At 50.5% G+C, this 115,343-nt stretch carries 110 protein-coding genes, 1 tRNA gene, 1 pseudogene and 1 CRISPR repeat array (1 of these 113 running past the window's edge); of the genes and pseudogenes, 69 read left to right on the top strand and 43 right to left on the bottom strand.

Annotated features, from left to right (window positions below):
• From hypB to V3O24_RS10750, 7 genes are all read left to right on the top strand, one after another.
• On the top strand, positions 1-464 hold the 3' portion of the coding sequence (gene hypB / locus V3O24_RS10780) for a hydrogenase nickel incorporation protein HypB (protein WP_331307236.1). 343 nt of this gene lie to the left of the window's left edge; 464 of the gene's 807 nt are visible here — the last part of the coding sequence; the start codon falls outside the window, past its left edge; its stop codon occupies positions 462-464.
• A gap of 164 nt (positions 465-628) precedes the next feature.
• Complete coding sequence (locus V3O24_RS10775; RefSeq protein WP_331307235.1) at positions 629-859, top strand: HypC/HybG/HupF family hydrogenase formation chaperone; 231 nt, start codon at positions 629-631, stop codon at positions 857-859.
• Positions 856-1,962, top strand: a complete 1,107-nt coding sequence (gene hypD, locus V3O24_RS10770; RefSeq protein ID WP_331307234.1) for a hydrogenase formation protein HypD — start codon at positions 856-858, stop codon at positions 1,960-1,962. The genes V3O24_RS10775 and hypD overlap by 4 nt, the downstream gene beginning before the upstream one ends.
• A gap of 375 nt (positions 1,963-2,337) precedes the next feature.
• A complete protein-coding gene (locus tag V3O24_RS10765) occupies positions 2,338-3,099 on the top strand; it encodes a hypothetical protein (RefSeq protein ID WP_331307233.1) in 762 nt (253 codons plus the stop codon).
• 575 nt (positions 3,100-3,674) lie between these two features.
• Positions 3,675-4,286, top strand: a complete 612-nt coding sequence (locus V3O24_RS10760) for a Uma2 family endonuclease (protein WP_331307232.1) — start codon at positions 3,675-3,677, stop codon at positions 4,284-4,286.
• A 57-nt stretch (positions 4,287-4,343) separates the two neighbouring features.
• Positions 4,344-5,387 carry a hydrogenase expression/formation protein HypE gene (gene hypE, locus V3O24_RS10755; protein WP_331307251.1) on the top strand — a complete coding sequence of 348 codons (1,044 nt, stop codon included), beginning with the start codon at positions 4,344-4,346 and terminating at the stop codon, positions 5,385-5,387.
• Positions 5,387-7,852 carry a carbamoyltransferase HypF gene (locus V3O24_RS10750; RefSeq protein ID WP_331307250.1) on the top strand — a complete coding sequence of 822 codons (2,466 nt, stop codon included), beginning with the start codon at positions 5,387-5,389 and terminating at the stop codon, positions 7,850-7,852. Before hypE ends, V3O24_RS10750 begins: the two co-directional genes overlap by 1 nt.
• Here the strand turns inward: V3O24_RS10750 and galE are convergent.
• The 3 genes from galE to V3O24_RS10735 form a co-directional block, all read right to left on the bottom strand.
• Entirely contained in the window at positions 7,819-8,871 is a 1,053-nt protein-coding gene (gene galE, locus V3O24_RS10745; RefSeq protein ID WP_331307231.1) for a UDP-glucose 4-epimerase GalE, read from the bottom strand. The two genes, V3O24_RS10750 and galE, sit on opposite strands and share 34 nt — an antisense overlap.
• A gap of 6 nt (positions 8,872-8,877) precedes the next feature.
• Positions 8,878-10,407 (bottom strand): bifunctional GNAT family N-acetyltransferase/carbon-nitrogen hydrolase family protein, encoded by a 1,530-nt coding sequence (locus tag V3O24_RS10740; RefSeq protein ID WP_104425365.1) that lies wholly within the window; start codon positions 10,405-10,407, stop codon positions 8,878-8,880.
• 267 nt (positions 10,408-10,674) lie between these two features.
• The gene (locus V3O24_RS10735) at positions 10,675-11,004 is read right to left on the bottom strand and encodes a cupin domain-containing protein (RefSeq protein ID WP_331307230.1); all 330 of its coding nucleotides are present in this window, start codon (positions 11,002-11,004) and stop codon (positions 10,675-10,677) included.
• 155 nt (positions 11,005-11,159) lie between these two features.
• On the opposite strand from V3O24_RS10735, the gene V3O24_RS10730 reads away from it, so the two are divergent.
• From V3O24_RS10730 to V3O24_RS10710, 5 genes are all read left to right on the top strand, one after another.
• Positions 11,160-12,449, top strand: coding sequence for a TIGR03862 family flavoprotein (locus V3O24_RS10730; RefSeq protein WP_331307229.1), 1,290 nt, complete (start codon positions 11,160-11,162; stop codon positions 12,447-12,449).
• A 105-nt stretch (positions 12,450-12,554) separates the two neighbouring features.
• Positions 12,555-13,397, top strand: a complete 843-nt coding sequence (locus V3O24_RS10725) for a PA4780 family RIO1-like protein kinase (protein ID WP_104425368.1) — start codon at positions 12,555-12,557, stop codon at positions 13,395-13,397.
• 2 nt (positions 13,398-13,399) lie between these two features.
• Positions 13,400-13,621: a VF530 family protein gene (locus tag V3O24_RS10720; RefSeq protein ID WP_331307228.1), complete on the top strand. Its 222-nt coding sequence runs from the start codon at positions 13,400-13,402 to the stop codon at positions 13,619-13,621.
• A gap of 435 nt (positions 13,622-14,056) precedes the next feature.
• On the top strand, positions 14,057-14,338 hold the full coding sequence (locus tag V3O24_RS10715; RefSeq protein WP_104425370.1) for a CopG family ribbon-helix-helix protein: 282 nt from the start codon (positions 14,057-14,059) through the stop codon (positions 14,336-14,338).
• Between the two features lie 2 nt (positions 14,339-14,340).
• The gene (locus V3O24_RS10710) at positions 14,341-14,634 is read left to right on the top strand and encodes a type II toxin-antitoxin system RelE/ParE family toxin (protein ID WP_104425371.1); all 294 of its coding nucleotides are present in this window, start codon (positions 14,341-14,343) and stop codon (positions 14,632-14,634) included.
• A gap of 168 nt (positions 14,635-14,802) precedes the next feature.
• Here the strand turns inward: V3O24_RS10710 and V3O24_RS10705 are convergent, their stop codons facing one another.
• Positions 14,803-15,261, bottom strand: a complete 459-nt coding sequence (locus tag V3O24_RS10705; RefSeq protein ID WP_331307227.1) for a hypothetical protein — start codon at positions 15,259-15,261, stop codon at positions 14,803-14,805.
• A gap of 152 nt (positions 15,262-15,413) precedes the next feature.
• Complete coding sequence (locus tag V3O24_RS10700; protein WP_181049955.1) at positions 15,414-16,178, bottom strand: peptidoglycan-binding protein; 765 nt, start codon at positions 16,176-16,178, stop codon at positions 15,414-15,416.
• A gap of 357 nt (positions 16,179-16,535) precedes the next feature.
• Between V3O24_RS10700 and msrP the strand changes: the two genes are divergently transcribed.
• Together msrP and V3O24_RS10690 are read left to right on the top strand one after the other, a co-directional pair.
• The gene (gene msrP, locus V3O24_RS10695; RefSeq protein ID WP_331307226.1) at positions 16,536-17,480 is read left to right on the top strand and encodes a protein-methionine-sulfoxide reductase catalytic subunit MsrP; all 945 of its coding nucleotides are present in this window, start codon (positions 16,536-16,538) and stop codon (positions 17,478-17,480) included.
• On the top strand, positions 17,480-18,091 hold the full coding sequence (locus V3O24_RS10690) for a protein-methionine-sulfoxide reductase heme-binding subunit MsrQ (protein ID WP_331307225.1): 612 nt from the start codon (positions 17,480-17,482) through the stop codon (positions 18,089-18,091). Before msrP ends, V3O24_RS10690 begins: the two co-directional genes overlap by 1 nt.
• A 32-nt stretch (positions 18,092-18,123) precedes the next feature.
• Here the strand turns inward: V3O24_RS10690 and V3O24_RS10685 are convergent, their stop codons facing one another.
• From V3O24_RS10685 to V3O24_RS10670, 4 genes are all read right to left on the bottom strand, one after another.
• Complete coding sequence (locus V3O24_RS10685; RefSeq protein WP_331307249.1) at positions 18,124-18,393, bottom strand: acylphosphatase; 270 nt, start codon at positions 18,391-18,393, stop codon at positions 18,124-18,126.
• The gene (rlmKL, locus tag V3O24_RS10680; RefSeq protein WP_331307224.1) at positions 18,393-20,783 is read right to left on the bottom strand and encodes a bifunctional 23S rRNA (guanine(2069)-N(7))-methyltransferase RlmK/23S rRNA (guanine(2445)-N(2))-methyltransferase RlmL; all 2,391 of its coding nucleotides are present in this window, start codon (positions 20,781-20,783) and stop codon (positions 18,393-18,395) included. The genes V3O24_RS10685 and rlmKL overlap by 1 nt, the downstream gene beginning before the upstream one ends.
• A 174-nt stretch (positions 20,784-20,957) precedes the next feature.
• Positions 20,958-21,380 carry an FKBP-type peptidyl-prolyl cis-trans isomerase gene (locus tag V3O24_RS10675; protein ID WP_308556154.1) on the bottom strand — a complete coding sequence of 141 codons (423 nt, stop codon included), beginning with the start codon at positions 21,378-21,380 and terminating at the stop codon, positions 20,958-20,960.
• A gap of 108 nt (positions 21,381-21,488) precedes the next feature.
• The gene (locus tag V3O24_RS10670; protein WP_331307223.1) at positions 21,489-22,085 is read right to left on the bottom strand and encodes a hypothetical protein; all 597 of its coding nucleotides are present in this window, start codon (positions 22,083-22,085) and stop codon (positions 21,489-21,491) included.
• A gap of 129 nt (positions 22,086-22,214) precedes the next feature.
• Here V3O24_RS10670 and V3O24_RS10665 point away from each other — a divergent pair, with 129 nt between their 5' ends.
• On the top strand, positions 22,215-22,832 hold the full coding sequence (locus V3O24_RS10665; protein ID WP_104425379.1) for a PilZ domain-containing protein: 618 nt from the start codon (positions 22,215-22,217) through the stop codon (positions 22,830-22,832).
• On the opposite strand, the gene V3O24_RS10660 is transcribed toward V3O24_RS10665, so the two are convergent.
• The 7 genes and pseudogenes from V3O24_RS10660 to V3O24_RS10630 all read right to left on the bottom strand — a co-directional run bounded on the left by V3O24_RS10660 (position 22,804) and on the right by V3O24_RS10630 (position 29,965).
• Positions 22,804-23,625, bottom strand: coding sequence for an alpha/beta fold hydrolase (locus tag V3O24_RS10660; RefSeq protein ID WP_331307222.1), 822 nt, complete (start codon positions 23,623-23,625; stop codon positions 22,804-22,806). The genes V3O24_RS10665 and V3O24_RS10660 overlap by 29 nt on opposite strands.
• 127 nt (positions 23,626-23,752) lie before the next feature.
• Positions 23,753-23,905, bottom strand: coding sequence for a type II toxin-antitoxin system RelE/ParE family toxin (locus V3O24_RS10655; RefSeq protein ID WP_331307221.1), 153 nt, complete (start codon positions 23,903-23,905; stop codon positions 23,753-23,755).
• The gene (locus V3O24_RS10650) at positions 23,893-24,150 is read right to left on the bottom strand and encodes a type II toxin-antitoxin system Phd/YefM family antitoxin (protein WP_331307220.1); all 258 of its coding nucleotides are present in this window, start codon (positions 24,148-24,150) and stop codon (positions 23,893-23,895) included. The genes V3O24_RS10655 and V3O24_RS10650 overlap by 13 nt, the downstream gene beginning before the upstream one ends.
• Before the next feature lie 81 nt (positions 24,151-24,231).
• Positions 24,232-25,434: a phospholipase D family protein gene (locus V3O24_RS10645; RefSeq protein WP_331307219.1), complete on the bottom strand. Its 1,203-nt coding sequence runs from the start codon at positions 25,432-25,434 to the stop codon at positions 24,232-24,234.
• A gap of 135 nt (positions 25,435-25,569) precedes the next feature.
• Positions 25,570-26,595, bottom strand: coding sequence for a glycosyl transferase family protein (locus V3O24_RS10640; RefSeq protein ID WP_331307218.1), 1,026 nt, complete (start codon positions 26,593-26,595; stop codon positions 25,570-25,572).
• Between the two features lie 107 nt (positions 26,596-26,702).
• A pseudogene (cyoE, locus tag V3O24_RS10635) lies at positions 26,703-27,581 on the bottom strand (heme o synthase); the annotation flags it as partial.
• A gap of 356 nt (positions 27,582-27,937) precedes the next feature.
• Positions 27,938-29,965 (bottom strand): type IV secretory system conjugative DNA transfer family protein, encoded by a 2,028-nt coding sequence (locus V3O24_RS10630; protein ID WP_331307217.1) that lies wholly within the window; start codon positions 29,963-29,965, stop codon positions 27,938-27,940.
• 498 nt (positions 29,966-30,463) lie between these two features.
• Here V3O24_RS10630 and recA point away from each other — a divergent pair, with 498 nt between their 5' ends.
• The 18 genes from recA to V3O24_RS10540 all read left to right on the top strand — a co-directional run bounded on the left by recA (position 30,464) and on the right by V3O24_RS10540 (position 47,661).
• Positions 30,464-31,504, top strand: a complete 1,041-nt coding sequence (gene recA, locus V3O24_RS10625; protein WP_104425403.1) for a recombinase RecA — start codon at positions 30,464-30,466, stop codon at positions 31,502-31,504.
• Between the two features lie 135 nt (positions 31,505-31,639).
• Positions 31,640-32,101, top strand: coding sequence for a regulatory protein RecX (locus V3O24_RS10620; RefSeq protein WP_104425402.1), 462 nt, complete (start codon positions 31,640-31,642; stop codon positions 32,099-32,101).
• A gap of 235 nt (positions 32,102-32,336) precedes the next feature.
• Positions 32,337-34,949, top strand: coding sequence for an alanine--tRNA ligase (alaS, locus tag V3O24_RS10615; RefSeq protein WP_331307216.1), 2,613 nt, complete (start codon positions 32,337-32,339; stop codon positions 34,947-34,949).
• A 14-nt stretch (positions 34,950-34,963) separates the two neighbouring features.
• Positions 34,964-36,190 (top strand): aspartate kinase, encoded by a 1,227-nt coding sequence (locus V3O24_RS10610; RefSeq protein ID WP_331307215.1) that lies wholly within the window; start codon positions 34,964-34,966, stop codon positions 36,188-36,190.
• A gap of 92 nt (positions 36,191-36,282) precedes the next feature.
• Complete coding sequence (gene csrA, locus V3O24_RS10605) at positions 36,283-36,483, top strand: carbon storage regulator CsrA (RefSeq protein WP_104425400.1); 201 nt, start codon at positions 36,283-36,285, stop codon at positions 36,481-36,483.
• Positions 36,484-36,659: 176 nt separating this feature from the next.
• Positions 36,660-36,750: transfer RNA gene (locus V3O24_RS10600), tRNA-Ser, on the top strand.
• 341 nt (positions 36,751-37,091) lie between these two features.
• Positions 37,092-37,700 carry a PilZ domain-containing protein gene (locus V3O24_RS10595; RefSeq protein ID WP_104425399.1) on the top strand — a complete coding sequence of 203 codons (609 nt, stop codon included), beginning with the start codon at positions 37,092-37,094 and terminating at the stop codon, positions 37,698-37,700.
• A 7-nt stretch (positions 37,701-37,707) separates the two neighbouring features.
• Positions 37,708-38,706, top strand: a complete 999-nt coding sequence (birA, locus tag V3O24_RS10590; protein ID WP_104425398.1) for a bifunctional biotin--[acetyl-CoA-carboxylase] ligase/biotin operon repressor BirA — start codon at positions 37,708-37,710, stop codon at positions 38,704-38,706.
• On the top strand, positions 38,703-39,437 hold the full coding sequence (locus V3O24_RS10585) for a type III pantothenate kinase (protein WP_331307214.1): 735 nt from the start codon (positions 38,703-38,705) through the stop codon (positions 39,435-39,437). The genes birA and V3O24_RS10585 overlap by 4 nt, the downstream gene beginning before the upstream one ends.
• Before the next feature lie 144 nt (positions 39,438-39,581).
• Positions 39,582-40,811: a nucleoside recognition domain-containing protein gene (locus V3O24_RS10580; RefSeq protein WP_331307213.1), complete on the top strand. Its 1,230-nt coding sequence runs from the start codon at positions 39,582-39,584 to the stop codon at positions 40,809-40,811.
• Between the two features lie 122 nt (positions 40,812-40,933).
• A complete protein-coding gene (gene mtaB / locus V3O24_RS10575) occupies positions 40,934-42,223 on the top strand; it encodes a tRNA (N(6)-L-threonylcarbamoyladenosine(37)-C(2))-methylthiotransferase MtaB (protein ID WP_331307212.1) in 1,290 nt (429 codons plus the stop codon).
• A 198-nt stretch (positions 42,224-42,421) separates the two neighbouring features.
• The gene (locus V3O24_RS10570) at positions 42,422-42,658 is read left to right on the top strand and encodes a DUF4160 domain-containing protein (protein ID WP_104425394.1); all 237 of its coding nucleotides are present in this window, start codon (positions 42,422-42,424) and stop codon (positions 42,656-42,658) included.
• Positions 42,639-42,911, top strand: a complete 273-nt coding sequence (locus V3O24_RS10565) for a DUF2442 domain-containing protein (RefSeq protein ID WP_104425393.1) — start codon at positions 42,639-42,641, stop codon at positions 42,909-42,911. The genes V3O24_RS10570 and V3O24_RS10565 overlap by 20 nt, the downstream gene beginning before the upstream one ends.
• 179 nt (positions 42,912-43,090) lie before the next feature.
• Entirely contained in the window at positions 43,091-44,638 is a 1,548-nt protein-coding gene (locus tag V3O24_RS10560; RefSeq protein ID WP_331307211.1) for an AarF/UbiB family protein, read from the top strand.
• Positions 44,639-44,723: 85 nt separating this feature from the next.
• Positions 44,724-45,254: a flavin reductase family protein gene (locus V3O24_RS10555; RefSeq protein ID WP_331307210.1), complete on the top strand. Its 531-nt coding sequence runs from the start codon at positions 44,724-44,726 to the stop codon at positions 45,252-45,254.
• Between the two features lie 39 nt (positions 45,255-45,293).
• Positions 45,294-46,778: a glycerol kinase GlpK gene (glpK, locus tag V3O24_RS10550; RefSeq protein WP_331307209.1), complete on the top strand. Its 1,485-nt coding sequence runs from the start codon at positions 45,294-45,296 to the stop codon at positions 46,776-46,778.
• A gap of 9 nt (positions 46,779-46,787) precedes the next feature.
• A complete protein-coding gene (locus V3O24_RS10545) occupies positions 46,788-47,135 on the top strand; it encodes a hypothetical protein (RefSeq protein ID WP_331307208.1) in 348 nt (115 codons plus the stop codon).
• A 181-nt stretch (positions 47,136-47,316) separates the two neighbouring features.
• A complete protein-coding gene (locus V3O24_RS10540; protein WP_104425389.1) occupies positions 47,317-47,661 on the top strand; it encodes a hypothetical protein in 345 nt (114 codons plus the stop codon).
• A 100-nt stretch (positions 47,662-47,761) separates the two neighbouring features.
• On the opposite strand, the gene V3O24_RS10535 is transcribed toward V3O24_RS10540, so the two are convergent.
• The 3 genes from V3O24_RS10535 to ispG all read right to left on the bottom strand — a co-directional run bounded on the left by V3O24_RS10535 (position 47,762) and on the right by ispG (position 51,875).
• On the bottom strand, positions 47,762-49,729 hold the full coding sequence (locus V3O24_RS10535) for a multicopper oxidase domain-containing protein (RefSeq protein ID WP_104425388.1): 1,968 nt from the start codon (positions 49,727-49,729) through the stop codon (positions 47,762-47,764).
• A 316-nt stretch (positions 49,730-50,045) separates the two neighbouring features.
• A complete protein-coding gene (locus V3O24_RS10530; RefSeq protein ID WP_104425387.1) occupies positions 50,046-50,606 on the bottom strand; it encodes a Uma2 family endonuclease in 561 nt (186 codons plus the stop codon).
• A 51-nt stretch (positions 50,607-50,657) separates the two neighbouring features.
• Complete coding sequence (gene ispG / locus V3O24_RS10525; RefSeq protein ID WP_104425386.1) at positions 50,658-51,875, bottom strand: flavodoxin-dependent (E)-4-hydroxy-3-methylbut-2-enyl-diphosphate synthase; 1,218 nt, start codon at positions 51,873-51,875, stop codon at positions 50,658-50,660.
• 428 nt (positions 51,876-52,303) lie between these two features.
• On the opposite strand from ispG, the gene V3O24_RS10520 reads away from it, so the two are divergent.
• Entirely contained in the window at positions 52,304-53,791 is a 1,488-nt protein-coding gene (locus tag V3O24_RS10520) for a phosphomannomutase (protein ID WP_331307207.1), read from the top strand.
• Positions 53,792-53,826: 35 nt separating this feature from the next.
• Complete coding sequence (locus tag V3O24_RS10515) at positions 53,827-54,168, top strand: hypothetical protein (protein ID WP_331307206.1); 342 nt, start codon at positions 53,827-53,829, stop codon at positions 54,166-54,168.
• Positions 54,169-54,736: 568 nt separating this feature from the next.
• Here V3O24_RS10515 and V3O24_RS10510 read toward each other — a convergent pair.
• Positions 54,737-55,093 carry a DUF4186 domain-containing protein gene (locus V3O24_RS10510; protein ID WP_331307205.1) on the bottom strand — a complete coding sequence of 119 codons (357 nt, stop codon included), beginning with the start codon at positions 55,091-55,093 and terminating at the stop codon, positions 54,737-54,739.
• A gap of 75 nt (positions 55,094-55,168) precedes the next feature.
• Here V3O24_RS10510 and V3O24_RS10505 point away from each other — a divergent pair, with 75 nt between their 5' ends.
• A complete protein-coding gene (locus V3O24_RS10505) occupies positions 55,169-55,909 on the top strand; it encodes a DUF434 domain-containing protein (protein WP_331307204.1) in 741 nt (246 codons plus the stop codon).
• A gap of 259 nt (positions 55,910-56,168) precedes the next feature.
• A CRISPR array of direct repeats spans positions 56,169-58,001; the repeat unit is 28 nt; unit sequence TTTCTAAGCTGCCTGTGCGGCAGTGAAC.
• Between the two features lie 131 nt (positions 58,002-58,132).
• Here V3O24_RS10505 and cas6f read toward each other — a convergent pair.
• From cas6f to csy1, 4 genes are read right to left on the bottom strand one after another with little or no spacing between them, the layout of a single operon-like run.
• The gene (gene cas6f / locus V3O24_RS10500) at positions 58,133-58,711 is read right to left on the bottom strand and encodes a type I-F CRISPR-associated endoribonuclease Cas6/Csy4 (RefSeq protein ID WP_331307203.1); all 579 of its coding nucleotides are present in this window, start codon (positions 58,709-58,711) and stop codon (positions 58,133-58,135) included.
• Between the two features lie 2 nt (positions 58,712-58,713).
• Positions 58,714-59,742 (bottom strand): type I-F CRISPR-associated protein Csy3, encoded by a 1,029-nt coding sequence (gene csy3 / locus V3O24_RS10495; protein WP_104423522.1) that lies wholly within the window; start codon positions 59,740-59,742, stop codon positions 58,714-58,716.
• Complete coding sequence (gene csy2 / locus V3O24_RS10490; RefSeq protein WP_104423521.1) at positions 59,732-60,646, bottom strand: type I-F CRISPR-associated protein Csy2; 915 nt, start codon at positions 60,644-60,646, stop codon at positions 59,732-59,734. Before csy2 ends, csy3 begins: the two co-directional genes overlap by 11 nt.
• A complete protein-coding gene (gene csy1 / locus V3O24_RS10485) occupies positions 60,643-61,878 on the bottom strand; it encodes a type I-F CRISPR-associated protein Csy1 (protein WP_104423520.1) in 1,236 nt (411 codons plus the stop codon). Before csy1 ends, csy2 begins: the two co-directional genes overlap by 4 nt.
• Before the next feature lie 365 nt (positions 61,879-62,243).
• Here csy1 and V3O24_RS10480 point away from each other — a divergent pair, with 365 nt between their 5' ends.
• Complete coding sequence (locus tag V3O24_RS10480; protein ID WP_104423519.1) at positions 62,244-62,591, top strand: type II toxin-antitoxin system RelE/ParE family toxin; 348 nt, start codon at positions 62,244-62,246, stop codon at positions 62,589-62,591.
• Here the strand turns inward: V3O24_RS10480 and V3O24_RS10475 are convergent.
• From V3O24_RS10475 to V3O24_RS10460, 4 genes are all read right to left on the bottom strand, one after another.
• A complete protein-coding gene (locus tag V3O24_RS10475; RefSeq protein ID WP_104423544.1) occupies positions 62,585-62,899 on the bottom strand; it encodes a helix-turn-helix transcriptional regulator in 315 nt (104 codons plus the stop codon). The two genes, V3O24_RS10480 and V3O24_RS10475, sit on opposite strands and share 7 nt — an antisense overlap.
• Before the next feature lie 108 nt (positions 62,900-63,007).
• Positions 63,008-66,295 (bottom strand): type I-F CRISPR-associated helicase Cas3f, encoded by a 3,288-nt coding sequence (cas3f, locus tag V3O24_RS10470; RefSeq protein WP_331307202.1) that lies wholly within the window; start codon positions 66,293-66,295, stop codon positions 63,008-63,010.
• On the bottom strand, positions 66,292-67,239 hold the full coding sequence (gene cas1f / locus V3O24_RS10465; protein WP_331307201.1) for a type I-F CRISPR-associated endonuclease Cas1f: 948 nt from the start codon (positions 67,237-67,239) through the stop codon (positions 66,292-66,294). Before cas1f ends, cas3f begins: the two co-directional genes overlap by 4 nt.
• Before the next feature lie 141 nt (positions 67,240-67,380).
• Entirely contained in the window at positions 67,381-67,944 is a 564-nt protein-coding gene (locus V3O24_RS10460; protein WP_331307200.1) for a putative metalloprotease CJM1_0395 family protein, read from the bottom strand.
• Positions 67,945-68,139: 195 nt separating this feature from the next.
• On the opposite strand from V3O24_RS10460, the gene hrpA reads away from it, so the two are divergent.
• From hrpA to V3O24_RS10445, 3 genes are all read left to right on the top strand, one after another.
• Positions 68,140-72,054, top strand: coding sequence for an ATP-dependent RNA helicase HrpA (gene hrpA / locus V3O24_RS10455; RefSeq protein ID WP_331307199.1), 3,915 nt, complete (start codon positions 68,140-68,142; stop codon positions 72,052-72,054).
• A 199-nt stretch (positions 72,055-72,253) separates the two neighbouring features.
• Positions 72,254-73,465 carry a hypothetical protein gene (locus V3O24_RS10450; RefSeq protein WP_331307198.1) on the top strand — a complete coding sequence of 404 codons (1,212 nt, stop codon included), beginning with the start codon at positions 72,254-72,256 and terminating at the stop codon, positions 73,463-73,465.
• 489 nt (positions 73,466-73,954) lie between these two features.
• Positions 73,955-74,266 carry a hypothetical protein gene (locus V3O24_RS10445; protein WP_331307197.1) on the top strand — a complete coding sequence of 104 codons (312 nt, stop codon included), beginning with the start codon at positions 73,955-73,957 and terminating at the stop codon, positions 74,264-74,266.
• Between the two features lie 277 nt (positions 74,267-74,543).
• On the opposite strand, the gene V3O24_RS10440 is transcribed toward V3O24_RS10445, so the two are convergent.
• The 4 genes from V3O24_RS10440 to V3O24_RS10425 all read right to left on the bottom strand — a co-directional run bounded on the left by V3O24_RS10440 (position 74,544) and on the right by V3O24_RS10425 (position 77,705).
• Positions 74,544-76,133 (bottom strand): ABC-F family ATPase, encoded by a 1,590-nt coding sequence (locus V3O24_RS10440; protein ID WP_331307196.1) that lies wholly within the window; start codon positions 76,131-76,133, stop codon positions 74,544-74,546.
• 180 nt (positions 76,134-76,313) lie between these two features.
• Complete coding sequence (locus V3O24_RS10435) at positions 76,314-76,850, bottom strand: YaeQ family protein (protein ID WP_331307195.1); 537 nt, start codon at positions 76,848-76,850, stop codon at positions 76,314-76,316.
• A 65-nt stretch (positions 76,851-76,915) separates the two neighbouring features.
• Complete coding sequence (locus tag V3O24_RS10430; RefSeq protein WP_331307194.1) at positions 76,916-77,389, bottom strand: NYN domain-containing protein; 474 nt, start codon at positions 77,387-77,389, stop codon at positions 76,916-76,918.
• A gap of 4 nt (positions 77,390-77,393) precedes the next feature.
• Complete coding sequence (locus tag V3O24_RS10425; protein ID WP_104423510.1) at positions 77,394-77,705, bottom strand: pyrimidine/purine nucleoside phosphorylase; 312 nt, start codon at positions 77,703-77,705, stop codon at positions 77,394-77,396.
• 474 nt (positions 77,706-78,179) lie between these two features.
• On the opposite strand from V3O24_RS10425, the gene V3O24_RS10420 reads away from it, so the two are divergent.
• Positions 78,180-79,106 carry a cytochrome c oxidase assembly factor Coa1 family protein gene (locus V3O24_RS10420; RefSeq protein ID WP_331307193.1) on the top strand — a complete coding sequence of 309 codons (927 nt, stop codon included), beginning with the start codon at positions 78,180-78,182 and terminating at the stop codon, positions 79,104-79,106.
• A gap of 79 nt (positions 79,107-79,185) precedes the next feature.
• Here the strand turns inward: V3O24_RS10420 and V3O24_RS10415 are convergent, their stop codons facing one another.
• From V3O24_RS10415 to smpB, 8 genes are all read right to left on the bottom strand, one after another.
• A complete protein-coding gene (locus V3O24_RS10415; RefSeq protein WP_258076604.1) occupies positions 79,186-79,578 on the bottom strand; it encodes a hypothetical protein in 393 nt (130 codons plus the stop codon).
• Between the two features lie 3 nt (positions 79,579-79,581).
• The gene (locus tag V3O24_RS10410) at positions 79,582-79,800 is read right to left on the bottom strand and encodes a hypothetical protein (RefSeq protein ID WP_331307192.1); all 219 of its coding nucleotides are present in this window, start codon (positions 79,798-79,800) and stop codon (positions 79,582-79,584) included.
• On the bottom strand, positions 79,797-83,411 hold the full coding sequence (locus V3O24_RS10405) for an EAL domain-containing protein (protein ID WP_331307191.1): 3,615 nt from the start codon (positions 83,409-83,411) through the stop codon (positions 79,797-79,799). The genes V3O24_RS10410 and V3O24_RS10405 overlap by 4 nt, the downstream gene beginning before the upstream one ends.
• Before the next feature lie 939 nt (positions 83,412-84,350).
• Positions 84,351-84,926 (bottom strand): class I SAM-dependent methyltransferase, encoded by a 576-nt coding sequence (locus V3O24_RS10400; RefSeq protein ID WP_331307190.1) that lies wholly within the window; start codon positions 84,924-84,926, stop codon positions 84,351-84,353.
• Positions 84,904-85,965 carry an FAD-binding oxidoreductase gene (locus tag V3O24_RS10395; protein WP_331307189.1) on the bottom strand — a complete coding sequence of 354 codons (1,062 nt, stop codon included), beginning with the start codon at positions 85,963-85,965 and terminating at the stop codon, positions 84,904-84,906. The genes V3O24_RS10400 and V3O24_RS10395 overlap by 23 nt, the downstream gene beginning before the upstream one ends.
• Positions 85,966-86,245: 280 nt before the next feature.
• On the bottom strand, positions 86,246-86,599 hold the full coding sequence (locus V3O24_RS10390; RefSeq protein WP_331307188.1) for a HopJ type III effector protein: 354 nt from the start codon (positions 86,597-86,599) through the stop codon (positions 86,246-86,248).
• Positions 86,600-86,620: 21 nt separating this feature from the next.
• Positions 86,621-87,187 carry a hydrolase gene (locus tag V3O24_RS10385; protein ID WP_104423542.1) on the bottom strand — a complete coding sequence of 189 codons (567 nt, stop codon included), beginning with the start codon at positions 87,185-87,187 and terminating at the stop codon, positions 86,621-86,623.
• A gap of 90 nt (positions 87,188-87,277) precedes the next feature.
• Positions 87,278-87,763, bottom strand: coding sequence for an SsrA-binding protein SmpB (gene smpB, locus V3O24_RS10380; RefSeq protein ID WP_331307187.1), 486 nt, complete (start codon positions 87,761-87,763; stop codon positions 87,278-87,280).
• Between the two features lie 143 nt (positions 87,764-87,906).
• Here smpB and V3O24_RS10375 point away from each other — a divergent pair, with 143 nt between their 5' ends.
• The 4 genes from V3O24_RS10375 to V3O24_RS10360 are packed head-to-tail and all read left to right on the top strand — an operon-like array spanning position 87,907 to position 90,251.
• A complete protein-coding gene (locus tag V3O24_RS10375) occupies positions 87,907-89,271 on the top strand; it encodes a sodium-dependent transporter (RefSeq protein ID WP_331307186.1) in 1,365 nt (454 codons plus the stop codon).
• A gap of 2 nt (positions 89,272-89,273) precedes the next feature.
• Positions 89,274-89,705: a type II toxin-antitoxin system RatA family toxin gene (locus V3O24_RS10370; RefSeq protein ID WP_104423502.1), complete on the top strand. Its 432-nt coding sequence runs from the start codon at positions 89,274-89,276 to the stop codon at positions 89,703-89,705.
• Positions 89,698-89,973: an RnfH family protein gene (locus tag V3O24_RS10365; RefSeq protein ID WP_331307185.1), complete on the top strand. Its 276-nt coding sequence runs from the start codon at positions 89,698-89,700 to the stop codon at positions 89,971-89,973. Before V3O24_RS10370 ends, V3O24_RS10365 begins: the two co-directional genes overlap by 8 nt.
• Before the next feature lie 44 nt (positions 89,974-90,017).
• A complete protein-coding gene (locus V3O24_RS10360; RefSeq protein ID WP_331307184.1) occupies positions 90,018-90,251 on the top strand; it encodes a CopG family transcriptional regulator in 234 nt (77 codons plus the stop codon).
• A gap of 112 nt (positions 90,252-90,363) precedes the next feature.
• Here the strand turns inward: V3O24_RS10360 and bamE are convergent, their stop codons facing one another.
• Entirely contained in the window at positions 90,364-90,915 is a 552-nt protein-coding gene (gene bamE, locus V3O24_RS10355) for an outer membrane protein assembly factor BamE (RefSeq protein WP_331307183.1), read from the bottom strand.
• A 149-nt stretch (positions 90,916-91,064) separates the two neighbouring features.
• Here bamE and fur point away from each other — a divergent pair, with 149 nt between their 5' ends.
• The 3 genes from fur to lolD are packed head-to-tail and all read left to right on the top strand — an operon-like array spanning position 91,065 to position 93,429.
• On the top strand, positions 91,065-91,481 hold the full coding sequence (fur, locus tag V3O24_RS10350; protein ID WP_104423497.1) for a ferric iron uptake transcriptional regulator: 417 nt from the start codon (positions 91,065-91,067) through the stop codon (positions 91,479-91,481).
• A gap of 27 nt (positions 91,482-91,508) precedes the next feature.
• On the top strand, positions 91,509-92,756 hold the full coding sequence (locus tag V3O24_RS10345; protein ID WP_331307182.1) for a lipoprotein-releasing ABC transporter permease subunit: 1,248 nt from the start codon (positions 91,509-91,511) through the stop codon (positions 92,754-92,756).
• Positions 92,749-93,429 (top strand): lipoprotein-releasing ABC transporter ATP-binding protein LolD, encoded by a 681-nt coding sequence (lolD, locus tag V3O24_RS10340; RefSeq protein WP_104423495.1) that lies wholly within the window; start codon positions 92,749-92,751, stop codon positions 93,427-93,429. The genes V3O24_RS10345 and lolD overlap by 8 nt, the downstream gene beginning before the upstream one ends.
• Before the next feature lie 59 nt (positions 93,430-93,488).
• Here lolD and V3O24_RS10335 read toward each other — a convergent pair whose 3' ends face one another.
• Positions 93,489-94,028 carry a DUF2062 domain-containing protein gene (locus V3O24_RS10335; protein ID WP_104423494.1) on the bottom strand — a complete coding sequence of 180 codons (540 nt, stop codon included), beginning with the start codon at positions 94,026-94,028 and terminating at the stop codon, positions 93,489-93,491.
• 74 nt (positions 94,029-94,102) lie between these two features.
• Between V3O24_RS10335 and V3O24_RS10330 the strand changes: the two genes are divergently transcribed.
• The 13 genes from V3O24_RS10330 (at position 94,103) to sufD (ending at position 103,714) form a co-directional block, all read left to right on the top strand.
• Positions 94,103-96,400, top strand: coding sequence for a DNA internalization-related competence protein ComEC/Rec2 (locus V3O24_RS10330; protein WP_331307181.1), 2,298 nt, complete (start codon positions 94,103-94,105; stop codon positions 96,398-96,400).
• A 65-nt stretch (positions 96,401-96,465) separates the two neighbouring features.
• Entirely contained in the window at positions 96,466-96,915 is a 450-nt protein-coding gene (locus V3O24_RS10325) for an SUF system Fe-S cluster assembly regulator (protein WP_331307180.1), read from the top strand.
• A gap of 128 nt (positions 96,916-97,043) precedes the next feature.
• Positions 97,044-98,492, top strand: coding sequence for a Fe-S cluster assembly protein SufB (gene sufB, locus V3O24_RS10320; protein WP_331307179.1), 1,449 nt, complete (start codon positions 97,044-97,046; stop codon positions 98,490-98,492).
• Positions 98,493-98,500: 8 nt separating this feature from the next.
• Positions 98,501-98,713, top strand: a complete 213-nt coding sequence (locus V3O24_RS10315; protein ID WP_331307178.1) for a type II toxin-antitoxin system HicB family antitoxin — start codon at positions 98,501-98,503, stop codon at positions 98,711-98,713.
• Positions 98,706-98,897: a type II toxin-antitoxin system HicB family antitoxin gene (locus V3O24_RS10310; RefSeq protein ID WP_331307177.1), complete on the top strand. Its 192-nt coding sequence runs from the start codon at positions 98,706-98,708 to the stop codon at positions 98,895-98,897. The genes V3O24_RS10315 and V3O24_RS10310 overlap by 8 nt, the downstream gene beginning before the upstream one ends.
• Entirely contained in the window at positions 98,898-100,277 is a 1,380-nt protein-coding gene (locus V3O24_RS10305) for a hypothetical protein (RefSeq protein ID WP_331307176.1), read from the top strand.
• Positions 100,278-100,345: 68 nt separating this feature from the next.
• On the top strand, positions 100,346-100,558 hold the full coding sequence (locus V3O24_RS10300; RefSeq protein ID WP_331307175.1) for a hypothetical protein: 213 nt from the start codon (positions 100,346-100,348) through the stop codon (positions 100,556-100,558).
• Positions 100,555-100,743, top strand: a complete 189-nt coding sequence (locus V3O24_RS10295; protein WP_331307174.1) for a type II toxin-antitoxin system HicA family toxin — start codon at positions 100,555-100,557, stop codon at positions 100,741-100,743. Before V3O24_RS10300 ends, V3O24_RS10295 begins: the two co-directional genes overlap by 4 nt.
• A gap of 38 nt (positions 100,744-100,781) precedes the next feature.
• Positions 100,782-101,018 (top strand): hypothetical protein, encoded by a 237-nt coding sequence (locus V3O24_RS10290; RefSeq protein WP_331307173.1) that lies wholly within the window; start codon positions 100,782-100,784, stop codon positions 101,016-101,018.
• A complete protein-coding gene (locus tag V3O24_RS10285) occupies positions 101,015-101,434 on the top strand; it encodes a type II toxin-antitoxin system VapC family toxin (protein WP_104423487.1) in 420 nt (139 codons plus the stop codon). The genes V3O24_RS10290 and V3O24_RS10285 overlap by 4 nt, the downstream gene beginning before the upstream one ends.
• A 16-nt stretch (positions 101,435-101,450) precedes the next feature.
• Entirely contained in the window at positions 101,451-101,615 is a 165-nt protein-coding gene (locus tag V3O24_RS10280; protein WP_181049860.1) for a hypothetical protein, read from the top strand.
• 27 nt (positions 101,616-101,642) lie between these two features.
• Positions 101,643-102,392 (top strand): Fe-S cluster assembly ATPase SufC, encoded by a 750-nt coding sequence (gene sufC / locus V3O24_RS10275; RefSeq protein ID WP_331307172.1) that lies wholly within the window; start codon positions 101,643-101,645, stop codon positions 102,390-102,392.
• A complete protein-coding gene (gene sufD, locus V3O24_RS10270; protein ID WP_331307171.1) occupies positions 102,392-103,714 on the top strand; it encodes a Fe-S cluster assembly protein SufD in 1,323 nt (440 codons plus the stop codon). Before sufC ends, sufD begins: the two co-directional genes overlap by 1 nt.
• Here sufD and V3O24_RS10265 read toward each other — a convergent pair.
• On the bottom strand, positions 103,709-104,275 hold the full coding sequence (locus V3O24_RS10265) for a Uma2 family endonuclease (protein ID WP_331307170.1): 567 nt from the start codon (positions 104,273-104,275) through the stop codon (positions 103,709-103,711). The genes sufD and V3O24_RS10265 overlap by 6 nt on opposite strands.
• A gap of 82 nt (positions 104,276-104,357) precedes the next feature.
• On the opposite strand from V3O24_RS10265, the gene V3O24_RS10260 reads away from it, so the two are divergent.
• The 8 genes from V3O24_RS10260 to V3O24_RS10225 all read left to right on the top strand — a co-directional run bounded on the left by V3O24_RS10260 (position 104,358) and on the right by V3O24_RS10225 (position 115,241).
• A complete protein-coding gene (locus tag V3O24_RS10260; RefSeq protein ID WP_331307169.1) occupies positions 104,358-105,581 on the top strand; it encodes a cysteine desulfurase in 1,224 nt (407 codons plus the stop codon).
• A complete protein-coding gene (gene sufU / locus V3O24_RS10255; RefSeq protein WP_331307168.1) occupies positions 105,581-106,033 on the top strand; it encodes a Fe-S cluster assembly sulfur transfer protein SufU in 453 nt (150 codons plus the stop codon). Before V3O24_RS10260 ends, sufU begins: the two co-directional genes overlap by 1 nt.
• 64 nt (positions 106,034-106,097) lie before the next feature.
• Complete coding sequence (locus tag V3O24_RS10250; protein WP_331307167.1) at positions 106,098-106,982, top strand: class I SAM-dependent methyltransferase; 885 nt, start codon at positions 106,098-106,100, stop codon at positions 106,980-106,982.
• Between the two features lie 75 nt (positions 106,983-107,057).
• Positions 107,058-107,378: a non-heme iron oxygenase ferredoxin subunit gene (locus V3O24_RS10245; protein ID WP_331307166.1), complete on the top strand. Its 321-nt coding sequence runs from the start codon at positions 107,058-107,060 to the stop codon at positions 107,376-107,378.
• Between the two features lie 593 nt (positions 107,379-107,971).
• Positions 107,972-110,176 (top strand): carbonic anhydrase family protein, encoded by a 2,205-nt coding sequence (locus tag V3O24_RS10240; protein ID WP_331307165.1) that lies wholly within the window; start codon positions 107,972-107,974, stop codon positions 110,174-110,176.
• 422 nt (positions 110,177-110,598) lie between these two features.
• Positions 110,599-111,957 carry a sodium:proton antiporter NhaD gene (gene nhaD, locus V3O24_RS10235; protein ID WP_331307164.1) on the top strand — a complete coding sequence of 453 codons (1,359 nt, stop codon included), beginning with the start codon at positions 110,599-110,601 and terminating at the stop codon, positions 111,955-111,957.
• A 187-nt stretch (positions 111,958-112,144) separates the two neighbouring features.
• Complete coding sequence (locus V3O24_RS10230) at positions 112,145-114,880, top strand: cation-transporting P-type ATPase (RefSeq protein ID WP_331307163.1); 2,736 nt, start codon at positions 112,145-112,147, stop codon at positions 114,878-114,880.
• A gap of 88 nt (positions 114,881-114,968) precedes the next feature.
• Positions 114,969-115,241 (top strand): hypothetical protein, encoded by a 273-nt coding sequence (locus tag V3O24_RS10225; protein ID WP_331307162.1) that lies wholly within the window; start codon positions 114,969-114,971, stop codon positions 115,239-115,241.
• Positions 115,242-115,343: the final 102 nt, after the last annotated feature.

The following is a 115,343-nucleotide window of genomic DNA, read 5'->3' as shown; positions in this document are numbered from 1 at the left end:
CCGCCCGCGACGCCGAGCGCATCCGCGCCACCGGCGTACCGGCGCTGCAAATCAACACCGGCAAAGGCTGCCATCTCGATGCGCACCGGGTCGGCCATGCGCTGGAAACGCTCCAGCCGAAAGACCATAGCCTGCTGTTCATCGAAAACGTCGGCAACCTGGTTTGCCCGTCGGCATTCGACCTGGGCGAAGCGCATAAAGTGGTGATTTTGTCGGCCACCGAAGGCGAGGACAAGCCGATCAAATACCCCGACATGTTCCATGCCGCCGACTTGATGATTTTGAACAAGACCGACCTGTTGCCGTACCTGGATTTCGACACCGAGCAATGCATACAGTACGCAAAACAGGTCAATCCGCGCATCAAGATACTGTCGCTGTCGGCCAAAACAGGCGAGGGCATGGACAGCTGGCTGCGCTGGCTGAAGGCCGAGTTGGAGTTGCAGCGTATTGATTATGCATAGAGCGGCTTAGTACGATAAAGCCAATTTATAAAGATAACACCACGAAGACACGAAGAGCACGAAGAAAAGCAAAGGATAAAACTTCGTGTTCTTCGTGTCTTCGTGGTGAATTAATCAATATTAAATGCGCAAACGCAGTCTACAAACTACAGAGATCCTTTTATATGTGCCTAGCCCTACCCGCCCAAATCGTCGCTCTTGATGCCGCCAACAACATGGCGACCGCATCGGTCGGCAACGTCAAAGTCGAAGTGTCGTTGGCCCTGGTCGATGATGTCGCGCTCGGCGATTACGTTCTGGTGCATGTCGGTTATGCGCTGAATAAAATCGACGAGGACGAAGCCTTAAAAACCCTGGCCTTGTTTGCCGAAGCCGGATTAATGTCAGAAGTATGAAATACATCAGCGAATTCAGGCAGCAAGACCTCGCCCAGCAGCTGTCCAAGGCAATTGCGCAAACCGTCGATCGGGGCCGCCATTACCGGCTGATGGAATTTTGCGGCGGCCATACCCACGCCATTTTCCGCTACGGCGTACAGGATTTAATGCCGGGCAACGTCGAATTCATCCACGGCCCCGGCTGCCCGGTCTGCGTATTGCCGACAGGCCGCATCGATAACGCGATACAACTGGCCGAACGCCCGGACGTGATTCTCTGCACCTATGCCGACTTGATGCGGGTCCCGGCTACCGGCGGCAACAGCTTACTGAAAGCCAAGGCGGACGGCTCCGATATTCGGATGGTTTATTCGACGCAGGACGTGTTGAAAATCGCCAGGGAAAATCCCGAAAAACAGGTCGTGTTTTTCGCGATAGGCTTTGAAACCACCACGCCGCCGACCGCCGTCGCGGTCAAGCAGGCTCAGGCCGAAGGGTTGACTAATTTTTCGGTGTTCTGTAACCATGTACTGACCCCTGCCGCGATGCAGGCGATACTGGATGCGCCGCAACCGGTCGCGATTGATGCTTTTCTCGGCCCTTCCCACGTCAGTACCGTAATCGGCAGCCAGCCCTATGAAACATTCGCCGAGCGCTATGCCAAGCCGATAGTCATTGCCGGTTTCGAACCGCTGGACGTGATGCAGTCGGCGCTAATGCTGATACGCCAACTCAACGAAGGCCGTCACGAGGTCGAAAACGAATACAGCCGCGCCGTCACCCGCGAAGGCAATCTGAAAGCGCAAGCGCTGGTGCGGGAAGTGTTCGAGTTGCGGCCGCAATTCGAATGGCGCGGTTTGGGTTTGATTCCCAACAGCGCGTTAAAGCTCAAAGCCGGTTATGCCGATTTCGATGCCGAGCAACGTTTTAACATGCCTGCGATTCAGGCGAGCGATGTCAAAGGCTGCGAATGTCCGGCCATTCTGCGCGGCGCGAAAAAACCGCAAGATTGCAAGTTGTTGGGCACGGTTTGCACGCCGGAAAATCCGATGGGGTCTTGTATGGTGTCGTCGGAGGGGGCTTGTGCGGCGTATTGGTCGTATGGGCGGGTCCGGGGGTAAATGTGTCGCTGCCGCGACAGGTTTATTTTAATCGGGTTCTCGCACCCGAGGGCGAGTTACTTTCTTTTGCTTCGCCAAAAGAAAGTAACCAAAGAAAAGGCGACCCGGTTGCCGCTTTGATCCTGCGCTCCTCGCTTTTATCGAGGGTCAGCAGAAGGGGCTCCTGCCCCTCTGCCGACGTGCGGCATCCCTGCCGCACCCCTACGGGCTGTTCTCGACAAAAGCTCCGGTGCTCGGCGCGGCATACGGGGAAACCGTCCCAGAATTTACGCTCGAACCTGATAAATTTGGTTTCAAATGTAGGATGCAATAATAAAGTAGCCTGTATGAAATATACGAAATCCCGCTACTCGTTGGCAAATCAAAGAATCATAAATGAAAGAAATTGAAGAGCTTAAAAAAAATTTAGTAATGTGGCTAGAAGGACATCCTGATGTAATCAAACAAATTACAGAAGGAATGCAATCGATCACAAGTGGCGTTATTAAACATATGCAGGCAAATTATCAAGCCCGTATAAACATGTATCCAATTCTCAAAAAAGAACTCATCCCATTGGCTCAGCGCGGCTGGCTGATAAGTGGCTACTTTGGGATGAGTGATTTATATGAATTATCTGAATTTATCAGCACCTGTGACGCAAATCATTTGGATCAGCACGTCAAGGAGCTATACCGGGACGACTTTGAAAACCACGTTCAGGAAATCCTGAAAGATTACCCTGAACGCGAGTTTGCAATAAAACCAGCAATAAATGCTCATAAGCGCGGTGAATATGCACTATCAGTTCCGATCTTCTTTGCCCAGACGGATGGCATTTGTTTTGAAAAAATGAAGAAAAATCTTTTCCAAAATAGAGACCACATATCCACTTTAGCCAAGGTAAATATTACAACGTCAGATGCGGCTTATGTAGACAATAGCATTGTCTACACATTTATCTCTGAGATTCTTTGGACTCAACTAATTGATGAGCTTCCAATTGGATACAATGAAAAAAAGCGCAAGGATAATTCGTATTTTGGATTGAACCGCAATACAGTGTTGCATGGTATTGCCATGGATGAATATGCAACAGAGGAGAACAGCTTAAAGGCGTTCTCACTTTTGAGTTGCATAGCCTGTTTAGGTGTGTAGCGCGCACCTTTTTAGGGTTCGAACGGTTGGGCAATTTGAAAATGGTACTCAATGTGTCCCTTATACCTGAAACCAGACATATTTGGCTTACCTTTAAATTCCAGGATGTTTCTTTCCCGTATGCCGCGCCGAGCACCGGAGCTTTTGTCGAGAACAGCCCGTTAGGGATGCCGCACGTCGGCAGAGGGGCAGGAGCCCCTTCTGCTGACCCTAGACAAAAGCGAGGAGCGCAGGAAATAAGCGGCAATCGGGTCGCCTTTTCTTTAGTTACTTTCTTTTGGCGAAGCAAAAAGAAAGTAACTCGCCCTCGGGTGCGAGAACCCGATTAAAATAAACCTGTCGCGGCAGCGACACTTAACCGTATCTTTTCAGACTTGATTGAATAGAGTTTAACCCCTACAAGCTATCAAATTAAAAATGACTGTAACAGAATATTGTCGAAGTGGGACGGTTAAGCCGATCATGGTTCGACAAGGCTCTCCTGAGCGTAACCGAAGGGCTCACCACGAACGGCTTAACCTTAAACTGTGCCTCACCTTAAATTGGTAGCTTTGAATAGAACAGGATTAAACAAAATGCCTAAAATCACCCAGTTATCGCAATTAGATTTAAACCAAACCTACAGTTATGCCGATTACTTGACCTGGCAATTAAATGAAGCCGTTGAGTTGATTAAAGGCAAAATCATGTTGATGTCGCCTGCGCCGAATGTAAAGCATCAAGATATTTCTGCAAATTTAACGACACTGCTGCACAATTTTTTTAAACATAAAAAATGCCGCGTTTATGCCGCGCCCTTTGATGTGCGCCTATACGACCGCAAAAAATCCATTCTAGCCAATCAAGACATTCATACGGTTGTCCAGCCTGATTTGAGTGTTATTTGTAACCCTGAAGTGTTGGACGAACAAGGCTGCAATGGTGCGCCCGACTGGATTATTGAGATTTTATCCAAGGGAAACTCCAAGCGGGAGATGCAAATCAAATTCGAACTCTATCGGGAAAGCGGAGTGCAGGAATACTGGATTGTTTATCCCAATGACCAAGCGATTCATCAATTTGTCCTGGATGATAACGGGCATTACCAACTTAAACACATGTATACAGATGATGACATCGCCACGCCGCATTTATTTCCTGAATTGGCTGTTGATCTGACTGAAGTGTTTGAAACTTGGCAAACGTAGTAAAACATCGTGTATCAAAAGTCAGCATCCGTCGAATACTTACCCAAAATCATCCTTATGCCCAATCCTTACACAACAAAATTAAATACAGCAACCGGCAAAGTCGACTTAAGCCACGGTGGCGGCGGCCGCGCGATGGCCCAGCTGATCGACGAATTATTCATCAAGCATTTCGACAACGATATGCTGCGCCAGCATAACGACCAAGCCCTATTCACCGTACCGGCAGGACGATTGGTGATTAGCACCGACGGCCATGTGATTTCGCCGCTGTTTTTTCCGGGCGGCGACATCGGCTCGCTGGCCGTGCACGGCACCGTCAATGATGTCGCGATGTCCGGTGCAAAGCCGCTTTATCTGGCGGCGGGTTTTATTCTGGAAGAAGGCTTTCCGCTGGCCGATCTGGAAAAGATCGTCATCAGCATGGCCGCAGCCGCCAAACGCGCCGGTACGCCTGTCGTTACCGGCGATACCAAAGTAGTGGAACGAGGCAAAGGCGACGGCGTGTTTATTACCACCACCGGCATCGGCATCGTGCCGGAGGGCGTCAATATTTCCGGCGACCGCGCGCAACCGGGCTGTGCGATTTTGCTTAGCGGCTCGATCGGCGATCACGGCGTTGCGATTATGGCCGGACGGGAAAACCTGCAATTCGACACGACGATTGTGTCCGATTCCGCCGCGCTGAATTCGCTGGTCGCCGACATGGTCGCCGCAGCTCCCGCCGATATCCGTTGTTTGCGCGATCCGACCCGAGGCGGCTTGGCGACCGCGTTGAACGAGCTGGCGCAGCAATCCGGCGTCGGCATGGTCATCGACGAGACGCAGATTCCAATGAAATCGGAAGTCAAAGCCGCCTGCGAAATTCTGGGATTAGATCCTCTGTATGTAGCGAACGAAGGCAAGCTGGTGTGCATTTGCAATGCCGCTGCCGCTGAATCCCTGCTGGCGGTAATGCGTCAACATCCGCTGGGCCGCGATGCCGCGATCATCGGCGAGGTGATTGCCGACGAACACGGTTTCGTACAAATGACCACTGCTTTCGGCGGCCGCCGCATCGTCGATTGGCCGGTCGGCGAGCAGTTGCCGCGCATCTGCTGATGTCCGGCAGGGCGATTCGGGTTCGCGGCGTGGTGCAGGGCGTCGGCTTCAGGCCGACGGTCTGGCATCTCGCCCGGAAACACAGGTTGACCGGCGAGGTCTGGAACGACGGGTTGGGCGTGATGATTCACGCCTACGGCAGCGATGAAGACCTTGAGGCTTTCATCCTGCAAATTCCGCTGCACAAACCGCCGCTGGCCCGGATCGATAGCCTGGAAGTGTTGGCGTTGGAAGGACTGCCGCAGAGCGAAGAATTTTGCATCGTCGCCAGCCGGCAAAATGGCGTAGAGACGCCTGTCGCCGCCGATGCGGCCACCTGCGCCGATTGCCTCTCTGAAATCGCCGATCCCGGCAACCGCCGTTACCGTTATCCGTTCACCAATTGCACGCACTGCGGGCCGCGGCTGTCGATCATCCGGCGCGTGCCTTACGACCGTTGCCATACCAGCATGGCGGAATTTGCGATGTGTCCGCAATGCCAACAGGAATACGACAATCCTGCCGACCGCCGCTTCCATGCCCAGGCTAATTGTTGCCCGGACTGCGGGCCCAAGGTTTGGTTGGAAGATAGCCACGGCCAGCAACTTGATTGCACCGATCCGCTAACACAAGCCGCCGAGTTGATCCGGCAAGGCTATATCGTCGCTATTAAAGGCCTGGGCGGTTTTCATCTGGCCTGCAATGCGGCCGATACGGATGCGGTAAACCGGCTGCGTGAACGCAAGCGCCGTTACGCCAAACCGTTTGCGTTGATGGCTGGGGACATGGAAACCATCGCCCGCTATGCGATCCTGGATGAGCAGGAAAAGCAAGCCCTACACGACAAAGCCGCACCGATTGTATTGCTGTCGGCATCAGGCGAAACGCTTGCGCCCGGCATTGCGCCGGACTACGACAAGCTTAATACCGCTGACTCAAACAATATAAAGCCCTCTCCAGAGGGAGAGGGTTGGGTGAGGGGAAATCAAAATAAGGAAGAATGCTTATTTTCATCCCCTCATCCCAACCTTCTCCCTGAGGGAGAAGGAGCGCACGTACTAGGCTTCATGCTGCCCTACACACCGCTGCACACGTTGTTATTGCAAGATCTGGACGCGCCTATCGTGCTGACTTCCGGCAATATTAGCGATGAACCGCAATGCACGGACAACGGCGAGGCGCGGGAAAAGCTTAGCGATATTGCCGATTATCTGCTGCTGCACGACCGGGACATCGTCAACCGGCTGGACGATTCGGTGGCTCGGTTAATGGACGGTCAAATACGCTTGCTGCGCCGAGCCCGCGGATACAGCCCGGAAGCGCTGATATTGCCGCCCGGTTTCGAGCAAGCCGGGAATATCCTGGCGATGGGCGCGGAGCTTAAGAACAGTTTTTGTTTGCTGAAAAACGGCCAAGCGGTCGTAGGCCAGCATATCGGCGACCTGGAAAACGCCGCCGTCCAAGGCGATTACCGCAAGGCTATCGCGCTGTACAGGCAGATGTACGGCTTCAGGCCGGAGCGTATCGCCGTCGATCACCATCCGGGGTATCTGTCTACCCAATACGGCCAAATACTGGCCGAAACCGAAGCGGCGCTTGTAGTGCCGGTGCAGCATCATCACGCCCATCTGGCCGCCTGTCTGGCCGAACACGGTGTTGCTCTGGATGCACCGCCGGTATTGGCCGCCATCTTCGACGGCTTGGGGCTGGGCGACGACGGCGAGTTATGGGGCGGCGAATTCCTGTTGGGCGATTACAAGGGCTACACCCGGCTCGGCTGTTTCCAGCCTGTCGCCTTGCCCGGCGGCACCCAGGCCATGCGCGAACCGTGGCGCAACACTTATGCGCAACTGCTGCATTATTTCGACTGGCAAACGCTGCAACAGGATTATGCGGATCTGGACATCATGAAATTGCTGGCCAGCAAGCCGTTGGCGACGCTGGCGACGATGATCGGCAAACAGATCAACTCGCCGCCGAGCACTTCCTGCGGCCGCTGGTTCGACGCTTTCGCCGCCGCACTCGGCCTGCACGGCGAACAGGTTTATTACGAAGGGCAGGCCGCGATTGCGCTGGAGATATTGGCTACGCCGCTGTTTGCAGACGAGCGGCCTTATCCCCTCACCCCAACCCTCTCCCTGGGGGAGAGGGGGCCGGATTCAGTCTCGATCCTAAGTTGGCAAGGATTGTGGCAAGCGGTGCTGACCGATCTTAAGTGCGGTGTCGATAAAGCGCGGATTGCCGCCCGCATCCACCATAGTCTGGCTGCCGCTACGGTCGAGCTGCTGAATATGCTGAGCCGCCAAACCGGCATCGACAGTATCGTGCTCAGCGGCGGCGTGTTCCAAAACCGGCTGCTGCTGGAAGCGGTGTCCGGGCAATTGCGGCAATGCGGTAAAACCGTGCTGTCGCCGCAACATTATCCGATGAACGACGGCGGCTTGGCATTAGGTCAAGCGGTGATTGCCGCGGCAAGGGCTATTTGAGGCATGCGGCGGGTTTCTTTCGCTTCCGCGAATCCGGGCATGCGGCTGCATTCCCACCGCCAGGCGTGTTCGACCAGCGTATCCAAATCCGCATAGGCAGGCTGCCAGCCCAATTCCCGCTTTATTCCGGTCGCATTAGCGACCAAGCGGGCAGGGTCGCCCGCCCGGCGTTGGCCTTCCTGCACAGGGATGATCTTGCCGGTGATTCGTCTGGCCGCTTGGATGACGCTTTCGACCGAATAGCCGTTGCCGTTGCCCAGGTTAAATGCGGTGGATTGTCCGTCCGATTGCAGGTATTGCAGGGCCAGCCAGTGCGCTTCGGCCAAATCGAGGATATGGATGTAATCGCGGATGCAGGTGCCGTCGGGGGTATCGTAATCGCGCCCGAATACGGTAATGTGCGGACGGCGGCCGGAGGCGGCTTGCAGCACGAGCGGGATCAGGTGCGTTTCGGGGTCGTGCCGTTCGCCAAGCAAGCTGTCGGGATGCGCGCCGGCGGCGTTGAAATAGCGTAAGCACACGGATTTGAGGCCGTAAGCACGATCGTAATCGGCCAAGGCCTGCTCAATCATCAGTTTGCTGGAGCCGTAGGGATTGATAGGCCGCTTGGGGTGCGCTTCATCGATCGGGACGTATTCCGGTTCGCCAAAGATGGCGGCGGTGGATGAAAAAATGAATTTATCGACACTATGGGCGCGCATCGCGTTGAGCAGGTTGAGGGTGTTGACGGCGTTGTTATGGTAATACTTGGCGGGGTCTTGCGCGGACTCGCCCACCTGTATGAACGACGCAAAGTGCATGACCGCATCGAATTTGTGCTCGCTAAACACTTTGTCTAGGACCAACCGGTCGGCAATATCGCCATGCACAAACCGTCCATGCAGGACGGCGTCGCGGAATCCGGTGGAAAGGTTGTCGAGGGTGACGACATCGACGCCTTTTTGGCCGAGCAGCCAGACCATATGCGAGCCGATGTAGCCGGCGCCGCCGACGACGAGAACAGTTTTAGGCGATGTCATTGGTTTTTAAATCCACTCTAAGCGATACAAATCAGCGCGCCGGTTCGCGAGATTGCGAGCGGCGCCACGAGTACGAACTTGTTTTAACAAATCCAGATTGACGTCGGCGATCAGCGTCATTTCGGTGTTGGGGGTGGCTTCCGCCAAGATGGCGTCATGCGGAAACGAAAAATCGCTGGGACTGAAAATGGCGGCTTGCGCATATTGGATGTCCATATTCTCCGCATACGGCAGATTCCCAACGCTGCCGGTAATCGCGACAAAACATTCATTTTCAATCGCGCGGGCCTGGGAACAATAACGCACCCGCTGGTAGGCATTTTTGGTGTCGGTCCAGAACGGCACAAAAATGATTTGCGCGCCCTGGACGGTCGCCAAGCGGGCAAGTTCCGGGAACTCGGAATCGTAACAGATCAATACCGCAATCTTGCCGCAATCGGTATCGAATACTTTTAATGCATTCCCGCCTTGAACGCCCCAGCAACTGACTTCATCAATCGTGACATGGATTTTGTATTGGGCTTCGAAAGTGCCGTCGCGCCTGAGCAGCCACGACACGTTATAGAGTTCATGCGCGCTGTACTCGGGCATGGAACCGGCAATAATGTTGATGTTGTAAGACATGGCCATTTCCAGCAGGCCATTTCTTATTTCGCTGGTAAAACCGGCCAAGGCGCGAATCGCATCGGGAGGGCTTTTGTCATTAAACAATCCCATCAGCGGCGCGCTCATGTATTCGGGAAAGAGCACAAAATCGGCATGGTAGCCGGCTACCGCGTCAATAAAGAATTCGGCATGCTTGAGCAATTCCTCGACGCTGGTCAGGGTCCGCATCTGCCATTGCACGACGCCCAAGCGGATAATGTTTTTGGAGCCGCCGATCGAGGGCGTTTTGTCGACATAATCAAGATTGACCCATTCAAGCAGGGTAGCAAATCCCTTCGACTCGGCATCGACAGGCAGATAGCCGGTCAGCAGCTTGCGCACATGGAAGCCGTTAAACAGTTGAAATGAGAGTACCGGATCGAATATTTCCCGGTTTTTGACTTCCTCGATATAACGCACCGGAGTTAAAGTGTCGGCGTATTTGGCGTAGCCGGGAATCCGTCCTCCGGCGATAAACCGGCGCAGATTCAGGTTCCGGCATATTTCTTTGCGCGCATCGTACAATCTTCGGCCCAGGCGCAGCCCCCGATACTTTGGATGGACAAAAATATCGACGCCGTACAAGGTGTCGCCCATCGGGTCGTGATGAGTCAGGTAACCGTTACTGGTAATTTGGGCGTAGGTATGGGTATCGCCAAAGCGGGCATAATCAACGATCATGCTTAATGCGGCGGCGACCAGCTGGCCGTTGTCTTCAATAACGATTTGTCCTTGGGGGAAGCGGGTGATTTGGGAGGCATACTGGTCTTTCTTCCAGGCCCCGCCCAAATTACCGTAGACATGCTCCATCAGAACCGCGATGTTGTCGTAGTCATCAAGCGTTAGATGACGCAGCAGAAGCTTATGCTTTTTAATCTTGTCCTTTTTCATAGTCAAAAAGTATAAGCCTGCTTTTTGACGGATTTATGACAATGCGTATTTAAACGGATTGGAGAAAGGGCTAAATGGCGGAAATAATCTTCAGCGGGTAGGGCGGGCCGCTTGCGCTTCGGTTTCTAAGGAAGCGCTGAACAAAATGCTTCCGTTCATGGTTCGACAGGCTAACCACTAATGAAATCAATATGTTACCGTTCGTGGTGAGCCTGTCGAAGGGCTAAATCAGCGTTTCCTTAAGGAGCGCGTGGCTTTTTATTTGTTTCAATGCAGATGAACTGCCAGCCAGATGGTATGAATGTCCGGCGGAGTCCATTCGACCCGGTGCCGGGTATGGGCGGGAATCAGCAGGTAATCGCCGGGCATCAGATGGAAGGTTTGATGGTCTTTTTCGTACAGAACAATCGCCTCTCCCTGAAGCAGCATGACCCATTCGTCCCCATCCTGATCGTACCATTGCCCGGACGGCGTAATATGGCCTTGGGATATAATGCGCTCAATCCGAACATTATCCCGATTCAAGAGGCATTCAATCAGTTCTTCCGGCAGTGGGTCCGGTATGTTTTTAAAAAAGTTGTCGTTAGCAGGATTCATGCGATTGTGGTTTTGATTTTATGAATTCAGTGGCTGGATGGTATTGTATAATGATTTGCCTCGCATGCAGATACTCTGCAAGTCATGGAAAAATAATCAATTTAATTGTAGAGAGCAAGAAAATCAGCAACGCATCGATAAATTTACAAGGCGTAATGCCGCAACCGGAAGATAACCGATGCGAGCGCCGGACTGTCGCGGTTATCGGCGGCGGCCCTGCCGGATTGATGGCCGCAGAAGTTTTAAGCCGGGCGGGCGTGAAGGTCGATCTTTACGATGCGATGCCGTCCGTCGGGCGTAAATTTTTGATGGCCGGAAAAGGAGGGATGAATATTACGCACTCCGAGCCGTTCGATAAGTTTCTGTCGCGATACGGCTCTCGCCAGGCTCATATCAAACCGCTGCTCGACATTTTCGGCTCCGAGGCTTTGCGGGCCTGGGTGCAGGGTTTGGGTATCGGGACTTTCATCGGTTCGTCAGGCAAGGTGTTTCCAGCCGATATGAAGGCCGCGCCTTTGTTGCGCGCCTGGTTGCATCGCTTGCGTATCGGCGGCGTCAGCTTTCATATGCGGCATCGATGGCTGGGCTGGAGCGGGCGGATGCTGCGCTTTCAAACGCCGGAGGGAGAGAAGCTTGTCAGCGCCGATGCGGTGGTGCTGGCCTTGGGCGGCGGCAGTTGGGCGCGGCTCGGCTCTACCGGCGCGTGGGTGCCGCTGCTGGCTCAACGCGGGGTATCGGTTGAACCGCTACAGCCTTCAAACTGCGGTTTCGACGTAGGCTGGAGCGAGTTTTTTCAGAGCCGTTTTGCCGGGCAGCCGTTGAAGTCGGTGCAGGCGTCTTTTACCAATTCGGCCGGGTTTAAATTTTGCGAGCAGGGCGAATTGGTCGTGACGGCAGATGGCGTTGAGGGCAGCCTGATTTACAAGATGTCGGTATTGTTGCGCGAACAGATTGCGGTGACAGGAACGGCGACGGTTTATCTCGATCTTGCTCCCGGCAAGGACAAACAGTTCCTGATCGACAGGATTTCAGCGCCGCGCGGCAAACACAGCATGGCGAATCATCTGCGCAAGCGCATCGGCATCGACGGCGTAAAGGCCGCATTGCTGAGGGAAGTTTTGCCGAAAGCGGATTTTGACGATCCGGTACGTCTTTGCGAGGCGATCAAGGCGCTGCCGGTTAAGCTGGTTGCGGCAAGGCCGATTGACGAGGCCATCAGCAGCGCGGGCGGCGTCAGCTTTGATGCGCTGGACGAGCGTTTAATGATACGTTCGTTGCCGGGCGTGTTCTGTGCCGGCGAGATGCTGGACTGGGAAGCGCCGACCGGCGGCTATTTGTTAACCGCCTGTTTTGCCGGCGGGCGAGTTGCAGGAGAGGGCGTATTGGCCTGGTTGCAATGTGACTGTAAAGGCAAATCGCTAAACCTGTCGACGCCAGCGGCATAAAATACACTAGAATATGCACGAAAAAATTACCGGATCAAAGTCTATGTTGAAGAAAAAGGTCGCTAATATTTTTAACTTTTACCAGGGCAGCGTATAAGGGCGGCTATGAAAACTCCAAAAAGTATTGAACCGTTGGTGCGGGATGGTCTTGTCGACGAAGTTATTCGTCCGTTAAAGAGCGGTAAAGAGGCGGCTGTCTACGTTGTTCTTTCCGAAGGCGAGATACGCTGCGCCAAAGTCTATAAAGACGTCAACAAACGCGGTTTCCACAAGCAGGCCCTGTATCAGGAAGGGCGCAAGGTGCGGAACAGCCGTCAGGCTCGCGCGATGGAAAAAAACACCCGTTTTGGCCGGAAGCAGCAGGAAGAGGTCTGGCAAAACGCCGAAGTCGATGCGTTATATCGTCTTGCCTCCGCCGGTGTGCGCGTCCCGAAGCCTTATAACTTCGTCGAGGGCGTGTTGTTGATGGAGTTGGTGACCGACGAACACGGCAGCGCCGCGCCCCGGCTTAACGACCTTGAGTTGACCAGGGAACAGGCGCTTGAATACCACGGCTTGCTGATTAAGGAAGTGGTCAGGATGCTTTGCGCCGGGCTGGTGCATGGCGACCTTTCCGAATACAACATACTGGTTGACGCCAACGGCCCGGTCATCATCGACCTGCCGCAGGCTGTCGATGCGGCGGCGAACAACAATGCGGCCAGAATGCTGGAGCGTGATGTCGACAATCTGGCCGACTATTTCGGCCGCTTTGCGCCCGAGCTGCTCACTACCCAATACGGTAAAGAAATATGGAAGCTCTACGAGAGCGGCGATTTGACGCCGCAAGTCGAATTGACCGGCCGGTTCAAGGGCAGCACCAAAGTGGCGGATGTTCGCAGCATTATGCGGGAAATCAAGGATGCACGAGACGAAGCGCTGCAACGGCGTTATGAACGGGAAGATTAGCCATGAGTGACCAACAACCGGGAAATCCGCTGCACGGCATTACCCTGGAAAGGATACTCGAAGAGCTGGTAGCCGATTACGGCTGGGACGAACTGGGCAGGCTGATCGACATCCGGTGTTTTAATCACGATCCCAGTATCAAATCGAGTCTGAAATTTTTAAGAAAGACGCCTTGGGCCAGAAAGCAGGTTGAAGAGCTGTATTTGGCAAAAAAAACTGGGTGATTTTTGGTGTTGCAAAGCAAGCTTTGAACTCCGATATTGGAATTCAAAGCTTGCTTTGGTCGTTCAAAGTCGGCTTGTGGTCTCGATCAGACGTTACCAATGTCGGTAAGCGTTTATCCTAAAAAAATCAGTTGGAACGCGTAAAATCCATTCGTGCTGAGCTTGTCGAAGCATGAGCGGATTTTACGCTTCACCCATTTGGTGAGCATTCCAAACCCCGCTCACCCCATTCGACAAACTCATGATAGGCTTCGACTGGGCTCAGGGCGAACGGGGTTTGGAATGCTCAACTGATTTTTCTAGGCTTATATGAATATTCGATTTCCCGAGCTTTGCCTGAAAACACTCATTTAGAAAAATACAGTTGACTACGATAAAAAAAACGGACAGTGTAGGCGAGTGTCTTACAATTTAACCACATTCGGTATAAACGCTATGACTACTACGCAACTTTCAATCAGGCTTTCGGATGATCTAAAGAAAAGCCTTGAGACAATCAGTAAAATTTCTCATCGTTCGCAAGCGCAAATTGCAACTAAAGCAATAGCCGAATATGTGAAAAAAACCGAATGGAAGCTTAAGTCCATACAAGAAGCCAAGAAAGAAGCGGACAAAGGTATTTTTGTCTCTCAAGAAGCTACCCTGGATTGGTTGGATTCATGGGGGAATGAAAACGAACTGCCGGCGCCGGAACCCGATATATTCCCTAACAAGTAAACATGAGGTTTGTTTTACTGCCATCCGCAAAAGAAGATTTAAAGGAAATCAGACAATACATTGCCAAGGAAAATCCTAGCGCTTCTAAAATGGTTTCCGAAAGAATAAAAAAATCTTTATTGATGCTGACCGAACAGCCGCTTATCGGGCATGTTACCGATGATGAAGACGTTTTAGAGTGGCATATACCGGGACTTCCCTATACCTTGCCCTATCGAATCGTTAACAACGAAATTCAAATACTTCGCGTTTTTCATGAGGCACAGAATAGGCCGGGTAAATGGGAATGCAGTTAACGCAATGAGTATGAGCTACTGATTGCACCTTGCCGTGTCCATTTAATGAATTTTTATATCTGGCCTCAGCACAGTAGGCTGGGTTGAATGCAATGAAACCCAGCATTGTTCGCATTAAATCAGGGGTTTGTGTTGCTTCACCCAGCCTACGGTTTGTCAGGACAAGCCTCAGTATAAAGAGTGTGACTTTAATAGCCGCAGACAGGATGTGCTCGATTCCATCAATCTGCGCGCTTCGGTATTGTCCTGAGTGATGCCGAGAAAACACACGCCCGATTTCCGAAAGCCGAGAGTAAACAGTCGCGAGGCGTTTGCTTTGCCGGGATTCAATGATTGACGATCAGGATTCTGGGCGGTAACGCGGAAAATTAAGCCCATTGCGGTGCCGGCACTATCGGCCAATATTTCCGCTGGAGCCGCTCCGACATTGGGAAAGTAGCCGAACTGGTTTTGTTTCTCATAGACAACTTCATCCTCGCTCGACCAAGCCGTGTCCCCCATAATAAGCTCGATCCATGAACGCTCATCGGATGACACCACCAGCAAGTCTATCGGCACAGGCTTTGTAGCTATCACAACAGGGCAGTCGACAACCGAAAGGCCTTGGGAAGCGTAACGGGTAAGCATAGATCCGACAAGCGGTCGGCAGGCTTTCTGTTCCAAAGAAATATAATGGCTTTGAAGTACTGTGCCGGGTTTTACGCTCGTTGGCGCTGATAACAAACTGAGCAAGACGGCAATTTGAGAGAGCGCCAAGAACTTTGTTCTGTAAAGCCGTCTCACAAACCCAATGCGGCGGCGGTTTTGGGGCCGAGGATACCGTCCGGCTTGAGACCTTTCTCTGCTTGAAACGCGATAACCGCTGCATGGGTAGCAGGTCCATAGATGCCGTCCACCTTCATCTCTGCGCCAAAAGCATTGAGTCGTTCCTGCAGACGGCGCACTTCCGGGCCGCGATCGCCGATAGTGAAGGCTGCGTCCGGCACAGAAACCGTGCGTCCGCCTAGACGGCCCGTGGTGTAAAATTCTCTAATTCGGGCATCGCCAACTTCAAAATGCATGGCGTCCTCAGTGCCAAAGCCGGCTCCCCAAAACCAGCCGTGAGTATTAAAAAATGCCGCCAGTCTGATCAATCCTGTGAACACCTTGTTATCACCGCGTCGGTCAAGCTGGTCGTTGATCTTGATGTCGATAGCGGTTCCCCAGGAATGATTGCTGATGGCTCCCGTTTTGGTGCCGCGAACCAGCCTACAACATAACATGCCGGCAGTTCCGAGTGATTGGTACAGCTCGCTATCGTTGGCTTTGACATCGGCAAAAATCTTTCGTAGATCATCGACCGCAGGCTTTAGTCCGGTTACCCGGAAAGGGCCGACATCTTCAAGTACCATTAGCTTTTTTAGTGTTGCATTGGTAACAGGTTGACAGTCGACATCGAAGGAAGAACGCGGACTGCCGAGTAGAGTCAACATGGTTTGCAGTTTGGCGGATTGTACGCCTGGGTTAATGTTTGAGGGGGCTTGGGTAAGGCTGGTTAGACTCATTGCGTTCTCCTAAATATATGGTAAGTATCTAATTGTGGTTACCCGTGTTTGGGATTGTTTACGTTTGTTTATAATCGGCTAGCAAACGGCACGCTCTCATTGGTTTTGAATGTCAGACAGCAGAGTCGAAAGATGTTTAAAGGGAATTGAACGGGTATGTTGATTAGCAGTCAGTCTACGCCGCCAAGGTCGATTTGCCAATGGCGATTGGATTTAACATAAGAAATTGCCGAAAATATATAAATACGTTCAATTAAACGGATGGTTTTCTTTGGCTGTCAATAGTAGTGATGTTAAAGCGGCTTGATGTATGATTTAAACTCCTTAGTGTAAACGTCCGCAACAAAAGGATTGAGCATGTTAATCAAAACCAAATCAAACATCTTAAGCAGCGAAATTACTGACCGGGCGGTTTTTGAATCCCGGAGAGAGTTTATCAAGACGGCGACTGCGCTTTCGGCGGGGTTTATGCTGCCAAGTCCGGGGCAGGCGGCAACGGGAAAATACGCCGATGCGCCGGTCGGGCCTTATTCGGCGAAGTTACAGGTCACCGATCGCGAGGATGTCGCGAACTACACCAATTACTATGAGTTTTCCACCAATAAAACAGATTCGACTGTTTTAGCCAAAGCCTTAAAAACCGCGCCGTGGACTGTTGAAGTTACAGGCGAGGTGGAAAAGCCGGGCGTTTATAATCTGGAGGATATTCTAAAAGACAATCCTGTGCAGGAACGCATTTACCGGTTCCGCTGCGTGGAAGCCTGGTCGATGGTGGTGCCGTGGATAGGCTTTCCGTTGGGCGACATGTTGAAACGATTTAAGCCCACCTCGAAAGCAAAGTTTGTCGAATTCACCACGCTGAATAACCCGGAAATCATGGTCGGTCAACGCTCCGGCGTTTTAGACTGGCCTTATGTCGAAGGCTTGCGCATCGATGAAGCGATGCATCCGTTGACGATGATGGTTACCGGAATGTACGGCGATGAGCTGCCTAACCAGAACGGCGCGCCGTTGCGTTTGATCGTGCCGTGGAAGTACGGATTTAAGAGCATCAAGGCGATAGTCAAAATACGTTTTATGGAAACCATGCCGGAAACCGCGTGGCATAAAAGCGCTCCCGGCGAATACGGCTTTTATGCCAACGTCAATCCAGAAGTGCCTCATCCCCGGTGGAGTCAAAGCCGCGAGCGGGTGTTGGGCGGCAGTATTTTTACCCCGAAGCGCGAAACGGAAAAGTTTAACGGTTATGGCGAGGAAGTCGCGGCGCTTTATTCCGGCATGGACCTGAAGCAGTATTTCTGATGTCACTTGGCAAAAAAAGCTGGGCGGCCATAAAAATTATCGTTTTTTTATTGAGCCTGACGCCATTTGCGCTGCTGGTCAATGATGGATTCAACGATCAACTGGGCGCGAATCCGATAGAAACCCTGCATTTCGGCTTTGGCGACTGGGCTTTGCGCTTTTTGTGCATAGGTCTGGCGCTGACGCCGATTAAAACGATAACGGGGCAGGGCTGGCCGATACGCTTCAGGCGCATGATGGGCCTGTTCGCTTTCTTTTACGCCAGCCTGCATTTGCTGGTTTTTATCGTGCTTGATTTATCGCTGTCCTGGGAGGCATTTAAAGACGAGGTGCCGAAAAGTCCTTATATATTAATGGGCTTGCTGACTTATTTGCTGCTGGTTCCCCTGGCCGCAACGTCGACCCAAAAAATGCAGAAAAGGTTGGGACGAAGCTGGATAAAGCTGCACCGGCTGGTGTATGCGGCGGGGTTGACGGCTCTGGTGCATTATTTCTGGTTGGTAAAAAAGGATTATACCGAGCCGTTGATTTATGCGGTGGCGATAAGTATTTTATTGGGTATGCGGATTATTGTTTATTGCAAGAGAACCGCTAAACTTTTTAGCCTTTAGCCTTTAGCCTTTAGCCTTTAGCCTTTAGCCTTTCACTTTATTTCAAAAGACGTTAACAATTCACCGGGTTCAAGTTCAGTGATTTCAACATGATCGACTCGGGCGGTTATCGGCCCTTTGTGGCACCATTTGATAAATTTCTCAATAGCAAGGCTTCCGGCCTCGGCGATGATTTCAACCCGGCCGTCAGCAAGGTTCTTGGCGCTGCCTTTGATGCCGAAATGCTTGGCCTTATTCTGGGTAAAAAGGCGAAAATACACGCCCTGAACTCGACCTGAAACCAGGATTTTCACTTTACGCATCACTCTTTAATTCTCCAGCAATAATGGATTTTCGGGTTGCGGGCAAAATCTTCCGGGATCGTTGCCGCGCTGATGTCTTCTACAATCAAATCGGACAAGGCCTGCTCGTCGATCTTAAAGCGTCTGAAGTTAGTGGAGAAGTATAGGACACCTCCCGGCGACAGCAAGGAAACGGCGTTATTAATCAGTTGCACATGGTCGGTTTGTATGTCGAACACCGCGTTCATCCGCTTCGAATTGGAAAATGTCGGCGGATCGAGGAAAACCAAATCGTAGTGTTTACTGGGCTGCCCGGCTTCAGCGGACAGCCATTCCAGGCAGTCGGCCTGAATAAATTCATGTTCTCCTTGGCTGATATTCAGCGCCAAGTTCTTTTTTGCCCAGTTGATATAGGTGTTGGACATGTCGACGGTGGTTGTCGATTTGGCCCCACCCATTGCCGCATGCACCGTTGCACTGCCGGTGTAGGCGAACAGGTTTAAAAAGCGCTTTCCTTTGGCCTGTTGTTGAATCAACAGGCGTATAGGCCGGTGATCGAGGAATAATCCGGTGTCCAGGTAATCTTCAAAATTCACCAGCAACTTGCAGCCGCCTTCTTCGATAATGTGGAAGCGGCCCTGGTCGCCGTGCTTTTCGTATTGATCGGTGCTTTTTTGCTTGCGGCGTATTTTCAGGAAAACCTGGTCGCGGCTGATGCCGAGTACGCGGGGGATTTCGGCCAACAATCCGGCCAGCCGTTGATCGGCCTTGTGTTGGTCGATGCTTTTGGGCGGCTCGTATTCCTGCACGTTGACCCAGGTTTGCTCTCCCTGATAAATATCGACTGCGACCGCGTATTCCGGCAAATCGGCGTCGTAAGCCCGATAGCAGGTGACGCGGTTTTGCTTGGCCCAGTTGGACAGTTTTTTCAGGTTTTTTTTGAGCCGGTTGGCGAACATTTCCGCACCCAGCTCGCTTTTATACACGGTTGACGTAAGAGGGGGGGCTCCTTCTCCCTCAGGGAGAAGGTTGGGATGAGGGGATACAAATAAGCTTTTTTCCTTATTTTGATTTCCCCTCACCCAACCCTCTCCCTCTGGAGAGGGCTTTACACTATTTAGGGCAATAGCATTGTTTTTGTCGACGGGTATTATGCCGGAGTTAGCAATCCGCTGTTCCTGCGCTTTGCTGATCTCTGTCACCTGAGCAATGCGCTCTTCCTGCGTCTTGGCTTTTGGGATGAAGAAATTGCGTTCCTCAATATCCAGCCGTAACAGTTTGCATTCAAGCGCGCCGTTAAACAGGGTAATCGGCTTTTGTGAACGTATGCCCAAGCGAAAGCCCAGTTCCGGGTTGCTGATGATCATCGCGGCTTTCCAGCCGGTAAAATGCGCTTTAAGCGTGTCGCCGAATTTTTTGTATAACTCGGCCGTTTCCTGCTCGTCGCCCAGGCGTTCGCCGTAAGGCGGGTTGCAGATCAGCAGGCCGGGTTTCCAGCTTTCGGCGGGCACCGCGTCTTCAATATCGCGGCGTTCGACATGGATTTTATTTTGCAGGCCGGCATTGGCGATATGCGCCAAGGCTGTGTTGACGGTGTGGCGATTTTGATCGAAGCCGACGATAACCGTCAGTTTTTCCAGGCCTGTTTTTTTACGTTGTTCGGCTTCCGCGCGTAATTTTTTCCAGCACTGTGCATCGTGTTTTTTCCAGCCGGTAAAGCCGAAATAGTCGCGCAACAAGCCGGGCGCGTAATCGGCGGCGATCATTGCGCCTTCCAACAACAGTGTGCCCGAACCGCACATCGGGTCGATTAACGAACCCTGTTGCTTGGCGATTTGGGGCCAGCCGCTACGCAGCAGCATCGCGGCGGCCAGGTTTTCTTTCATCGGGGCTTTGATGCTGACATCCCGGTAACCGCGGCGATGCAGGCTTTCACCGGAAAGATCCAGACTCAGTTGGGCGGTTTCGCCGTTCAAATAAACGTTGATGCGGATATTGGGCTGTTCGGTATCGATGCTGGGCCGGGTTTGAAACTTCGCCCGCATCTGATCGACGATGGCGTCCTTGACTTTTAATGCGCCAAAGTGGGTGTTGTTAATTGCCGCCGAGTTTTTCGCGCTGAACGACACCGCAAAACTGTCCTCGGGATTGATATGCTCAAACCAGTCGATTTTTTGTACGCCTTTATAAAGATCCTCCTGGCTTTTAACCTCGAAAGAGCTCAGTACCAGTAAAATCCGGTTTGCGGTTCTCGACCACAGGCAGGCTCGATACGCCGTTTCCAAATCCCCCTGAAAAGCGACTCCGGCCATCGTGGCCTTGATGTTTTTTACGCCGAGCGTTTGGAGTTCATCGGTCAGGATGGTTTCCATCGCTTTGGGAGTTGTCGCAAAGAGTTGATAGGTGGGCATAAGAGCTTTAGGCAAAAGGCTAAGGGCAAAATGTCCAAAGCCAGCTTTGGACTCCTTAATAACGCTGGAGTTCAAAGCTGGCTTTGAATAGGCGGCACTAACGGTTAAGGCTGAGCAGTAGACACAAAGTAACGGCTTTTTTGCCCTTCGCCTTGCGCCTTTAGCCTGCTTTTTTTACTGAATCTTGATCAACTCGACATCAAAAATCAATGCGGCATTCGGGCCGATTGCGCGGCCTGCGCCTTGTTCCCCGTAAGCGAGTTCCGACGGGATGAAGAACCGGTATTTGGCGCCTTCTTTCATCAGTTGTACGCCTTCAGTCCATCCTGAGATGACTCTGTTGAGTGGGAATGTGGCAGGTTCGCCGCGGCTGTAGGAACTGTCAAACTCTTCGCCGTCAATCGTTGTACCTTTGTAATGCACGGTAACGCTATCGGTGGCGGAAGGCGAAGCGGTGCCGGTTCCAGGCGCTAATACTTCGTATTGCAGGCCGCTTGCAGTCGTCACGATATTGGGTTTTTTAGCGTTTTCCGCCAGAAAGGCTATGCCTGCGGCTTTATTTTCTTCAGGGGTGGTGGCATTGGCCAATGAAAACATGGTGAATCCTATAAGAATGACGGTGATAATTGAAATAGCTTGGGTTTGAATTTTTCTCACGACCTATCCTTTTTTTGTAATTATTAACGTAAAAAAAAGAGCAGTTTATCAAAAAAACCAGCCTTTGGTTTCTAAATCACGTTGGCACCCGCTTAATTGGCTTTGAAATAGCTTGGCCCGCTTGGCTACTTTGTTGGCAATCTGTACCAAACCCGCTTTTTGCAAATAGCTTTTGCGTTGATAGCCGCCGTGCCCTTCGTGGTAGGCCAGGTATAGATTTTTGGCGTCCAGCTTCGAAATGCCTAACCGGGTGTGGCTGATGTTGCAGTACCAGCCGATGAAATCGGCGGCGTCGGCAAAGTCTTCGCGATCCGCTCCCCAGCCAGCCGACTTGTCCTGATAGCTGCCCCAGGTTTCATCCTTGGCCTGGGCATAGCCGTAGGCGCTGCTTTCTCGGGGCAGGGGGATAAATCCCAGCAGCCAGGGCCGCGGCGGCTGGGCGTCGGCGACAAAGTGCGATTCCTGGTGCATGATCGCCATTTGAACCGGGATAGGTACGCCCCATTTTTCGAATGCGCTTTTAGCGTCATCATACCAGCCTTCTTTTTCCCTGAAAGTGGAGCATATATTGTCGCTGTTTTTAGGCGGTAGCGCCACGCAGGCCGCCAGGGGGAGTAACAAGAACAGGATTAATGGCTTTTTCATGACGCGGCGAGTTGTGTAGGAATCACGATAATGTGGGCGATAACAAATAATTACAATAGAAAAGACACTATAATTCCAGTCGATAGCCTTGTACAGCAAGATAATACGGATAATCAAGAGGAAAGTCAGATGAATTCAGAGTTAAACCGGCCTTATCGAAAAAACCTGATGTCGCGTGGTTTGATTTATATGGGGGGAGAAGAGCGTGAGATCACCGTTAAAGACCTTTCGTTGACCGGTGTGCTTGCAGAATTGAAAGGCGACCAGATAAGCAGCAACGCCAAGGACATTTTTAATATGCTGTCGGCATCGACCATCATCGATTTGTATCTTCCTGAAATGCGCTTGGCCGGTGAAGCCGAGGTAGTCAGGGTTGATATGCTGACGGATCATATATCGCTGGCGCTGGAGTTTAAAAATGTCAGTTATGACGTCGATAATCAGCTGTACAAGAGAAAAGTGTATAGAAAAAACATGGTTGCTCCAGGCAGAATCCTGCTCAATGGCGAATATCGCGATTTTACGACCGTCAACGTTTCGGTGGACGGCTTAATGATTAATCTTGCCGAAGCCGTCGTTGTCGAGCCGGGCGAAATAACCGTGTTTGAGTTTGAGCGGCTGGGGCTTGAAGGCGAGATAAAACTGATATGGGTTGAGCAGACCGCCGATGCCGGGACATTGATCGGCTTGCAATATGTGAATATGGAAAAAACCGAGATTAAGGGGATACCCCGTTTTGCCCGCTGACAAACTGCATGACCTCCCGCCACCAGGGAAGTTCCTGACTTAGCGGCAGGGTGTTATGGCCCGCCGCTTTAAACGCCCAGAGTTTCTTGCGATGGCGTAGCGACTCGAACAGCTTCAGGCTGTATTTATTGGGGATGATTTCATCTTGTTCGGCCAGCACTATTGCGGTGTTCCCCGCATAATCTTGCAGGTTTTTAATGTTGTCGAATCTGTCGCGGATCAGCCATTTTGCCAGGAAAAACCAGTAATGGTGCTGGGCGACATCGGCCATGCGGCTAAACGGCGTGACCAGAACAATACCTTTAACCGGAACCTGCCCGCTCTGCACAATGCCAGAGGCCACGCCCCCTCCGAGCGATTCGCCCCACAGAAAAATAGGGCCGCCAAAATCATCTAACGCCTGTTTTGCGGTTTGGATGCCGTCCGAAATCAACGCTTGTTCCGATGGTGCGCCGCTTCTGGCCGCATAGCCCGGATATTCGGCCAGGATGACCCGGTAACCCAGTCTTTCCAATGCGTCCGGGTAATAAGTCCGGTCGGTTGCCGAACCCGCATTGCCGTGAAAAACGATAACTGTGCCCTTGTTGGTCGTGTTGGCTGTTTTGGCGATTAGTCCCCGGTAATCATCCGTTGTCGACCAGAGTTTCAGGTTGGATTGATCGGCTAATTGCTGTTGGTCTTCAATCGAATAGGTATCGGAGAAATAGATCATTTTTCGTTGGAATAGAAAAACGATCAGCAGGAGCAGTAAGTAGGTTAGCAGTATTGATAGCATGGGTTTAAATGTCGGCATGTTTTGTTTGCCCTACTTCCGTAGGCCGGAATAAGACCACCCAAGCATAGCGCGAGGTGGCGTTTCCGGCTTGGCGAGGAGGGGTGTATTGCCGGAAACGCTATTCCTCTATGTCGCTCGAACCAGCTTATTCCTGCCTACAGGACTGCTCAAGACGGCCAACACTGGAAAATACCTGTTTAACCAAGCGGCGTGCCGCATCAGGTTTATCAAGTGCAATGTATTCGGCAATTCCATTCAAGTCTAATAAAGCCAGCTCGGTCCAGATTATTTGAGCCATTTGCCCATTTTTTCTGTTGCTTCCGATTGGCTATAGGTGCGATTTTCCAAAATGGCCGTTTCTCCCCTCGCTATACCTTCAAGAAGACGCATACGAATTTGCATAAGCTCATAATCATTGACATCTACCAAGTAGGCCGACGGTTGACCATGCTCGGTTATTAAAACAGGTTCTTTGGATTCATGAAGTTCGGCAAGAATTTTAGTGGCCTGACGTTTTAGGGTGGTGACGAGTTCTATTTTCATAAAAAGCCTAGTAGGAGGGGCGCATCGCGCGCCATTTACGCTTATTTCTTTCTGCAGGATCGCCCTTGGCTTCTTTGGAAGTTAAATAGAAACATCATAACCGAAGTATCGTAAACCAGCATTGGAATTCCCGTTCCTTAGCGGATACTTTTCAGGGGAATAAAACCCCACCAATTCCTGAACACTTGAATCACCAAAATACTTTAATGCCTTTTTGCATTTCACCATTCTGATTTTTATATCGTCCTCTCCATGCAACAGCATGTATAGGTTGCGTCTAATATTATCGAGATTATTGTTTTCTGGATTGAGAAACCCTTCTTTGTTGCCTGGGCGGGAGTTCATGCAATTAAGGCAATCTGCAATTTTCCGAAGACCATTCCAATCTATCTGAAGAACTGCTTTCGGACTAAGGCTATTCTGGATTATCTGCGACCTATCCCATCTCCATGAAATATCCTTTCCGGCATCTACCCATTTTTTGTACTTTTTCGCACAACGAAAAATTTCAGCTTCAATATTTTTGATAGTTCGAGGAGGCAAGATAGTATTACCTTCTGTTCGAGCATACTTATTTGAGGGCTGACTATCCTCATGAAAAAGATAGTCAAGCAATCCATCTATCTCAAGAAAGATTGGGATACTTGGTAATATTCTCTGGTAACTGCTATAAATATCAGATAGGTCTTTATAACATGCGACAAAATAGTCGAAATCTTGGAGCTTTCCTTGGCCAGATGAGGTTAGCTTATCTTTCTTTTGTGGGGGCAAATCCCATAAGGTGTCAAGACCACTTCCATCTCGTGGCTCGGTCGATTCAGGTGCGCACTTTGATTCAATCTTTTTTATCATCTTGAGCGAAACAGAGGTCGACTTTTTCTTCCACCATAAGTCAAACTGTGCAATTGCTTCTTTTGCTTCTTGACCTTGAAGAAGGACGCCCATTTCGTATCTTCTACTAAACGCAGCTTCAGTTAGATTAGCGGAGGTAATAATCGCAGAATCATCAATGATGTATATCTTGGCATGAAGTCCACGAAGTGTTTGAATTGATCCTGATTTATAGAAGGCTTCAAGTGTTTCAAATGAAATTTGCGAACATTCATATACATCAGTCAAAAGTCTGATACTTATTTCCGGGGCTGTTTGCCACCTATTCCCTAATATACGAGAAATTGCACAAATACCGCCAATATAAGGTGATGCAATCCATATACGTTCTTTTGAGGCATCCATTAGCTTGCGTAGCTCATTAACCAGTAATTGCTCGTATAAAATTTTCAATGTCACTCCTTATTAATTAAGTGGGTAGGCGGATCTGGTTGACCGAGAGGCTAACTATATAGCTAGTAGTACAGACATGAGAATGTTCAGAATTAGCCGTTTTCTGCCTATCGCGGATAAATCATATGCTGGGTATTAAACGCCTGCATATTTTTGCTTATTCCGTCCCAACCAGTAATCAATCGCCAGTTGCTGCGCCTGTTCCTGCGTCTCAGCCTTACCCAACAACTTAAGCGCAACGGCCGCCGTGCCGATGATAGAAGCAGTCGCAAACTCATCTTCCACTTTCCCCTGCCAGATTAACGTCAGTTGCTCCGGCTCAAGCAGCTCGGGTTTGACGTGGCGGCGAGGAAATAATGCAGGCCAGTTTTCGTCGGATAGTTCACCGTTGTGTACGCTTTGCACCAGGCATTCCATATCGGGATTACGCTCGGTTTCGCCGCCTTCGCCTTTTAGTACCGACATGTGCGGTTGCTTTAACAGGGCGGCCGCTTGTTGATGCACGGGACGATAGCCGGGGTGGAAAATTCCCTGAATGCTGTATTGCGCATCAAACGGATTCAGCAAGCGCACCAGCGTGTGGACCGGCGAGCGCAAGCCCAGTATCGGCCGCAGTTCGATAATCTCATGCAGCTTGGGGCAAAAATGCTCCAGCGATAAATAACTGAAATGCTGCTGTTCGAGTTGCTGTTTGGCTTCTTCAATAGAGCTTGCGCATTTAAGGCCTAAATAGCCCAGCATGTTTTCGGTGTACAGCCTGCCTGCGGTATGGCCGCTGGCGCCGTGCATGAAAACGGTGATGCCGTTTTTGGTCAGCAGCAAAGCCGACAGCAAAAACCAGGGCAAATGCCGGCGTTTTCCGGCATAAGATGACCAGTCCAGATCGACTTTTACGCTATTGTCGGCAATATCAAACGATTCCCGTGCCGCCTGCGCGAAGCCGGCCAATTCCTCCGGGGTTTCTTCCTTGACCCGCATCAGCATCAGGAACGCGCCCAGCTGGATCGGCTGCACCTGATCGGTCAGGATCATGTGCATCGCGCGGTAGGCTTCATCCTGAGTTAGCGGCCGTGAGCCTTTTTTGCCCTTGCCCAGGATGCGGATGGTTTCCGCGAACGGATGTTCGGGGTGCGGTGTTTGTTCGTGATGAGTGAATGTCATATCGCCAGGGATGGTGTGTATGCCGCAAGACTGTCTGGAACAGTCGCGGCGATTGCCAGGGATGGTGTGTATGCCGCAAGACTGCCGGGAGCAGTCGCGGCGAAGGTAAGTTTAAAATAATGGTCGATTAGCAATGCGATGAACAGCAGGGTCAGATACATCAGGGAGTAAAAGAAAGTCCGCATCGCTGTTTTGTCGTCTTTCCTGCGCATCATCAAGATGGCGAAATAAATAAAACCGAGGCCCAACGGCACCACGGCGGACAAATAAATCAGGCCGCTCATGCCGGTCAGGTAGGGCAGCAGGGTAACAATGAACAGCAGCAGCGAATACAGCAGAATGTGCAGACGGGTGTGTTCCACGCCGTGCGTGACAGGTAACATCGGTATGCCGACTTTGGCGAATTCTTTACGCTTGGCGATAGACAGCGGCCAGAAATGCGGCGGCGTCCAGGCGAAAATAATTAGGAACAACAACAGCGAGTGAGGATGCAGTTCGCCGGTCATTGCGCACCAGCCGAGCATCGGCGGCGTGGCCCCGAAAGCGCCCGCAATGACAATATTTTGCGGGGTCATTCGTTTCAGGTAGACGGTATAGATAATCGCGTAACCCAGCGCCGACAAGAAAGTCAGCAATGCGGTCAAGGCGTTGACCATGAATATCAGCAACGCCATCGAGGTAACGCCCAGTATCGACGCAAAAATAATCACGTTGGCGGAGCTTAATTCGCCTTTAGGCAGGGGGCGGTGTTTGTTGCGATCCATCAACGCATCGGCTTCGCGGTCGATATAATGGTTGATCGCGGCGGCGGAAGCTGCGGCCAGCGCGATCCCCACGCTGCTGTAGATAAACAGGCCGATCGGCGGCATTCCGGGAACGGCCAATAACATCCCTGCAATAGCCGTAAAAACGATCAGGGCAACCACTTTGGGTTTGCATAACTCAAGATAACTTTTCCAGGAAGCTCGGGGTGATTCGCTTGTCATTATTTAATAGATTCCAACTTTTAGTTTAGGGTGCGGCTCTTTATCGAAACCGCCGGAATGGTATTGCGATGCCCATCCTGCGGTGCGTGGGAACGGTGATCGGTTAAGGTATAGAATACAGTGAACGATTGATTATTGAAATAGGTTGCCATGCCAACGTTTACATGGAAACGTTGTGAACAAGAGGGATTTTACGATGGGGAAGGGTTGGGCAAACCCGATTCGCCGCTCGATTAAAACACCAATGAGTAACGACTGTACCGCGCTTCGTGATGCTTAATCGGGAGGCTCAAAGCTGTTTTTTTGAGCGCGTAAGGACTATCGGCGTGTCTTCCGGCCTAATATGACTGTCAATTTCAGTCGTGTGTTTCCGTCTTTAATTTTTCAAAAAAGTGTTTTTTGACTTTGGCGGGCGGTGCGCCTGTGATAATGACAACATGAAACGCTTCAAACTCCGCGCTCGCCAGCTCTGGCGCGGTAATAAGCGGCCTTTTTGCGGTCATAAGAGGGTGTTTTACATAGCCTAGTTGGTTGGATAAGTCTTTCGCCGCTTGTCCCTTGGCGTTGGAAAATGTCTTGATTTTGCACGTTTCCATGATGGTGTTAATCGCCTTCCCATAGTGATTATGCAGTGCGGCCGTTGATGAAACGACCAGCCAAAAGCGTAGCCCATAGTCATGGTCGGCCAACATCGCCTGTTCTAGCGTCTTAAGCGGCGGAAGCTGTAGAAGTTCATCAAAGACGCATAATAGCGGACTTTCCGGTTTTGTTGCCGGGCGCTCCGCCAAAAGGGCGAGGATGTGAGCCTCGAAGAATGCTCGCATAATCGCTCCCTCCGTCGTCATTTTGTCGGGCGTTGTCGCAAAAAAAACAGAAGCCGATCCGTTCAGCAATTCGTCAGGCGTCCAGTCTGTACGGCTTGTATTGGCTAGTAAACGAGGGTTGTTCCAGTCCTTGAGGGCGTTTTTCAGCGATTGAGGAACTGAAGTAAAATAGCCTTTTCCATTGATAATGCCCAACACGTTTCGGGCGTGTGTATCTAACGACCAGATTTCCTCTGATTTGGTGCAAGACTTTAAAATCCGTTCCAATTTTTTGAAGTCGGAGTTTACGGTGTCAATCAAGTCTTTTAGCGTAGCCGCCCGTTCATGGCTCTCGGCATCCAAAATACAATGACAGATAAGGACTGCGAGCAGTTCTTGAACCGCGTCGTTCCAAAAAACGTGGCTACCCTTGCCGGTAGGCGCGAATACAGCCGCTAATTTTTCAGCATCCCCCCACATATCTACAGGAGTGCGGCGCACAACGGAAAGTAGATTAAAGGCGGCAGCATTATCATCTCCGAAAGGATCGAAACGCCAGACTTTTTGCCCCATGGCTTCGCGATAGCTTACTGTTTGGTCGTAGCGCTCACCGGTCGCATCTAAACACATCACTCCGCCAGTGTAGGTGGCAAGGTTCGGTAAAATAAGGCTTTTGGTTTTTCCTGAGCCGGTATGGGCGACTGTCAAAATAGACATGTCTCCTGAGTATTCCAATTCTTCCCCGTTTTCCAGCGTGCCGAAGCGAATACTCGCTCCCCAGGGCTGCTCGAATACAGCCAGTCCTTGCAGACTGCTCATCCAGGCCCTTTGATAGATTGATCCCTCGAAAATAGGCAAAAGATGCAGCCAACCGCGCGAAATGACGCGGGTCCTGATTTGCTGCATTAATTCCGCGCATTTTTCTTGTTTTTGTTTGGCGGTTGATGGTTTTTTGTCCGGCGGATGATCGGAATCGTTACGGTTATCTTCGTTAAGTTCCCAGTCTGTTTGTATTTTTAACAGCGTTTTTTCACACTCAACCAACCAATCCTCTGGAAAGGGCTTTGTCAGATAGAGTTGATAATACATCGAAAAACTAAATCTGACCGACGGGTCAAGGGCGATTTTATTCGTCTCTTTTTCAAAGTAAAAAGTGTGGTCGACTTCTTCCCATTCGCCTAAATGCGAGAATTTATAGCCTGTTCTCTTTTCAACGGTAACGCTTGCGGCAACGTCAAACAAGGCTCCGCCGAACGACTTCTCGGCAAAGAAACGTTGCCAAAACATAGGGTCCTTATCGTATAACACACAAGGATTGCTTATTCTTTGCGGTTCTTGAGGGGGCGGTGTTGCCGCTTCCGGCTCAGGCGCGGCAGGTTCTGGTGCAACAGTCCCAGGCTGGGGAGCTTCTGGAGGTAGATTTTTCACATAGGCCGGCGCGTGCGAAGGTGGGGGGGTTAACCAAGTCCACGGACGTAAAAGCAACAGTAAAAGACCGCCAAAAAGCTGGTAGGGATAATTTAGCATCCATACGAAAATACCGACAAGCGACTCTAGTGCATCTATAAACCAAACGAACAACGCCTACTCCAGAAAAACAGAAAAGCCCAATTGGGCTTTATTTTATAACTATTTAATTATCTGTTTTATACCTAATTAGCGCTCATAAAATCAACCAAAATAGAGTGTTGGTGCTTTAACCACGCTGGAAGATTAGCAAAGTAATAGCCGGGCAGGTTGGCTTTATTTCAGGCGATTCATGGTCTTACGCAATATCCGAATTTTCCGCGCATGGCTGTGGATGATGCAAAAAAAACAGCATAGCAGCGTGCCTAGGTGACAGCCCTTGCTTTCCGCATGGCGTGATGGAGTAACAGTTGGTAAAGTAGAGATTCACCGCCATTTGAAATACGGGAATGCCGGACCTAAACAGCATACGCAACCTTCAGAGCAGGGCTTAATCCTTTCAGCTAAATCAACACTATCCGAAGCCCTGTCTGTATGTGATAATAAATAATTTGATTTTGGCGATATTTCTTTCTAACCGACATAGCCGCAGGGCGTAAAGGGCACTACATAATGGATGAGAACAAAAAGAAAGCGCTAGGCGCGGCGCTGATGCAGATTGAAAAGCAATTCGGCAAGGGCTCGGTCATGCGCATGGGCGATGTGGCGGCTTCGCGCGACATCGACGTGGTTTCTACGGGTTCTCTAGGCTTGGATATTGCTTTGGGTTGCGGCGGTTTGCCACGCGGCCGCGTCATTGAAATTTATGGTCCTGAATCATCCGGTAAAACCACGTTGACACTGCAAGTGATCGCCGAAATGCAAAAACTCGGCGGCACGGCGGCGTTTGTCGATGCCGAGCACGCTTTAGATCCCAGTTATGCGGAAAAAATCGGCGTTAATGTCGATGACTTGCTGGTGTCCCAGCCGGATACCGGCGAACAGGCGCTGGAAATTACCGACATGCTGGTGCGTTCCGGTGCGGTCGATGTGGTCGTGGTCGATTCGGTTGCGGCGTTGACGCCCAAGGCCGAGATTGAAGGCGACATGGGCGACTCCCATATGGGCTTGCAGGCGCGATTGATGTCCCAGGCTTTGCGGAAGTTGACCGGTAACATCAAGCGTTCCAATACGCTGGTTATTTTTATCAACCAGATTCGGATGAAAATCGGCGTCATGTTCGGCAGTCCTGAAACCACCACCGGCGGTAATGCGCTTAAGTTTTACGCTTCAGTCCGTCTGGATATTCGCCGTATCGGCTCGATTAAAAAGGGCGAAGAAGTTATCGGTAATGAAACCCGGGTGAAAGTCGTCAAGAATAAAGTCGCTCCGCCGTTTAAACAGGCCGAGTTCGAGATTTTATACGGGGAGGGTATTTCCTTTCTGGGCGAGCTGGTTGATTTGGGAGTAAGTTACGGTTTTATCCAGAAATCGGGCTCCTGGTACAGTTACGGCGACGAGAAAATCGGCCAGGGTAAGGATAACGTGAAGGCCTTCTTAAAAGAGCATCCTGAAAAAGCCAAAGAGATCGAAACGAAAATAAGAGCCGAGGCTTTCGGCAAGAAAGTCGCTCCTCTGATTGATGTGCCTTCGGTTGTTGACGAGGACGAATAGCCGGTTTATTTAGCACGTGAAGTGATTATAAGTTTTTTATTCACCACGAAGGACACGAAGAAATGAAAACTTCGTGCTCTTCGTGGTGAATGCTTTTCCTGGTGTAAGTAAAAAATGTATGATTTGTAGTCTGTCGTGAACGAAGCTACCAAGGAAATTCAGGAAGTTTGTCTGCGCCTTTTGGCTCGAAGGGAACACAGTCAGCAGGAGTTGCTGAACAAATTGGCGCTAAGAGGTTTTGACAGGGATGACGCGCAGCCTGTCATTGACGAACTGGCCGGGCAAGGCTGGCAGGACGATCTAAGATACGCCGAAAGCTATGCCCGGTTTCGTATCCAGAAAGGCTACGGGCCTATACGCGTAAGGCATGAACTTAAACAACACGGTATAGCGGCGTTCGATCTTGAAAGCATCGTGCAGGAAGAAGCTGGCAGTTGGATGGCGCTGCTGGAACAGGTTTACAGCAAAAAATATACCCATGACACTGCGCTGGATCGCAATGAGTGGGCGAAACGCAGCCGGTTTCTATTGCAGCGCGGGTTTTCCGGCGCAATGATCAATGCGTTGTTTGATCAGTTGAATATTAGATTTTTCTAGGTTTTGAACAGGCTTAACGTCGCGCAATACTGCTGACTTAAGAGTGTAAGCCCCTTCTCCCTCAGGGATGCCTACATGGATGTAGGTAGTAGAGCAACGCAGGAGCAGTTGCCGAGAAGGCTGGGATGAGGAGGATGGAAATAAGTTTTTTCCTGTGTTGATTTCCCCTCACCCAACCCTCTCCCGCTGGAGAGGGCTTAGTGCAACCCGATTTTTTTAAAAGCATTTATTTATTATGAAAAAGATGACAAGCGCCCAGTTGCGCACCGCTTTTCTGGAATTCTTTCGCGAACGGGGGCATTCCGTGCAGCCTTCAAGCTCGCTGATTCCGGGCAACGATCCGACCTTATTGTTCACCAATGCTGGCATGGTGCAGTTCAAGGATGTGTTTTTAGGCCGGGATCACCGCGACTATAACAGGGCTGCGACCAGCCAGCGTTGCGTCCGGGCGGGCGGCAAGCATAACGACCTGGAAAACGTCGGCTATACCGCAAGGCATCATACTTTTTTTGAAATGCTGGGTAATTTCAGTTTCGGCGATTATTTTAAAAAAGAGGCGATCCATTTCGCCTGGGATTTTTTAACCAAGGAACTGGAAATCCCGGCGGAAAAATTATGGATCACCGTTTTTGATGAAGATTCGGAAGCGGAAAAAATCTGGCTGGACGATGTCGGCATCGATAGGAACCGGTTCTCCAGAATCGGCGCCAAGGATAATTTCTGGTCGATGGGGGATGTAGGTCCTTGCGGGCCTTGTACCGAAATATTCTACGATCACGGCGCGGGCATTGCAGGTGGCCCTCCTGGATCGCCGGATGAAGACGGCGACCGCTATATCGAAATCTGGAACTTGGTGTTCATGCAATATGACCGTTCTGCTGACGGCTCGTTAACGCCGCTGCCGAAACCCTCGGTCGATACCGGCATGGGCCTGGAACGTATTGCGGCGGTGATGCAGGGCGTGCATAGCAATTACGAAATCGATTTATTCCAAAAACTGTTGAAAGCGGCGGCCGAATTGGCCGGTACTAACGATTTGACGCAAAGCTCATTGCGGGTGATCGCCGATCATATCCGCTCTTGCGCATTCCTGGTCGCCGATGGCGTGATGCCGTCTAACGAAGGGCGCGGTTATGTGGTGCGCCGCATCATTCGTCGCGCGATTCGGCACGGCTATCGTTTGGGTATCCGCGATGTGTTCTTTTATAAGTTGGTAGCGCCGTTGGCCGAGGAAATGGGCGAGGCTTACCCTGAACTTAAGGCCGCGCAGGCCCAGGTTGAGCGCGTCTTGAAAAAGGAAGAAGAACGTTTTGCCGAGACTCTGGAACAAGGCATGAAGATTCTGGAAGCTTGCGTCGCCAAGATGGAAGGCTCGGTTATTCCTGGCGATACCGTATTCCAGCTTTATGATACCTATGGTTTTCCCGTTGACTTGACCGCCGATTTTGCCCGTGAACATCAGTTGACTGTCGATCATGCCGGATTTGAAATGGCGATGACAGCCCAGCGTGAAAGGGCGCGGTCTGCGAGCAGTTTTGGTGCTGATTACGATCAGGACATCAAGCTCGATGTCGAAACCGAATTTACCGGTTACGAGCATCTTCAAGACCAAGTGCATATCATCGGGCTGTTCAAAAAAGGTCAACCGGTAGACAGTTTGCAGGATGGCGAAGAAGGCGTTGTTATTTTGGACAAAACGCCGTTCTATGCCGAGTCCGGCGGCCAGATCGGCGATTGCGGCAAAATCGAAGCCGATGGCGCGGTATTTGAAGTTACCGACACCCAGAAACAGGGCGGCAATCTGTTCCTGCATAAAGGTAAGTTGCTTAGCGGAACCCTGACCAACGGCCAGTTGTGCGATGCCCGAGTCAGCGAGGCGGACAGAAAGGCGACCGAGCTAAACCATTCGGCGACGCATTTGCTGCATGCCGCATTAAGGCAGGTTTTGGGCGATCATGTCGCGCAGAAAGGTTCGCTGGTTAATCCTGAGCGGCTGCGCTTTGACTTTTCTCATTTTGAGCCGGTTACGGCTTTTGAAATCAGCACCGTTGAACGGATCGTTAATGAGCAGATTCGGGCAAATAATCCCGTTAGCGCAGAGGTCATGGCAAAAGATGACGCGGTTAAAGCCGGGGCGATGGCCTTGTTTGGCGAAAAATACGGCGACGAAGTACGGGTTTTGAAAATCGGCGAATTTTCAACCGAGCTTTGCGGCGGTACCCATGTCGAGCGGGCAGGTGATATAGGCTGCTTTAAGATCATTAACGAAACCGGCGTGGCCGCTGGCGTCAGGCGTATCGAGGCGGTAACCGGCGGCGGTTGCTTTGATTTTATAGTCGGTCGCGACCATGCGCTAGCAAGCATTGCCGGGTTGGTCAAAAGCGCGCCGGAAAAAGCGCCGGAAAAAGTCGAACAGCTGATAGAGAAAAACCGGCTGTTGGAAAAGCAGCTGGAACGCTTGAATGCGAAGCTTGCCAGTTCTGCGGGTAACGAATTGGGGGCTCAGGCTGTCGATGTAGCCGGCATTAAAGTATTGGCGGTCAAGCTCGAAGGCGTCGATCCCAAATCCCTGAAAGACATGGTCGATCAGTTAAAAAATAAATTAGGCTGCGCCGCTATTGTGTTGGCGGTCGTCGACGGTGACAAGGTCAGCTTGATTGCCGGGGTGACTAAAGACCGGATGGCTCAAATAAAAGCCGGTGATTTGGTGAATTTTGTTGCCACGAAAGTCGGCGGAAAAGGCGGCGGCAGGCCCGATATGGCTCAGGCCGGCGGCAATGATCCGTCCGGGTTGGCTGACGCATTAGCGCAGGTTCCGGACTGGATAAAGGCGCAACTAGGCGCATAAGAAGGTTTTATTAAATGGCATTATATGTATACAAATTCGGCGGCACCTCAGTAGGAAATGTCGAGCGCATTAAAGCAGTTGCCGAAAAGGTTAAGCAAGCCCACGATTCGGGCGATCAAATTGTCGTCGTGGTTTCCGCGATGAGCGGTGAAACTAACCGTCTGGTTGCATTGGCAAAAGACATGCAGCAACACCCTAACGAGCGGGAAATGGACGTGCTGCTGTCAACCGGCGAGCAAGTCACTGTTGCGCTGTTAAGTATGGCGTTGCATGAGTTGGGCTGCGATGCCTGCTCTTATACCGGCAGCCAGGTGAAAATCCTGACCGACAGCAGTCATACCAAAGCGCGGATACGCAAGATAGATGACGCACGCATTCGAAATCATCTTAGCGAAGGCAAGGTCGTGGTTGTGGCCGGTTTTCAGGGCGTGGACGAACACGGCAATATCACCACGCTGGGGCGCGGCGGCTCGGATACCACCGCTGTGGCGTTGGCGGCAGCCTTAAAAGCTGACGAATGTCATATTTATACCGATGTCGACGGTGTTTACACTACCGATCCCAGAGTGGAGCCGAAAGCCCGCAGGCTGGATAAAATCACTTTTGAGGAAATGCTGGAAATGGCAAGCCTGGGCTCGAAAGTATTGCAGATCAGGTCGGTGGAATTTGCCGGTAAATATAACGTTGCGTTACGCGTATTATCATCATTTAAGGAAGGTAAGGGTACGCTCATTACCTACGAGGAATCTCAAGTGGAAAGTGCTTTAATTTCAGGAATCGCGTTTAATCGGGATGAAGCTAAATTAACCATAACCGGCGTGCCTGATTTGCCGGGTGTTGCGTTTAAAATTTTGGGGCCGATTGCCGATGCCAATATCGAAATCGACATGATTATCCAGAACATAGCCGACGATGCGACTACTGATTTCACCTTTACGGTGCATCGCAATGATTATCAGCGGGCGAAAACCTTGCTGGATAAAACCTGTGCCGAGCTCGGAGCCAGGAATGTCACCGGCGACGACAGCATCGTCAAAGTATCGATAGTCGGCGTGGGCATGCGTTCCCACGCAGGCATTGCCAGTACGATGTTTAAGGCATTGGCTGATGAAGGTATTAATATTCGAATGATTTCAACATCCGAGATTAAAATATCGGTCGTTGTTGATGAAAAATATCTGGAGCTTGCAGTCAGGGCGCTGCATGCCGCATTTAAATTAGATCAGGAAGTTGAATCTTAGACTTTATTTATAAGAAAAAGCTGCTATAATTGCCCGTCTTGGTTGGATGCTGTTTAAGAACAGTTCGTTTTTAACATATATAGGGAGTGGCCATGCTTATCTTGACTCGTCGGGTAGGGGAGACTTTGATGATTGGTGATGAAGTGACTGTCACCGTTCTTGGAGTCAAAGGAAATCAGGTTCGCATAGGTGTTAACGCACCAAAAGAAGTTTCTGTTCACAGGGAAGAGATCTATGAAAGGATCAAGAAAGAACAGAACGGGTCGACAGGATTGACCGGATCTGAAGAGTAAAATCGTAGCAGCGATTTCGATGAGCACTCTAGGTGCTCAACAGTACTAGGTACAGTAATAATTCAGTTTTTGTACCGTAGTTTTAGAGAAAAGGATTTATGTTTGTTTTTTGAGAGTCAAGCTCTTAAAATGTCTTTTGGCACAGGGTTGTAGCTTAAAGAGATAATCATGTATTTGGAGAGTTGGCCGAGAGGCCGAAGGCGCTCCCCTGCTAAGGGAGTATGTGCCAAAAGCGCATCGAGGGTTCGAATCCCTCACTCTCCGCCATCTTACGCATAGGGCCTTTTTAAATAAGGCTTAAAGTTTCAAACATATCCTCCTGTGTATTTTGAGCAATCCATAGCTGCGGATGGCTTCAAAAATACATCGCTAGATACCCGTTGCGGTAACCGTATCCACATCCTAGTACTCACTCCGTCCGATTGGAATGCTTCGCCACTTTTATGAAGTTTATTGTTGTTTGAATTATAATCAGACAAACTGCGGGAAAGGAGGCGGCGATATATCAAAGTTATTAAAAAACAAGCCTTTTCCAGACTTGGACCGGAGAAAAGCCGTATTGAGATGGATCCTAAATCATGGCAATAGAAATTTTAGAGGTTTAGATTATGGATAAGATCAATATGACCCAAACTGAAGATCGAAGACGTTTTTTCCGAATTGATGATGAAGTTAATCTGTTTTACAAAAAAATAGATGAAAAATTGGTGATCGAACCGCATCATCTTTCGGAAAATGTTTTGAACAGTTGTTCATTGTCTACAGCGCTTGCCGCGGTATCGCAGGAATCGGCAGTGCTACTGCACAGGCTGGAAAAAAACGAACCGGATGTGGCGGATTACTTAAGGATAATTGACACAAAAATCGAGCTTCTTGCCCAGGCTGTCATGATGCAGGGCTTTCAATTCAAGGAGAATGAGACCTGCAACGTTAACATCAGTGCGACGGGCATGGCTTTTAATTGCGAAGAACGGCTCGAAGAAGGCGATTACCTGGAAATCAAGATGCTGCTGGTATCCAGCATGGCGGTCATCGTGACCTACGGCAGGGTTGTTTATTGCAGAAAAAGCGAATCAGACGATAGTCAGCATCCTCATTTTATTGGCGTTAATTTCATCAATATGAAAGATGAGGACAGGGAAATGCTGATTAAATACGTGGTCAAAAAGCAATTGCACCAGATCAGGGATAAAAAACAGGCCGGCAATAAATCTTAAGTGATTTGTGAATATTTCAGATAAACAAAAAAAAATCCTTAGTTTGCTGGCTGACGGCGAGTTTCATTCCGGCACTGAATTGGCGGCCGAACTTGGAATCAGCCGTTCGGCAGTCTGGAAACAGCTGAGCGGCTTAAGCGATTTTGGCTTGCAACACTCGGCGGTCAGCGGTAAAGGTTACCGTTTGGACAACGCGCTGGAGTTGTTGGCGGCGTCGGAAATCAATGAAGCTGTTGACGACCGGGCCGGCGCATTAATTTCATCGCTCGAAATTCACGATCAAATCGATTCCACCAACCGTTATTTAGTGGAGCGCTCGCAACATAATGCCCTTTCAGGGGCCGTGTGCTTTGCCGAGCACCAAACGGCAGGCAAAGGCAGGCGTGGGAGGCAATGGGTTTCGCCTTACGGCAGCAATATCTACCTGTCGATACTCTGGCGCTTTCAACAAGGGCCTGCCGCTATTTCAGGTTTAAGCCTGGCTATCGGCGTGGCGGTGATCAGGGCGTTAAAACAGCATCAAATAGATGACATTGGCCTTAAATGGCCTAATGACATTTACAGCCAGGGCAAAAAACTGGGCGGTATTCTGGTTGAGGTCTCGGGTGAGACTGGCGGCCCGTGCAGCGCGGTTATCGGTCTGGGCTTAAATTTGTTTGTACCTGAAATGGAGGCCCAAAGTATTACTCAAGCCTGGACCGATCTTAGCAAGATCACCGGACAAACCCGGCTGTTCAGGAATAAATTGGCAGGCACCTTGTTGAACCATCTGCTGCCGGTTATTGCAGAATATGAAGGTGTCGGCATTCAAGCCCATCTCGATGAATGGCGCAGCTATGATTGCCTAACCGGCAAACCCGCTACCTTGTTTATCGGACAGCAACAATTTGAAGGCATCGTGCAGGGTATCGACGATAACGGCATGTTATTGATCGAGCGCCCCGATGGCAGCGTACAGACGTTTGCTTCCGGCGAAGTCAGTTTTAGCGGTTCGGCGTTGCAATGAATTTGTTGATCGACATGGGCAATTCTCGGCTAAAGTGGGCGATGACAATGGCCGGTCAAATCATGGCGGGCCCGCCTTTGGCTAATGACCGGGTCGATCGGCAGGCGCTTATTAAACTCTGGAAAGGCATTTACCGTCCCCGGCGGATTGCAGTTTCCTGCGTCGGTGCAGGCCATTTGCTCGAACTGGTTCAATCGGTAGCGCGTGATCTTTGGCTGGATATAGATGTTATCCTGGTGAAATCTCAAGCGCAGGCGTTCGGCGTGATTAACGCTTACCAACAACCCGAAAAGCTTGGCGTCGACCGCTGGTTGTCTTTGGTTGCGGTTTGGCAGAAATATCACTGTCCGGCCTGTATAGTCGACTGTGGAACCGCTATTACCGTGGATTTAATCAATGCGGAAGGCAGGCATCAAGGCGGCATGATCAGCCCCGGCCTGACGTTGATGAAAAACGCCCTGGTTCAGGGAACCGCGGCGCTGAAATTTGACGATACGAATTATCTATTCGAACCGGCCAATTCCACCGAGGCCGCAATCTACAGCGGTACCTTGGCCGCTGCCGTTGGATTGATCGAGCATGTCATGTCAAAACAGCCCGCAAATTTGCAACTGATTCTGACTGGCGGCGATGCCGAACTTATCGCCGGACAGCTTAACGTTGCTCCCTCTATCGTTGATAAGGATTTGGTGCTGCGCGGCTTGTTGTGTGTTCTGGAAGGACGCACATGAAGTGGCTAACGTGGTGATGTTTCCCGTTTTTTGAGATTCCGAACCGGGAGTTTGGTGAGTCAGCGCAACTATAAAACTTCGCATCCTTCGTGCTTGTGGTAAACATTCCTTAATTATTCCGCATACTTAACTTATTCGACCATCGTGTTAAACATCATCTGGATAAGCTTTTTCCTCATCGCTTTTTGCACCGCGCTGTTCAAACTGGTTCTCCTGGGCGACCAGCAGGTTTTTGCGCAAATCATGGAAGCCATGTTTGCGTTATCGAAATCCGCTTTTGAAATAGCCTTGGGCCTGACCGGCGTGCTGACTTTATGGCTGGGGATCATGCGCATCGGCGAAAAGAGCGGTTTTATCCAGTTATTAACCGAAGGCCTGACGCCGTTATTCAGCCGGCTAATGCCCGATGTGCCCAAAGGCCATCCCGCTTTGGGCGCTATCGTGATGAATATTTCCGCCAATGCGCTGGGACTGGATAATGCCGCAACGCCGTTGGGCATCAAGGCGATGCAGGAACTTCAAACCCTCAACCCTAATCCCGAAACCGCCAGCAATGCGCAAATCCTGTTTCTGGTCATCAACACCTCAAGCGTTACGCTTTTTCCGGTCACGATTTTCACCTACCGCGCCCAGTTGGGGGCGGCCAATCCGACCGACGTATTCATCCCGATCCTGATAGCCACGTATATGTCCACCTTGGCGGGATTACTTGCGGTCGCCTTCGTGCAAAAAATCAACCTGCTGGATAAAGTGATCATGGCTTACCTGGGCGGCTTTACGGTGGTGGTCGGCGGCCTGCTGGCGTATTTTTCACGCCTGCCGCAACAGCAAATGCTGGAACAATCCGCGCTTATCAGCAACTTCATCCTGTTCTCGCTGGTCATTACTTTTATTCTCGGCGCTATCAACAAGGAGATTAACGCCTACGACGCATTCATAGAGGGTGCCAAAGAAGGTTTTCAGACCGCTGTCGGCATCATCCCTTATTTGGTCGCGATGCTGGTTGCGATCGGTGTGTTCAGGGCCAGCGGCGCGTTGGATTTGCTGGCCGATCTGGCGCGAGCCGCAGTGCATTACTTCATGCTCGACGACCGTTTTGTCGATGCGCTGCCCACCGCATTAATCAAGCCGTTCAGCGGCAGCGGAGCCAGGGCGATGATGATCGATACCATGAAGACTCTGGGTGCGGATTCGTTTGCCGGACGTCTGTCGGCCATCGTGCAGGGCAGTACCGAAACCACTTTTTATGTGCTGGCGATTTACTTCGGTTCGGTCGGCATCAAACATATTCGCCATGCCGCCGCCTGTGGGATAATAGCCGACTTTGCGGGCATTGTTGCGTCCATATTTGTCGCCTACTGGTTTTTTGGCTAAAGGCTAAAGGCTAATGAACCATCCTTCGCCCTTTGTCTTTCGCCTTGCGCCTATAAAATTTTTATGAAAAAGCTCGGTTTGATCCTCGCCATCTGTATTCTAATTTTTATCATTATTGCTCAATGAAAGTTCACCTTAAAACACTCGGCTGCCGCCTTAACGAAGCCGAACTGGAAACCTGGGCGCAGGCTTTTCAAAAATCCGGCCATCAAATTACCAGACAGGCCGAAGCCGCCAATCTGATTGTGATTAATTCCTGCGCGGTGACCCAGGATGCGGCCAGAAAATCGCGCCAACTGATACGCCGCATACACCGGGATAACCCGCAAGCCAAGCTGGTCGTCAGCGGCTGTTACGCGACCTTGAATGAAGATGAGGCCGCGTCTTTACTGGGCGTCGACTTGATCGTCAGCAACAAGGATAAGGATCAACTGGTAGAAAAAACCCTGGCCGAACTGAACATGGACAGCATGCCCGTCCTGTCCACCGAACCGGGGGAAATATCGCTGTTCACCCGCGGCAGGCAGCGCGCTTTCGTCAAAGTGCAGGACGGCTGCCGCTACCGCTGCACATTCTGCATCGTGACCGTCGCGCGCGGCATCGAGCGCAGCCGTCCCGTACAGTCGGTCATCGACGAAATCAATGCGCTGCACCAACAAGGCATCACCGAAGTCATTTTGACCGGCGTGCATTTGGGCGGCTACGGCAGCGATCTGGGCAACAACCTGTCCGATCTAATCAAAGCCATCCTGGCCGAAACCGACATTCCGAGGCTCAGATTAGGCTCACTGGAACCGTGGGAATTGCCGGACGATTTTTTCGAGCTGTTCGATAATCCGCGCCTGATGCCGCATTTGCATCTGCCCCTGCAAAGCGGCTCGGACACCGTATTGCGCCGTATGGCGAGACGCTGCAAAACCGAGGAATTCGCCGCCATCGTCAAGCAATTGCGCGCGCAAATCCCGCACTTTAATATCACTACCGATATTATCGTTGGCTTTCCCGGCGAGACCGAGCAGGAATGGCAGGACAGCTTCAACTTCATCAAGCAGATCGGCTTCGGCCATATTCATATCTTCACCTATTCCAGCCGCGCAGGAACCAAAGCCGCAAGCCTGCCGGATCAGTTGAACAATGAAATCAAAAAACAGCGCAGCAGGCAGCTGCATGAGTTGGCTGATGAAATGAAACTGAAGTTTTTCACGGATAATGTAGGCAATGAATTCCCGGTATTATGGGAAGGCTACAGCGAAGCGTTGGCCGATAACAAACAACGGGTGTTCGGTTATACGCCGAATTACCTTAAGGTCGGCTGCGTGATCGGCAACGATGTGTCGGTAGAGAACCGGACGCTTAACTGCGTGATAACCGCAGTTGATGAGAGTTGTGTTTTGGGGGAGTTAGTGGAGTAATTGATGTTACGCAATAACTAAAAAAATTTCACCGGGAAAGACACGAAGAAAACAGTATTCCCAAGCTCCAGAGACTATGAAAGCAGCCAACCCCGGATTGGCTGTAGGCCATTTTCTGTAGAGTTTATTTTAAAAGCATGAATTTAGCCTTATACTTTTCCAGAATCAAATACTTAAATCAGCGCTGTTGTCAAGCTTATGCCAACAATTTTAAGAATTGGCAGTTTACGCTTTCATTTTTACTCTGATGAAGGCTCTGAGCCGCCCCATATTCATGTGCGTAATGCGGGTAATGAATGCAAGTTTTGGCTAGATCCTGTGGCTTTGGCTCGTAATCGAGGCGTATCTCCTCCTGATTTACGAGAAATCGAACGACTTGTTTTTGAACATCAACAAACCTTAATTGAAAAATATTATGAATACCACGGACATTGAAATAGAGCCTGTTGCTATTAAGGCTTGGGCTGAAAAAAGAATGATTTATCTGGAATTAACCGATGGACGTATTATCGGTTTTCCCGCCGATCGTTATCGGATTCTCAGCCAAGCCTCTGAAAACCAGCTTCAGCAAGTTCAGATTGAAGTCGACGGCTATGCCTTAAGATGGGAGGAGCTGGATGAAGACTTAACAGTCGCCGGTGTCATGGCCGGAAGATTTCAATTGCCTTTGCCTAGCCGGGCTGCTTAATTGCGTATGTCGGGCTGCTCTTTTTATGCCCGACATTTTAGTGGTTAAGCACCGTTGCCGATTTCGACTTTGCTCCCGTCCATTCAACCACCGACTATGAAATGTCGGGCAACGAAAAGCTGTTTCCCGATCTACATATTTACAAGCCTACATTATAAAAACCGCAAAAACCAACTAATGTGACTATCCTCAACACAGCAAAACGCGCCCTGCATTTTTTCCGCATCGGGCTGGCGGCCAAAAAACTGCAACGCACCCAGAACGAGACTGAACGCCTGCTCGCCAAACGCGCGCTGGCCGGGTTGTTTGCCGATGCGCGCGGGATCACCATGAAAGTCGGCCAGTTGTTTGCCGGTACCGATGGCGCGACGCCCTTTCAGGAGCTCGTCGAAGGCATAGAGCCTTTACCGCTAAAAGCCATGATCCCGCTGCTTGAAAAAGAGCTAGGGCAAAAAGTCAAAAGCGTTTTCCGCTCGATCGCCCCGGCTATCGCTGCGGCTTCATTAGGGCAAGTGCATCTTGCCGAACTTAAAAACGGAGACAAGGTGGCGGTCAAAATCCGCTATCCCGATATTAGCGATGCGGTCGATGCCGAACTGCGCCTGGTCGGCTTGATGCCCGGCGTGGGGCCGGTCAACCGCTGGGGTTTCGATCTTGACGCTTATAAAAGAAGCCTGCGCGACAACATGCAGCGCGAGCTTGATTACCGCTCGGAAGCCCAAAGGCAGGATTATTTCGGCCGGGCTGTACAAGTGCCGGGATTGCAGGTTCCCACGGTGTATATGGATTTATGCCGTGAACGCGTTCTGGTGCAAAGCAGGGCGGAAGGCGTTTTGATCGACAAGGCGGCTAAATGGCCGGAACGGGACCGTCTTGCTATCGGCCAAACGCTGGTGACCACGCTGTTTAAAAGCCTGTTTGTTGCAGGCGAAGTGCATGGCGATCCGCATCCGGGCAATGTTTTTTACAGTCATGACCCAAACGGTCAAGCGTTAGTCACATTGCTGGATTACGGCTGCACGATTACCATCGTCGAACAACGCAGGCTGGCGCTGCTTAAGTTGATCGTCGGTTGCCGCGAACGCAACCCGACCAAACCGCTGGACTGCTTTGCGGCGCTGGGTTTCGACAGTAAAAAACTCAGCTATATCGGCGGTTCTCTGCCTGCCTTATGTCAGATTTTATTCCGGCCTTTTTTATTAAACCATCCGTTTAATCCCGAGCAATGGCAGCTAGGGCAGGGAGTTAACGATCTGCTCGGCGATTACCGCTGGTGGTTCAGGTCGGCCGGGCCTTCGGACTTGTTCCTGCTGATGCGCGCCTTTCAGGGCCTAATCCAGCAATTACAACAGCTGGATGTCAACCTGGTCTGGTGGCCGCTGCTGCAACAAGCGGTAGGCAGGGACTTGATTGCGCAGGCAATGGCTTATCAACTGCCTGCTGTTGAGCTGCCGACAACTACGGCGCTGGGCTTTGACCAACAGGCAACCAAACTTTGCGTGCGCGTTACCGAAGACGGTGAGCAGCGCGTTTCGGTGGCTATGCCCGCCGAAGCGGTGCTGGATTTGGAGCATCTGATCCCCGAGGACGTATTGGAGCGCATCAACGCTTCGGGAAAAATCGACCTCAAACAGTTGGCCGATTCTATCCGCGCCAACGGCATTATTCCACGGCAGCTGTTTGTTTTCGACGATGGCGGAAAAACGTACAAGGTTTGGTTGGAGTAAGAACGCCGACAAATATCTTTAGGGTAAACTTTTCCGGCTCAGTTATTATGAAAGAAAGACATTTAACCTAAAAGCAGGAGTGATTATGCAAGAGCTTCCGTTGTCGAAAGTCTATCAATTGCTGGAGCCGGGGCCGGTCGTTTTGCTGACCACTGCCGACAAGGGGCGGGCCAACGTGATGACCATGTCCTGGCATATGATGGTGGAGTTTGAGCCGCCGCTGGTTGCCTGCGTGGTCAGCGGCAACGATTACAGTTTTGCGGCGTTGCGGGCAACCGGGGAATGCGTGATTGCGGTGCCGGCGGTAGAGTTGGCGACCCTTGTCGTTCAGGTCGGCAATTCCTCGGGCAGTAAAATTGACAAGTTTGATGCATTTGCGTTGACGCCGCTGCCGGCTCAGCGGGTGGCGGCGCCGTTGATCGCTGAATGTTTCGCCAATCTCGAATGCAAAGTGACCGATACCGATCTGGTGAACAAATACAATCTGTTCGTGCTTGAGGTGGTTAAAGCCTGGATCGATCCGGCGCAAATTAATCCGAAAACCATTCATCATCACGGCTATGGCCGCTTTGTTGTGGATGGCGAAATGATCACGCTGGACTCGAAGATGCGGTAAGTGCGGCTGCGGAATTCCGTCTCCATCAAGGTGAAAACGATGAGCTATATTTTAGCGATAGACCAGGGCACCAGCAGTTCGCGTTGCGTTCTTTATGACCGGCAGGCTAATCCCGTTGCGATGGCGCAGCAGACGTTCACGCAACATTTTCCGCAGCCCGGTTGGGTCGAGCACGACGCCGAAGAAATATGGGCGTCGCAATCCGAGGTTTTTCGGCAAGTGCTGCGGGACGCGCAACTGGCCCCGGCCGATATTGCCGGAATCGGCATCACCAATCAGCGCGAGACTACGGTCATCTGGGAGCGCCGAACCGGCAAGCCGATTTACAACGCGATCGTATGGCAGGACAGGCGCACGGCTGATGACTGTATCGGGCTAAAACAGGTCGGAGCGGAAGCGATGGTTAAGGCTAAAACCGGCCTGCTGCTTGATGCTTATTTTTCGGCGACCAAAATCCGCTGGTTGCTGGATCATGTCGAGGGCGCGCGAGCGCAAGCCGAACGCGGGGAATTGGCGTTCGGGACGATAGATTCATGGCTGGTCTGGAAGCTGACCGACGGCGAGCTGCATATCACCGATGTGTCCAATGCCGCCCGAACCTTATTGTTCAACATCGATACGATGCAGTGGGACGATGAATTGCTGGCGCTGTTCGGCATACCCGCATCGTTGCTGCCGACCGCCAAATCGTCCAGCGAGGTTTATGGGCAAACGCGCAACCAGGAAATAGGGGCGGGGATTCCTATCGCCGCGATTGCCGGGGACCAGCAGGCGGGGTTGTTCGGCCAGCTGTGCATCAACGCGGGTATGGCTAAATGCACTTACGGCACCGGCTCGTTTTTGATGATGAATACCGGGTTGCAAAGAGTCGCATCGAGTCATGGCCTGTTAACCACGATTGCATGGCAAATCGGCGATCAAATCCATTATGCGCTTGAAGGCGGCGTGTTTGTCGGCGGCGCGGTCATTCAATGGCTGCGCGACGGCTTGCAGTTGTTCCCGAATGCCGCGGATAGCGAACGGCTTGCCGGTAGCGTAGACGACAATGGCGGGGTGTATTTCGTGCCTGCACTCACCGGCCTTGGCGCGCCGCACTGGGACCCGCATGCGCGCGGTGCGATCTTCGGCATTACGCGCGGCACAAGCTCGGCGCACCTTGCCCGTGCGGCGCTGGAGAGTATTTGTTTTCAGGTCGATGAGGTATTGCAGCTGCTTTCTGCCGAAAGCGGCAGTCCGATTACCCAGTTGAGAATCGATGGCGGCGCGGCGGTCAACAATAGGCTGACGCAATTCCAGGCCGACATATCGTCTGTTGAAGTCGTCCGGCCTGCGAATCTTGAAACCACGGCCTTGGGCGCGGCGTATCTGGCCGGCATCGCCATCGGATTATGGACTGTCGACGAGCTTAACCGGAAATGGCGGACAGACCGGGCGTTTCACCCGCAAATGCCGCCGCAGGACGTTAAATCGTTAAAACACTATTGGCTTAAAGCCGTGCAAAGAGCGAAAAATTGGACTGAATAAGGCTATCGGATGAGTGAGACAAAACTTCGCGAATATGAAAATTTTCACATTATGCTGTGGCTTTTGAAAGATACCTGTTGGTTGATGGAATGGCGGCTTGAAGGCGTTTTCATGATCATGCCGACAGTTGCGGCGGCTTTTCACATCACCTGGCTGGGGCGAAAAAACGCCGCAAACCTGTTTCATAATTTGGCCGTCAGCAGCTGGATATGCGGCAATGCGGTTTGGATGATAGGAGAGTTCTTTTTCAACGACAGTTTCAGGCCGTTTGCCAAGGTGTTTTTCAGTATCGGCGTGATGTTTTTGGCGGTGTATTATTTTGGCGTGCGGCCGAAAGAAAGGCGCTTGCGGCGATGAAAGCTGCAAAGTTGGGTTGATTTTTATCGATTGTTCCTGCCCCTTCGTCAACGCGCGGCCTCCTAACCTCCATTGGGTGTTAAACTGTTAAAAGTTCGGAGTGCAAACCTAGGGTTGTACTTCGCCGCTTAAAGGCAATAAATGACGCCAGTCAATCCACAACAGTCCACCATAAATAGAAATGATCAGTAACAGTCAAAAAATACAGATAGCAAAAAAATTCGCAGAGTTGCATCCAACGCCATTTGCCGCATGGACGCCCGATAAGGATTATCCGTCAGATGATGAACGTTATTTGGCTGTTTATGACAACCTTATTTTTGGCGTTTACGGTGATTGTTATGGGATTAACGCCGAGTATGATGAGGATGACAATTTAATACAGGAAGCTACAGAATTTGAAGTTGAGGTTGAAGGGTTTGAATCAAAATCCGGGCAGCCTGAAATATTTTCTTTTGAAATACACGGCGAATCGACAGGGATAAGCAAATTCATTGAAGAGCACGGCAGGCATGGCGATTGGTAAGGCTAGGCATGTTGAGTTTTGAAAGGGGCGCAATACGGCTAACGCCTATTGCGCCCTACAGGATTAAAATTTAATGCCTTGGCATCTACGGGCTATAAGGCTAGTGGCTGTGGCCTTTATGCGGCTTACCGGACTTAGCTTTCTTGCCGTGGGCAGGAGGTAATATCTCCACCAATTCCATCATGCCGTTATCCTCGTGGTTGACATTATGGCAATGCTCAACCAGCGCACCGGTGTAGTCCAGGGGTTGTTGTACAAACTGCACGACTTCGCCGTAATTGCCTGACGGATTGCCTCCTGTCAACCCGCCGGGGAATGAACAGCCGCCGCTTTCGGCGACGCCGGCGCAATTGACCAGTAGGGTATCGCGCCAGACCGGGAACGGATATTTCAACTGGCCTCGCGATACCAACTGGAACGAGTTGATGTGAATATGAAACATATGGGTATCGACAGCGCTTTGCACGGCCCATTTGTCCACTTGATTCAAGACGAGATCGCGCTGGCTGCGGACGGGATTGAACACCCTGCCGTTGACCACTGACGCGCCGCCGTCCTTGTCCGCATAAGTATTGGTGGTAAAGCCGTATACCACGCCCTGGGTCGGCAGCTGCGGGCTTTGCTCGGCGGTGATGGTCTTCGGTGCATTGAGTTTGTTAAGTTCCGCCTGGGTCGGAATGGCCGTGTTATAGGCTATATCGCTTTTGGAATCGGTGACCGATACGGTGAGAATCGGCGTTGCATTGGCGTATGCCGAGGCTTGGCATAATTGCCCGATTGGAAGTTTCGTGCCTGCAACGGTGGAATCGTACAAACCATAAGTGCCCGCGTTGGCGGGTGCCTGGACCATCATGTCCAGCCGTTGTCCGGCGGCCAAAAACAGCAATTCGTTGTTCAGTACATCATCGCCATTAATCGGAGTAGTCGCCGGCGTGAGGCCCATGATGACCGGCAAGTCGGTAGTGCTTGCGGTAGGACGTTGCAAAGGTACGCCATCGGTCGCCAGCACATAGGACGTGGGCGACGGCGCGGTCGTGCCGTTCAAAGGCAGCAAACACATCGGTACGACATTGCCGATGGTGCCGTTGATGACTCGCCAAAGCTGGACTTCATCGGTCCGCATGGAAATGGACGGCTGGAATTGCCCGTTGACCGATATGGCGTTGTTGATGACTTTTGGGGTTGGCAAACTCTGGCCGCCGAAAGCGCAGCCTGTATTATTGCCGTAAACGCTCATGCAGGTAATTTGATAAGGATCGGTGGAATCGCCTTTGTGGTCTCCATTGTATTGGACTTCCTGGAGCATCAGGATCTGCTCTTGGGCCTTCTTTACCGCCGGTAAACTTTCCAATCCGTGTTCAGGGTCTTCCATGATCAACGCCCCGGCAAAGCCGTCGGCCAAGTGCATCGATACCGCGCCGTGCTTGTGGGCGTGGTACCAATAAGTACCGGAGGGGTGATTGGACGGAATGTTATATGAATAGGGGTACTGGCCGATGACGCAATTTGCTTGGCCGCTTTCATTGCTGCAATCCTGAAGGACGTAGTCCGGGGTTCCCTGCGGGTAAATGCTGAGCAACACATTGTCGCTCGGACTGTTGGGGGATACATGCAAACCGTGCGTATGCAAATTGATCACATCGAAGCCGTGCGGATTGGTCATGCTATGGCTGCCGTCGCCTTCCGATTCGCTGTAGCCGAGGCTGTTTATCAGCTTAACATTCACTTTATCGCCGGGGCGGATGCGCAACGTGGGGCCGACCAGTAATCCGTTGGCTTGAGATGCTTGGGGTTTGCTGTCGGTCAGTTTAATGCCGCGCGCCTTGACTACCGGGTTGCTTTGGGTCGAGCCATTCGGTGTCGGCGAGGGGCCGGGCAGGGTATAGGCTTCGGATTTAACGTCCAGCTCAACCTTCAAGGATTTAGTTTGTTGGTCGGAGCTAACCGACTGCGGCAACTGTAATGGGGCTCCTCCGGCTAAAACAGCGGCCGGTGCGGCCATTGCTCCGATAATCGCCACGCCCGCCAGTTTTTTGGGGAGTAGTTTTCTTGTTGTTTTCTTTGGCATTTTTTCTTCCTCATAGTTTTATAATTAAGCCGGCTATTTATTATTCAGGTTGTTATAGCCGAATGCCGCATCAGCTAAGACTCCCAACGGGGCATAGCCAACGGCGCAGGTAAGTTACCATACTTCATTAGGAATCAAAAATGCATCAAACCGAAGCTATTGCGCTATGTTATGTGGATTTTTTGTCGGCGATTGCAAGAAAAAACAGGTGAAAATGTTAGGGCAATAACTTTGCTGCGGGAATGCGTTGGGTTACGGCGTAAAAAGACACGCCTCGGTAACTGTATCCATACAGTTGTAACCCAAACTACGAGTTTTATAGATAAAGCTCTTCCACTACCAACGTCAAATCAATTGACTCCAAGGTAACGGTCTGTTTTTCGGAGAAACTTTCACGCTGCCAATCGCTTCGGCGGCGGTAGATTTCCAGATAGGGCGAGTCTTGAGACAGTAGGACATACTCTTGTAAACGATCAATCGTTTGATAAGCCATGAGCTTTTCGGTGCGATCGGTTCGCTGAGTGGAATCGGACAGCACTTCCACAATCAAACAAGGTTGTTCGTTGTAATAACGGTCGGTTTCTTCCTCGCAGGCGACTTGCACATCCGGGTAGTAAAAACGCACGTCGCTGCCGCGCTGAATCCTCACTTTCATGTCGGATTGAAACGGCTCGCAACGGGTGCCTTGCAAATGCTGTGACAGGCGCACATACAGTCGCCCGCTAATACGGTTATGGTCGCGACTGGTCCCGGTCATGGCATAAACAAGCCCATTAACATACTCATGCCGGGTCTCGGTATTATTATCGTTTTCCAGCAATAGATACGCTTCGGGCGTGACTATTGGATCGGGCAATACAAATGCTGGATTAGTCATATTGACTCCTTATCGGGGGACGATAATTTAACGCAGCCTCATTGACGGCAACTACGGCGCGTAGTGCGTTTCAATATAGCGTTGCACGATTTCCTGAAACTCTTCAGCAATCCGGTCGCCTTTCAGCGTAACCGTTTTTTCGCCGTCTTCATAAACCGGCGCTACCGGGGATTCGCCGGTGCCGGGCAGGCTGATGCCGATATTGGCGTTTTTGCTTTCGCCCGGACCGTTGACCACGCAACCCATGACCGCCACTTCCATGGTCTCAACGCCCGGATATTGAGTGCGCCATACCGGCATTTGATCGCGCAGATAGCTTTGGATGTCCATTGCCAGTTTCTGGAAATAATCGCTGGTGGTGCGGCCGCAACCGGGGCAGGAGATAACCATCGGGGTGAACGACCGAAAGCCCATGGTTTGCAGGATTTCCTGGCCGACGATGACTTCCTGGGTTCTGGATGCGCCGGGTTCCGGCGTCAGCGAAATGCGGATGGTGTCGCCGATGCCTTGCTGCATCAATACCGATAAAGCGGCGGCCGAAGAGACGATGCCTTTGGAGCCCATGCCCGCTTCGGTCAATCCCAAATGCAGCGCATAATCGCAGCGGCTGGAAAGATCCTGGTAGATATTGATCAGTTCCTGCACATTGCTGATCTTGCAGGACAGGATGATTTTGTTTTTGCCAAGGCCCAGTTCTTCGGCCTTGGCGGCGCTTTCAAGCGCGGATAAGACGATCGCTTTACGGGTGACCGCGGCCAAAGGTTCGGGTGTTTGCAGGCTTCTGTTTTCATCCAGCAAACGGGTCAGCACGGCTTGATCCAAGCTGCCGCCGTTGACGCCGATACGCACCGGTTTGTCGTATTGGCAGGCAAACTCGATCATTTGCTGAAATTGCGGGTCACGGCTCTTGCCGCGGCCTACGTTGCCCGGATTGATCCGGTATTTGTCCAAAGCGCGGGCGCAGTCGGGATATTTTTCCAGCAGTTTATGGCCGTTAAAATGGAAGTCGCCGACGATCGGGGTTGAGTTGCCTTTTTTGTCCAGCTGGTTGCGGATTTCGGCAACGGCCGCAGCCGCTTCCTCGGAATTGACCGTGATGCGGACCAGCTCGGAACCGGCGGCGGCCAGTTCGATGATTTGGTTAACGGTCGCCGTAACGTTGGCGGTATCGGTATTGGTCATCGACTGAACAACGATAGGTGCGCCGCCGCCGACTTTAACATCGCCGACTAAAACTTGATGAGTGATTTTTCTAAGGCTAATGGACATACGCGGAATCTTTTGAAAAAGGTTACAGTTATCTGGAGAATGTAGTTAAATTATACGCCTATACAGGCTGTTGAGTAGAATTTAGTGTGAGGATAAATTATTTCTCCGGCATACAGGTTAGAAGGAACCTCGAAAAACCTCGCATTTCGACAAGCTCAATACGAACGGTTCTAAGAAAACCAACCTGTTCCGTTCGTGTTGAGCTTGTCGAAGCATGAACGGAACAGGTTTTTCGAGGTTCCCAAGCGTCTGGACTGCCGGAAGCTCCTGGTAACGATACCGAGATCATCATTGCAGCAGGCGGTATTGGCGTCAGTACGCAAGGCACAAGGCGAAAAAATCTATGCTTTTCGCCGTGCTGAGTAGTGACGAAAATCATTAAAAGTGAACAGCCTTTTTATTCATATAACTTTGCAAACCAATTCTCCATGACAAAAATCAATATCCAACACATGATGGCCGAGAGCGGCGTGGCATTCGGCACCAGCGGCGCGCGCGGGCTGGTCAGCCAAATGACCGATCAAGTCTGCGCCGCTTACAGCCTGGCGTTTTTGCACGGTCTGGGCCTTGCTAAACCGGGGCAAAGAGTCGCCTTGGGCATGGACTTGCGCCCGTCCAGCCCGGCCATCGTCCGCGCTTGCGCGGCCGGTATCCGCCAAGCCGGTTGCGAGGTGGATTTTTGCGGGATGCTGCCCACTCCGGCGCTGGCCTTGTATGCCTTGGCGCAAGGCATACCGGCCATCATGGTGACCGGCAGCCATATCCCGTTCGATCGCAACGGCATCAAGTTTTACCGGGCAGAAGGCGAGATCAGCAAAGCCGACGAAGCGGCCATCACGGGCGCCGAGGTCGAGTTGGAGGAAAAAAGCTTATTTTCACCCCCTCATCCCAGCCTTCTCCCTGAGGGAGAAGGAGCCGATGCAAATGTATTGACCGTCAATCCCGCCGCCTTGCACCAGTACCGGCAGCGTTATACCGACCTGTTTGCAGCCGATTTGTTGAGCGGCTGGCGGGTCGGGATTTATGAGCATTCCAGCGCCGCGCGCGATTGCCTGAGCGATGTGCTGGGCGCACTGGGCGCGGATGTGGTCAGCTTGGGCCGCACCGATACCTTTGTGCCTATCGACACCGAAGCGGTCAGCGAGGAAGACCGTCAGCGCGGACTGGCTTGGGCGGCCGAGCATCGTCTGGATGCGATCATCTCTACCGACGGAGACGGCGACCGGCCGCTGATTGGCGACGAGACCGGCAACTGGCTGCGTGGCGACATTGTCGGCTTGCTGTGCGCGCACTTTTTGGGTGCGGATACCGTGGTCACGCCGGTGAGCTGCAATACCGCGATCGAAGCATCGGGACTATTTCGGCAGGTGATCCGCACCCGTATCGGTTCGCCGTATGTGATTGCCGGTATGGAGCAGGCGCTCGCTACGGGCGGCTCCAGCGTGGCGGGTTTTGAAGCCAACGGCGGCTTTCTGGCGGGTAATGGCTTGACTGTCGGACGGCAGGCTCTGGCCGCGCTGCCGACCCGTGACGCCATATTGCCCGCTTTGGCGGTGCTGGCGATGGCCCGGCAACAAGGTTGCAAAGTATCGGACCTGCTAGCCGGTTTGCCGCAACGTTATACCGCCAGCGACCGCTTGCAGGATTTCCCGGTTGCGAACAGCCGCGCGTTGCTGGACAGCTTGCAACGCGACGACACCGCTTATCGAAGCCTGTGGGATGATGAGCTGGGCGCGCCTGCCCAGCGGGATTTGACCGACGGCTTGCGCCTGACTTTCGAAAACGGCGAGATCGTGCATTTGCGTCCGTCCGGCAATGCGCCGGAACTGCGTTGCTATGCGGAAGCGGGCAGCATGGAACGGGCTCAGGCGCTGGTCACATTGACGCTGCAACGCATTGCCGACGGTTATAAATAACGTAGCATGATTAGAAAATATTGATGGAGAGCGTTATGAGTGCTTATATAAAGTCATCCTTGCTTGTTGCTATACTGCTATTGTCGGATGCGGCTATTGCAGCCCCTGCTTTCCTGCCGGAAGATCCGAAACGGCCTGCCGACAAGATCAGTCACGACCTCAACATCACGCAGGAACAGTTCACTGCCTGTTTCAGGAATGTTTCTCCGGCCCCGCAAGGAACGCGGCCTACTGCTGAGCGTGTCCATTCCAACAAGGCGATTCTTCTAAGTTGTCTGCAAAAGGCGAACCCCGGCATCACCAACGATAAGCTGGACGAAGTGATGGATCGATACCGTCCCGGCGGGCGCGAAGCACAATTGCCGGCGAATGAATAACGGTCCAGGGAAGCGCCTAATAAATCGCTTCCGTTCATGGTTCGACAGGCTCACCACGAACGGAATCGATACGTTACCGTTCGTCCTGATCCTGTCGAAGGACTAAATCAGCAAGACGGTCTTCCCATACTAAGGAACGTGCATAAAATAACTTGAGCAAGTTTTATTTTTCATTTTTTAACCATGAAGGACATGAAAAGTTTAAGTCTTCATGTCCTTCATGCTCTTCATGGTAATTGCCTAAATTAATTTATGCACGATCCTAAGCATTTTGTATCTGATGTTACGCATAGATAGTTTTTGTCCGTTTGTCGCGCTGCATGGATCGAGTGCGTAGAATGCGTTCAATTCGCGGCGCAGCTCGGGACAGGCCTTTAACTGCATTCCCACGCAGCGCGTTACGGCCATTAAGTTAAGTTCAAATGGGAGTACAAGGCTTGCCTTGTACTAACCGCGCCATACTGGAAGGCCAGCCTTGCCTCCAGCCGCTGGAAATAAGCCGTCATTAACTTAATGGCAGTGACGTAGCGTAGCGCGTGGGAACGGGAAAAAATAAACCCGCGTAACATCAGTGTTGTATTTGATTATGCAGCCATCGTTCCAGGACCTTGAGCACATAGCCTTCTTCATCTCGAGTAAGCGCGCGGCCCTTCGGTATCCTGTGCCATTTTTCCAGACAACCGCGGCAGCAACAGGCTGTTGCATGTTGCGCTACAAAAACCGGATGACCCCGGAAAGGGGTTTGTTTGCCGTCATTTTTAATCACTGCCGGGGCCAGGCGCTTTGCGATAAAATCCCCGGCATGAACGATAATCGTCGGCAGTCCTTTGGTTTGCAAATAGACAAGGTCTTTGCCCTGGAGATGAAATTTTTTGCGGAAAGCCGACTTTGAGAGCGCCGCAAAGAGTTCGTCTAAATCTCTCATCAGGATGTGTTATTAATCTGTTGAACATTATTTCATTATGGGCGGATGACTTGTGATGAATCAAGGGCTGAATAGATGAATACCCACGAACAAAGACATCGTAGCGTGCATCTGAACGACAAAGTGTTGTTCGGCGGCGAACAATTACACCGCTTGCATGATGCGGTTTATGAATTCTGCTGGCTGCTTAATCGCGGCTATGCACGGCACTCGGTTATTCAACTGGTTGGCGACCACCACCAACTCGCAAAACGCCAGCGCCTGGCAATCTCCAGGGCGGCTTGTTCCACTAACAACCGGGAGTTAAGACAGGCAAAGTGTCTTCCTATTGAACAAATCGAAGACCGGCAATTGGTTATTGACGGATTTAATCTGATTATTTCCGTTGAAACGGCTATGGCCGGAGGATTATTACTGCGTTGCTGCGACGGCTGCATACGGGATATTGCCAGTATTCATGGGACGTACCGGCAGGTGCATGAAACCCGGCAGGCGATTGAGCTGATCGGCAACGTGCTGCAATCCTTTTCCCCCGCAAGCGTGTTGTGGTTGTTTGACAAACCCGTATCCAATAGCGGAAGGCTTACGGAGATGGTTCGGGACATTGCCAAGATTCATAGCTGGAACTGGCGGGCGGAGTCAATTGAAAACCCGGACCAGGCCATTCGGAGCAGCCGTAACATTGCGATTACCTCCGATTCGGCGATACTGGACGGGGGCGTACAGTGGGTAAACCTGGTCGCTTATCTTATAACCCACTATTTTCAGGACGCTTGGTTGATCGATTTTTCAGATGCTTTAAATAAGGCTGAATAAAACCAGCGGCTTATTTGCCCCCAATGCATTGGCTTGCCATTTTTCTTGTTCCCGCGCGCTACGCTCGTCGTTATACACAAGTCTTTAAAAACACGTCATCCCGGCATGGATTGTCGGGATCCACGATTGCACGGATGCAGGAGGTAGAGCAATGCATGGAGCAATTGCCGCGAATTGAGTGCTTTCATGCACTCCATCCATGCAGCGCGACAAACAAGACAAAAACTATCTGTGCGTAACATCAGTTTTTAATATTTATTTTCTAAGCTGCCTGTGCGGCAGTGAACGCTCTGGCGTTGGCGCTGGACGCGATCGACAATTTCTAAGCTGCCTGTGCGGCAGTGAACGGCTCGTTGTTGGATGTGGGTTACTCGTTAGATTTCTAAGCTGCCTGTGCGGCAGTGAACTATCAATAATGGCTCTTGAGCATTGGAAGTATTTTCTAAGCTGCCTGTGCGGCAGTGAACGAAAAAACGGCAGATTTATCGAATACAAACATTTTCTAAGCTGCCTGTGCGGCAGTGAACGCCGAGAGGCTGATGCTGAAATATGGATAGATTTTCTAAGCTGCCTGTGCGGCAGTGAACACGATAGATCGACCAGGCCGGCACATTGTCCATTTCTAAGCTGCCTGTGCGGCAGTGAACATGCGGGTAGCGAGCGAAAGCCGAATAGTCCCTTTTCTAAGCTGCCTGTGCGGCAGTGAACATGGAGGATGTGCAACCACTGGGTTGCCACCATTTCTAAGCTGCCTGTGCGGCAGTGAACACTTTCTTGTTCCAAAATGCCATGCTTATATATTTCTAAGCTGCCTGTGCGGCAGTGAACGTAGTTTCAATCATCAATAGCCCAGTCTAATTTTTCTAAGCTGCCTGTGCGGCAGTGAACTACCGCTATTCCAAAAATCTATAGACAGTTATTTTCTAAGCTGCCTGTGCGGCAGTGAACGCGCTTCAGAAACCTCAACGCATAGCGGCACCTTTCTAAGCTGCCTGTGCGGCAGTGAACTCAGAAAAAACACGAAGAAAAGATATTAAAGATTTCTAAGCTGCCTGTGCGGCAGTGAACCGTTTTACCCAAGACTGTTTCGCGTCCTTTTATTTCTAAGCTGCCTGTGCGGCAGTGAACGTTGCTCCTGTATTGACAATTTCATATCGCACATTTCTAAGCTGCCTGTGCGGCAGTGAACTCTATCATCATTGTTTACTCTGTTTATTTTCTTTTCTAAGCTGCCTGTGCGGCAGTGAACGAGAAGTTATCCCAGCCATGTTTAATTATTGCTTTCTAAGCTGCCTGTGCGGCAGTGAACAAAATGGGAATCAAACCACCGAGAGACACAAAATTTCTAAGCTGCCTGTGCGGCAGTGAACGGTCTGATACAACGGCAAGCATTACCATATCTTTTCTAAGCTGCCTGTGCGGCAGTGAACAAGTTATCTATGATGCTGCTGCGGTCGGCTCAGTTTCTAAGCTGCCTGTGCGGCAGTGAACTTGCATTTATCAGCGTCCATTGATTCCTCAGCTTTCTAAGCTGCCTGTGCGGCAGTGAACTTTGATAGGCATCAAAGATTTGGTTTTCGGATTTTCTAAGCTGCCTGTGCGGCAGTGAACAGTTGAGAATGACGATGTGAGGTTTTTTGTTGTTTCTAAGCTGCCTGTGCGGCAGTGAACATTGAGGCCGCGTTCCCGTTGATTTACGGGTTATTTCTAAGCTGCCTGTGCGGCAGTGAACCGCCCAACAGCGAGGCATAAACGTAGCAATATTTTCTAAGCTGCCTGTGCGGCAGTGAACGCATCACGCGCAAGGCCCCATTTATTATTCCTTTTCTAAGCTGCCTGTGCGGCAGTGAACACACGAACCACGACTCGTAGCCGTTTTTTTCATTTCTAAGCTGCCTGTGCGGCAGTGAACCCCTAAAGTCTGAGACCGTGCCTTGTTTGCAATTTCTAAGCTGCCTGTGCGGCAGTGAACTCCTCTCCCACTTTACGGGCTGAGGCTTTATATTTCTAAGCTGCCTGTGCGGCAGTGAACGTGATGCTGGCTAAGGCTAAAGGCCCGCAATTTTTCTAAGCTGCCTGTGCGGCAGTGAACAGCAGATTTATCCGTGATAAAACAAATGCATCAACAGCTTAGGCGTATTTTTCCGTTTTTACCATCGAAAAACACGCCCAAGCTAATCTACTGATTTAAATGTTTTTTTAAAGAGCCCGACCAACCGATGGTCAAAAAACAGGAACGCTGCTTTGCCGGCTTAAGCCGTAAGCGTTAAAACCTGCGCTGATAGGTTCCGGCTCTTCGACATAGCCTATAAACAAACGAAACCTTTCCCCGCTGCTTAGGCTTTTAATCCATACAAAAGGCGCATCGCTACGTTGCTCCGGGCAGCTTTCGAGTGCGGCCAGCGCTTGTTCAATGCCGATGTTTTCCCGCTTGGCCTTGCGCCTTGCCATTCTGGCGTTGCTGCTTTTAGGCTGAATCCGGTAATAACAGGCATGGGTTTGGATGCGGCCGGGGACGTTGCGTATGCCGGTCAGGTGCACAGAGTCGCTCAGGCGGTTCAGCCAGCGGCTTGCGTTAAAGCGTTCAAGCTCGGCTTCGGTTTCGGCCAGCAGCCGCAGTTTGTCGCCGAGTTGGTGCTTTGCTGCGTTGTAGCCCGGCAACGCTATGCCGATGGGGAATTTGCCGTTGCGGTCCTGCATCTCAACCAACCCTAAATGAATCTGTTGATAGACTTTCTCCCATAAGAAATGCAAGCCGATGTCGGCATCGGGCTGTAAGGTGATTTCCAGGTAGTGGTTCATGGTCAGTCCTTGCCGCTTTCGCCGAATACGCCGCCGCGCACCAGCACGGCCATCACGTAGTGTTCGTCGTTTTTGCCGGACAGCTTTTCGCCCCGCGCAAAACGGTCGAACAGGCTGTAAAAGTCGGCTTTTTCTTTCGGCGTGCGATAGGCCTTGCCCAGGTTGGTTACCGCTCCGTAAACTTCAATTGCTATCGGGCCGATGGCTCCGCCTTCAGGTTCCGGGTACCAGGTGTCGATGGTGCGCAAGGCGTTGCCGATTTTTTGCGAGTGCATGCCGGCAACGCCGTCGATGTGGTAGAGGATTTTGCTTTTTTTCGACTTGCTGTTGCCTTTGTCTAAAACCAGCTCTTCACTCGGATAAACATCCTGCGCCAAGCCGATTTGGGCATAGGCGTTGATTTCCAGCAGCAGGAACTCGGTTTTCCCGGCCAGCGCGTCGGCGATTTTTGCCGCCAGTTGGGCAATGTCGGCGTGGTCATGGTTAAAATCGCGGGTGCCGACGGACTTGGCATCGAATATCCAGGTTTGCTGTTCGCCTTCGTTGCGCACGGTTACAGCCACTTCAATCCGTTCCGCGCCGACCCGGTTGCGCCACAAGAAGCGGCCATTGGCGATGTTGGTTGCATAGCGCTTTGCCAGTTCGCTAAAGCCTTCCGAGTCGATATAGTTTTGGGCGGCATCTTTATAGCTGGCGTAGAATTCGGCATTGTTGCAAGCGGACGGTATTTCTATGCCGCTCAGCACTTTTAAGGTGAACGCCAGTTTTAAGGTGTCCTGGTCGCTGCCCAGGGCGCAGCTGTCGACGGTTTGCAGGTTCGGTTTTTCAACTTCCGCGTCCAGTTTCATCGGGTCGTTCTGCAAGTCTTTTTTCAGGCGGTTGGAAATGGTGCCGCGCACCGATTTTTCTTGGAGTTTCAGCGGTGCGGCCGCCTCGTTCCTGCGTTCCCAGCTCGTGCCGTACAAACGGCCGTCGGAAGGAACGAGTTTTTTCTCGAAGGCCAGTACGGTGACTTTCAGGTTATTTGCCATGATATTTTTCCTTGCTGTGTTGTTGAATCAGATAAAAGTGATTTTCGGCATCGTAATGGCTGTGCCAAAGCAGCTCGTCCAGGCGCTTGATGCGGTAGGGCATCACAAACTCGCCGAGTGTGACCAGGGATTCGGCAAAGCGGTGCGGGGTGTCCGGGTCGCGCTGGTTTTCGGCACTGCCCAATGCGCTGATGCCGTGAAAGCCGGTCGCAATCGGCACTATCCAGCCGGTTTTTTTGCGTTCGTTTTTTTTGCGTTTGGCGGTCCATTCGGTTTGTCCGTCTTCGCCGCTTTCGCTGCGGTGGCGGACGGTCAGGTAATCGAGCAGCGCAGTGACGGCATCGATGTCGCCGCCCTGGTTTTGCATGGCTTCGATCATTAAATCGCGGCGCTCTTTCAGCACATGGCTGGGCATCAGTTTGCGGGTGAGTTTGGCTAAGTCGTCTGCGCCATTCACTTTGAGTAGTTCCGGCTTTTTAAATTCCAGGATGTCGCCGCCCGCCAGTTTCAGCGTGCTTAACTGCGTTTCGACGGCCGCTAAAAAGGCGTCGGCATCGTCCTGATCAACGCCTTCGTATTCAAGCACCAACGATACGCTGAGATGGCAGCGGGCTTCCTCGATAAATGACGGGCGTTCGCCGTTTTTATCCAGCGGATTGCCGGTGCCGACGATCGAATGCACGTAATCGCCCCGGCCTTTGTAGGTTTGCAGGTCGATGCTGTGGCAGGCGACGGCGGCGCGGGTAAATGCCAACCCGTTAAATTGCCCGGCGCACAGTTTACGCTGCAAGGCGTGAGCGCCGCCCAGCCAGGCGGTCATCGCCGGGAAGCCGATGGTGTAAGGGCTGGACAGCGCGTTGGCGTTGTGGATTTTTACGTGCGGGATGATTAAAAAGCGGTTCATCGTAAATCCTCCTGCATAGCGCCAAGCACGGTGCGTATATGCGCCAGTTCGACATCGCCCAAAAAGACGGCTTTGTCTTTGCCGACAGTTTTTTCGTAGGCGATATAAAACCAGTCGGCGATGGCGCGGATGATTTCGTCCAGCCAAGCGTCTTGGTTTTCGCGCTGCTCGTTGTAGGCGGCATCCAGCCAGATTTTTTGCGCCAAGGGCAGGTTGGTTGCGTCAGACCAGCCGGGCGGTAGTTGCCGGAATTGCCAGACTTTTTCGATGATTTGTTCGGCGATTGAGCTTATCCAATAATCGCGGCCGTCACGGATGTCGATGGTGTTGTGGTTGACCATAAGCAGTCGGTGCAAGGCCTTAAAGCTGTCCTGATAATGTTTGTAATACAGGCTGTCGCTGAAAAAGCCGGTTTTAGGCGGCTGGATGGCGCGTGTTTCCAGTTGCGGCGGCAATGACGGCAATAAGTACGCGGTGCCGCCGTTTTGGTTGTTGAGTACGCTGATGTTTTGCGGCTTGGTGCCGCCAAAGCCGATCACCGACAGGTTATACAGTTCGGCGAAACCTTGTTCGTTATGAACTTGATGGCGGCGGTCTTCGCGGGCTTGTTTGGCCTCGTCGGAAAAACGCAGGACGTTAATGGCTTCCTTAAGCTTGAACATCAAACCCGACGGGGTGAGTATCGACAACAGGTGATAGCCGTCACCGACCGGAAAATAAACCTGCTTGATTTTTTCCGAGGTTTTGGCGGTATCCGAGCTTTGCTTGATGGCTAACAAGCCTTGCTGTAGTTCGGAAAAGGGCAGGGTGGATAGTTCGAATTGCGTTTGAATGGCGGCGCTGGTTTGTTCCAAATGCGCCAGCACGGTTTGCCCGTCGGTTAAGGTCAACGACAGGAATTTGTGGACATCCAGGGCGGCCGCATTGCCCAGCACGTCGAGGTCGGTATCGGCATTGCCGGTGCGCAAAAAGCCGTCGGGTTTGGGCCGGGCCTCGGCAATTATTGCGCTGGTCTTTGCGCTGGGGTGGGTGAATTTGCCGGGATGGCTCAGCATCGACAGCCAGCCTGCCCGCTTGGCCGCATCGGGCAACCAGTTGTCCAAGCGGAAAAACTCAGTCGCTTCAAGTTCAATAGCTCGCCTTTCTTGATCGCTGATGCCGGGTTTTAGATTCTTCTTGATCCGGGCAGCCTTGCGCTCGGACAAGAAGTTTTCGATTGCGGGGTCTAACATATCACTGTCCTTCTAAATTGATGGCGAAGGAGAGTGTAAGGTAGGGTTGATTGTAAGTCGACCCGTGCATTCATATTTTATGCTCGTTCCCAAGCTCCTGTTTGGGAATGCAGTATTGGAAGCTCCAGCTTCCTGTCACGCGAAGCTGGAGCTTCGTATACCGAGTTCCCAAGCAGGAGCTTGGGAACGAGCGGAGCATTGTATTTTTTCATCCACTGCCGAACAGGCAGTTTGGAGTCTAATATTTAAAATTGTTTGTCCGTAACTTTTATGTGATCCATATGGGAGGGGATTTTTAACCCATACGCATCGCTTATTTTTGAGGTATGGGTTATCAAACGGTTTACCGCCAATGGAATTGTTGAATGAAAAAAGCGAAAAAATTTGCCTTTGTAAACGATGCCGCTGAAAAGGAATATAAAGATTTACCCGATAAAATACAGGATGAATTTGGTAAAGATTTAAGACGCATTCAGTTTGATGAAGAGCCGAAATTACCGGTCACCCATTTGGATAGTATTGGCGCAGGTGTTATTGAATTGAGAAAAAACGGCAGCCCGGCTTTTCGCTGCATTTATGTAGCAAAATATCTGGATACGATTGTTGTGCTACATGCCTTTGTCAAAACTACCAACGGTATTGATCGGCAAGCCATGAAAGCGGCCGATCAACGCTTAAAAGAGTTGCTGGCAGGGATAAAGAAAACTCACTGAATCGCTTTCGCTTTTATGACCATCGTGGCCTTTTGTAATGATGGCATAGTCCAGTTTATTTGAAAGCCGAGCTTATCCAGCATATCAAACAGCGCATCAATGGTGAATTTTTCAATTTTAGCGTTCATTAAATCGGATATGCGGGATTGTTTGACCCCAAGCTGTTTCGCCGCCTGCACTTGTGTCCATTGTTTACTTTCGATTATACGGCTAAGCATGATGGATAAGTCCATTTTCATGACCATTTTACTGGCGGTTTCCGCGTCGTGATTAACATGAAATGGGCTGTCGTAAAATTTTAATGGCATGATGAAAATGTCCGATAGTGACTGAGAATCTATGCCTGCATTATATATAATTTTAGATAATAACATCTAAATTATTGAGCCCGGCTCTTCATCCGTGCTCCATTGGCCCTATCGCGGTTTTTTCCAAAACCCCAATTGATCGCAATAGGCAAAGCGCCGACCTTTCAAAATATCATTCTCATCAATTTGCACGTTGATTTCGCCATAACGCAATGCGGTATTACGCAACGACCAGTTATTTCGTTCGGCCACGTCTTCAAGCAAAGACTGATAATCGCGATAAAGCCACCATCTGGCTTGTGCTTGTTCGCTCAATTTGATCGAGGGATCTATTTTGTATCGGTCTTCAACCGGGTTGTACTGGCCTTGAAGCGATTTCTCGACAAATACCCAATCGTCTTTTGCATCCGGTATCCGGTATAAGGTCTGTTGCGGCTGCTGTTTTCTAAACGGGCTGAGCTGTTGCGGCAGCGCCGTCAGCCACCAATACCCGCTTAGCCAGCCTTGCAGTTGCTCCGGGCCTTGTTTGTGATAAGCGGTAAGCAACTGTTGTATGCAGTAATGCTCCAAATCCGCCAGGCGTTCGGTCTCTTGCAGTTGGGTGTTGCGCTGGATGCGCGGCAAGGCGTTGAGTGAGGTCAACTGATCGGCGGGAATCAGCGTGCTTAAGTCGTGGCTGTCCAGCAGATGGTCTTTGCTTTCATAACCGGGGCGGCAATAGGCAGGGCTGTCATCGGCTTGGATTAACGCTTTCAGGTTGTATTGCAGCAAGGCGATGTTGGCGGTATCGGGCGTTTCGTCCCGGTGCCTGAGCACCCGGCCTGCCAGTTGGATGATCGAGCGGTACGACGAGGGTTCGACCACCGCCCAATCGAAATCGTGATCGCGCCCGACTTCTTCAACCGGCGTCGCCACCAGGATGAACAGCATGTTGGCGGCGTGGCTGTTATCGAGATGTTGCCGGATCAGCGGATGCTCGAAAACTTGCTCTGGGTCGTGGCGTTTTAACACGGCGTCCAGATGCTGTTCCTGATGATGGCGCAGCAACAGCAGTTGTTGGCTGTGGTAAGCCATCACCCGTATATCCATATCGTCGGGCCATTGCGCCTCAGCTAAATATTGAGCCAGCTTGATGCACGGCGGAATGTTCGCGACGCGCACTACGCCGAATGAAACCCGCTTGTTGCTGTGCGGGTCGGGTCTGGCATGGCGGTGGTGAAGCGTGGCGGCGGTTTGTTGTATGACGGTAAAAAATAGCTGTTCGAGGATTTGATCATCGCCGATGCAAGGTTCGGTTTTATCCAGCGCGATAATCTCGGCTTTCCGGCGAACGGCTAATTTGTTTATCTTAAGCCGCTTTTTGCCGGTATAGGCCTGGTGAACCGAGCGGTAGGCTTCTATGTCGCTGTGGGATAGTGGCTCGATGCAGGTTGCAAACTCGTCAATCCAGGCGCAACCGATACGGCCGGCGACGTCGCGGGTCTTGGCAAACAGCTGCCAGCCTTCCCGGTAGGCGTTGAAATAGCCTTCGGCCAAATCGGGCGGAATGGTTGCTGAGGAAATCATCACTTTACGCCCCAACATACCGGCCAGATGAATCAGGCGGCCTATTGCAATCAGGTCGGTTCCGTCGAAATCGTCGATTTCATCAATGACCAAATCGGAAGACATCAGCCGCAAGCAGGGCAATATATAGCGCCCGCCGCGCGTGGTTTCGGTCGCGGGCATCAGGTGGTCGATGGTGCAAGCCAGCACCGGCGCGTAGAGGAATTTCTGCTTGCGCGGGTCGATGTTGCCGCTTCGATCCGTCCACACGGTGCTTAACGCGCTTAAGGTATCATCGGGTATATCGAAATCGATTTCGTTGTCTTCCCATAACTCTTCCGCCGATTCCGAGCCGCCGGGTGGGTCTGCTTGCGTATCTTGCGGTTTATGGTTTTGCGTGTGCAATTCCAGGATTGCCCGCGAGCCGATCAGCACCGCCAGCTCGGAATCGTCCAGGCCGATACGGTCGCGGTATTCGTCTCCGGTTTGCAAGGTCAGGGTGCGCAGGCCCAGCGCCAGCGCGTAACGCAGGCTAGCGCCATCCTTGGACAGCGCCTGCATGATTTTGGCGTTAGCCAGGGTTTTGCCGCAGCCGGTACCGGCCATGTTGACGGTGAAGAAACCGTAACGCTGCCCGCTTAAACCTTGCTCGGTTTTCCAGGCTTTGATTTTGGCTACCGCGTCGTCTTGCCATTGGAAGCGTTTATCGGCGCTTTTTTGCTTTAAGTTTTTCACGTCGTAAACGGCGGGCGGCTCGTCTTCAAACTTGGGCAGCAGATGGGTTGCGGTCAGCGCGTTTTTGGCAACGCCGAGCAAATGCTCGTCCAGTTTTTGCTTGAGCTGTTTGGTTTTACTGTCGGTGTTGGCATACAGCGCCAGAGTGCCGTTCCAGGCCGTGTCGGCCGGCTGCGAGGAATAATGATGATCGCCCAGCATCAGCGAGAGCCGGGCATGATGCAAGACTACGCGCCAGCTGCCGTCGGCCATCGCTTGCTCAAGGCGCGGCAGGCAGGCGATCAGTTTGGCCGACCATTTTTGCAGTTGCTTAAGCCAGGGTTTCGATTGGCTGGGCAGGCCGTTGGGGAAATGGAAACAGGCGTCGGTATTTATATCGTTTTGGTAGCTCCACTTGGCGGTAATCCGCTTAAGCGTCTTTTGCAAGTCTTTAGCCGGTTCGCCCCGCCAGTCGTCTGAGTCATCCCAATTGATCGGCAGTTTATGGTGGGTTACGACCAGCCAGGCGACTAAACCGGCTGCGTTGGGCAAGTCCGTCATGGGATTTTTACTTGGGCTTAACGATTTTAATGCCGACTCGTCTATATCGCCGTCAGCCAAGCGTTTAAGCCATCCGGCGTCTTCCTGTTCGCCGTTGATCAGCGCGGTCAGCAGCATTAGCGATACCCATTCATGGCGCAACGGGTCGGACTGCGGTTTCTTGGATGTCAATTTCTGCTGAAAACAGGCGGACGCTTTGCCCCAGTCGTGAAACAGCGCCGCCAATGCGGTCAAGGCTTTAATCAGCGGCAGGTAATGCCAATCGTTTTCCCACTGGGTGTTGATAACGGTTTTTTTCGTGGTGTTGACCGGCACGATGCCGAGCGCGTTGAATTTACGGCGATTGCCGACTATCCAGACCAGTTCGCTATGGCTGCGGCTGCGGTGCCAATGGCAGGAAACGGCGGTGTTTTTGGAAGCGGTTTTGCGCAGCAGTTTTTTGACGGCGTTTAACCCTTCGTTGGTGATGACCGTTTGCCAAGTGCAATCGCCGATCCGGTTGGCAAACGCATCCAATACGCGGCGGGTTTTGGCTAAGGCGTTTTTCTCGCATTGCGAGACGAAGGTCACCATCATAGTTGGCTGCCTTCTAAACTGAGGGTTTTGACGGCTTCGAACATGAAATCCAGCGCTTTGTGTTGGGTAAAGTTTTGCAGGCATTGCTGGCGAAATTCCTGTTCGCTCATTTGTTCCTTGGCGCAGATAAACGCCCAAGGCAGGATCAGCGCATCTTTTACTAGATCGGCGACATCGAACACTAACGCGCCGCGCCGGGTTTTGCCGTGCATCACCGCAAAGCCGTGGGGTATGCCCAGTACCCATAGCGTGGTTGCGGCCAAGCCATAGGCCAGGTAATTGCCGTGATTCAAAAAGGCGTTGGCGTCGTCTTCGCCTGCATGGTCGCGGGCAAATCCGCCGTGTTGGGTACGGGCGGCGGCTATTTTGTAAAGGCTTTTGGTCAGTTGCGCTTCTACGGTCAGCAGGTCGGTAACGCTGGGGCTGTGGCTTATTTTATCGTTGCAGTTGCTCAGGGCCTTTTCCACGTCGGCATCATCGATATAAAAGCCGTAAGATTGCAGGTCTTTGTCTTTGCGCCAGACCTGCTGCAAATAGTCAATGCGCAACTGTTGGAAGCGTTTGGCGATGGTCAGGCGTTTGTTTTCGTCGAACCAGAACGCCAGCCAGTTTTGGATGTATTCGGTCGGCCGGTATTCGCTCTGCGGCGAAAGCCATTCCACTTCGCCTGCGGCAATCAGCGGTGTGCCGCCGCTGCCGCTGAATCCGATCAATACTCCGGCGGAAGCCAGCATCCTGACGGCGGACTGGGTGATCGATGTACCCATGCCCAGCAAGATGACCGTGGTGTTGGCGATTGGAATGTTCCAGTATTGCTTTTGGTCGTTGTCTTCGGTGAGATACACCACCCGGCCGTCTTTTTGCATGACCCGGCATTTTTCCAGGTAATAAATATTGGCGCGCTTGGAGTGTAATATGGCTTTTAGATCGGTTAATTGTTCCATAATCCTTGGGGCGAGAGTATTGCACAAATCAGGCGTTATAGAACACGGAGGACACTGATCAGGCGGATTTAAACGGATTTGATTTTTTGAAAGCGTTTGTGCAGAACGTGACGAATGATTAAGCTAGCACTTTCTTATGCTTTATGCCGATAAATTTATTTGGTTTCCCTGCCGGTCTTTATCGCCGTTCTGAGTAGCCTGTATTTTCTGCATCAATTCGACTTGCGCCTGGGCGGCCATCGCCGTTGCCGCCGCCGCAACCTGCATATCCGCGCCGGAGGGTTGGGCCGGAGCCAGCGCGGCTCTCCTGATGGTGTCTGCTTTTCGTAGCGTTGCGGCCGGGTCGCCGGAAACCGGTGAGGTGTCTATGCTGACCTCGCCGCCGATGGCATACTGGCTGCCGTCAGGGCCTTGCTGGAATTCAAAACTGGCGCCGCTTACCGCAATGCTGCCTGCCGCAGCCAGATGCGCGGCTTCATGCGCCCTGACTTCGACATCTCTTTGTTTGAGTTCGTTAACGACTTTTATATCGGATTCGGAGAGCTCTCTGGTTTTTTTTGTGTCCGTTGTTTGGGAATCGGCAGGTTTTAACGCGGGGTCTTTTTGAGCGTCCTGATCCTGGCTGTTCGTCGGGGCGACCGGCTGCCGCTGAGAATAATCAGTTGGTTGTGCGGCGAATTTGGTATGGGATACGGAAGAAATCATGATGCACCTTCACATCAGATAAACAATTTTAAGTCTAATAAACAATCATTCAACAGTCTATGGATAAAATTAAAAACAGATAAATTAACGTATAATGCCGCATTTTATCCAATGCGGTTAAGCCGTTCGCGGTGAGCTTGTCGAACCACGAGCGGCTTCACTTAACGGCATTGCTAATTTATCCGGCTGTTTTAGATGTCCACCCCCGATCTTTTTAAGCAACTCACCCATCAGTTAGCGCATTGTCTAAACCAGGACAGGCATGGTTTAAAGCGGCAGTTAGACCGCTGCCGCAGCAAAAAATCCCCGGAAGAATTAACCGCGCTGGCGAGCCGTATCGAACGATCGGTCGCGGCCAGGAACAAGCGCCTTGCCGGCATTCCCGTACTGACATTCCCCGATTTGCCGGTCACCGGCAAAAAAGACGACATCGCCAAACTGATACAGGAAAACCAGGTGGTGATTGTCTGCGGCGAAACCGGCTCCGGCAAGACCACGCAATTGCCGAAGATTTGCCTGTCGATAGGCCGGGGCGCGGCCGGATTTATCGGCCATACCCAGCCCCGGCGGATTGCCGCGCGCACGGTTGCCGACCGTATCGCCGAAGAACTCGGCGAAACTATCGGCAAGTCGGTCGGTTACAAAATCCGCTTTAACGATAAAACCCACGCCGAATCGTTGGTTAAGCTGATGACCGACGGTATTTTGCTGGCCGAATCGCAAAACGATCCTTACCTAAACCAGTACGACACCATCATCATCGATGAGGCGCATGAGCGCAGCTTGAACATCGATTTTTTGATCGGTTACATGAAATGGCTGCTGCCTAAGCGGCCCGATTTAAAGCTGATCATCACCTCGGCGACGATCGATACGCAGCGCTTTTCCGATCATTTCAACAAGGCGCCGATTATCGAAGTTTCAGGGCGCACTTATCCGGTGGACGTGCGTTATCGGCCTATCGTTCCGAAAGAGGAAGCGGACGACGAAAAAGCAACGGATGAAACGGGGGATGAATTGCAAAACGCGATACTCGATGCGGTCGACGAGCTGTACCGGGATTTGCGCGGCGACATATTGATTTTTCTCAGCGGCGAGCGGGAAATCAGGGAGACCGCCGATTCGCTAAAAAAACACCACCCGACCCAATATGAAATCCTGCCGTTGTATTCGAAACTCAGCATCAGCGAGCAGGAGCGTGTGTTCAAGCCCAAGGGCGGCAAGCTGCGCATCGTGCTGGCGACCAACGTTGCGGAAACCTCGTTGACGGTGCCGGGCATCCGTTGCGTGATCGACACCGGCCACGCGCGGATCAGCCGCTACAGTCATCGCAGCAAAATCCAGCGCTTGCCGATCGAACGCATCTCGCAATCTTCCGCCAACCAAAGGGCAGGGCGTTGCGGCCGTGTCGCCGAGGGCATCTGCATCCGGCTATATTCGCACGACGATTATTTGGCGAGGCCTGAGTTTACCGAACCGGAAATCATGCGCACCAATCTGTCTGCGGTTATTTTGCAGATGATTTCGTTAAAGCTCGGCGACATTGAAGACTTCCCATTCATTGAGCCGCCCGAAGACAAGATGATCCGGGACGGAAAAACCGTGCTGCATGAAGTCAACGCGCTGGATAAATCGGGCAAGCTGACCGAAGTGGGCAAGCAGCTGGCCAAATTTCCGACCGACCCGAAGCTTGCCCGGATGCTGATCGCCGCCGCGCATGAGCATTGCCTGACCGAGGTCGCGATTATCGTTTCCGCGTTAAGCGTGCAAGACCCGCGCGAAAAACCCGCCGACAAGATGGCCCAGGCCGACCAAAAACACGCGGCGTTTCGTCATCCCGAATCCGATTTTTTAACGCTGTTAAATATCTGGAATACTTACGAGGACAAGAAAAAACACCTGTCCAACAGCAAGCTGCGCAAATATTGCACCGACAATTTCCTGTCTTACATGAGGATGCGCGAGTGGTTCGACATTCACGCGCAGATCATGCAGGTCGTCAAAGGCGACTTGAAAATGACGCCGAACACCGATGAGGCTAGCTATGAAAAGGTTCACCGCGCGCTGTTACCGGGCCTGCTGTCCAATATCGGTTTTCGCCATGAGCAATACGAATACCTCGGCGCACGGGGACTTAAGTTCTTCATCTTCCCCGGCTCCGGCCTGCATAAGCTCAAACCCAAATGGATCATGGCCGCCGAGCAGGTCGAAACCAGCAAGGTGTATGCGCGCAATGTCGCCAGGATCGAGCCGGAGTGGATAGAGCAATGCGCCGAGCATCTGGTCAAACACAACTATTACGATCCGCATTGGGAGAAGAAAGGTGCGCGTTGCATGGTGTCCTCGCGCACCTTGTTGTACGGCCTGACGCTGCAAGCCGGGCGCAAGATTCCTTACGACCATGTCGATGCCAAAGCCGCGAGGGAGATTTTTATCCGCTCCGCGCTGGTCGATCACGATTACTACAGTAACGCGCCGTTTTATGTCGCCAACCAGAAACTGCTCGAAGAAGTGGGCATGATCCAGCATAAGGGCCGCCGCGTCGATCTGGTCGAGGATGAGCAATGGCTTTATGAATTTTACGACAGCAAACTGCCGCCCGAGGTGGTCAGCGGCGTTACGCTGGATACCTGGCGCAAAACAGCGGAACGCGCCAACCCCCTTATCCTATTTTTAACCAGAGAGGATCTAACGCGTGAGCACGAGGAAGACTATGTCAACGAATGGGATTTCCCGAACACGTTCCCAAGCCAGAGCTTGGGAACGAGGGGCAACCTGACCATCCCGCTGCAATACAGGTTCGAGCCGGGGCATGACGAAGACGGCGTGACCGCGATTATCCCGGTGCATCAACTAAACCAAGTCTCGCAAACGGCTTTCGATTGGCTGGTGCCGGGCTTGCTGGAAGAAAAATGCATCGCGCTTATTAAAGCCTTGCCCAAGAACATCAGGAAGCATTTTGTGCCGGTGCCCGAGACCGTCAAGCAATGTCTTGAAATCGAACCGGACTTTAAAGGTTCGTTGCAGGAATGGCTGGGCAACCGTTTAAAAAAACTGACCGGCGAGGCGATTCCGTTAAATGCCTGGAATACCGAGACCTTGACCGACCACTTGAAAATGAATTTCCGGGTTGTGGACGATCAGGGCCAATTGCTGGATTACGGCCGCGACCTGAAAAAATTGCAGCTCAAGCATACCGCCAAAGCCGGAGACAGCTTCGACCAGATTGCCGCCGACGAACTGAACTACACCGGATGCATCGGCTGGGCATTCGACGACCTGACGGAGACTTACCAGTTTATTCAGAAGGGACAGGCCTTTGTCGGCTTCCCCGCGATCATCGATGAAGGCGATGCGGTCGGCGTGCGTATTTTCGATACCGAGCAAAAAGCAGCAATTCAGCATCAGGCCGGGTTAATGCGCCTGTTTCAGCTGCAACTGCGCAAGGAATGCACTTATGTAACCAAAAATATGCCGAAGTCGGCGGCTGCGGAACTGGCCTATAACCGCTTGCCGAAGCATCCGCTGATCGGCAACGACGAGGAGGTATCGTTTAAAGACGACATGCTGTATTTGATTTTGCACAGCGTATTTGTCGAAAGCCGGACCATCCGCACCCAGCAGGCATTCGAGCAAAGCCTGCAAGCCAATAAATCGGGACTGATCAGCGCCGCCAATGAAGCCGGGAAAATCGCGCTGGAAATTATGGAGCTTTACGGCGCTATCAAAACTCAGCTGAACCGTTTCAATGCGAATGACCCGCTTGCTAAGGACATTAACGAGCAGCTGGACTTGATGATTTATGCCGGGTTCATCCGCAATACGCCTTATCACCAACTCAAAGCTATTCCTCGTTATCTGAAAGCCATCCAATACCGGCTGGATAAACGCGATAATAATCTGCAAAAAGTCCAGGAAGCCAACCGTTATACGACAAGGTATTGGAAGGACCTGGAGAAGAAAGCCAAAAAAGACAAGGTTATCCCGGAACAAGACCCGTTTCGCTGGATGCTGGAGGAATTCAGGGTTTCGTTGTTTGCACAGCAGCTTAAAACCGCCTATCCGGTTTCTGTAAAGCGGATGGATAAGGCTTGGGATGAGAGAGGGTGATTTGTCTAATGTGGGCTACGCTGTGCGTACCTCAGAGCGGATGAGATTGATTTTGGCACAGCAAACCGGATTTTCGAGATCATGATATGATACGTTAGACTTTAAGGTATGTGCAACGTACCCCCTATCGAGCTCATAATTTTGAAATACAAGCCATGCACTAAACGCGATGGCTTAAAATGATTAGGAATAACATATCATGGCCATAATAGTTACGGGTAATACCTCGAATCCAAAAGAAGAAACCAGCTCGGTTCGAGAAAAACGGTTGTTATTTATAGAACGTGTGTTTTGGTTTCTCGGGCCAGCGGCGATCCTTTCTCTTTTCATAATAATAAAAGCAGAACAGTTATTACAAGAAACTTGGAGGAGCGACAACTTCGGATTTATGGACGCTATAGATAATTCAATAAGATGGCTTTTTGCAGATGCAACAGGATCCATTTTTATTGCATTGTTAATAACGATATTCCCATTGTTATACGCACTTATATTTGGAAAATATCCATTAGAAAGTATGCGGAATGCTCGGCTACATAGAACCGAATCAAAACCGTTCACTATTAAGGATGGCGCACCAAATCAAGAAACAACTACGATTAACCAAGCTCAGTCACAAACATCTAAATCACCACAACCGAAGAAAGAAATAGCCCTCCCTTCTTTAGCCCAAGCAGCTGTAACACCTCTAATTTCTGACACGAAAAGCATTATTAACAGTGATTTAGCCTCAAATGATCTTCTAGCTAGATTTGCATCAACCTCTAGGGAGCTTGCTGATGGGATTTACAATCGAGCAGGTGTATATTTGTTGGTTGGTGTAATGGTTGCATTTTCTGGGCTGATTTTCTTTTATATATCCACATCAAATCTTTCTGGCTCTAATAGCGTCACTGCTGATATAAAAACAGTACATTCAAATATTGAAAAAGATGGTATTACTTTGGTAGACACAAACACTGCTTTATCAGGTAGGGCTGTTGATTTGCCGAACAAAGAACCTCAAACAAATCCAGTAGACAATGAATCAACAAACAAGCAAAAAAACACATCGTTGGATCATACTGATATGTATTTGTCGCTTGCATCAAGAATTGGCGTACTTCTATTTATTGAGACCATAGCCTTCTTTTTTCTGCGCCAATATCGAACTGCAATGGAAGAGTTCCGCTACTACGAGGCAGTTAAACGGAGGCGAGAAGAGATGTTGTTTTTATTTAAAACAATGGAAAACTCACCGACTAAGATTGATCCTATGGAGCTGATAAAAATTGGACAGTTTTTTTCAAGCGCAGGAAAGCTATCAAAAGATGAAACCACCGAAATTATTGAGTCGAAGAAGCTTGAAAAGGACGAGTTAGCGATATTGGAGAAGGTTATTGATGCCGTCAAGGAATCAAAAAAAGCATAATTCCAAGTCGGACGGGGTTTTTGCTGGTTCCTCCCCCAAGCGGGACGGGGTTTGCAACCCCGTCCCTAACGTTTCTGCAATGGCTGCGTTAAGCGATCACATTTAATTGCCGCAAAACGTTTCGAACGGGGCAACATGCCCCGTCCGGCTTTAGGAACAAATTTTTCGCTGGTTTTCGCTGGTTCCCAAGCTCCAGCTTGGGAACCCAGTCGTGGAAGCTCTAGCTTCCCGTCCACCATCACCACACAAAGGGGCAGCCATGCCTAGAAGCCGCTATCGCGTCCAATGCAACCCTTGTCCTCACTTCCTAACCGCGACGGTAAATCCTGGCTGCCGTTGCTTACCCGCCCGGAAACCGTAAATATTGTGCTGGACTCTTGGCGTTTTTTTACAGCAGGACTCGGGCTTCCAGCTATACGGTTATGTCATCCTTGCTTACCACCTGCATCTTATCGCCTTATCGCCGCTTTGGAAGATTTAAGCCATGATATGCAACGATTTAAATCTTATACGGCGAAGCAAATCACCGCGCATCTGGAACAATACCGCTCGGTTAAGTTGTTGGAATTGCCGGCGTTCTTCAAGCGTGCTCATAAACAAGAAACTACGCATCAGGTATGGGAAGAAGGCAATCATCCGCAAATCATCGAATCCGAGGCGGTTATGCATCAGAAGTTGGATTACATTCATCAAAATCCCGTGAAACGCGGCTATGTCGATCAACCTGAGCATTGGCGCTATTCCAGCGCACGTAATTATGCCGGACAGGCGGGGTTGATTGAGGCGATAAGGGCGTGGTGAGCTACTCGGGAAGCCGGAGCTTCCACGACTGGGTTCCCAAGCTGGAGCTTGGGAACCAGCTAAAAAATTGAAATACCGCACTTTATATAGTTCCCACGCTCCGAGTGGGAATTCGGTCCGTAACGCTCCAGCGTTGCGAAACAAAACACCTCGGAAGCCGCACAGGTTCCTCCGGGACGCTGGAGCGTCTTTAGCGGGGCAATTCCTGGGTGTAAAAATATCCGTTCAAACCGGTCCAGCTCAGTGTCATCCGTGTTCTATTAATCTTTCTGAAGAGTTACGAAGCCTGACTGCTCAAGTAATCCTCATAATTGCCGTTGAAGTCGACGATGCCGGTTGGCGTTAACTCGATAATCCGCGTCGCCAGCGACGACACGAATTCCCGGTCGTGACTGACGAATATCAAGGTGCCGGGATAATTTTCCAATGCGGTGTTCAGCGATTCAATCGATTCCATATCCAAATGGTTGGTTGGCTCATCCAGCACCATGATGTTGTTTTTTTGCAGGATCAGCTTGCCGAACAGCATCCGGCCTTGCTCTCCACCGGAGATGACTTTAACGGATTTGTTGATGTCGTCCGCGCTGAACAATAAACGCCCCAAGGTGCCGCGTATGGCTTGGTCATCGTCCGATTCCTTGCGCCATTGCCCCATCCATTCGATCAGAGTCATGTCTTCGGCAAAGTCTTCGGCATGGTCCTGGGCGAAGTAACCTACTTCCGAGTTTTCAGACCATTTAACGATGCCGGTATCCGGCGTTAAATCGCCGACCAGCGTGCGCAGCAGGGTTGATTTACCGATGCCGTTGGGGCCGATGACCGCAACGCGCTCGCCGACGGCTACCATCAGGTTCAGGTCCTTGAATAAAGGCTGTTCGCCGTAACCTTTGCTCAATCCTTCGACTTCCAACGCCAAGCGGTGCAGTTTCTTGGTCTGATCGAAGCGGATAAACGGATTAACCCGGCTGGAAGGTTTGACTTCATCCAGCTTGATTTTATCCAGCTGTTTGGCGCGCGAGGTGGCTTGCTTGGCCTTCGATGCATTCGCCGAGAAGCGGCTGACGAAGGTTTGCAGTTCGGCAATCTGGGCTTTTTTCTTCGCGTTTCCGGCCAGCAGCCGTTCGCGAACTTCGGTTACCGCGATCATGTAGTCGTCATAGTTGCCCGGATAAACGCGCAGCTCGCCGTAATCCATGTCGGCCATGTGGGTGCAGACACTGTTCAAGAAGTGGCGGTCATGCGAGATGATGATCATCGTGCAATTGCGCTGGTTCAGGATGTCTTCAAGCCAGCGGATGGTGTTGATGTCCAGGTTGTTGGTCGGCTCATCGAGCAGCATGATGTCGGGATTGGAAAACAAGGCCTGCGCGAGCAAAACCCGTAGTTTCCAGCCCGGCGCCACGGCGCTCATCGGGCCGTTATGCTGTTCCAAGGGAATGTCCAAGCCCAGCAACAATTCTCCGGCCCTGGCTTCGGCGGTATAGCCGTTGTATTCGGCGAACACCGATTCAAGCTCGGCGGCGCGCATGTAGTCGTCTTCGGTCGCTTCCATATTGGCGTAAATCGCATCACGCTCGGACATGGCCGCCCACATCTCGGCGTGTCCCATCAGCACCACGTCCAGCACGCGTTGGTTTTCATAGGCGAATTGATCCTGGCGCAGGTTACCTAGGCGCTCGTTGGGACTGATGCTGACGTTGCCCGCCGACGGCTCCAAATCGCCGCTCAATATTTTCATGAAGGTCGATTTGCCGCAGCCGTTTGCGCCGATCAGGCCGTAACGGTTGCCGTCGCCGAATTTAACCGAGACGTTTTCAAACAGGGGTTTAGCCCCGAACTGCATGGTGATGTTAGCTGTAGAAATCAAGTTTTTGTTCCGAAGATTAAGGGTAAAAGATTGTTGGATTGCAAAAGGATTAATTCACCACGAAGGCACGAAGAGCACGAAGAAAATAATAGAGGAAACTTCGTGTCCTTCGTGTCTCGGCAATTGCTCCTGCTCTACCTCCTGCATCCATGCAGTCGTTCGTGGTGAAAAGTTTTTAAATTAATTAAGCCATGTTTCAGACACTATAGTGGCCGTATTTTGATCATCGCTGACCCAAATCTGCCCGTCCTGGATGCTGATTTGCAGTTGCATGGTGCGCTTTACCATCGGTGCGAGTTGATCGGTGGCTTCCTTAGGCAGGTTAACGACCGTCAGGTTTTTAAAGCGTTCCAGCTTGGGTTTAATCTGATTCCACCAGACCGTATTGCGTCCGCCGTAAGTGTAAATGATGACTTTGTCGGCGCGACTGGAGGCCTTGCGGATGCGTTTTTCATCGGGCATGCCCATATCGATCCACAACTCGATGTCGTCGGTCAGGCTTTTTTGCCAGAGCTCAGGTTCATCATCGGTGCTCAGGCCCTTAGTGAATTGCAGCCTTTCCTCGGCGTTGACCACAAAAGCGAGCAGGCGCGCCATCATCCGCTCCTCGGTTTCCGAAGGATGCAGGGCAATGGTCAGGTTATGTGTTTGATAATAGCCCCTGTCCATGTCTGAAATCTGGCAGTCGGCTTTATAGATGGTTGACTTAAGCGCCATTGAACGGTTTTTTACGGCTTTGAAAAATAAAGCTCTATTCTAACAGGTTTTAGCCCTCGGGTGTTTTACAGTAGCAGCTTATCGTCTATGGCTATAAAACGGCCGGCCGAATTAATCAGCGAGGGTGCGGTCAGCGCCGGGACGCCGTAGACTTCCGTCGTTACGCCGTAAACGCTTCGGGCCTTGTTTAATAACAGATCGAAATCGCCGTCGCCGGATAATAAAACGATCACATCGACCTTGGCGGCATACTCGATTACATCCAGCGTAATGCCGACATCCCAATCGCCTTTCGCGGAACCGTCGCTACGCTGGATGTAAGGCTTCAGTTTGATTTCAAAGCCGATGTTTCTGAGGATCTGCTGGAATCCCTGCTGCTTGCTGTCGCCCTTGTCGATTGCATAAGCAAACGCCGCGACCACTTCCCGATTGGCGGTGGCCTGCATCCAGAATGCCGCGTAATTGAAATGCCGCCGGTAACTTTGCTTGGTGGTGTAATAGATATTCTGTACATCGGCAAAGATCGCGACTTTTTCCATATCCTTATTTAAGGAACGAACAGCAGTAATCGCTAGGAGTTTTAACTTTCATCGTGAACGCCGCATTGGCCGGCACATTGAAAGATTCGCCGCCTTTAACGCTTTGCCATTCCGCACCGGGCAATAACACATCCAGGTCGCCGTCGATGATTTCCATCAGTTCAGGGTCGGCGGTGTTGAAGGTGTATTCGCCGGGCAGCATAAAGCCCAAGGTTTTTGATGAGCCGTCGGCAAACTTGATAGTCCGGCTACTGACATTGCCGCCGAAGTAGACATTGGCTTTTTTGACGACGCTTACGTTATTGAATTCTGACATGGGTTGTCCTTTATGGGGAATGGATAAATAAGGGGCGCAATGATACCAGATTGTCTTGCTTTAGTCAGATGCTGACTGTTACGAATGGAGCGCGCAGCGAATCCGGGGTGCATGGATGTGAAATTTCATGTTGATCAATCACTTGTAAAGCCGGGTTTTCGTTTATGGTGCGTAGCGGGGGGATTACCTGCATTAATCCGTTGCTGGCCCCATTTTTGGCTTGAGCGGTTTCCATATTGTTGTCTGGGGGGCGGTGGCAGTTAAGGCGGTCAATGTGGAATTGGTTTAGGTAAGTCTGATAATCGAGGTTGCTAAAGCGTTTGCCGTCGCTACGGAAAAGCCGCAGCATCGGTCTTTTTGTCTTACGTTTCGACGCTTTATTAATAAAAACCTACTTCTGTTATCATGACCAACAAAGCGGTGCCGTATATTCTAAGTCCAGAGTCCAGATCTTTTCAATCACAGGAAAACAATATGGAAAACACTTCAGGACAAGGCCAGAAAGCAATCGTTCCGGCAGAAATTGACAGGTGGAACTGGGGGGCTTTTTTATTAAACTGGATTTGGGGCGTCGGTAATAACACTTTCATAGCGCTGCTCATGTTTGTTCCCTTGGTAAACTTCATCATGCCCTTTGTGCTCGGCGTGAAAGGCAGCGCATGGGCATGGCGGAATAAAGAATGGGAAAGCGTTGACCATTTCAAGGCGGTCCAAAAAAAATGGGCGTGGTGGTCGGTCATCGCGTATTTGTTTTTTATCGCATCTTTTACCGGCTTGTTCTTTGTGGCAATGATGTCAATTAAAGATTCGGACGCTTTTAAATTGGCCGAATCCCAGTTTGAGAGCAGCCGGCAAGCGGCAGAATTGATCGGAAAACCTTTTTCCACCGGCTTACCGTCCGGGAGCATAGAGGTCTCGGAGCCCGGCGGCAAAGCCACCGTTTCCTTTAGTGTGGAAGGTCCCAAAGGCGAGGGAATTGTCTATTTCGACGCGGTAAAAGAATTGGGACAATGGAAAATCAACAGCCTGATCCTTGAACAAGCGGTTACAGGCAAGCGCACAGATATTAGCCAGTCCGCTATGCCTGCGCCTGTCGAGGAAGCTGTAGACTCCGCTAAAAAGACCGGTTCGGACGAAGCTAATGCAGGTGCTGCTAAAGCCGTAGTCGGGGTGCGCAAGCCTACCGGGGATGTCAATGAGTTCTGGGACAATTTGACCTGGGATGACCTGTCCGCTGAAGAGAAAAAGCTTTGGGCCGTTTTAGGCTGGAATGGCAGGATCTGGGGGTCTGAATCTGAATCCCCGGTTTCTGAGGGTACTTCGTGGAATAAATTAAGCAAGGAAGAGCGAGCGGCGTTAACTTCTTTAGGCTATAACGAAAAATCGTGGAATAAAGAATAGCGGATCGTAGCCCGTGTTTTCACCCTGCAAAATTCTTGGTGAAAACACAAGCCCTTCACTTTAGGCGAACGAACTACGGTTAGTCGAAAGTGGCTGAGGTTTCGCCAGTTTTCTTGTTCCAATGGATAGTGATTTTTTCTTCCTTGCAAAGGTCAATATCCGTCCATTCCACTTCCTCTTTATCATCATAAACAACTTTTAGGTCGTATTTGCAGATTTCATTTTGGCTGGAAAATACTATTTTTGCGTTCTCGCCATCGCCTAAAACGTCCTGTCCCAGCACATCATTTAACCAATCATTCGCATTAGAGCTTGGAGACACGTAAACTTCATCAATGGTGTAACCTGTTTTGTTGACCAAAGTAAAGTCTTGTTGCCCGGCTGCTACGCCCACACCGCTGGCTGCTGAGGCCGCTATAGCGGTTATGCCGACCAAAAACCATTTCTTTATATTTAATGTCCCTTTTTTCATGTCTTATTTCTCTATTAAAGTGGAGTTGAGATCTTGGCGCTGTGCGTAAGGAGAGCGGCCAAGCTTTATGGTTTTCACCGCCCATTTTACAAATTTGTTGTTTGGGCGAGGATGATTGTTAATTAAATAAAATACTTTGTAAACATTTAGCTGAGAACAGTGATATCCCAAATAAGCCGAGAAAAACCCAAAACCTAATTTCTCATTTCCGGCAAGCGTCATGTTTTCCTCACAAACTCCTCGAACGCCCCTAATGCTAGCGGACGGCTAAACAAATATCCTTGATAAGCATGACAGCCGTGACGAAAAAGAAAGTCCCTTTGCGCGACGGTTTCGACCCCTTCGGCAATGACGGATAGGCCCATGGTTTCAGCTAAGGCGACTATCATTTTGGCAATGGCTGCGTCGTTGAGGTCAACCAGGATATCCCTGATAAAGCCTTGATCGATTTTCAACTGATCCAGAGGCAGTTGTTTCAGGTAGTAGAGAGACGAATAGCCGGTACCGAAATCATCCAGCGAGAACCCCACACCTTTGGCTTTCAATGCGGTCATCTTGGTAATGATGTCATCTACATTGGACACCAGCAGACTTTCGGTGAGTTCCATTTTGAGTTTACGCGGATCGGCTCTGGTGCGTTCAAGCACGGCTAGAACTTGATCGACAAAGTCGGTTTGACGGAACTCGCGAGCACTGACATTAACGGCCAATTCAAGATGCGCCGTTTCGTGTCGCTTAGCCCAGGTTGCTAACTGAGCGCAAGCGCTTTCCAACACCCAGTGGCCCAACTGCAGGATCAACCCTGTTTCTTCTGCCAACGGAATAAATTCCGCAGGAGACACTGTGCCGTGCCGGGAGTGCTGCCAACGTACTAAGGCTTCGGCGCCGGTTATCCGGCCTCCATCGTCTACTTGGGCTTGGTAGTAAAGCAGAAACTGTTGTTTCTGTAGACCTCGATACAGATCCGCCTCCAGGCTGGCGCGGGCTGTGAGCGTTGTCTGCATGGTCTGGTCGAAAAAATGCAGGGTGTTGCGGCCTGCTGCTTTGGATTGATACATGGCGATATCCGCCTGTTTCAGCAGCTCATCAGTGCTCCGTCCGTGATCGCTGAACAAAGTGATGCCAATGCTTGGAGTGCTGTGGTGTTTGTGGCCTGAAAGCCGGTAGGGCTGATTCAGCCTAACTAGAATTTTCTCGCCGACAGTCTTGACTTGGATTGCGGCTTCCTGGGCGGTCTTGCTCAAATTTTCAAGCATGATCACAAACTCATCACCGCCCAAGCGGGCGACAGTGTCGCATTCGCGTACACAGGCGGAGAGACGAGCAGCTACTTGTTGCAGCAGTAGATCGCCCTTGTCATGGCCGAGGGTATCGTTTAATGTTTTGAAGTTGTCCAAATCGATAAACATTATCGCGCCGTACATGCCGCTTCGGGTACTGGCCGCTTTGGCTTGTTGCAGCAGGTTCAGCAATAAGCGCCGATTAGGCAATTGGGTAAGCGGGTCGTAGAAAGCCAATTGCTTGATCTCTTCCTCAGCCGCCTTGCGTTCGGTGATGTCGAGATGGGTGCCGACAAAATGGGTGACTTCTCCGGCTGTATCGGTCACTGCGGTGATGGTTAGCCACTTGGGATAGATTTCGCCGTTCTTGCGCCGATCCCAAATTTCTCCCTGCCAAGTCCCGGTGTGGGTGATGCTCTCCCACATCGCGGTATAAAAAGCCGCGTCATGGAGCCCTGATTTTAGTACGCTCATTTTACGGCCTATCGCCTCGTCGGCGGTGTAGCCGGTGGAGTCGGTAAACGTTTTGTTAACCCGCAGAATAACTGAGTTGGAATCGGTGATGACCATCGCTTCATGCGATTCGAATGCTGTGGCGGCAATACGCAGCTCTGCTTCGATCTGTTTTCGTTGCGTGATGTCGCATAATACGCTGGCAATACGGAGGCCATGTTGTGTTTGAATGGGGCTTAAGCTGATTTCCACATCAATTTCGCTACCGTCTTTGCGCAATGCCCGCATCTCTCTACCTGTACCCATCGGTCGTGGGCTGGGGGCGGCAACGAACATGCTGAGTAGCGTCTTATGTCTGGCTCGCAGGTGTTCCGGTAGCAGCATATCAATGGGCTGACCCAGCAATTCGCTATTCGGGTAGCCTAATAACTGTTCGGTATACCGGTTTACCTGGGTAATAGTACCTTGCCCGTCGCAAATTAATATGGCATCCGGCGCGGCATCGAAAACGGCGCGGTGAAACTCTTCGCTGGTTTTTAGGGCTTGTTCGGCTTGCTTGCGTTCGGTGATGTCGGTGGCGATTCCGCAGATAGCGTAAATCTCGCCGGAAATCCGCCGTAGCGGGAATTTGACCGAGATGTAGGTGTGGATGCCGTCGTCGTGAGGCACTAATTCTTCCACTTCCAGGGCTTGCCCCGATTGGATCACCTCTTGTTCGCTGCTGCGGATAGCGTCGGCTATGTCCTGGGGGAATATGTCGTAGGCGGTTTTTCCCTGGATTGTTGCATGGTCAATATGAAAGAGTTCTTCATAAAGCCGGTTTACAAGAATATATCGTCCCGCCACGTCCTTCATGAATATGATCGTGCGCGCATTATCCGTGATCGCGCGCAAGCGGTTTTCGTCTTCAATATGGGTGGTAAGCAGCGCTTGGAAGCCATCGGCCATTTCGTTGAAACTGTCGGCTACCTGGCTAAGTTCGTCTTTGGTGCCGAGATTAACCCGCTCGCGCAGATCACCGCCGGCAAAGGTCCGCGCCGAACGGGCTAGCGATTGAATACTGTCTTTCATCGCGTAATAGCTGCCGGTGAAGAAGTAGCACGCCGCCAGCAACAGTAAGCTAACGGTCCCGATGCTGATGCCGATTTTACGGTTTGCGCGTTCAATGCGATTGTGGATCAGCATGCGCGCTGTCGGCAGCAGAACTTCGTATATCTGCGCGTAATTTCTGTCGATCATCTCCGTTGTGATTTTGAAAAACTCTTTAGGGGATTCGGAAAAATGGCCGGTCAAAATGTCCGAGCGTACAAGGTCGACAATTTTATGCGACGAATCGATGATGTCTTTGCTGGTTTCCGAGAGTTGGGGCTGTGTCCGGCTATTGAATCGGCCCGTTTTAGCGAAATTAATGGACAGGCTATTGAGCGTATCGTCAAGCTGGGCGATCAGGGTGATCAGCGTGTTTTTTTGGTATTCTGAGAGCTGTTTTTTACCCAAGATACCGGCACCGAAAGCGCGGACTTGCCCTAGCCGTTCGAGTGCTCTGGGAAGCTTCCATATGGCAGTGTCAATCAGGTAAGACGAATCGAGGCCGGGGTCAATGGTCAAGGCGTATTCATCCGCAACGGCCATCTCGAAGTTCAGCAGTGCGTCGATTAAATAGGTATGCGCTGCAAAATTTTCTTCTACGGTCCAGTTGACGCCGTCTGCTTGCAGCCTGTTCCAGACAGTCTCAATGCTCCGCCATTCCCCGCCCAGGACCAAATGGGCAGGTAGCAGGTTTTTTAAGGCGTAAAAGGCAGCCGTTGCTTCAATTAACTTTGCGGTGCGCACGGCGCGGAAGTCTTTAATGCCGCCCAAAAATCCTGCTGATAGCCCGCGATGCTGCTGTATAAGCTGAACGGTCATGGAAATGGGCTTAATTAAGGCAATGCCCTCCAACTCCTGTTGCGATGTACGTCTAACCTGATTGAGGCTTTCATAGAGGTTGTGCATTACTACCGTAATGGCAATCAAGTATATCAGCCAAAGTACCGTGAATTTCCATGTATAACTCAGCCTGTTCATCAGAGCGATAGCCGGAGAGAATAGTCTTTTCATGGTTGCTTCACCTGAATGGGTGTTGTTGGGTAATTAAATAACTGCCAACTAAATATTGGTGGTTTTAAACCACGGGTTAGCGTATTTCGTGTGGCTTAAAGCCGGTGCCGGAATAATTGTCAAAAGTTAACCGTTCAGTTCTCTGTTTTAAAAAAGGAGGACGAGTTTTTCAACAACCCTCTGTATCTTCTTTAAACAGGGAATGGACACCTTGCAGCGCGGCTCCGGCATTAGCGATTATGTTTTTTAAATAAAATGCCGATTTGTCAATTCAACTCCACTCTGCTGCAATATCAATTAATACGTTCGTCGTCAATCTAAGAGATAAGGTTTTGCAAAGCCTATCGCTATTAAAATCCCGGTAACGCTCCTGCGTTACAATGCGACAGCGGTCTTTTACCGATTCATGTGAGAGCGATTGATAAAAATAAGGTCTCCATGTCCGGTTAAACCCAGGTTGTGCGCCGCTGCCTTCACGGCGACTGAGATATTGATAGTTAAATAGCCGTCGAAAATTGGATTGGCTGAACGGCTCAAGCACTTGCCGGTTCTCGTGTTGCAAGATTCTTGTGGCTTGTTTAATTCAGGCCAAAAAAAAGCGTCCCCAGACGGAATGCCTGAGGGATTCAGTCTGGTTAGACGCCTTTGTCAATAGAGTTCGCCGTTGAACCAAAATTTTTAGCGGCCCCGCATTGGGGTTTTAATAGAGTTTACAGCAATCGTTATGCCAAAGTTGTTGCAACGCTTGTCTGTATCTATATTTTAGTTAATACAGAAAGTTATATGTTGTTCTTTGAACCGGTGCTGTTTGGGGATTCATGAAAATGCATCGATTTAGTGCATTCAATCGTTAACATGCACCAATAGGATTTTCTGATAATCGGTTTTTTAGAACGCCTGGCGTACAGACCTGGGCGGTTCCCCGATGAATTGCTGTTGTCAGTATGGTTTGCGGATTACCAAAAGCCGGGGCGCTATGTCTTTGTGTTCTGTGCTGTAAACAGTGCTGACTTCAAATTGCCGGGTATCCAGTTGATTGCACCAATTTGTGACCTGATCGGTTTCCAGATCGCCGCCGGGGTGGCCCGGATAGGCCAGTAGGGTGATCACGCCGTTGACGGCCAAAATCCGACTTGCGACAGTTAAGGCCGTCAATGTGGAATCGGTTTGGGTAATGACGCTTTTATCGCCGCCCGGCAGATAGCCCAGGTTAAACATGATTGCTTTAACGTTGCAGTGGAGTTGATCCGGGATTTTTTCGGCCATATCGGCATGGCTGATCTGAATTAAGGTCAGGCAGTCTGATAACCCGGTTTGCCGGAATCTTTCACGGGTCGAATCGATAGCCGCCCGTTGTATGTCAAAGCCGTAAACATGGCCCGACGGGGCGACTTGTTCGGCGAGAAACAAGGTATCGTGGCCGTTGCCTACTGTCGCATCAATCGCAATATCGCCGGGATGGAGAATATTCTTGATCAGGTCGTGGGCGGTGTTAACCAGTGAAATGCGTTTCATAATAACGTTGAATATTGCAGGTTTTGGGCAGGGGGTTGCCGCTTAATAAGGCATCGGCGAAAAGCTGACTGTACCTCGGTATTTGCAAACTGCCTTTGGCGCCGAAGCCGTTAAAAATTGCCAGTTGCTGGTGCTTTGGATGCCGGCCGATAAAAGGCTGCTTGTCCAATGTGCAAGGGCGGATATTGGCCTGATGGTTGGTCAGGGTTGCCTTAGTCAAACCGGTTGAGACTTGGCTAAGGGCGGCCAGTAATTCGTTTTTGCCTTGTTCGGTAGTTCGGGTGTCTAGGTTTTCCCGGTCGAAGGTCGCGCCGATTCTAATTTGACGGGCGTTTAACGGGATCAGCCAGTTGCCGTAATTGAGAATTTTATCGGGCAATGAGATCTGGTGTTCCAATGTCAGAATCTCGCCTTTGACCGGTTGAAAAGGCAGATCACAAAACCAGGGGTTTTGCGTTGCCTGATGGCCTTCGCAGAAAATAATCTGCTTCGGGGCGATGTCCAGCCAGCGTAAAGACGGTTGCAGCTGAACGTCGCGGTAATCGAAATCAGCCTGCCGGTAGCTGTTGTTGGCAATGAAAAACGCTTTCAGGCAACTTAATAGCGGCCGGGTTAATAGATAGCCGGTCTGTTTTTGTTCCAGAAAACCGAAGGGTGTTGCAAGATCGTCGATGGTTTTGCCGGGAGGCTGGATGCCGCCTAAATAAGCCTGATAATCAGGGTTGTTAATGCGTTTGGCGGCGTTTTTTAATTCGCTGTCGCTTTGGAAAATCCGCAGCATCGGTTTTTCTACATAAAATTCTTGATGGAAAAAATAGGCTAACTGGAAATAACGGCGCTTTGCTGCGGGCAACAGTGTATCGACATCGGCGGATTTTACGAAGCGCATGCCGGTGACCGGGTTGATCAGTCCAGCCGCAACTTGCGAGGCGTTTTCCCGGCCGTTATCGATAATGACAACTTTGCTGCCGCGTTGGATGAGTTCCCATGCAAGCAAGCTGCCTGCCAGTCCCTGGCCGATGATTAGAAAGTCGATCATGATTTTCGGATAGTTAAAATTTACCACGAAGACACGAAGGACGCGGAGAAAAACAAGACGTGCTGATTCCCAAGCTCCAGCTTGGGAATTCGGTGCGGGAAGCTCCAGCTTCCAGTCTCGCGAAGCTAGAGCTTCGTCATCTAGGTTCCCAAGCTGGAGCTTGGGAACCAGCGTATTTCTTATCTTAATGCGGTAACGCTGGAGCGTGGAAACGATAAAGAAAAACTTCGCGTCCTTCGTGCCTTCGTGGTGAATTTTTATGTCTTGATGCGGTTAATATTTATTTGGCCGTCAACGCCACGCCTTTAAAATAAATCCCATCCCAGCCGTATTGCATGAAATTCCTGATGTTCTGGTGGCCTGTGCCGTTCGGGTCGTTTAAAACGTCCAGCCGGTAATAATCGCCAAACAGGTTTAACGTCTGTTGTTGATCGAGCCGGTTGAGTTGGGCAAATGCGAAAATCTTGCAGGAACCTTCGTTGGTACCGGCCTGATTGCCTAACAACTGCTCGTTCAGGCCGTTGCTGAATTCAGTGGGTTGATAATCGTAGTTTTCAGTAATGACGGCGATAGTTTCATCAAAACCGACGTTTTCGTTGTTTTTTATTTTTTCAAGAAACGATGCGAGTGACATGTGTAAGTTTTAGGTGAAAAGTTAACGAAGTAAGCCTGAAATCTTTTTAAATTCAGGATGAGTCGAATCCCTGACCCATTCGAACAAGACCGATTCATAATTGGTAATGGTCGCGCCTTGCTGTTGCATGCGTTGTAAGGCGTAGAATTTATGTTCCGCCTTGCGCGAGCAAATGGCGTCTTCGACGACATGCACCTGGTAGCCGAAATGCATCAATTCCAGCGCGGTCTGGATTACGCAAACATGCGCTTCCTGGCCGACCAGTATAACTTGCTTGCGATCGGTGCTGGCTACGGTGTCGGTAAAGCCGTCGGCCGCACAGCAGGAAAAGCCCGTCTTGTCGAAAATCAGGGTGTCTTCCGACAGTATGTCGGTGATGGTTGTATCGGTAGCGCCTAAGCCTTTGGGGTATTGTTCGGTTAGCAATACAGGGATGCCTAATAGTTCCGCGGCTTCAACCAGGCTGCGGGCGTTGGCCGTCATCAGTTCGGCGTCGCGCTCAGGCATGGCTGCGGATAATTTTGACTGTAAATCGACGACGATCAACAGGCTGTTTTTTAACGACAGGAGGTTAGGGTGTGTGGTCATTTTAATTTGAAGGAAAGGTTTAGGAGGCAAAAGGCAAAAGGCAAAAGGCAAAAGGCAAAAAACACATCCTTCGCCCTTTGCCTTGCGCCTTTAGCCCTTTTTCATAATCCGCGCTTTTTCACGTTGCCAGTCGCGGTCTTTTGAGGTGGCTCGCTTGTCGTGCAATTGCTTGCCTTTTGCCAGGCCGATTTCCAGTTTGGCCCGGCCGTTTTTCCAGTACATCGACAACGGAATCAAGGTGTAGCCTTTGCGCTCGACCGCGCCGATCAGTTTGTTCAGTTCGTGCCGGTTCAGCAGCAGTTTTTTGGCGCGAACAGCGTCCGGATTGACATGGGTCGATGCGGACAACAATGGTGAAATATGCGCGCCCAACAGCCAAGCTTCGCCCCGTTTTATCGTCACGTAACTCTCTTTAAGTTGCACGCGTCCATCCCTGAGGCTTTTCACTTCCCAGCCTTCCAAAACCAGCCCGGCTTCAAACCGTTCCTCAATCGAATACTCAAATTTAGCCTGACGATTAACGGCGATCGTGGCGTTTTGTTGCTTGTTGTTTTTCTTGGACTTTTTATCGGCCATAAGTGCGGGTTGAGATTTTTAAACTGACGGAAAGGAATAATTTTGCTATTTTACTCGATATTACTGCAATAGTCAGACAAAGCTCGCCACCAAGGATGCATCCGTGGTGATTTTATAATTATAAAGTTTTTACAGGCACACAAATGACGGATACAAAAAAATCAATTCATGGTGAATGGTCATCGCGTTTCGCATTTATTCTGGCGGCGACAGGTTCCGCAGTCGGACTGGGTAATATCTGGAAATTTCCGTATATTACCGGCGAAAATGGCGGCGGGGCATTCGTCATCGTCTATTTGCTGTGCGTATTGCTGATCGGCATCCCCATTATGATGGCGGAAACCATGCTCGGGCGGCGCAGCCGGCAAAATCCCATCAACACCATGATAACCTTGGCTGATGAAGCCGGGGCCGACAAAAACTGGCATTATCTAGGTTGGATGGGCGTTACTGCCGGTTTTTTAATACTCTCTTATTACAGCGTTATTGCGGGCTGGGCTTCGGCTTATGTGTTAAAGGCCTTTACCGGCAGTTTTTTCGGCGCCGATGCGCCGGCGATAAAAGAGCTTTTCGACGGTTTTGTCGCCAGTCCGGTGCAGTTAGCTTTCTGGCATACCTTGTTCATGTTGGCGACCATGTTGGTTGTGGTGCGCGGCGTTAATACCGGCCTGGAAAAAGCCGTGCGTTTTTTAATGCCCAGCCTGTTTGTGCTGTTGATGTTGCTGGTGGCTTATGCAATGACTTTCGATGACTATTATGACCAAGGCATCAAATTCCTATTCACGCCCGATTTCAGCAAACTGACCGCTAACGGCGTATTGACCGCGATGGGACACGCCTTTTTCACGCTGAGCTTAGGCATGGGTGCGATCATGATTTACGGCTCTTATTTGCCTAAAGATGTGTCGATTGCCAAAACCGTCTACTTAATTGCAGGCACCGATACCGCGGTTGCGTTATTGGCCGGTATCGCCATCTTCCCGATTGTTTTCGCCGCCGGACTGGAACCTGCGGCAGGCCCCGGATTGATCTTTCAAACCTTGCCGGTTGCATTCGGCAACATGACCGGCGGCTGGCTGTTCGGCATTTTGTTTTTTGTAATGCTGGTGTTCGCCGCGTTGTCTTCATCCATTTCACTGATCGAACCGGCCGTTGCCTGGTTGATTGAAAATAAAGACATGACCAGGCAACAAGCCTGTATCTGGTCGGGTTCTGTAACCTGGCTGCTGGGATTAGGCACTGTTTTTTCATTCAATGTCTGGTCCGAGTTCAAGATTTTCGACAGAACTATTTTTCAATTACTGGATTATTTAACCGCCAATTTGATGTTGCCTATCGGCGGTTTTTGCATCGCAGTGTTTGCCGGTTGGATCATGAAGCAGCAACACACCGAGCATGAGCTGGACATGCCTAATCCGCTTAGCTATCAAGTGTGGAGGATATTAATTTGCTATGTGTCTCCCGCCGCTGTGTTTTTAGTATTCCTGCATGTGGTCGGAGTTCTTTAAGCATGACCGTTGTTCAAAAAAGCGCCTTGGTTAAATTCTCGGCGCAGCGGATGTTTGACTTGGTTAACGACATTGAAGCCTATCCCGAGTTTCTGCCCTGGTGCAGCGGCAGCCGAATCATCAAGCGCGAAGGCGACATCGTCGAAGCCGAGGTAATGATTTCCAAAGGCGGCTTTAAAAAATCCTTTTCGACCCGGAACAAGATTGATAACGGGCGCAGCATGAAGCTGTCCCTGCTGAACGGCCCGTTTTCCTCTCTGGAGGGAAAATGGGAGTTTATACCGCTACGCGAGGATGCCAGCAAGATTTCCCTGGACCTGGAATTCGAAATGTCAGGCAAACTGGCAAGCTTGGCCTTCGGCGCAGTCTTTAACCAGATCTGCAACACGATGGTGAGTTCGTTTACCGCACGGGCCAAAGCTGTTTATGGTTAATGTCGAAGTGGCCTACGCCAAACCCGTAGAGCAGGCGATAGTCACGCTGGCAATGGAGGATGGCGCGACTGTTGAGGCTGCGATAAAAGCATCCGGGCTGCTGGAGCGGTTCCCTGAAATCGGCTTGTCCGAACTTAATGCGGGTATTTTCGGCGTAGCCTGCAAACTGGATCAGCCTGTTAGAGAAGGCGATAGGATAGAAATTTATCGGCCTTTGGTTCATGACCCTAAAGAAGCCAGGCGGCAGCGGGCTTTGAAGAGTTTTTGACGTTATAATCCTATAACACCAATCTGCTATGAGGGGGCAACAACATGAGTGAGCTATCTAAAAGATCAACCGTTTACTTTGAGCCGGAAATTCATCAAGCATTGAAAATTAAGTCAGCCATTACTCATCAGTCGCTTTCTCAAGTGGTCAATGAAGCGATACGTCTTGCTTTACAAGAAGATAGAGAGGATTTATCCGCTTTTGAAGAAAGGGCTGGCGAGCCTACGTTGAGTTATGAGGAGCTGCTGGAAGACTTAAAAACGCATGGCAAATTATAAAGTCGTCTTCAAAAGTTCAGTTGCAAAAGATCTTCAAAATATTCCAAACACAGATGTAAAGCGCATACTCTGCTCCGTCGGGTTAGGGCTGTCGCCTAACCCGATCTACATATTACAGCGGCAGCTGATCCGATGATGACGCCGGTTTTACGTCTGCTTTGCCGGATTTAGGCGTGTCCTCTGTGCCGTCATAGCCAAACAGGCCGGTGATCATTTCCCACATGGTTTTTTCTAGATCGCGCTTCGGTACGTCAACCGTAGTTTCATCCGATGTCTTGATAACGGGAACGGTGCTGGGTTTAAAGTCGCCTTGCACGCCGATCAGTTGTTCTTTATCGAAGAACAATGAAATTCTTTTTTGCTCCCTGTCTCCGCCGCCCTTTTGCGCCGAGTAGAGATAGTCCCACCGTTTCTGATGAAAAAAATCGACCAGCATCGGCGAACCCATGATGTAAAGCACCTGGCGTTTGTTCATGTCGGGTCTGAGTTGGTCGATCATGGATTGATCGACGATATTGCCTTGCTGGACATCTATGGTATAGACGCCGGGCAGGTTGGTCAGAATGGTGGTGCAGGAGGCGAGCGTTAGGCTTGCCGCGACTGCAAGGATGCAGGAGCTGTGGCGGTTGCCGGATAGGTTTAAAGCGAAAAGCGGCTTTCTCATTTAAGGCTGCGGATATGTTTAAAATATAAAATGATACAGGATGTTAAGGGATTATCCTATAAAACTGTCATGCCCATACTGCCAAAAACAGGCTACAATGCGCGCAGTTCTTTATAAATTGCCTTATCCGGCATAAGCGGAGATTAGTTTTGGAAAACCATGATTTAAGGAATGCAGGCCTGAAGGTGACTTTGCCACGGATCAAGATTCTACAAATTTTAGAAAAGCAGGTCGATGACCGTCATTTAACCGCTGAACAAGTTTATAAGATTCTGCTGAGTGAAGACGAAGAGATCGGCTTGGCTACGGTCTATCGCGTTTTAACCCAGTTTGAAGCGGCGGGACTGGTAAGCCGCCATCATTTTGAGGGCGGCAATTCTGTTTTTGAACTTGATAGCGGTAGGCATCACGATCACATACTGTGCATGAAGTGCGGCAAAGTGGATGAATTCACCGATGAGGTTATTGAAGCCCGGCAAAAAGAAATTGCGGAAAAACTGGGCTATGAGTTAACCGATCACGGCCTTTATTTGTACGGTTTTTGCGCAAAGTGCAGGAAATCCTGATTTTATTACTTTTAGATTGTAGGCTTCATGTTTAAACCTCTCATTTTTTATATCGGCTTGCGTTATACGCGGGCCAAACGCCGAACTCAGTTCATTTCTTTTATCACGTTAACGTCCGTTCTGGGCATAGCCTTGGGCGTCACTGCGTTGATTGCGGTGTTGTCGGTGATGAACGGCTTTGAAGCAGAATTGCGCGAGCGGATTCTCGGCATGACTTCGCATGCGACCGTCACCGGACGGTACGGCCAGCTGGATAATTGGCAGGAATTGGAACAGAAGTTAAAAAACTATCCGCATGTACAAGGCGCTGCGCCTTTTATCAATGGCCAGGTGATGATCAATGCCGACCGGCGCGTCAGCGGCACCATGCTGACCGGTATTTTGCCGGAATACGAGTCCAGAGTGTCGGAGGTCGCTGATAAAATGACAAACGGCAAGCTGTCCGATCTGGTTCCAGGCGAATACGGCATTGTTTTAGGCGTTGAGTTGGCCAATTATCTGGGCGTTTTTACCGGCGATAAAATTACCGTGATCAGTCCGCAGATTAACTCGACACCAGCCGGGATTGTGCCGCGCATGAGACGGTTTACCGTGGTCGGTATTTTTAAGGTCGGCATGTATGAATATGACCGCAATATGGCGTTGATTCATCTTGATGACGCGGGCAAGCTGTTTCGTTTAGAAACTGCGGTGTCGGGGCTCAGGATCAAGCTGGATGACTTGTTTAATGCGCCGAAAATTACCCGCGCGCTTTCAAACGCTTTGTATGACGATTATCAGGTCAGCGATTGGACGCTGGCGCACAGCAACTTCTTCCGGGCGATACAGACCGAAAAACGGGTGATGTTCATCATCCTGTTGCTGATTGTCGCGGTGGCGGCTTTCAATATTGTTTCCACGCTGGTGATGGTGGTTACCGATAAACGCGGCGATATTGCTATTTTAAAAACCCAGGGACTGACATCGAGATCGGTCATGGGTATTTTTATGGTGTTGGGGGCCGTCATCGGTGTAGTCGGCACCGCGCTCGGAACCGTAGGCGGGGTGTTGTTGGCGTTGAATGTCGAGACCATCGTGCCGGCGATTGAGGAATTATTTCATGTCCAGTTCATGGCGGCCGATGTCTATTACATCAGCGAATTGCCGTCCAAACTGGTCTGGACTGATGTTTATGCGATAGCGGGCATGGCCTTTTTACTGTCATTATTGGCGACTATTTATCCTGCGTGGCAGGCGGCCAAAGTCAATCCAGCGGAAGTTTTAAGATATGAATAACAGCAACATACTGCAATGCCGGCAGTTGACCATGCGCTATGACCAGGGCGGGCTTGATGTCGAGGTTTTAAAAGGGGTCGATTTAAGCATCGGTGTCGGTGAACGCGTCGCCATTATGGGGGCGTCGGGTTCAGGCAAAAGCACTTTGCTGCATCTGCTGGGCGGGCTTGAGAAACCCAGCGGCGGTAAGGTGGTGTTGGACGGCGTTAATCTGAATGAAGTCGGCGCAGGCCAACTGGCTAAGTTAAGGAATAAGTCCTTAGGCTTTATCTATCAGTCTCATCATCTGTTGGGTGAATTTACCGTGTTGGAAAATGTGGCGATGCCTTTGTTGATTGGCGGGCGCACGGTAAAAGAGGCGAGTATTCGTGCGATAGAGTTATTGAAGCGGGTAGGGCTGGGACATCGAATCGAGCACAAACCCGGTGAATTATCCGGCGGGGAAAGGCAGCGAGCCGCAGTGGCCAGGGCGTTGATCAACAAACCCGGCGTGGTTTTGGCCGACGAACCCACCGGAAACCTGGACAGTAAAACGGCAGATCAGGTTTATCAGTTAATGCTGGAATTAAATCAGGAGCTGAATGTCAGCTTTCTGGTGGTGACCCATGACCATGATCTGGCCGCAAGAATGGGCAAGGTTTTGCACATGGAAGATGGGCTGATTTTAGGTTAAGGATAACAAGGCAAAAGGCCAAAGGCACAAGTGCTACTAAGTTCTTTTGCCTTTTGCCCTTAGTCTTTCGTCATTAGTCTTTTTTCCTTCCTTTCCGCCCATTTTTTGGTTACATGCTGTTGCCAGTAATATTGAATGCCGAAATAACCGGCAGCGGACGAAACTATACCCATAATGAAACAGCCGATCAGAAACGGCTGCCAGACATCGCCAAGCCCGGAGAACATGCCGCTTAGTGAAAATTCGGATTCATCGGCGCCGGCCGGTTGATTCATAAACCAGAGTCCGACTTCATAAGCAAAATAAAACAGCGGCGGCATCGTGATCGGGTTGGTTATCCAGACCAGTCCTACCGAAAGAGGCAGATTAGCCCTGTAATAAATGGCAAGCGCAGCGGCAATGGCCATTTGCGTCGGCGTCGGAATCCATGCGCAAAATAAACCCACGGCAAAAGCCATAGAGACCGAGCGTCTGTTCAAATGCCAGAGGTTGGGCTCGTGCAGTTTATCGCCCAAAAATTGAAGGCTCTTGTGCTGTTTGATGACGTCAGGATCAGGAATGAACTTGTCGATTAGTTTTTTTATAAGTTCTTTTGGCATCGCTATTTGTTTTCTAAAGTTATATTGTTCAGTCTATCAGGTTTTTCTTAGCCTAAAAAACGCCCAGGTGTTAAATGGTTGTTTCCGCTCTGTCATTTTTAGCCGGGCTGTTGTCGGTTCAACAGTTGCCGGTATTGCCGGATATCCAATGGCTGATAGTGGGCGGCGTAGCGGCCTGCATTATTGCATGGTTGCGTTATTGGCGGTGGCTGTTTTTTTTGGTCGGCGTACTGTGGGCGATAGCGTTTGCGATGTGCCGATTGTCCGACCGGTTACCTGAGTCCGTGGAAGGTGTCGATGTTCAGGTGAGCGGCGTTATAGCCGATCTGCCTGAGCGGGATGAGAAGCGCGTCCGTTTTGATTTTATTATTGAGGATGCTGGAACTGGCGCGGGCGCGGCGACAGTCATCGATCCGGTGCAACAATTACCGGGTAAATTGCGATTAAGCTGGTATTACCCTGATCAACCCGTCAAGGCGGGTCAGCATTGGACCTTTACCGTTAAATTAAAGCGCGTCCACGGAACAATGAACCCCGGTGGCTTCGATTACGAACGCTGGCTGTTTACCGAAGGAATCGGTGCGACAGGCTATGTGCGGCCAAGTCCGAAGCCTGTTTTGCTGGGGAGCGATTCGTCCTGGAGCAATATCGCTGTCTTTCGGCAGCTCATTACCGACCGGCTCTCAAACACATTAAGCAACAGCCCAAGTCTTGCGCTGATAAAGGCTCTGACGATTGGCGACGGTAATAGTATCACTCAACAGCAATGGGAGGTTTTCCGCAAAACCGGTACGACGCATCTGGTGGTGATTTCCGGCTCGCATATCGGGCTTATTGCCGGGCTGGTTTACTTTCTGGTGTTGAAATTATGGGCGTGGACCGGATGGCTTAGCCAGTCGCCGCAAAAGGTTGCGGCAATTTCGGCGGTGCTGGTTGCGGTGTTTTATTCAGGTCTGGCCGGTTTTTCGGTGCCTACCCAGCGCTCCGTGGTCATGTTGGCTGTTGCGATGACGGCCATTATTCTGCAACGTAACAGCCGCCCTTTGAATACCTTGTCCATTGCGCTGTTCGCGGTATTGATATTCGACCCCTTGGCGGTGTTGGCGGCGGGATTTTGGTTGTCATTTCTCGCCGTGAGCCTGATTGTTTATGCCGTTTCCGGGCGCTTAGGCAGGATTAAGCATGTTTGGACAGCAATAAAATTGCACTGGGTCACGTCGGTGGGTTTGTCGCCGTTGCTGTTGCTGTTTTTTCAACAGGTCTCACTGATTGCGCCTCTGGCGAACCTGATTGCGGTGCCGGTCATCAGTCTTTTGGCGGTGCCGTTGTCGCTGCTGGCTGCCGTTGTCATGTTTGTTTGGCCAATGCTGGCAGGCAAGCTGTTCTATTTTGTGGACACTGTGCTGCAAAGTTTGTGGTGGCTGTTGGTTCATTTGGCGGAAATCCCCGTGGCCTCTATCAATCATGCGCCGCCCTCGTATTGGGCATTGCTTTTTGCCGTGCCGGGTGTGTTGCTGTTGCTCGCTCCGGCAGGTATGCCGACACGCTGGCTGAGTGTGGTGATGTTTTTGCCGTTGGCGTTTACCGATGCAGAGCAACCCGAGACCGGCGAGATTAATATGACGCTGCTGGATGTCGGGCAGGGATTATCAGCCGTCGTTCAAACCACTCATCATCTGTTGGTTTTCGATACCGGCGCGAAATTCTCCGAGCAAAGCGATATGGGGCAGAGCGTGCTGTTGCCTTATTTGCGCTCGCAAGGCGTCGCCAAGATCGACAGTTTAATCATCAGTCATGGCGATAACGATCATATCGGCGGCGCGGCATCGTTAATGCGCGGCATGCCCGCTGAAAAAGTTTTGACCAGCGTTCCGCAGCAGTTAAGCGGGTATGCGCCAATCGAGTGTGCAGCCGGTCAATCGTGGGTGTGGGAGGAGGTCGAGTTCACGGTGCTGGGGCCACAGATGGCGTTTGTTTCGGAAAACGACAATTCCTGTGTGCTGAAAATAGAGGCGAAACACGGCACGGTCTTATTGACCGGCGACATCGAGGCTGCGGCAGAATCCTGGTTGGTTGATACTTACGGGGAAGGGTTAAAATCCGATGTGCTGGTTGCGCCGCATCACGGCAGTAAAACCTCGTCGACAGCCGGTTTTTTGCAGGCCGTAAATCCTGGCTATATATTGATCCCGGCAGGTTACAAAAACCAATTCGGCCATCCGCATAAAGATGTTTTGGCGCGCTACCGGCAAGTTAATGCGGAATGGTTGAGTAGCGCCGACAATGGCGCGATTACCGTTAGTGTTCAAGATAACGCTCTGGTAGTGCAGGGGATACGTCAGACCGAAAGTAAATATTGGAATGTTAAATAATAACCAACTTCTTTACTCTGTAATTAAATAGGACTAGAATAGTCCTCAATCATTAGGAGCAAGGTATGCTACGGCTGAGTAAATTAACCGATTATGCGACGGTCATCTTAAGTTTTATGGCCAGAGACAAGGCGCAAGTTCATGCCGCTATGGAAATAGCGGCGGTGACCGGCATTGCCTTGCCTACAGTCAGCAAAATCCTTAAGCTGTTGGTTAACGCGAAAGTGTTGATTTCGACGCGCGGCGCCAAGGGCGGTTATGTTTTAGCCAGGATGCCCGAAGAAATCAGCATTGCGACGGTTATCAGCGCGCTGGAAGGGCCGATCGCCCTGACCGAATGCAGTATTTCGCATCAGGGCTGTGAGCAGGCTTCGGGCTGCGATATTGGGGGGAACTGGAGTTTAATTAACCAGACCATTCATAATGCATTAGAGTCGGTGACCTTGGCCGATTTAATCAGACCTGCTGCTATCCCGGAAGAAGTGTTTGTTCCGGTTGCCAGTTTATATAGATAGGCAGAAAAATGCTCCTCGGTAATTGCCCTGCATCGCCTAAAGCGCCTACTTTTGGTGCTCTACTACAGGCCATCCATGGCCTTATGCATTTTTCTGTAACCATTACTTCCATGTAATTAAGAGATTTTATGTCAGCAAGTGAACAAGAAATCAAGAATCTGATCGGTAAGGAATACAAGCAAGGCTTTGTAACTGAAGTGGAAACCGACACTTTTCCGCCCGGATTGGATGAAGCGGTTATTCACAGGTTATCGAAGGTCAAGAATGAGCCTGAGTTTATGCTGGAATACCGGCTGAAAGCGTTTCGCCATTGGCAGACCATGAAGACGCCTAACTGGGCGTTCGTTGAGTTCGATCCTATCGATTATCAGGCGATCAGCTATTATTCCGCGCCTAAACGCAAGGAAGACGGGCCGAAAAGCCTGGACGAGATTGATCCGCAAGTGTTGGAAGCTTACAAAAAACTGGGCATCCCTCTGGATGAACAGGAGCGCTTGGCCGGTGTTGCGGTCGATGCGGTTTTCGACAGCGTGTCGGTGGCGACTACCTTTAAAGGTAAACTGCATGAAGCGGGCGTTATTTTCTGTCCGATTTCGGAAGCCTTGCGTGAACATCCTGATCTGATTAAGCAATATCTGGGTTCGGTCGTGCCGCATACGGACAATTATTTTGCCGCGTTGAATGCAGCGGTATTTACCGATGGGTCGTTCGTCTATATTCCCAAAGGTGTGCGCTGCCCTATGGAACTGTCGACCTATTTCCGTATCAACGCCGCCAATACCGGTCAGTTTGAACGGACGTTAATCATTGCCGACGAAGGCAGTCATGTGTCATATCTTGAAGGCTGCACCGCGCCGATGCGCGATGAAAACCAGCTGCATGCGGCCGTGGTTGAGTTAATTGCGATGAAAGATGCGACCATTAAATACTCGACCGTGCAAAACTGGTATCCGGGCGATAAAGAAGGCAAGGGCGGCATCTATAACTTTGTGACCAAACGCGCCGACTGCCGGGGCGAGAATTCCAAAGTATCGTGGACGCAGGTCGAAACCGGCTCGGCGATTACCTGGAAATACCCAAGCTGCATCCTGACCGGCGACAATTCGACCGGCGAGTTCTATTCGGTGGCGCTGACCAATAATTATCAGCAGGCCGATACCGGCACCAAGATGATCCATATCGGCAAAAACACCAGCAGCACCATTATTTCCAAAGGCATTTCGGCAGGCAAAGCGCAGAATACTTATCGCGGGTTGGTCAAGGTGTTAAAGAGCGCGGAAAACGCCCGTAACTATACCCAGTGCGATTCCCTGTTAATCGGCGATAAATGCGGCGCGCACACGTTTCCTTATGTGGAAGTCAGGCAGCCGTCGGCGCAGGTCGAACATGAAGCGACGACCTCCAAGATCAGTGAAGACCAGCTGTTCTTTTGCCAGCAACGCGGACTGTCGGCGGAAGATGCCGTGTCGATGATCGTCAACGGTTTTTGCAAGGAAGTGTTCAGGGAACTGCCGATGGAGTTTGCGGTGGAGGCTCAGGCGTTGTTGGGGTTGAGTTTGGAAGGTTCAGTCGGTTAGTTGACAAAATGACGGCTAAATATGAAATGATTATTTACTGGAGCGAAGAAGATCAGTTTTATATCGCCGAAGTCCCGGAATTAGCCGGTTGTATGGCAGATGGAAGCAGTTATCAAGAAGCGGTTAGCAATGCTGAACGGGTTATTGCTGAGTGGGTAGAGACAGCAGTGGAGCTGGGTCGGTATGTTCCTGAGCCTAAAGGGCGATTGTTGTATGCTTAAACGGCTCACAGCCATTATGCACAAAGAAGACGATATTTATGTGTTTTTGTGTCCCGAATTGGATATTGCTAGCCAGGGTGAAAATATTAAAGAGGCCAAGGGTAATCTTGAAGAAGCTGTGGAGCTGTTCTTTGAATGTGCGTCAGAGGAAGAAATTAAGCGGCGTTATTACGACAAAAATTAGATGCAAAGTACAAGCTACCCAGAATTAGAGCGTATTCTTGAATGGTTTTTAGGCTTTATTAAACCAGTAGAATGGTGTGAGCGTAAGAGAGAAATAGAAAAACGTCTTGAGGATATTCACAGACCTAAAAAATCTCATCAAGGCGCAATAAACCATCAGTCTATTTCTTTTCAGAAACATGACAAAATGGGCTGGACAATGAGTTGGTATCTTTATTTAGCAGAAATGCTATTAACTGAGCCAACAAAATATGAAGCAATGCAAGGCGCAAGAGTTATTCCAATTTTTGAACGACTAGGCGCTGATCTTGAATTGTTGCATCAAATTGGTGGAATTAATGAAAAAGTAGAAAGGCTATTATCTTTTGGCAAAAAAGGGATATTAGAGCCTGATGCGACTTTATTTGAAATTCTTGTAGCTCTGTTATGGAAAAGGAACGGTTGGGATGATGTGTCATTTAAAACAGAGTCAACAGTTCATAAAGAAAAAACTCCCGATATAAGAGCAGCATCGGGAAATAATGAATGGATTATTGAATGTAAACGTTTAAATGGGCGCTCAGAATACAGCGAAAAAGAACGGAAAAAATGGTTAAGAATGTGGATTCATTTAAGAAATTATCTTATTGATAAACGAATACCCGCAATTTTTGAAATTGTATTTCATGTTGAACTTGAATCACTTTCAGACGATTTTTTAGTAAAACAACTGGCTGGTAAGTTACCGTTCTTATCATCTCAGTGCATTGTAATATCGAACGAGCAATTGCAAATTAGTTTTGATACAGTCAACTTTGATAAAGCTAGAGAGCATCTTGAGCGATTCTCTGTAAAAATGGGTTCTAGCCAATTGTGTGAACTGATTGCAGGTTATCGAAACCCTAACCGAGGATTTACACATGTTGTTTTAGGAGGAACTGAATATTCTGGCGATGGTCGTTCAAATAATAAGTATTTAACGACTATGGACTTTGCGGCTGGTGCTTTTTGGCATTGTGATGCTGAGAAGTCTATTGATAAAAAGGCGCGTGATACTCGCAAACGTTTAGTTGAAGGTTTTGACCAGTTACCAAAAGACAGAAAATCTGTCGTTCATGTTGGATTGGAAACGTTGGACGGTGTACTTGTTGAAAAAAAACGATATGAGCGTATTTTTAATACGGTAATGAATTTCGATAATCAAGGAAAAGATTTGCGTTGGATATATTGTCACTCATTTCAATCTTATTCTCCTCCTGAGCAAACTTGGTTTTATGATGAAACTGTCAGTTATTTTAATCATACGGAGTTTACTGAACAGCCACTGGAATATATGGGAGTAATGGTAACTGAAAAGGATATTTCGATAGATGGTGTGCATTGGCTTAGAGATGTACCTTAAATAAAGTAGTGTAGCTCGTGGATTGTAGTGAAACCAACAAAACAACGATATAAAATTTAGGCCAAATCATGAATAACAAATACACAGCAGTAATAAAACAAGACGGTGATTGCTGGCTAGGCTGGATTGAAGAGATTCCCGGCGTTAATTGCCAGGAATCAAGCCATGATGAATTAATTGAAACGCTAAAAATCACCTTGCAAGAAGCATTGGCATTTAATCGTGAAGAAGCATTGTTAAATGCAGGTACTCATTATCGAGAAGAGCTTATTGCATTGTGAAACGTTCTGAAATGATTAGATATTTGACAGCACAAGGTTGTGAATTATTACGAGAAGGCGGGCGACATTCATGGTGGCATAATCCAGAACAAAATAAACGTTCAGCCATTCCAAGACATGCCGAAATTAAAGATATTTTGGCGAACAAAATTTGTAAAGATTTAGGTGTGAAATCCGTTAAGTAACAATGTCTAATTACTGTTTACCGTAGAAGGATAAAAGAATGAACACTGCGCAATTATTAAATGACATAGAACAGTTACCCACTGAAGCGCAACATCAAATCGAAGACTTTATTGTTTTTATCAAAACGCGTTATCAATTGGTAAAAAATATCCCTAGACAAGAAACCAAAGGCGAAAACAAACTCGATTTTAAATCATTTTTGCTTAATGCCCCTAAGATAGAAGAAATTGATTTAGAACGTCAGCGGGACTATCCAAAGGATATTGAGTTTTGAAATACTTACTTGATACTTGCGCTATTTCTGAACTAACTAAACCTCAAGCTAATAGAGGTGTTATCGAATGGTTGGAAAGTACGAACTCGGATGACCTTTATTTAAGTGTCATCAATATAGGCGAAATCAAAAAAGGCATTAATAAATTACCCGCTTCCAAGAAAAAACAAGAGTTGTTATTTTGGCTGGAAACCTTACTTGAAGATTATCAAAATAGGATTTTAACAGTTGATTTAAATGTAATGGAAAACTGGAGTTTACTCGTTGCCAATGCCGAAAAAAAGGGACAGCCGGTTGCTTCTTTGGACAGTATTATTGCAGCAACGGCTTACACTCATCACTTAACTTTAGTAACCCGCAACGAGCGCGATTTTTATGCCTGCAATATTCCGCTGATTAACCCCTGGGAATTGTAAGCAACAGGATAACATCATGAACAGAAAACAACTTTTAAACGACCTGGAGCAATTGCCTCCCGAAGCGCTACGGCAAATAGAAGATTTTGTTGCTTTTATCAAAATGCGTTATCAGCCTGAATATAATCAGCGTCAACCGGAAGCGATTCAAGGTGATATAAATACAAACTCTCCCGTTTAGATTCTTAAAAAAACAATTGGAACCCTCATGCTCAGCATTAAAAACTTAACCGTCAACGTAAACGACAAACAAATCCTCAAAGGCATTAACCTTGAGATTAAGGCCGGTGAAATCCACGCGATTATGGGGCCGAACGGATCCGGTAAAAGCACCTTGTCGCATGTGCTGTCGGGCAAGGGCGGTTATACCGTGACCGGCGGCTCGGCGACTTATCAGGGCAAGGATTTGCTGGAGATGGCGCCTGAAATCAGGGCGCGTGAAGGGGTGTTTTTGGCATTCCAGTATCCGGTGGAAATTCCCGGCGTCAGCAATATTTATTTATTGAAAGCGGCGTTGAACTCGATACGCAAACATAACGGACAGCCTGAAGTGGATGCGATGGATTTTTTAACATTGGTTAAAGAAAAAGTCCGCTTGCTGGAAATGGATGAGAAGTTTTTGTACCGCGCGGTTAACGAAGGCTTTTCCGGCGGCGAAAAGAAACGCAATGAAATCCTGCAAATGGCTATTCTGGAACCCAAGTTGTGCATCATGGATGAAACCGATTCGGGCCTGGATATAGACGCGTTAAAAATTGTCTCGGAAGGCGTTAATTCCTTGCGTTCGCCGGAGCGTTCGTTTGTGATGGTCACGCATTACCAGCGCCTGCTGGATTACATTAAACCGGATAAGGTCCACGTTCTGGCGCACGGCCAGATCGTCAAATCCGGCGGCGCCGATCTGGCATTGGAGCTGGAAGAAAAAGGCTACAGCTGGGTTGAAGAGGCGGCAGCGTAATGAATACGGCGACAGCAAGCCGTTATGCGGCTGAATATCAAACCATAGCGCCTGCATTGCCGGGGCAAAGTTTGCCGTGGTTGCAGGCGTTAAGAGCCAAGGCATTGGAGCAATTCTCGGCGCAGGGCTTCCCATCGCCGCGTGAAGAGGAATGGCGATATACCAATGTATCCGGTATTGAGAAGAAGCTGTTTGTACCGTCGGCAGATTTAACTGTCGGTGATGTCGATGCAGAGTGGCTGAAATCGTACCAAATGCAAGATGCTTGGGTCCTGGTTTTGGTGAACGGCCATTTTTCGGCAGAACTTTCTGTCTTAGACGGTCTACCCGAAGCCGTTTCAGTGATGAGCATGGCCGATGCGTTGGCAAAACAGCCGGACAAAGTGGAAAAATATTTAGGGAAGGCTGCCGATCAGTCAGAGCACAGCTTTATTGCGTTCAATACCGCATGGTTTAGCGACGGCTTGTTTGTGCATGTGCCTGCCAAGCTGGTTTTAGACAAGCCGATACAGTTGCTGCATATCGTGACCGGGGCCGATGCAATGGCTACGACCCGCAATATCATTATTGCCGACGAAATGGCCGAAGCCAAGGTTATAGAAACTTTTGTAGGTTCGGATAGCGCTTATTTAACAGCCGCAGTCACCGAGGTTTTTGTCGAACAAAACGCCGATCTGACGCTGTATAAAATGCAAAGCGAATCCGAGAAAGCCTACCACTTCGGCGGCTGCTACATTAAGCAGGCTCGGGATGCACGCTTTACCCATCATAATTTTGCGTTTGGCGGCTTGCTGGCGCGCAGCGATATTCATGTAGACCTGGATCATGCGTCCGAGTGCGAACTGAATGGATTGTATTTGGGCGTCAAGCGCCAGCATATCGACAACCATACCCGCATCAATCACTTGAAACCTTATGCGATCAGCCGCGAGCTGTATAAAGGCGTACTGGACGATAGGGCCAGGGGCGTGTTCCAGGGGCGGGTGATCGTGGCTGTCGATGCGCAAAAAACCGATTCGCAAATGAACAACCGCAACCTGCTGTTATCGGACGATGCCGAAGCGGATACCAAGCCGCAGCTGGAAATTTATGCCGATGATGTCAAATGCGGGCATGGCGTGACTGTGGGGCAATTGGATGAAAAATCCGTTTTCTACCTGCAATCACGTTGCGTTGATGAAGAAACTGCGCGTAATATGCTGACCTTTGCGTTCGCCAACGAGATGGTCGATAAGGTCAAGATTAAAAGCTTGCACGATATGGTTTTGGAACAAGTGCTGGCGCGCTTCCCGCAGGAAGGCGTGAACAAGGAATGGCTATAAAATATCGGCAATATTGATGCTGATCTGCTCTAACTGAGACAAGGTGACGGTATCGCCGATGCGCAACGTGGTTTTTTCGCCATAACAATCACCATGCGGTTGACGGTATACTTCAACGCAGGAGTCGTTCAGGTTCATCAGCCAGTATTCAGGAATACTGTAACGGGCATATAAATGTAGCTTCTGGTTTTGGTCGAAACTAAGCGAACTGTCGGCGACTTCGATCAACAGCAATACATCGTCGGCATTAGGGTGGTGGGAGCAATAGAAATCGTCGTTCGGCTTTAGCAACATAAAGTCGGGTTCGGGTTCTGAAAGATCGCCAAGTTGTAAGGGATTTTGAACGCTGAGAATAGCTTTGCCAAAAACCAAAGCTGCAAGAAAGTGGGTTAAACGTATTACATGACCTGAGTGATTACAACCTATAGGCGCCATTTCCAATATTTCTCCTTCGATGAGTTCAAGGCGGCTGTCAGGCGGAAAAATATTGGCTTCACCCAATCTTTGCCATTCATTAATATCGGTTAGATGTTTACGCACATCCGTAGTTGCTATAGCCATTTTCTTAATCAGGGGCAGGTAAGAACGATTGGAATATAATACCTTGCAATTGAACAATCAATAATTTATTTGAAACATAGATATGACAAATTTCCCCGTAGAAAAGATCCGCGCCGATTTCCCGATATTGGCTGAACTTATTCGCAACAAGCCGCTGGTTTATCTGGATAACGCGGCCTCTTGCCAAAAGCCGCAGGCGGTTATCGACAGCATCGTGCATTTGTACAGCCATGATTACGCCAATGTGCACCGCGGCGTACATACTTTAAGCGTGCGTTCTACCGATAAGTTTGAAGGCGCGCGCACCAAGGTTAAAGACTTTATCAATGCGGCCAGCGATAAGGAGATTATTTTTGTCAGGGGCGCTACCGAGGCCATCAACCTGGTCGCGCAGACCTACGGCAAAACCAACATCAAAGCCGGTGACGAGATTTTGATTACCGCGATGGAGCACCATTCCAATATTGTGCCTTGGCAAATGCTGTGCCAGCAGACCGGGGCAGTCTTAAAAGTTGCGCCGATCAATCTGCAGGGCGAATTGATTTATGACGAGTTTGAAAAACTGATCGGCGACAAAACCAAGCTGGTTTCGGTCGTGCATATGTCCAATGCCTTGGGTACGATCAACCCGGTTGAAAAGATTATCGCCGCGGCTCACGCCAAAGGCATTCCGGTATTACTGGATGGTGCGCAGTCTATCCCGCACATGACGGTTGACGTGCAGGCGCTGGATTGCGATTTTTATGTTTTCTCCGTCCATAAGCTTTATGGGCCTTCAGGCATCGGCGTGCTTTACGGCAAACAGGCTTTACTGGAAGCCATGCCCCCGTATCAGGGCGGCGGCGATATGATCCGTAAGGTTACCTTTGAAGAAACCGAATATAATGTGCTGCCGTACAAGTTTGAAGCGGGCACGCCGAACATTGCCGATGTGGTCGGTTTGGGCGCGGCGATCGATTACTTGAATGCAATCGGTATGGATAAAATTGCCGCCTATGAAGCCGAACTGCTCGACTATGCGACCGAAAAGGCCAAGCAAATTAAAGGGCTTAGAATTATCGGCGAGGCCGAGCATAAAGGCGCGATCCTGTCTTTTGTGCTGGATAGAATACACCCGCACGATATTGGCACCATGCTGGACAGCTTAGGCATTGCGATCAGGGCGGGGCACCACTGCGCGATGCCGGTCATGGATTTTTATCAGGTTCCCGCGACCGCAAGAGCATCATTTGCAATGTATAACACCAAAGAAGAAATTGACGTTTTAATGAAAGGCATAGAGTCCTTGATTGAGGTATTTGGCTAATGTTTGATGATTTACGCGACCTCTATCAAGAGGTTATTTTTGACCACAACCGCAACCCGCGTAATTTCCGCGTCATGGAAAATGCCGACCGGCAAGTGGAAGGCTTTAATCCGCTATGCGGCGACCGCCTGACCTTATATTTGAAAATGGACGGCGACAAGATTGTCGATGCCAGTTTCCAGGGTTCGGGCTGCGCTATTTCGACCGCGTCCGTTTCGTTGATGACCGAGATAGTCAAAGGCAAGACCGAACAGGAAGCTGAAGACTTGTTTAAAAAGTTCCATGAAATGACCACCGGCAAAGATGAACAGATTAATCTTGAGGCGGTCGGCAAACTGGCGGTATTGGCCGGCGTGCGCGAATATCCGGCGCGGGTTAAATGTGCGACATTGGCTTGGCATACGCTGGATGCGGCGTTGAAGAACGAACAAAAATCCATTTCTACAGAGTGATATTTCACCACGAAGACACGAAGGGCATGAAGTTTTTCTCTATGTTTTTCGTGGCTACACAGCAATGACTACGAATACCTCGCAGCAATACATCAGTGCCGCGCCTGTTCCCGACAGGCTTGCGGCATACACACCATCCCTGGCGATTGCCGAGCCTGTTCCCGACAGTCTTACGGCATACACACCATCCCTGGCGATAAAACTAGGCGTACTTTACCCTGGGCAGGGTGATAGTCTGCCGTTCCAGCAGCTTGCGGAAAAACTGGGCGTTCCTTTATACCAATCGCTCAATAGCGAAAACCCGGAAGAATTTTTTTTAACTTGGCGCGACGGCCGCTTAAAATTACTCGATAGGGAACTGATAAAAAAAGGCGGTTTAACGGTCGATATAGATCCGCGCAACGGCGAACAGCGTTCATGGCCCGCCCCCAAAGACGGCGCTTTAGCCCAGGCGCTTGGCCGCAAAACCAGGACCGTTGTCGATGCGACCACAGGCTGGGGCCAGGACAGCCTGCATATTTTCCGCATGGGCTACGAGCTGCTGTGCATCGAACGCTCTCCTGTGATGGCGGAACTGCTGGCCGACGGTTTTGCAAGATTGGCGCAGCAGGACTGGATGCAGCGGCTTAATCTTGAGCCTCCACGGCTGCTACAGGGCAATGCTATTAACTTGTTGGCCGGATTGGAAAGCCCACCTGACTGCATTTATCTTGACCCGATGTTCCCGCCCAAGCGCAAAAAATCAGCATTAGCCAAAAAATCGATGATGGTGTTGCGCGATCTGTTGGGCGATGATCAGGATAAGGATCAGCTGTTCGAGGCCGCTTTAAACGCAGCAGGAAAGCGGGTGGTGGTAAAAAGCCCCGATTACGCGGAACCTTTGGGCGGCAAGCCGAGCCAAAGTTTTCAGGGCAAGTTGCTGCGTTATGATGTTTATTTAAAAGGCTAAAGATACAAGGCGAAAGGCTCATGTGGGGCAGTCAGAAAGTCGCCGGTTTTTAAACACTACGAGAACGGATGAAAAATGTCGGATTGGATAGATGCAGTAGATGAAAATGCTTTGGCGAATGGCGAGAATGTCGTCATCAATGTCGATGGTACGGATGTCGCGATCTTTAAAATCGACGGCCAATTTTATGCGATTGAAGATGTCTGCACCCATGACGGCGCTGAAATCGCCAGCGGCAGGCTGGAAGGCGATCAGATTATCTGTCCCCGTCATGGCGCGCGTTTTTGCGTCAAAACCGGCGCGGTAAAATCCCCGCCCGCCTATGAAGATATCGACTGCTTTCCGGTCAGAATCGAAAACGGCAAAGTGCAGGTCAGGGACAATCGTTGGGATTAATGTTGCTTTCTGTCCGTGAGTAGGCCGATCATATCACTTGAAGCGCTTCGCCGAAGGCGCAATGAATTATCCTTTCATGCTTCGTATGCCCGGCACGAAAGGGATAATTCAAAATATTAGATTGGTCGTCCGCAACGCCGCAGATCAAAACTGTCGAGGACTCAGGCGTCCTCCCTTATCGACTTAAATCATCCGTCATAGTGCCGAATCAGGGCGTTACGCCTGCTTGGTTATATCTCAGCGCCCGTTAATTCTGTCTGTGCCGTCGTTCACGCAGTCAAGCTGAATAACCGCTCCGCACACTAATCCATCTATTTGCCAATACGACATTTGTTTTTCAGCCTCATCCACACTTCCAATTGCGGTTTTCAGGATCAATCAAATATTCATAAATTGGAACCCTTGTTGTGAAAGGTTGATGAAAGGGAAGCAGGGTAGAGTGATAGCCAGTTAATAAGCCGGAGCGGCTTCTCGTTACTTTTTTTTACTACGCAAACGAAACATTATCTATGTGTCTATCTTATTCACATAATGTCTAAGACATTAATATCGATAAAGTTAATACTATGAAAACGCAAACAACAGAAATACGGATGAATTCAAACTCTGAAATGAATAACGGCGGCTTGTTCGCCAACCTGAAATACGATTTACCGGCAGGTGTGGCGGTTTTTCTGATAACCATACCGTTATCGTTGGGCATAGCGCTGGCTTCGGGTGCGCCGCTGTTCTCAGGATTGATAGCGGGTATTATCAGTGGATTGGTGGTTGCACCGTTGAGCGGCTCTTCGTTGGGCATCAGCGGCGCAACCGCCGGTCTTGCGATGATTGTCTGGACGGCCATCGACAAGCTGGGTTTCAATGGTTTTCTGTTGTCCCTGGTTATTGCGGGCGTTTTCCAAATTATCATGGGGCTGTCCAAAGCCGGGGTTATCGCCTATTACTTTCCGTCATCGGTCGTTAACGGCATGCTGTCGGGCATGGGCTTAATTCTTTTTCTTAAACAGATTCCCCATGCTATCGGTTATGACCGCGATTACGAAGGCGATACTTCCTTTATTCAGGCCGATAACTACTCCTCTTTTACCGAGCTGGCGCATATGCTGGAATTCAGCTCACCCACAGCAATCATGATCGCGTTGACATCATTGGCGATTCTTTTCTTGTGGGAACAGCCGTTCATGAAGAAGCATCGTTTTTTTCAATTATTCCAGGGGGCTTTAATTGCGATTTTAGCCGCAGTGCTGATCAACGAAGGCCTGCAAAGTTTTTATCCTGAACTGGCGTTGAGCGGCAATCACTTGGTTATGATCCCGGTGCTTAACAATGCCGGCGATTTATTGAGCCAACTGCATTTTCCGGATTTTTCCTTGCTCAATAACCCGGCTGTTTATTTGGCTGCGTTAGCGATAGCTGTTGTGGCGAGTTTGAAGACGCTGCTCTCTGTAGAGGCGGTCGATAAAATGGATCCCTATAAAAGGGTGACCCCCACTAACAGGGAGCTGATTGTGCAAGGCATCGGCAATGCCTGTAGCGGCTTGATCGGCGGCCTGCCGATGGCGCAAGTCGTCGTGCGCAGCTCTATTGGCATTCAATCCGGGGCCAGAACCAAGGCGACAGGGATTATATGCGGGGTGCTATTGCTGTTTGCGGTCATTTTTATTCCAACCATGATCAACAAAATTCCGCTGGCCAGTTTGGCGAGCGTGTTGCTGGTTGTCGGCTATAAATTGATCCGGCCAAAAGTTTTTTCCACGATGTACAAAGCGGGCATGTACCATTTCATCCCGTTCTGCGTGACCATCTTGGGCATGATTTTTACCGATCTGCTGATCGGTCTTGTTATTGGGCTGATTTTCGCCTTATTTTCGATATTGCTGGAAAATTATAAAAGCGCTTTTTATTTTAATGAGTCGCATATCGGCAATAAAACCATACTCAGATTATCCGAGCATATCTCTTTCCTGAATAAAGCCAATATCCAGCAAACCCTTGAACAGTTGCCCGATTATTCGGAAGTGGTGATTGATGCAACCCGTTCAAAATATATTGATTACGATGTTTTCGAAATCATCGAAAACTTCAAAATTGAAGCGCAACGCAAGCATATCAAGCTGACCATTGAGAATCTGCGCGGTTTCGGCGTGTTGCAACCGGTCGAGAATGCCAGGGCGCCAACCTACGATACCCAGCAATCGCTAACACCGGCCAAGGTGTTGGCGTTGCTGAAAGAAGGCAATGAACGTTTTGTTAATAACCTGAAATCCAACCGCAATCTATTGGAGCAAATTAACGATACCCGGAAAGGGCAGTTTCCGATTGCGATTATTCTCAGCTGTATGGACTCGCGTACTTCGGTCGAATTAATTTTCGACCAGGGCTTGGGCGATGTGTTCAGTGCGAGGGTCGCGGGCAACGTCATCAATGACGACATTCTGGGCAGCATGGAATACGCCTGTAAGCTGGCGGGTTCGAAGTTGATTGTGGTGCTGGGCCATTCGCATTGCGGCGCAGTCAAAGGCGCTTGCGCAAATGTCGAGCTGGATCATTTAAGCGGACTGCTACACAAAATAAAACCGGCCGTGGATGCGGTACAGGCCGAAGAGTCTGTCGAAATCAGCGCCGGTAATGACGAAATTGTGCAAAAAGTGGCCGATAAAAATGTGCAGTTGACCGTCGAGCAAATCAAAAGCAAAAGCCCTTTACTGGACGCCATGTTACAAAGCGGTGAAATCGGTATAGTCGGCGGGATGTATGACATTGAAACCGGAAAAGTGAAATTCTATGCGGATGTTTAGCAGCGGATTTTATTGAAACTGCCATTTTGGGGGCAGGTTATGATTCCATTGGCTAATCGAAAGCACTGAACCGGTTGATCATGATCGGACTTGTTGTCGCGCTATTATGATGCGTGCTGCTTTATTTTCGGGTGGTTCGAATGAGCTCATAGAGCGTATTTTTCATACCAATCGCCAACAAAGCCAAATCACTGTCTTTTATCTGTTGTGGTTTATGGCGAGTGCTGACGGGCTTTTATAAACGGTTTAAATCATGGCTTCTTTTACGGTGGGCGTATTCGGTTTGGTCTTTTTTGCGTCCAGTTAATAGACAAGTTAGGATAGCCCCCGGCATTCCAATAAAAAATACATGAAATTATAGCGGCCTAGCCGGTCGGTAGTATCCGCCTTGTTTTTTCTCGGACTTAATTTTTATTAAAGCAATGTATCGACTATCCATTATTTTATTATCTCTTGTCGCAGTCCCCGCCCATGCCTCTGAATTGGCTCCGACGCTCGGACAGACCGGCTCGATAATCGGCATTATTTGTTTGGCGATGTTTGTCATTTCTTACGGTTTCGTCATGACCGAGGAATTTACCGGCTTAAGGAAATCCAAGCCGGTGATCATGGCGTCGGGTTTCATCTGGATATTGGCCGCTTACCTGGCGATACAAAACGGCTACGGCCGGGAAGAGATCAGAGGTCGGCTGATGCATGATTTAATGAATTATGCAGAGCTGTTGTTGTTTTTGCTGGTATCGATGACCTACACCAATGCGATGACGGAAAGGAATGTCTTCGAGGTATTGCGCAGCTGGTTAAGCAAAAAGCATTTCAGCTACCGGCAACTGTTCTGGATTACCGGCGTTATAGCCTTCTTCCTGTCTTCATTTGCCAACAACATGACAACAGCCTTATTGGTCGGCGCGGTGGTGATGGCGTTCGCCGATAAAAACGCCAAAAGCTTTATCAATCTCAGTTTCATCAATATTGTCGTGGCGGCCAATGCGGGCGGTGCATTCAGTCCTTTTGGCGACATAACCACACTGATGGTCTGGCAGTCGGGCCATGTGGCTTTCGTCGAGTTTTTCCGGCTGTTTGTACCCGCTTTGTTAAATTTTGCGGTACCGGCGCTATGCATGCAGTTTTTTGTACCGAACAGCCTGCCCCCGGCCAAAAAACAAGAAGAAAAGGTCCTGCTTAAAACGGGCGCCAAACGCATCACGGCTTTCTTTATCTTGACGATTGTTTTCGCGATTCTCGGGGAACACTATTTATTTATCCCGCCTTTTATGGGCATGATGGTCGGGCTGTCATTTTTAATGATGTTGAGTTATCACTTTTCAGTGTCGAACGCGTTTGAAGGCCATTACGACATTTTTAATTGCGTGCGCGATTCGGAGTGGGACACCTTGCTGTTTTTTTTCGGCGTGGTATTCGCGGTCGGCGGGCTCCAATTCATCGGTTACCTCGACCTGATGTCGCATACGCTCTACATCGATATGGGGCCGACCAAGGCCAATATCACCTTAGGCATCCTGTCTTCCGTTATTGACAATATACCGGTTATGTTTTCAGTGCTCAGCATGCACCCTGAGATGAATGTCGCGCAATGGCAGTTGATTACCCTGACTACCGGGGTCGGCGGTTCACTGCTGTCGGTCGGATCGGCTGCCGGTGTTGCATTAATGGGGCAAGGAAAAGGGTTTTATACGTTCATGGGGCATCTGAAGTGGATGCCCGTTATTTTGTTGGGGTATATCGTCAGCATTTATGTTCATTTCATACTTAACGGTTGAACAAACCGCTCCCGTTCAAGGAGGCGAATCAACACGCTACCGTTCGTCCTGAGCTCGTCGGAGGACTAAATCAGCGCTTCCCTAAAGATGCCGCTTTAATGATCGACATCTATGCAACTCACTGCACTGCGTAAAACGTTTTTCGCGGACAGCGCGTAATCGGTTAATAACCATAATGAGGGTAGTAATGATGAAAAAGAAGAACACATCAGGCGGCCGCTCTTGGCATGCGCTTTCCCCCGGTATAATTTGCAGCGCTTTGGCCGGCACTGAACAGGGCTTAAGCGCGCAGGAAGCAAAGCTGCGGCTGGCGCAACACGGCTTTAACAGGCTGACGCAAGCGGCTGGCCGCGGACCTTTCAAACGCTTTCTCGGCCAGTTTCACAATATGCTGATTTATGTATTGCTCATTGCGGCCGGTGTAACGGCGGCCATTGATCATTGGGTAGACAGCGGCGTGATCGTCGGCGTGGTGTTGATCAATGCGTTGATCGGATTCATTCAGGAAGGCAAGGCCGAGAAAGCTCTGGATGCGATACGCAATATGCTCACACACCAGGCCATGGTGCGGCGTGACGGCAAGAATTTTCTGGTATCCGCCGAGCAGCTGGTTCCGGGCGATATTATCAGTTTGGAAAGCGGCGACAAAGTACCCGCCGATCTACGTCTTTTACAGGTCAAAAACTTGCGCGTCGATGAATCGATGCTCACCGGGGAATCTTTACCCGTCGAAAAAAATACGGAGGTTGCCGGCGCCAATGCATCGCTGGGAGACCGCTTCTGCATGGCTTACTCGGGTACCTTGGTCGCCTACGGCACTGCGCTGGGCATAGTGGTGTCCACCGGCGACCTTACCGAAATCGGCCGTATCAGCGCCATGCTGCGCACAGTTCCACAATTAGCCACGCCGCTGCTGCGGCAGATCGCGCGTTTCAGCCAGTGGTTGACCGTTGCGATTGTGATGCTGGCCTCGGCGACATTCGCCTATGGTTGGACTATTCAGCATTCTTCTTTGACAGAGCTATTTATGTCGGCGGTAGGGCTCGCGGTGGCGGCCATTCCCGAAGGCTTGCCCGCCGTTATGACCATCACGTTGGCTATCGGCGTACAACGCATGGCCAAACGCAATGCCATTATCCGGCGCTTGCCGGCCGTTGAAACCTTGGGCTCGGTTACCGTCATCTGTTCCGATAAAACCGGCACCCTGACCTGTAACGAAATGACCGCCAAATCGGTCTTCGTTAATAACAAACTATTTACGGTCGAAGGCGTGGGTTATAAACCGGAAGGCCGTTTTAAACTGGCGGACGAAATAACACCTGTAGAAGATCACCCGGATTTGCATGAGTTGCTTCGCGCCGCCGTATTGTGCAATAACGCAAGATTGGAGCAAAAAGCCGGGAACGGCGACAACTGGATTGTGCATGGCGATCCTACGGAGGGGGCATTGATTACCCTGGCGCACAAAGCAAGGATGGAGCCCGATTTTCTCAATCAGGAAATGCCGCGCACCGACGTTATCCCGTTCGAATCGGAACATCGCTATATGGCGACACTGCATCACGACCATGGCGGCCATGCTTTTGTATTTATCAAAGGCGCGCCTGAGCGAGTGCTGGGCATGTGCAGCCGGCAACGCATCGATGGCGAAGATGTGCCGATTCATATGGCCGATTGGCATCGGATAATGGATGAAATCGCCGGCGGCGGTCAGCGCCTGCTGGCGATTGCGTTCAAGGCCGTACCTTCGTCCCAGACTCAAATCAGCTTTGCCGATGCCGAAACCGGGCTGACGTTGTTAGGGCTTGTCGGCATGATCGACCCGCCGCGCCCCGAAGCCGTCAAAGCCGTGCTCAAGTGCCAACATGCCGGGATCAGAGTCAAAATGATTACCGGCGACCACGCGGCGACGGCTGTTGCTATTGCCGCACAGCTGAATATCGGTGACGGTTCGGTGTTGAGCGGAGAAGAGCTGGACCGGCTGGCCGACAGCGAACTGACGGCAGCCATCCGGGATGTCGATGTTTTTGCCCGCACCAGCCCGGAAAACAAGCTGCGTTTGGTGGCTGCGTTGCAAGCGGACGGTCATGTGGTGGCGATGACCGGTGACGGTGTTAATGATGCGCCGGCGCTGAAACGCGCCGATGTGGGCGTGGCGATGGGCAAAAAAGGCACAGAGGTCGCCAAGGAAACCAGTGAAATGGTGTTGGCGGATGATAATTTCGCTTCGATAGCCCATGCCGTTGAAGAAGGCCGCGGCATATACGACAATCTGCTGAAGTCGATTATTTTTATCTTGCCTACCGGTGGCGGTGAAGCGTTAATGATCGTCGCGGCCATCGTGATGGGCGAAATATTGCCGATCACGCCGGTGCAAATATTATGGGTGAACATGATTACCGCAGTGACCTTGTCGCTAACGCTGGCCTTTGAGCCGCCGGAACGCAACATTATGAGCCGCATGCCCAGAAAGCCTGATGAACCCTTGCTCTCTATGTTTATGATTTGGCGCATTGTGTTCGTGTCTCTGATTATGGTAACCGGCGCCTTCGGCCTGTTTCTGTGGGAGCGTTCGCTCGGCGCGCCGATTGAACTGGCGCGGACGGTCACGGTGAACACGCTGGTGATGTTTGAAATATTTTATGTCTTCAACAGCCGTTACCTGCACCATTCCGTGCTCAATCTGCATGGTCTGTTCGGCAACCGGTTGGTGTGGCTGGCTGTCCTGCTGCTGATTGCCTTCCAAATGGCTTTTACCTATTGGCGGCCCATGCAAGTGTTATTCGGCACTGTTGAACTAGATGCGCATGCCTGGCAAATGATTGTCGCCGTTGCCTCAACTGTGTTTATACTGATTGAAATCGAAAAGTTTTTTATCCGATTGTTTCTGCCCAAAGCAGTTGCGCGGAATAGCAGGAAATGAATAAGGGTATTTTAGATGCCCCGATTTTTAAGGGCGCGATTTGTAAATCGCTTCCTACATTTTGTTGAAACAGGATTAGGAGTCAAACATGCTTAATTTAATCAAGTCGAGTCTGAAATATTTTATCGTCGGTATTTTAGCGCTTATTCCGGTCGTTATTGTCATGCAGGTTCTGGTGTTTTTGGAGACCATCCTGAGGGATTTTTTTATCTATATTTACGGATATTCCAACAATGTCTTTATAACCGCTCTGGCATTCACGTTGTCTTTTATTGCCATTGCTTACACCGGCTATCGGGTCACAGTCTCCGAAAAAATGTGGGTGCTGCATCAGGTTGAATTGTTAATTAGTCACCCCTGAAAAACCCTCTATCCAATTGAAATATTTAATTAATATCTATTTTTAAGCCCATCTTTTCGACCGGAAATGCTAAAATATGCCCCTGTTTTCCGGTCGAAAGGG

This window comes from Methylobacter sp. Wu8, assembly GCF_036440755.1.
In the GTDB taxonomy this organism is placed as follows: domain Bacteria; phylum Pseudomonadota; class Gammaproteobacteria; order Methylococcales; family Methylomonadaceae; genus Methylobacter_A; species Methylobacter_A tundripaludum_A.
The sequence above is the reverse complement of the archived record's forward strand: the minus strand, read 5'-3'. Positions and strand labels throughout refer to the sequence as shown.

Coding starts and splice junctions, on each gene's coding strand:
- V3O24_RS10555 (WP_331307210.1), top strand. CDS start 44,724: ATGCAAGAGCTTCCGTTGTCGAAAGTCTATCAATTGCTGGAGCCGGGG.
- V3O24_RS10650 (WP_331307220.1), bottom strand. CDS start 24,150: ATGAAAATAGAACTCGTCACCACCCTAAAACGTCAGGCCACTAAAATT.
- galE (WP_331307231.1), bottom strand. CDS start 8,871: ATGACATCGCCTAAAACTGTTCTCGTCGTCGGCGGCGCCGGCTACATC.
- V3O24_RS10750 (WP_331307250.1), top strand. CDS start 5,387: ATGTCCGGCAGGGCGATTCGGGTTCGCGGCGTGGTGCAGGGCGTCGGC.
- V3O24_RS10665 (WP_104425379.1), top strand. CDS start 22,215: ATGAATTCAGAGTTAAACCGGCCTTATCGAAAAAACCTGATGTCGCGT.
- V3O24_RS10330 (WP_331307181.1), top strand. CDS start 94,103: ATGGTTGTTTCCGCTCTGTCATTTTTAGCCGGGCTGTTGTCGGTTCAA.
- V3O24_RS10505 (WP_331307204.1), top strand. CDS start 55,169: ATGAATACCCACGAACAAAGACATCGTAGCGTGCATCTGAACGACAAA.
- alaS (WP_331307216.1), top strand. CDS start 32,337: ATGAAAAAGATGACAAGCGCCCAGTTGCGCACCGCTTTTCTGGAATTC.
- V3O24_RS10740 (WP_104425365.1), bottom strand. CDS start 10,407: ATGAAAAAGGACAAGATTAAAAAGCATAAGCTTCTGCTGCGTCATCTA.
- V3O24_RS10310 (WP_331307177.1), top strand. CDS start 98,706: ATGCTTAAACGGCTCACAGCCATTATGCACAAAGAAGACGATATTTAT.
- V3O24_RS10300 (WP_331307175.1), top strand. CDS start 100,346: ATGAATAACAAATACACAGCAGTAATAAAACAAGACGGTGATTGCTGG.
- V3O24_RS10460 (WP_331307200.1), bottom strand. CDS start 67,944: ATGATTTCTTCCGTATCCCATACCAAATTCGCCGCACAACCAACTGAT.
- ispG (WP_104425386.1), bottom strand. CDS start 51,875: ATGTCCATTAGCCTTAGAAAAATCACTCATCAAGTTTTAGTCGGCGAT.
- V3O24_RS10360 (WP_331307184.1), top strand. CDS start 90,018: ATGAGTGAGCTATCTAAAAGATCAACCGTTTACTTTGAGCCGGAAATT.
- lolD (WP_104423495.1), top strand. CDS start 92,749: ATGAATAACAGCAACATACTGCAATGCCGGCAGTTGACCATGCGCTAT.
- V3O24_RS10675 (WP_308556154.1), bottom strand. CDS start 21,380: ATGTTTTCATTGGCCAATGCCACCACCCCTGAAGAAAATAAAGCCGCA.
- V3O24_RS10710 (WP_104425371.1), top strand. CDS start 14,341: ATGAGGTTTGTTTTACTGCCATCCGCAAAAGAAGATTTAAAGGAAATC.
- V3O24_RS10420 (WP_331307193.1), top strand. CDS start 78,180: ATGGAAAACACTTCAGGACAAGGCCAGAAAGCAATCGTTCCGGCAGAA.
- recA (WP_104425403.1), top strand. CDS start 30,464: ATGGATGAGAACAAAAAGAAAGCGCTAGGCGCGGCGCTGATGCAGATT.
- V3O24_RS10775 (WP_331307235.1), top strand. CDS start 629: ATGTGCCTAGCCCTACCCGCCCAAATCGTCGCTCTTGATGCCGCCAAC.
- csy2 (WP_104423521.1), bottom strand. CDS start 60,646: ATGAACCGCTTTTTAATCATCCCGCACGTAAAAATCCACAACGCCAAC.
- V3O24_RS10345 (WP_331307182.1), top strand. CDS start 91,509: ATGTTTAAACCTCTCATTTTTTATATCGGCTTGCGTTATACGCGGGCC.
- V3O24_RS10735 (WP_331307230.1), bottom strand. CDS start 11,004: ATGAATCCTGCTAACGACAACTTTTTTAAAAACATACCGGACCCACTG.
- V3O24_RS10315 (WP_331307178.1), top strand. CDS start 98,501: ATGACGGCTAAATATGAAATGATTATTTACTGGAGCGAAGAAGATCAG.
- glpK (WP_331307209.1), top strand. CDS start 45,294: ATGAGCTATATTTTAGCGATAGACCAGGGCACCAGCAGTTCGCGTTGC.
- V3O24_RS10305 (WP_331307176.1), top strand. CDS start 98,898: ATGCAAAGTACAAGCTACCCAGAATTAGAGCGTATTCTTGAATGGTTT.
- V3O24_RS10400 (WP_331307190.1), bottom strand. CDS start 84,926: ATGAAACGCATTTCACTGGTTAACACCGCCCACGACCTGATCAAGAAT.
- V3O24_RS10530 (WP_104425387.1), bottom strand. CDS start 50,606: ATGACTAATCCAGCATTTGTATTGCCCGATCCAATAGTCACGCCCGAA.
- V3O24_RS10290 (WP_331307173.1), top strand. CDS start 100,782: ATGAACACTGCGCAATTATTAAATGACATAGAACAGTTACCCACTGAA.
- V3O24_RS10540 (WP_104425389.1), top strand. CDS start 47,317: ATGATCAGTAACAGTCAAAAAATACAGATAGCAAAAAAATTCGCAGAG.
- bamE (WP_331307183.1), bottom strand. CDS start 90,915: ATGAGAAAGCCGCTTTTCGCTTTAAACCTATCCGGCAACCGCCACAGC.
- V3O24_RS10515 (WP_331307206.1), top strand. CDS start 53,827: ATGAGTGCTTATATAAAGTCATCCTTGCTTGTTGCTATACTGCTATTG.
- V3O24_RS10760 (WP_331307232.1), top strand. CDS start 3,675: ATGCCTAAAATCACCCAGTTATCGCAATTAGATTTAAACCAAACCTAC.
- V3O24_RS10595 (WP_104425399.1), top strand. CDS start 37,092: ATGGATAAGATCAATATGACCCAAACTGAAGATCGAAGACGTTTTTTC.
- cas6f (WP_331307203.1), bottom strand. CDS start 58,711: ATGAACCACTACCTGGAAATCACCTTACAGCCCGATGCCGACATCGGC.
- V3O24_RS10670 (WP_331307223.1), bottom strand. CDS start 22,085: ATGAAAAAGCCATTAATCCTGTTCTTGTTACTCCCCCTGGCGGCCTGC.
- V3O24_RS10520 (WP_331307207.1), top strand. CDS start 52,304: ATGACAAAAATCAATATCCAACACATGATGGCCGAGAGCGGCGTGGCA.
- V3O24_RS10570 (WP_104425394.1), top strand. CDS start 42,422: ATGCCAACAATTTTAAGAATTGGCAGTTTACGCTTTCATTTTTACTCT.
- V3O24_RS10765 (WP_331307233.1), top strand. CDS start 2,338: ATGAAAGAAATTGAAGAGCTTAAAAAAAATTTAGTAATGTGGCTAGAA.
- sufD (WP_331307171.1), top strand. CDS start 102,392: ATGAATACGGCGACAGCAAGCCGTTATGCGGCTGAATATCAAACCATA.
- V3O24_RS10705 (WP_331307227.1), bottom strand. CDS start 15,261: ATGCTTACCCGTTACGCTTCCCAAGGCCTTTCGGTTGTCGACTGCCCT.
- V3O24_RS10280 (WP_181049860.1), top strand. CDS start 101,451: ATGAACAGAAAACAACTTTTAAACGACCTGGAGCAATTGCCTCCCGAA.
- cas3f (WP_331307202.1), bottom strand. CDS start 66,295: ATGATGGTGACCTTCGTCTCGCAATGCGAGAAAAACGCCTTAGCCAAA.
- V3O24_RS10415 (WP_258076604.1), bottom strand. CDS start 79,578: ATGAAAAAAGGGACATTAAATATAAAGAAATGGTTTTTGGTCGGCATA.
- rlmKL (WP_331307224.1), bottom strand. CDS start 20,783: ATGCCCACCTATCAACTCTTTGCGACAACTCCCAAAGCGATGGAAACC.
- V3O24_RS10685 (WP_331307249.1), bottom strand. CDS start 18,393: ATGCGTAAAGTGAAAATCCTGGTTTCAGGTCGAGTTCAGGGCGTGTAT.
- msrP (WP_331307226.1), top strand. CDS start 16,536: ATGTTAATCAAAACCAAATCAAACATCTTAAGCAGCGAAATTACTGAC.
- V3O24_RS10610 (WP_331307215.1), top strand. CDS start 34,964: ATGGCATTATATGTATACAAATTCGGCGGCACCTCAGTAGGAAATGTC.
- V3O24_RS10225 (WP_331307162.1), top strand. CDS start 114,969: ATGCTTAATTTAATCAAGTCGAGTCTGAAATATTTTATCGTCGGTATT.
- hypE (WP_331307251.1), top strand. CDS start 4,344: ATGCCCAATCCTTACACAACAAAATTAAATACAGCAACCGGCAAAGTC.
- V3O24_RS10370 (WP_104423502.1), top strand. CDS start 89,274: ATGACCGTTGTTCAAAAAAGCGCCTTGGTTAAATTCTCGGCGCAGCGG.
- V3O24_RS10245 (WP_331307166.1), top strand. CDS start 107,058: ATGTCGGATTGGATAGATGCAGTAGATGAAAATGCTTTGGCGAATGGC.
- V3O24_RS10715 (WP_104425370.1), top strand. CDS start 14,057: ATGACTACTACGCAACTTTCAATCAGGCTTTCGGATGATCTAAAGAAA.
- smpB (WP_331307187.1), bottom strand. CDS start 87,763: ATGGCCGATAAAAAGTCCAAGAAAAACAACAAGCAACAAAACGCCACG.
- csy3 (WP_104423522.1), bottom strand. CDS start 59,742: ATGGCAAATAACCTGAAAGTCACCGTACTGGCCTTCGAGAAAAAACTC.
- V3O24_RS10250 (WP_331307167.1), top strand. CDS start 106,098: ATGACTACGAATACCTCGCAGCAATACATCAGTGCCGCGCCTGTTCCC.
- V3O24_RS10545 (WP_331307208.1), top strand. CDS start 46,788: ATGAGTGAGACAAAACTTCGCGAATATGAAAATTTTCACATTATGCTG.
- sufB (WP_331307179.1), top strand. CDS start 97,044: ATGTCAGCAAGTGAACAAGAAATCAAGAATCTGATCGGTAAGGAATAC.
- csrA (WP_104425400.1), top strand. CDS start 36,283: ATGCTTATCTTGACTCGTCGGGTAGGGGAGACTTTGATGATTGGTGAT.
- csy1 (WP_104423520.1), bottom strand. CDS start 61,878: ATGTTAGACCCCGCAATCGAAAACTTCTTGTCCGAGCGCAAGGCTGCC.
- V3O24_RS10475 (WP_104423544.1), bottom strand. CDS start 62,899: ATGCCATTAAAATTTTACGACAGCCCATTTCATGTTAATCACGACGCG.
- V3O24_RS10260 (WP_331307169.1), top strand. CDS start 104,358: ATGACAAATTTCCCCGTAGAAAAGATCCGCGCCGATTTCCCGATATTG.
- V3O24_RS10430 (WP_331307194.1), bottom strand. CDS start 77,389: ATGGAAAAAGTCGCGATCTTTGCCGATGTACAGAATATCTATTACACC.
- V3O24_RS10365 (WP_331307185.1), top strand. CDS start 89,698: ATGGTTAATGTCGAAGTGGCCTACGCCAAACCCGTAGAGCAGGCGATA.
- V3O24_RS10395 (WP_331307189.1), bottom strand. CDS start 85,965: ATGATCGACTTTCTAATCATCGGCCAGGGACTGGCAGGCAGCTTGCTT.
- V3O24_RS10385 (WP_104423542.1), bottom strand. CDS start 87,187: ATGACCACACACCCTAACCTCCTGTCGTTAAAAAACAGCCTGTTGATC.
- nhaD (WP_331307164.1), top strand. CDS start 110,599: ATGTATCGACTATCCATTATTTTATTATCTCTTGTCGCAGTCCCCGCC.
- V3O24_RS10700 (WP_181049955.1), bottom strand. CDS start 16,178: ATGAGTCTAACCAGCCTTACCCAAGCCCCCTCAAACATTAACCCAGGC.
- V3O24_RS10535 (WP_104425388.1), bottom strand. CDS start 49,729: ATGCCAAAGAAAACAACAAGAAAACTACTCCCCAAAAAACTGGCGGGC.
- V3O24_RS10410 (WP_331307192.1), bottom strand. CDS start 79,800: ATGACGCTTGCCGGAAATGAGAAATTAGGTTTTGGGTTTTTCTCGGCT.
- mtaB (WP_331307212.1), top strand. CDS start 40,934: ATGAAAGTTCACCTTAAAACACTCGGCTGCCGCCTTAACGAAGCCGAA.
- V3O24_RS10730 (WP_331307229.1), top strand. CDS start 11,160: ATGCCGCAACCGGAAGATAACCGATGCGAGCGCCGGACTGTCGCGGTT.
- V3O24_RS10510 (WP_331307205.1), bottom strand. CDS start 55,093: ATGAGAGATTTAGACGAACTCTTTGCGGCGCTCTCAAAGTCGGCTTTC.
- sufC (WP_331307172.1), top strand. CDS start 101,643: ATGCTCAGCATTAAAAACTTAACCGTCAACGTAAACGACAAACAAATC.
- V3O24_RS10390 (WP_331307188.1), bottom strand. CDS start 86,599: ATGTCACTCGCATCGTTTCTTGAAAAAATAAAAAACAACGAAAACGTC.
- V3O24_RS10660 (WP_331307222.1), bottom strand. CDS start 23,625: ATGCCGACATTTAAACCCATGCTATCAATACTGCTAACCTACTTACTG.
- V3O24_RS10335 (WP_104423494.1), bottom strand. CDS start 94,028: ATGCCAAAAGAACTTATAAAAAAACTAATCGACAAGTTCATTCCTGAT.
- hrpA (WP_331307199.1), top strand. CDS start 68,140: ATGTCCACCCCCGATCTTTTTAAGCAACTCACCCATCAGTTAGCGCAT.
- V3O24_RS10265 (WP_331307170.1), bottom strand. CDS start 104,275: ATGGCTATAGCAACTACGGATGTGCGTAAACATCTAACCGATATTAAT.
- V3O24_RS10450 (WP_331307198.1), top strand. CDS start 72,254: ATGGCCATAATAGTTACGGGTAATACCTCGAATCCAAAAGAAGAAACC.
- V3O24_RS10445 (WP_331307197.1), top strand. CDS start 73,955: ATGCAACGATTTAAATCTTATACGGCGAAGCAAATCACCGCGCATCTG.
- V3O24_RS10240 (WP_331307165.1), top strand. CDS start 107,972: ATGAATTCAAACTCTGAAATGAATAACGGCGGCTTGTTCGCCAACCTG.
- V3O24_RS10325 (WP_331307180.1), top strand. CDS start 96,466: ATGCTACGGCTGAGTAAATTAACCGATTATGCGACGGTCATCTTAAGT.
- V3O24_RS10435 (WP_331307195.1), bottom strand. CDS start 76,850: ATGGCGCTTAAGTCAACCATCTATAAAGCCGACTGCCAGATTTCAGAC.
- V3O24_RS10565 (WP_104425393.1), top strand. CDS start 42,639: ATGAATACCACGGACATTGAAATAGAGCCTGTTGCTATTAAGGCTTGG.
- V3O24_RS10425 (WP_104423510.1), bottom strand. CDS start 77,705: ATGTCAGAATTCAATAACGTAAGCGTCGTCAAAAAAGCCAATGTCTAC.
- V3O24_RS10640 (WP_331307218.1), bottom strand. CDS start 26,595: ATGACATTCACTCATCACGAACAAACACCGCACCCCGAACATCCGTTC.
- sufU (WP_331307168.1), top strand. CDS start 105,581: ATGTTTGATGATTTACGCGACCTCTATCAAGAGGTTATTTTTGACCAC.
- V3O24_RS10720 (WP_331307228.1), top strand. CDS start 13,400: ATGAGTGACCAACAACCGGGAAATCCGCTGCACGGCATTACCCTGGAA.
- V3O24_RS10725 (WP_104425368.1), top strand. CDS start 12,555: ATGAAAACTCCAAAAAGTATTGAACCGTTGGTGCGGGATGGTCTTGTC.
- V3O24_RS10480 (WP_104423519.1), top strand. CDS start 62,244: ATGAAAAAAGCGAAAAAATTTGCCTTTGTAAACGATGCCGCTGAAAAG.
- V3O24_RS10375 (WP_331307186.1), top strand. CDS start 87,907: ATGACGGATACAAAAAAATCAATTCATGGTGAATGGTCATCGCGTTTC.
- V3O24_RS10585 (WP_331307214.1), top strand. CDS start 38,703: ATGAATTTGTTGATCGACATGGGCAATTCTCGGCTAAAGTGGGCGATG.
- V3O24_RS10655 (WP_331307221.1), bottom strand. CDS start 23,905: ATGGCTCAAATAATCTGGACCGAGCTGGCTTTATTAGACTTGAATGGA.
- hypD (WP_331307234.1), top strand. CDS start 856: ATGAAATACATCAGCGAATTCAGGCAGCAAGACCTCGCCCAGCAGCTG.
- V3O24_RS10690 (WP_331307225.1), top strand. CDS start 17,480: ATGTCACTTGGCAAAAAAAGCTGGGCGGCCATAAAAATTATCGTTTTT.
- cas1f (WP_331307201.1), bottom strand. CDS start 67,239: ATGGAACAATTAACCGATCTAAAAGCCATATTACACTCCAAGCGCGCC.
- V3O24_RS10405 (WP_331307191.1), bottom strand. CDS start 83,411: ATGAAAAGACTATTCTCTCCGGCTATCGCTCTGATGAACAGGCTGAGT.
- V3O24_RS10230 (WP_331307163.1), top strand. CDS start 112,145: ATGATGAAAAAGAAGAACACATCAGGCGGCCGCTCTTGGCATGCGCTT.